85 protein-coding genes, 1 tRNA gene and 3 rRNA genes (1 of these 89 running past the window's edge) are annotated in these 115,343 nt (G+C 71.0%); 30 read left to right on the top strand and 59 right to left on the bottom strand.

The features are described 5' to 3' along the window. The 4 genes from OHS58_RS00445 to OHS58_RS00430 form a co-directional block, all read right to left on the bottom strand. On the bottom strand, nt 1-1,381 hold the 5' portion of the coding sequence (locus OHS58_RS00445) for an NAD-glutamate dehydrogenase (protein WP_326959238.1). It extends 3,611 nt beyond the left edge of the window; the window shows 1,381 of its 4,992 coding nt (coding positions 1-1,381); the start codon lies at nt 1,379-1,381; its stop codon lies off the left edge, out of view. Between the two features lie 461 nt (nt 1,382-1,842). Beyond that, complete coding sequence (locus OHS58_RS00440; RefSeq protein WP_328646777.1) at nt 1,843-4,521, bottom strand: tetratricopeptide repeat protein; 2,679 nt, start codon at nt 4,519-4,521, stop codon at nt 1,843-1,845. 16 nt (nt 4,522-4,537) lie between these two features. After that, nucleotides 4,538-6,214 carry an energy-dependent translational throttle protein EttA gene (gene ettA, locus OHS58_RS00435; RefSeq protein WP_247055465.1) on the bottom strand — a complete coding sequence of 559 codons (1,677 nt, stop codon included), beginning with the start codon at nt 6,212-6,214 and terminating at the stop codon, nt 4,538-4,540. Between the two features lie 124 nt (nt 6,215-6,338). After that, entirely contained in the window at nt 6,339-8,357 is a 2,019-nt protein-coding gene (locus OHS58_RS00430; RefSeq protein WP_328646776.1) for a cytochrome c oxidase assembly protein, read from the bottom strand. A gap of 57 nt (nt 8,358-8,414) precedes the next feature. On the opposite strand from OHS58_RS00430, the gene OHS58_RS00425 reads away from it, so the two are divergent. Further along, entirely contained in the window at nt 8,415-9,053 is a 639-nt protein-coding gene (locus OHS58_RS00425) for a phosphoglycerate mutase family protein (RefSeq protein WP_328646775.1), read from the top strand. On the opposite strand, the gene OHS58_RS00420 is transcribed toward OHS58_RS00425, so the two are convergent. Continuing rightward, a complete protein-coding gene (locus tag OHS58_RS00420) occupies nt 9,027-10,217 on the bottom strand; it encodes a sensor histidine kinase (RefSeq protein ID WP_328646774.1) in 1,191 nt (396 codons plus the stop codon). The genes OHS58_RS00425 and OHS58_RS00420 overlap by 27 nt on opposite strands. A gap of 176 nt (nt 10,218-10,393) precedes the next feature. Further along, nucleotides 10,394-11,569 (bottom strand): MFS transporter, encoded by a 1,176-nt coding sequence (locus tag OHS58_RS00415; RefSeq protein ID WP_328646773.1) that lies wholly within the window; start codon nt 11,567-11,569, stop codon nt 10,394-10,396. Between the two features lie 379 nt (nt 11,570-11,948). Here OHS58_RS00415 and OHS58_RS00410 point away from each other — a divergent pair, with 379 nt between their 5' ends. Both OHS58_RS00410 and OHS58_RS00405 read left to right on the top strand, forming a co-directional pair. Continuing rightward, a complete protein-coding gene (locus OHS58_RS00410) occupies nt 11,949-12,332 on the top strand; it encodes a peptidase inhibitor family I36 protein (RefSeq protein WP_326959229.1) in 384 nt (127 codons plus the stop codon). A gap of 1,074 nt (nt 12,333-13,406) precedes the next feature. After that, nucleotides 13,407-13,483: transfer RNA gene (locus OHS58_RS00405), tRNA-Arg, on the top strand. A 918-nt stretch (nt 13,484-14,401) separates the two neighbouring features. Here OHS58_RS00405 and OHS58_RS00400 read toward each other — a convergent pair. From OHS58_RS00400 to OHS58_RS00360, 9 genes are all read right to left on the bottom strand, one after another. Further along, nucleotides 14,402-15,421 carry an NAD-dependent epimerase/dehydratase family protein gene (locus OHS58_RS00400; RefSeq protein WP_328646772.1) on the bottom strand — a complete coding sequence of 340 codons (1,020 nt, stop codon included), beginning with the start codon at nt 15,419-15,421 and terminating at the stop codon, nt 14,402-14,404. Between the two features lie 68 nt (nt 15,422-15,489). Continuing rightward, nucleotides 15,490-16,668, bottom strand: coding sequence for an acyl-CoA dehydrogenase family protein (locus tag OHS58_RS00395; RefSeq protein ID WP_442788296.1), 1,179 nt, complete (start codon nt 16,666-16,668; stop codon nt 15,490-15,492). Between the two features lie 384 nt (nt 16,669-17,052). Beyond that, entirely contained in the window at nt 17,053-18,201 is a 1,149-nt protein-coding gene (locus tag OHS58_RS00390) for a nucleotide disphospho-sugar-binding domain-containing protein (protein WP_328646771.1), read from the bottom strand. A 184-nt stretch (nt 18,202-18,385) separates the two neighbouring features. Further along, nucleotides 18,386-19,414, bottom strand: coding sequence for a 3-deoxy-7-phosphoheptulonate synthase (gene aroF / locus OHS58_RS00385; RefSeq protein WP_247055480.1), 1,029 nt, complete (start codon nt 19,412-19,414; stop codon nt 18,386-18,388). 144 nt (nt 19,415-19,558) lie between these two features. Then, nucleotides 19,559-20,110, bottom strand: coding sequence for a carboxymuconolactone decarboxylase family protein (locus OHS58_RS00380; protein WP_326959223.1), 552 nt, complete (start codon nt 20,108-20,110; stop codon nt 19,559-19,561). Then, nucleotides 20,082-20,534, bottom strand: a complete 453-nt coding sequence (locus tag OHS58_RS00375; RefSeq protein WP_326943460.1) for a DUF6187 family protein — start codon at nt 20,532-20,534, stop codon at nt 20,082-20,084. The genes OHS58_RS00380 and OHS58_RS00375 overlap by 29 nt, the downstream gene beginning before the upstream one ends. Next, nucleotides 20,524-21,834, bottom strand: coding sequence for an NAD(P)-binding protein (locus OHS58_RS00370; protein ID WP_328646770.1), 1,311 nt, complete (start codon nt 21,832-21,834; stop codon nt 20,524-20,526). The genes OHS58_RS00375 and OHS58_RS00370 overlap by 11 nt, the downstream gene beginning before the upstream one ends. A gap of 28 nt (nt 21,835-21,862) precedes the next feature. Then, nucleotides 21,863-22,348 carry a DUF6423 family protein gene (locus tag OHS58_RS00365; RefSeq protein ID WP_326960128.1) on the bottom strand — a complete coding sequence of 162 codons (486 nt, stop codon included), beginning with the start codon at nt 22,346-22,348 and terminating at the stop codon, nt 21,863-21,865. A gap of 221 nt (nt 22,349-22,569) precedes the next feature. Next, entirely contained in the window at nt 22,570-22,902 is a 333-nt protein-coding gene (locus OHS58_RS00360; protein ID WP_326943462.1) for a DUF6235 family protein, read from the bottom strand. Between the two features lie 297 nt (nt 22,903-23,199). Between OHS58_RS00360 and OHS58_RS00355 the strand changes: the two genes are divergently transcribed. Genes OHS58_RS00355 through OHS58_RS00340 form a run of 4 tightly spaced genes read left to right on the top strand, consistent with a single transcriptional unit; the run spans nt 23,200 to nt 27,287 of the window. Then, on the top strand, nt 23,200-23,643 hold the full coding sequence (locus OHS58_RS00355; RefSeq protein ID WP_326943463.1) for an SgcJ/EcaC family oxidoreductase: 444 nt from the start codon (nt 23,200-23,202) through the stop codon (nt 23,641-23,643). Next, a complete protein-coding gene (locus OHS58_RS00350) occupies nt 23,640-25,019 on the top strand; it encodes a cytochrome P450 (RefSeq protein WP_326943464.1) in 1,380 nt (459 codons plus the stop codon). The genes OHS58_RS00355 and OHS58_RS00350 overlap by 4 nt, the downstream gene beginning before the upstream one ends. A 28-nt stretch (nt 25,020-25,047) precedes the next feature. Continuing rightward, nucleotides 25,048-26,250: a class I SAM-dependent methyltransferase gene (locus OHS58_RS00345; RefSeq protein WP_326943465.1), complete on the top strand. Its 1,203-nt coding sequence runs from the start codon at nt 25,048-25,050 to the stop codon at nt 26,248-26,250. Further along, entirely contained in the window at nt 26,247-27,287 is a 1,041-nt protein-coding gene (locus tag OHS58_RS00340; protein ID WP_328646769.1) for a carboxymuconolactone decarboxylase family protein, read from the top strand. The genes OHS58_RS00345 and OHS58_RS00340 overlap by 4 nt, the downstream gene beginning before the upstream one ends. 531 nt (nt 27,288-27,818) lie before the next feature. Here the strand turns inward: OHS58_RS00340 and OHS58_RS00335 are convergent. The 12 genes from OHS58_RS00335 to OHS58_RS00280 all read right to left on the bottom strand — a co-directional run bounded on the left by OHS58_RS00335 (nt 27,819) and on the right by OHS58_RS00280 (nt 44,054). After that, nucleotides 27,819-28,004 (bottom strand): DUF6222 family protein, encoded by a 186-nt coding sequence (locus tag OHS58_RS00335; RefSeq protein WP_247055501.1) that lies wholly within the window; start codon nt 28,002-28,004, stop codon nt 27,819-27,821. Nucleotides 28,005-28,056: 52 nt separating this feature from the next. After that, nucleotides 28,057-28,626, bottom strand: a complete 570-nt coding sequence (locus OHS58_RS00330; protein ID WP_247055503.1) for a flavin reductase family protein — start codon at nt 28,624-28,626, stop codon at nt 28,057-28,059. Next, nucleotides 28,627-29,079: an acyl-CoA thioesterase gene (locus OHS58_RS00325; protein WP_247055506.1), complete on the bottom strand. Its 453-nt coding sequence runs from the start codon at nt 29,077-29,079 to the stop codon at nt 28,627-28,629. After that, nucleotides 29,076-34,901, bottom strand: coding sequence for a type I polyketide synthase (locus OHS58_RS00320; RefSeq protein ID WP_326943467.1), 5,826 nt, complete (start codon nt 34,899-34,901; stop codon nt 29,076-29,078). The genes OHS58_RS00325 and OHS58_RS00320 overlap by 4 nt, the downstream gene beginning before the upstream one ends. A 153-nt stretch (nt 34,902-35,054) precedes the next feature. Beyond that, complete coding sequence (locus OHS58_RS00315) at nt 35,055-35,849, bottom strand: TIGR03084 family metal-binding protein (protein WP_326943468.1); 795 nt, start codon at nt 35,847-35,849, stop codon at nt 35,055-35,057. A 25-nt stretch (nt 35,850-35,874) separates the two neighbouring features. Next, nucleotides 35,875-37,527: a GMC family oxidoreductase gene (locus OHS58_RS00310; protein ID WP_326959214.1), complete on the bottom strand. Its 1,653-nt coding sequence runs from the start codon at nt 37,525-37,527 to the stop codon at nt 35,875-35,877. Further along, entirely contained in the window at nt 37,524-38,081 is a 558-nt protein-coding gene (locus tag OHS58_RS00305; RefSeq protein WP_247055514.1) for a DUF5987 family protein, read from the bottom strand. Before OHS58_RS00305 ends, OHS58_RS00310 begins: the two co-directional genes overlap by 4 nt. Before the next feature lie 53 nt (nt 38,082-38,134). Next, nucleotides 38,135-39,133, bottom strand: coding sequence for an enediyne biosynthesis protein (locus OHS58_RS00300; protein WP_328646768.1), 999 nt, complete (start codon nt 39,131-39,133; stop codon nt 38,135-38,137). A gap of 4 nt (nt 39,134-39,137) precedes the next feature. Beyond that, nucleotides 39,138-41,111: a CRTAC1 family protein gene (locus tag OHS58_RS00295; RefSeq protein WP_326943471.1), complete on the bottom strand. Its 1,974-nt coding sequence runs from the start codon at nt 41,109-41,111 to the stop codon at nt 39,138-39,140. Further along, a complete protein-coding gene (locus OHS58_RS00290) occupies nt 41,108-42,118 on the bottom strand; it encodes a DUF1702 family protein (RefSeq protein ID WP_328646767.1) in 1,011 nt (336 codons plus the stop codon). The genes OHS58_RS00295 and OHS58_RS00290 overlap by 4 nt, the downstream gene beginning before the upstream one ends. 83 nt (nt 42,119-42,201) lie before the next feature. Next, on the bottom strand, nt 42,202-43,197 hold the full coding sequence (locus tag OHS58_RS00285; protein WP_326959206.1) for a DUF1702 family protein: 996 nt from the start codon (nt 43,195-43,197) through the stop codon (nt 42,202-42,204). A gap of 29 nt (nt 43,198-43,226) precedes the next feature. Continuing rightward, nucleotides 43,227-44,054, bottom strand: coding sequence for a helix-turn-helix transcriptional regulator (locus OHS58_RS00280; protein WP_442788295.1), 828 nt, complete (start codon nt 44,052-44,054; stop codon nt 43,227-43,229). Nucleotides 44,055-44,618: 564 nt separating this feature from the next. Between OHS58_RS00280 and OHS58_RS00275 the strand changes: the two genes are divergently transcribed. Both OHS58_RS00275 and OHS58_RS00270 read left to right on the top strand, forming a co-directional pair. Continuing rightward, a complete protein-coding gene (locus OHS58_RS00275) occupies nt 44,619-45,419 on the top strand; it encodes an AfsR/SARP family transcriptional regulator (protein WP_247055522.1) in 801 nt (266 codons plus the stop codon). Between the two features lie 64 nt (nt 45,420-45,483). Then, nucleotides 45,484-46,182 carry a helix-turn-helix domain-containing protein gene (locus OHS58_RS00270; RefSeq protein WP_326943474.1) on the top strand — a complete coding sequence of 233 codons (699 nt, stop codon included), beginning with the start codon at nt 45,484-45,486 and terminating at the stop codon, nt 46,180-46,182. A 13-nt stretch (nt 46,183-46,195) separates the two neighbouring features. Here the strand turns inward: OHS58_RS00270 and OHS58_RS00265 are convergent, their stop codons facing one another. Then, complete coding sequence (locus OHS58_RS00265; protein WP_328646766.1) at nt 46,196-47,434, bottom strand: RNA polymerase sigma factor; 1,239 nt, start codon at nt 47,432-47,434, stop codon at nt 46,196-46,198. Beyond that, nucleotides 47,431-47,814 carry a YciI family protein gene (locus OHS58_RS00260; protein ID WP_328646765.1) on the bottom strand — a complete coding sequence of 128 codons (384 nt, stop codon included), beginning with the start codon at nt 47,812-47,814 and terminating at the stop codon, nt 47,431-47,433. Before OHS58_RS00260 ends, OHS58_RS00265 begins: the two co-directional genes overlap by 4 nt. A 165-nt stretch (nt 47,815-47,979) precedes the next feature. Between OHS58_RS00260 and OHS58_RS00255 the strand changes: the two genes are divergently transcribed. Then, nucleotides 47,980-48,651, top strand: a complete 672-nt coding sequence (locus OHS58_RS00255; protein WP_326943477.1) for a maleylpyruvate isomerase family mycothiol-dependent enzyme — start codon at nt 47,980-47,982, stop codon at nt 48,649-48,651. Nucleotides 48,652-48,666: 15 nt separating this feature from the next. Here OHS58_RS00255 and OHS58_RS00250 read toward each other — a convergent pair whose 3' ends face one another. Further along, the gene (locus OHS58_RS00250; protein WP_247055530.1) at nt 48,667-49,287 is read right to left on the bottom strand and encodes an L-threonylcarbamoyladenylate synthase; all 621 of its coding nucleotides are present in this window, start codon (nt 49,285-49,287) and stop codon (nt 48,667-48,669) included. A gap of 373 nt (nt 49,288-49,660) precedes the next feature. Here OHS58_RS00250 and OHS58_RS00245 point away from each other — a divergent pair, with 373 nt between their 5' ends. Together OHS58_RS00245 and OHS58_RS00240 are read left to right on the top strand one after the other, a co-directional pair. After that, the gene (locus OHS58_RS00245) at nt 49,661-50,170 is read left to right on the top strand and encodes a DUF899 family protein (protein WP_328646764.1); all 510 of its coding nucleotides are present in this window, start codon (nt 49,661-49,663) and stop codon (nt 50,168-50,170) included. 197 nt (nt 50,171-50,367) lie between these two features. Then, complete coding sequence (locus OHS58_RS00240; protein WP_442875508.1) at nt 50,368-52,767, top strand: sensor histidine kinase; 2,400 nt, start codon at nt 50,368-50,370, stop codon at nt 52,765-52,767. Nucleotides 52,768-52,821: 54 nt separating this feature from the next. On the opposite strand, the gene OHS58_RS00235 is transcribed toward OHS58_RS00240, so the two are convergent. Further along, on the bottom strand, nt 52,822-53,427 hold the full coding sequence (locus OHS58_RS00235) for a response regulator transcription factor (protein WP_247055533.1): 606 nt from the start codon (nt 53,425-53,427) through the stop codon (nt 52,822-52,824). Nucleotides 53,428-53,708: 281 nt separating this feature from the next. After that, complete coding sequence (locus OHS58_RS00230; RefSeq protein ID WP_326943480.1) at nt 53,709-53,969, bottom strand: hypothetical protein; 261 nt, start codon at nt 53,967-53,969, stop codon at nt 53,709-53,711. Between the two features lie 369 nt (nt 53,970-54,338). Between OHS58_RS00230 and OHS58_RS00225 the strand changes: the two genes are divergently transcribed. Together OHS58_RS00225 and OHS58_RS00220 are read left to right on the top strand one after the other, a co-directional pair. Continuing rightward, on the top strand, nt 54,339-55,088 hold the full coding sequence (locus tag OHS58_RS00225) for a helix-turn-helix domain-containing protein (RefSeq protein ID WP_247055535.1): 750 nt from the start codon (nt 54,339-54,341) through the stop codon (nt 55,086-55,088). A 205-nt stretch (nt 55,089-55,293) separates the two neighbouring features. Then, nucleotides 55,294-55,899 (top strand): response regulator transcription factor, encoded by a 606-nt coding sequence (locus tag OHS58_RS00220; RefSeq protein WP_256475271.1) that lies wholly within the window; start codon nt 55,294-55,296, stop codon nt 55,897-55,899. Between the two features lie 402 nt (nt 55,900-56,301). Here OHS58_RS00220 and OHS58_RS00215 read toward each other — a convergent pair whose 3' ends face one another. The 3 genes from OHS58_RS00215 to OHS58_RS00205 all read right to left on the bottom strand — a co-directional run bounded on the left by OHS58_RS00215 (nt 56,302) and on the right by OHS58_RS00205 (nt 61,381). Next, entirely contained in the window at nt 56,302-57,495 is a 1,194-nt protein-coding gene (locus OHS58_RS00215; RefSeq protein ID WP_328646762.1) for a sensor histidine kinase, read from the bottom strand. A gap of 69 nt (nt 57,496-57,564) precedes the next feature. After that, on the bottom strand, nt 57,565-59,010 hold the full coding sequence (locus tag OHS58_RS00210) for a SagB/ThcOx family dehydrogenase (RefSeq protein ID WP_326943483.1): 1,446 nt from the start codon (nt 59,008-59,010) through the stop codon (nt 57,565-57,567). A 49-nt stretch (nt 59,011-59,059) separates the two neighbouring features. Beyond that, nucleotides 59,060-61,381, bottom strand: coding sequence for a TOMM precursor leader peptide-binding protein (locus tag OHS58_RS00205; RefSeq protein ID WP_328646761.1), 2,322 nt, complete (start codon nt 61,379-61,381; stop codon nt 59,060-59,062). A 295-nt stretch (nt 61,382-61,676) separates the two neighbouring features. Between OHS58_RS00205 and OHS58_RS00200 the strand changes: the two genes are divergently transcribed. The 3 genes from OHS58_RS00200 (at nt 61,677) to OHS58_RS00190 (ending at nt 64,394) form a co-directional block, all read left to right on the top strand. Beyond that, nucleotides 61,677-62,372, top strand: coding sequence for a helix-turn-helix domain-containing protein (locus OHS58_RS00200; protein ID WP_326943485.1), 696 nt, complete (start codon nt 61,677-61,679; stop codon nt 62,370-62,372). Between the two features lie 130 nt (nt 62,373-62,502). Next, nucleotides 62,503-63,078, top strand: a complete 576-nt coding sequence (locus OHS58_RS00195; RefSeq protein WP_247055546.1) for a hypothetical protein — start codon at nt 62,503-62,505, stop codon at nt 63,076-63,078. After that, nucleotides 63,075-64,394 carry a copper resistance CopC/CopD family protein gene (locus OHS58_RS00190; protein ID WP_328646760.1) on the top strand — a complete coding sequence of 440 codons (1,320 nt, stop codon included), beginning with the start codon at nt 63,075-63,077 and terminating at the stop codon, nt 64,392-64,394. The genes OHS58_RS00195 and OHS58_RS00190 overlap by 4 nt, the downstream gene beginning before the upstream one ends. A gap of 222 nt (nt 64,395-64,616) precedes the next feature. On the opposite strand, the gene OHS58_RS00185 is transcribed toward OHS58_RS00190, so the two are convergent. The 3 genes from OHS58_RS00185 to OHS58_RS00175 all read right to left on the bottom strand — a co-directional run bounded on the left by OHS58_RS00185 (nt 64,617) and on the right by OHS58_RS00175 (nt 68,975). Continuing rightward, nucleotides 64,617-66,164 carry a 4-hydroxyphenylacetate 3-hydroxylase family protein gene (locus OHS58_RS00185; protein WP_326943488.1) on the bottom strand — a complete coding sequence of 516 codons (1,548 nt, stop codon included), beginning with the start codon at nt 66,162-66,164 and terminating at the stop codon, nt 64,617-64,619. 31 nt (nt 66,165-66,195) lie between these two features. Next, nucleotides 66,196-67,440 carry an acyl-CoA dehydrogenase family protein gene (locus OHS58_RS00180; RefSeq protein ID WP_326943489.1) on the bottom strand — a complete coding sequence of 415 codons (1,245 nt, stop codon included), beginning with the start codon at nt 67,438-67,440 and terminating at the stop codon, nt 66,196-66,198. A 104-nt stretch (nt 67,441-67,544) separates the two neighbouring features. After that, nucleotides 67,545-68,975 carry an FAD-dependent oxidoreductase gene (locus tag OHS58_RS00175; protein ID WP_326943490.1) on the bottom strand — a complete coding sequence of 477 codons (1,431 nt, stop codon included), beginning with the start codon at nt 68,973-68,975 and terminating at the stop codon, nt 67,545-67,547. Nucleotides 68,976-69,376: 401 nt separating this feature from the next. Between OHS58_RS00175 and OHS58_RS00170 the strand changes: the two genes are divergently transcribed. Beyond that, nucleotides 69,377-70,729, top strand: coding sequence for a nucleotide disphospho-sugar-binding domain-containing protein (locus OHS58_RS00170; RefSeq protein ID WP_326943491.1), 1,353 nt, complete (start codon nt 69,377-69,379; stop codon nt 70,727-70,729). A gap of 145 nt (nt 70,730-70,874) precedes the next feature. On the opposite strand, the gene OHS58_RS00165 is transcribed toward OHS58_RS00170, so the two are convergent. Beyond that, nucleotides 70,875-71,144, bottom strand: a complete 270-nt coding sequence (locus tag OHS58_RS00165; protein ID WP_247055559.1) for a MoaD/ThiS family protein — start codon at nt 71,142-71,144, stop codon at nt 70,875-70,877. 18 nt (nt 71,145-71,162) lie between these two features. After that, nucleotides 71,163-72,032, bottom strand: a complete 870-nt coding sequence (locus OHS58_RS00160; protein WP_247055561.1) for a formylglycine-generating enzyme family protein — start codon at nt 72,030-72,032, stop codon at nt 71,163-71,165. Nucleotides 72,033-72,200: 168 nt separating this feature from the next. On the opposite strand from OHS58_RS00160, the gene OHS58_RS00155 reads away from it, so the two are divergent. Together OHS58_RS00155 and OHS58_RS00150 are read left to right on the top strand one after the other, a co-directional pair. Continuing rightward, the gene (locus OHS58_RS00155; RefSeq protein ID WP_328646759.1) at nt 72,201-74,375 is read left to right on the top strand and encodes a molybdopterin-dependent oxidoreductase; all 2,175 of its coding nucleotides are present in this window, start codon (nt 72,201-72,203) and stop codon (nt 74,373-74,375) included. A gap of 151 nt (nt 74,376-74,526) precedes the next feature. After that, complete coding sequence (locus OHS58_RS00150) at nt 74,527-75,303, top strand: maleylpyruvate isomerase family mycothiol-dependent enzyme (RefSeq protein ID WP_326959181.1); 777 nt, start codon at nt 74,527-74,529, stop codon at nt 75,301-75,303. A 79-nt stretch (nt 75,304-75,382) separates the two neighbouring features. On the opposite strand, the gene OHS58_RS00145 is transcribed toward OHS58_RS00150, so the two are convergent. The 10 genes from OHS58_RS00145 to OHS58_RS00100 all read right to left on the bottom strand — a co-directional run bounded on the left by OHS58_RS00145 (nt 75,383) and on the right by OHS58_RS00100 (nt 90,078). After that, complete coding sequence (locus tag OHS58_RS00145) at nt 75,383-76,816, bottom strand: extracellular solute-binding protein (RefSeq protein ID WP_326943494.1); 1,434 nt, start codon at nt 76,814-76,816, stop codon at nt 75,383-75,385. 143 nt (nt 76,817-76,959) lie between these two features. Continuing rightward, nucleotides 76,960-77,427 (bottom strand): SRPBCC family protein, encoded by a 468-nt coding sequence (locus OHS58_RS00140; RefSeq protein WP_247055569.1) that lies wholly within the window; start codon nt 77,425-77,427, stop codon nt 76,960-76,962. A gap of 193 nt (nt 77,428-77,620) precedes the next feature. Further along, nucleotides 77,621-79,207, bottom strand: a complete 1,587-nt coding sequence (locus OHS58_RS00135) for an MFS transporter (RefSeq protein WP_326943495.1) — start codon at nt 79,205-79,207, stop codon at nt 77,621-77,623. 154 nt (nt 79,208-79,361) lie between these two features. After that, nucleotides 79,362-80,732: an FAD-dependent oxidoreductase gene (locus OHS58_RS00130; RefSeq protein ID WP_328646758.1), complete on the bottom strand. Its 1,371-nt coding sequence runs from the start codon at nt 80,730-80,732 to the stop codon at nt 79,362-79,364. Nucleotides 80,733-80,752: 20 nt separating this feature from the next. Continuing rightward, entirely contained in the window at nt 80,753-82,408 is a 1,656-nt protein-coding gene (locus OHS58_RS00125) for a thiamine pyrophosphate-binding protein (protein WP_328646757.1), read from the bottom strand. A gap of 16 nt (nt 82,409-82,424) precedes the next feature. Next, nucleotides 82,425-83,432: a class I SAM-dependent methyltransferase gene (locus OHS58_RS00120; protein ID WP_247055578.1), complete on the bottom strand. Its 1,008-nt coding sequence runs from the start codon at nt 83,430-83,432 to the stop codon at nt 82,425-82,427. A gap of 82 nt (nt 83,433-83,514) precedes the next feature. After that, nucleotides 83,515-85,284: a non-ribosomal peptide synthetase gene (locus OHS58_RS00115; RefSeq protein ID WP_328646756.1), complete on the bottom strand. Its 1,770-nt coding sequence runs from the start codon at nt 85,282-85,284 to the stop codon at nt 83,515-83,517. Nucleotides 85,285-85,384: 100 nt separating this feature from the next. Beyond that, entirely contained in the window at nt 85,385-86,149 is a 765-nt protein-coding gene (locus tag OHS58_RS00110) for a DUF2306 domain-containing protein (protein ID WP_326943500.1), read from the bottom strand. Next, on the bottom strand, nt 86,146-88,914 hold the full coding sequence (locus tag OHS58_RS00105) for a condensation domain-containing protein (RefSeq protein ID WP_328646755.1): 2,769 nt from the start codon (nt 88,912-88,914) through the stop codon (nt 86,146-86,148). Before OHS58_RS00105 ends, OHS58_RS00110 begins: the two co-directional genes overlap by 4 nt. A gap of 189 nt (nt 88,915-89,103) precedes the next feature. Beyond that, on the bottom strand, nt 89,104-90,078 hold the full coding sequence (locus tag OHS58_RS00100) for an NAD-dependent epimerase/dehydratase family protein (RefSeq protein ID WP_326943502.1): 975 nt from the start codon (nt 90,076-90,078) through the stop codon (nt 89,104-89,106). A 195-nt stretch (nt 90,079-90,273) separates the two neighbouring features. Between OHS58_RS00100 and OHS58_RS00095 the strand changes: the two genes are divergently transcribed. The 4 genes from OHS58_RS00095 to OHS58_RS00080 are packed head-to-tail and all read left to right on the top strand — an operon-like array spanning nt 90,274 to nt 96,379. Continuing rightward, the gene (locus tag OHS58_RS00095; protein WP_328646754.1) at nt 90,274-92,670 is read left to right on the top strand and encodes an NDP-hexose 2,3-dehydratase family protein; all 2,397 of its coding nucleotides are present in this window, start codon (nt 90,274-90,276) and stop codon (nt 92,668-92,670) included. Nucleotides 92,671-92,704: 34 nt separating this feature from the next. Then, entirely contained in the window at nt 92,705-93,985 is a 1,281-nt protein-coding gene (locus tag OHS58_RS00090; RefSeq protein ID WP_328646753.1) for an acyl-CoA dehydrogenase family protein, read from the top strand. Beyond that, nucleotides 93,982-95,094: a DegT/DnrJ/EryC1/StrS family aminotransferase gene (locus OHS58_RS00085; RefSeq protein ID WP_247055593.1), complete on the top strand. Its 1,113-nt coding sequence runs from the start codon at nt 93,982-93,984 to the stop codon at nt 95,092-95,094. The genes OHS58_RS00090 and OHS58_RS00085 overlap by 4 nt, the downstream gene beginning before the upstream one ends. Nucleotides 95,095-95,131: 37 nt before the next feature. Then, the gene (locus OHS58_RS00080) at nt 95,132-96,379 is read left to right on the top strand and encodes a class I SAM-dependent methyltransferase (protein WP_247055595.1); all 1,248 of its coding nucleotides are present in this window, start codon (nt 95,132-95,134) and stop codon (nt 96,377-96,379) included. 81 nt (nt 96,380-96,460) lie between these two features. Here the strand turns inward: OHS58_RS00080 and OHS58_RS00075 are convergent, their stop codons facing one another. Both OHS58_RS00075 and OHS58_RS00070 read right to left on the bottom strand, forming a co-directional pair. Then, nucleotides 96,461-97,987 (bottom strand): FAD-binding oxidoreductase, encoded by a 1,527-nt coding sequence (locus tag OHS58_RS00075; RefSeq protein ID WP_328646752.1) that lies wholly within the window; start codon nt 97,985-97,987, stop codon nt 96,461-96,463. A gap of 106 nt (nt 97,988-98,093) precedes the next feature. Continuing rightward, nucleotides 98,094-98,882 (bottom strand): SDR family NAD(P)-dependent oxidoreductase, encoded by a 789-nt coding sequence (locus tag OHS58_RS00070; RefSeq protein WP_326943506.1) that lies wholly within the window; start codon nt 98,880-98,882, stop codon nt 98,094-98,096. Nucleotides 98,883-99,128: 246 nt separating this feature from the next. Here OHS58_RS00070 and OHS58_RS00065 point away from each other — a divergent pair, with 246 nt between their 5' ends. Continuing rightward, nucleotides 99,129-100,376, top strand: a complete 1,248-nt coding sequence (locus OHS58_RS00065) for a cytochrome P450 family protein (RefSeq protein WP_328646751.1) — start codon at nt 99,129-99,131, stop codon at nt 100,374-100,376. Between the two features lie 160 nt (nt 100,377-100,536). Here OHS58_RS00065 and OHS58_RS00060 read toward each other — a convergent pair whose 3' ends face one another. Then, on the bottom strand, nt 100,537-101,199 hold the full coding sequence (locus tag OHS58_RS00060; protein ID WP_328646750.1) for a maleylpyruvate isomerase family mycothiol-dependent enzyme: 663 nt from the start codon (nt 101,197-101,199) through the stop codon (nt 100,537-100,539). Nucleotides 101,200-101,310: 111 nt separating this feature from the next. Between OHS58_RS00060 and OHS58_RS00055 the strand changes: the two genes are divergently transcribed. The 4 genes from OHS58_RS00055 (at nt 101,311) to OHS58_RS00040 (ending at nt 105,096) form a co-directional block, all read left to right on the top strand. Continuing rightward, nucleotides 101,311-102,030: an MgtC/SapB family protein gene (locus tag OHS58_RS00055; RefSeq protein WP_326943509.1), complete on the top strand. Its 720-nt coding sequence runs from the start codon at nt 101,311-101,313 to the stop codon at nt 102,028-102,030. Nucleotides 102,031-102,150: 120 nt separating this feature from the next. Beyond that, nucleotides 102,151-103,080, top strand: coding sequence for a M protein (locus OHS58_RS00050; protein WP_328646749.1), 930 nt, complete (start codon nt 102,151-102,153; stop codon nt 103,078-103,080). Between the two features lie 67 nt (nt 103,081-103,147). Then, a complete protein-coding gene (locus tag OHS58_RS00045; RefSeq protein WP_328646748.1) occupies nt 103,148-104,416 on the top strand; it encodes an ABC transporter substrate-binding protein in 1,269 nt (422 codons plus the stop codon). Next, nucleotides 104,413-105,096, top strand: coding sequence for a CPBP family intramembrane glutamic endopeptidase (locus tag OHS58_RS00040; RefSeq protein WP_328646747.1), 684 nt, complete (start codon nt 104,413-104,415; stop codon nt 105,094-105,096). The genes OHS58_RS00045 and OHS58_RS00040 overlap by 4 nt, the downstream gene beginning before the upstream one ends. A gap of 69 nt (nt 105,097-105,165) precedes the next feature. Here OHS58_RS00040 and OHS58_RS00035 read toward each other — a convergent pair whose 3' ends face one another. The 3 genes from OHS58_RS00035 to OHS58_RS00025 form a co-directional block, all read right to left on the bottom strand. Then, entirely contained in the window at nt 105,166-105,447 is a 282-nt protein-coding gene (locus OHS58_RS00035) for a metal-sensitive transcriptional regulator (RefSeq protein WP_247055614.1), read from the bottom strand. 75 nt (nt 105,448-105,522) lie between these two features. Then, complete coding sequence (locus OHS58_RS00030) at nt 105,523-107,646, bottom strand: heavy metal translocating P-type ATPase (protein ID WP_328646746.1); 2,124 nt, start codon at nt 107,644-107,646, stop codon at nt 105,523-105,525. A gap of 5 nt (nt 107,647-107,651) precedes the next feature. Continuing rightward, entirely contained in the window at nt 107,652-107,858 is a 207-nt protein-coding gene (locus OHS58_RS00025) for a heavy-metal-associated domain-containing protein (RefSeq protein WP_247055618.1), read from the bottom strand. A 77-nt stretch (nt 107,859-107,935) separates the two neighbouring features. Between OHS58_RS00025 and cobF the strand changes: the two genes are divergently transcribed. After that, nucleotides 107,936-108,697, top strand: a complete 762-nt coding sequence (gene cobF / locus OHS58_RS00020) for a precorrin-6A synthase (deacetylating) (protein ID WP_328646745.1) — start codon at nt 107,936-107,938, stop codon at nt 108,695-108,697. Nucleotides 108,698-109,901: 1,204 nt separating this feature from the next. Here cobF and rrf read toward each other — a convergent pair. The 3 genes from rrf to OHS58_RS00005 all read right to left on the bottom strand — a co-directional run bounded on the left by rrf (nt 109,902) and on the right by OHS58_RS00005 (nt 115,062). Then, nucleotides 109,902-110,018: ribosomal RNA gene (gene rrf, locus OHS58_RS00015) — 5S ribosomal RNA — on the bottom strand. 80 nt (nt 110,019-110,098) lie between these two features. Then, nucleotides 110,099-113,220 (bottom strand): 23S ribosomal RNA (locus OHS58_RS00010). A 326-nt stretch (nt 113,221-113,546) separates the two neighbouring features. Beyond that, nucleotides 113,547-115,062: ribosomal RNA gene (locus OHS58_RS00005) — 16S ribosomal RNA — on the bottom strand. Together the 16S, 23S and 5S rRNA genes form the textbook arrangement of a ribosomal RNA operon. Nucleotides 115,063-115,343: the final 281 nt, after the last annotated feature.

Here is a 115,343-nt window from a genome sequence, read left to right as displayed (position 1 = left end):
CTTCCTGCATCGCCAGCCGCGAGCGCGTCGTGTAGCGGTCCTGCGGGAGGTAGACGAGGCACGAGTAGAAGCGGCCGTACGGGTCGCGGCGCAGGAACAGCCGCAGCCGGCGGCGGTCGGACAGCGTGATCGCGCCGGTCGTCGTGGAGTACAGCGAGTCGGTGTCGGCGGAGAACAGGTCCGCGCGCGGCCAGTTCTGCAGCACCTCGAGCATCCGCTGGCCGGAGAACGACTCCATCGGGAACCCGGCGCGGTGGATGACCTCGCGGACGCGGTCGCAGACCACCGGGATGTCGAGGACGTTCTCGTGCAGCGCGGTGGTGGTGAACATGCCGAGGAAGCGGTGTTCGCCGGTGACGGTGCCCTCGGCGTCGAAGGTCTTCACGCCGACGTAGTACGGGTAGACCGGCCGGTGCACGGTCGACGGCGCACTCGCCTGCGTCAGCACCAGCAGCGACGGCGCGAGCGCGGTCGTCGAGCTGTCCGGGCCGGCGGTGAGGCCGCGCGCGGCCAGGCTGTCCTGGCGCAGCACGCCGAGGCCGGAGGCCAGCACCGCGCGCAGGGCCGGCTCGTCCGAGTCCGGGTGCGGGTTCTCGACCAGCTCGTAGCGGCGGTAGCCGAGGAACGTGAAGTGGCCGTCGGCCAGCCAGCGCAGCAGGCGGGCGCCTTCGGCGACCTCGGCCTGGGGCAGCTGCGGCGGGTCGGTCTCCAGCTCGCCGGCGAGCTGGCAGGCCGTCTGGGCCATCTTCTCGGCGTCCTCGACGACCTCGCGGACGTCGCCCAGCACGCTGGAGAGCCGGTTGTCGAGCTCGCGGGCCCGGTGCGGGTCGGTGACGAAGTCGATCTCGATGTACATCCACGACTCGGCGGCCGAGTTCGCGGGCGGCTGCGCCGGGTCCGCGTCCGGGTGCACTTCCAGCAGCTCACCGGTCAGGTCGCGGGTGACGACGACGATCGGGTGGACGATCCGCTGCACCTGCACGCCGTCGCGGGCGAACTCCGCGGCGATCGAGTCGACCAGGTAGGGCATGTCGTCGGTGACGACCTGCACGACGGTGGCCTCACGGGCCCAGCCGTCCTCGGCGACGGTCGGGTTCAGCAGCCGCACGGCGGGGCGGCCCGGCATCCGCTGCTGGGCCAGCTGCCGGTGCGAGCGGACCGCGCCGACCAGGTTGACCGGCTCGTCGCCGACGATCTCCTCGGCCGGGATGTGCCGGTAGTAGAGCCGGATGAGCTCGCCGATCTCCGGGGCCAGCCCGGCGGCGGCGTCGATCAGGTCGTCCCTGATCTGCTCCGGGCTGAGGGTGGAGCGCGGGGGACCGAACTCGGGTTCGGTGACGGCTCCGGTTCCGGGTGGGGACGAGACTCCGGTCGAGCTCATTCGAGGCAACTCTCCAAGATGCGTGGGTGACTCCGCGCCGGGTTCGGCGTTGAACGCCGGCCACCCCACACTAATCCGCCGGGCTGGAGGAACACACGAAGACCCGGAGCTTGCCGGGCGCCGGAAACCCTTATGGGCCTGCGGATTCGCGTGATCGGTCAAGCTACTGACGGGTTGTGTTGCGGGCCTTCCCGCGGCGCTGACCAGCCGCGCGCACCGGCCGGTGCGCAGCGCGGTGGCTACATGATCGGTTCAGCAGACCCGCGCGACGGAGGGTCCCGAGCCGCTCGGCGAGCGGTGACGGCCGGTCACCGACAGCGAAGTGCGACGCATCCCACTCTCCCGGGCCGCCGGCGAGTCGGCGACGAAAGACGGTGTCTCACCGAATGAACTGCGTTCGCTGCTGCGGCCGACACGAACCCGGCGATGGGTGGCGGTGTTCGACGTCGGCGCGGAGCGGGTCAGTCGGACGAGCCGTGCCGGCGGGTGTCCGGGACCTCGGCGCCGTGGCCGTTGCGGCCGTGCCCGTTGCGACGGCCGCCGTTGTCCTCCGACCCCAGCTGCTTGACGAGCGCGGCGGCGCTGGCCGTGCCCGCCTGGTGCTCGGCGAGCGCGCGGGCCAGCAGGTCGGCGAGACCGGCGTCCGGCGGCGGCTCGTCCTCGGCGATGGCGCGCGCGTAGCTCTCCGGGAACGGCGCCGTCGCGGGCGTCCAGTGCCCGAAGTCCTCCATCGGCTCCAGCGACGGCGGCATCCGCAGCCGCGGCAGCCACGGCTCGGCGTCGTCGCTGTAGTCCTCGGGACGCGGTGCCGGCGCGAGGGCTTCCGGCCGCTTCGGTTCGGGAGCCGGCTCCGCACGGGGGCTTTCGGCGTCCTCGGCCCGGCGGCGGCCGCGGCCCCCGCCACCACCCGCAGCGGAGATCCCGAGCCGGTCCAGCACCGACTGCGAACCGTGCTCGGAGTCGTGCCGGGTCGAGGGCTGCGGCTCGCGCCGCACCGGTTCCCGCTCGGCCGCGGGTTCGGGCGCGAGCGGCAGGGCCGGCGTCACGCGCGTGGGTGCCGACTCCCGTTCGGCGGCGGTCTCCCGCAGCCGGGCCTCGGCGACGGCGGCCCAGGAGAACTTGGCCTTCCCGTTTCCGGCGGGCGCCTCGGCGGCGGGCTGCGACGTCGCGTGACCGTTGGACTCGGGCGCCTCGGCGGCGGGCTGCGGTGCCGAGTGGCCGTTGGACTCGGGCGCGGCCGACCGGCCGGATTCCGGTGCGGCACGGCGGCCGGACCGGAAGTCGGCCGACTCCGAGCCGAACTCCGGCTTCGACCGGACTTCGTCGTGCTCAGGCTGGAAATCGGGCTGCGCCGGGCGGACCTCGACCGGCTCGGACCGGAACTCCGGCTTCGCCGAGCGCACCTCGATGGGATCCAGGCGCGGCTCGGACGCGGACCGCCGCTCGGCCCGGGACTGCGGCCGCGCTTCCACGGCCCGGTTCTCGCCCGTCCCCGCGCGCTGCCACGGCGGGCGGGCTTCGCTCGGCTCCGGCCGCCGGCCGGGCTCGGCCGCGCGGGCTTCGCTCGGTTCCAGGCGCCGTTCCCGCGCCGGACGAACCTCGGCCGGCTCCGGACGCTCCCGTGTCTCGGGCTGGGGGGCACGCTCGGCCGAGCGGACCTCGATCGGCTCCGGCCGGGTCGCGGGCCGCTCCGGGCGGCGCTCGACGACCACCGGCTCCGGCCGCGCGGGTTCGTCCCGCACCGCCGGCAGCAACGTCGTCTCGGCCGCGTCGGCGGTCGCCCGGGGCCGTTCGAACGACCACGCGGGCGCCGGCGTCCCGGATTCCGGCTCGCGGCTGCCGAAGGACCAAGCCGGAGCTTGCGGGGCGGCGGGGGCAGCCGGTTCGCGCACGGCGGGTGCCGGCGCCGGGGCGGGCTCGGCCGCGACGACCGGGACCGGCCGTGACGGCACCGCCTTGAGCACCTCGTCGAGGTCGATCGACGCCGGTTCGCCGGTGCCGAACTCGCCGGCCAGGACGTTGCACGCCTGCCGCCGGGCTCGCGCGTACAGCTGTTCGGCCGCGCGCGAGCGGTAGAGGCACGCGATGGCTTCCTCGGCCTGGCCGAAGCGTTCGTGCAGCTGCGCCAGCTCCAGCCACAGCCGCGCGGTGACCGCGGACAGCCCGTGCCGGTCGGTGCTCGCGACGGCTTCGCGGACCAGCTCGATCGCGGCCTCGCCGGAGCCCGATGGCAGGTGGATCCGGGTCGCGACGGCCAGCCGCAGCCAGCTCGCGGGCGCGACGCCGGCGGCGCGCATGGGCTCGGCCAGCATCGGCTCGGCGATCTCGTACGCCATCTCGCTGTCACCGCGGTCGAGCAGCGTGCCGACCAGCAGCAGGACGAGGCGGATCCGGACGAGCCCGCCGTCGTCGGACGGGTTGTCGAGCTTCTCCAGGAAGCCCAGCCCGGTGCGGGCGGCGTCGGCCGCCGCGGTCAGGTCGCCGTGGCGGCGCCGGTGCGCGGCCGTGCCGACCCGCAGCAGCGCCCGCACCAGCAGCTGGGTGTCGGCGCCCAGCGAGTCGTCGCCCAGCACGAGCTTGTCGGCTTCGACGAGGACGCGGTCCAGCTCGGACTTCCGGCCGATCTGCGCGAGGCAGCCGACCAGGTGCGTGAGCGCGGCGGCGCGGTGCACCGGCGAGACGACGGGGTCGGTGAGCACCGGGCGCAGCGCGGACAGGCCGGTCAGCGGCACGCCCAGGCTGCGGGCGCAGACGGCGAGGTCGATGCGCAGCCGGGCGGCGATGTCGCCGTACCCGGCGTGCTCGGCCGCGCGCAACGCCGCGACCGCCCGCCCGACCGTGGCCGGCCGGTCGCCGAGCCGGACGCGCGCGGACACGACCAGGCTCTCGGCCCGGATCCACTGCTCGTCGGCCCCGGCGGCCTCGGCCAGCGCGGCCGCGCGCTCGCCGAGGACCAGGGCGAGCTCGGGCGCGCGCAGGTGCAGCGCGTCCGCCCGCTCGATGAGCCGGCCGACGGCGGAGAGGGTTCCCCCGGCATTGGCGGATCGCCCGCTCTCGGTGCCCGTCGACGCGCGTCCTCCGGCGGAGGTGGCGGTCGACGGCGCGAGCGGGCCCGTCAAGTGCTGCTTGCTGGCTTCCACGGGGAAACCCGCCCCCTCAGTCGCGGGTCAGCTTGCGGTGGGTGACACGGTGCGGGCGGGCCGCCTCGGCGCCCATCCGCTCCACCTTGTTCTTCTCGTACCCTTCGAAGTTGCCCTCGAACCAGAACCACTGCGCGGGGTTCTCGTCGGTGCCTTCCCAGGCCAGGATGTGCGTCGCGACCCGGTCGAGGAACCACCGGTCGTGCGAGATCACCACGGCGCAGCCGGGGAACTGTTCCAGCGCGTTCTCCAGCGAGCCCAGGGTCTCGACGTCCAGGTCGTTCGTCGGCTCGTCGAGCAGGATCAGGTTCCCGCCCTGCTTGAGGGTCAGCGCCAGGTTGAGCCGGTTGCGCTCACCACCGGAGAGCACCCCCGCCGGCTTCTGCTGGTCCGGGCCCTTGAAGCCGAACGCCGAGACGTACGCCCGCGACGGCATTTCGGTCTGGCCGACGTGGATGTAGTCCAGCTCGTCGGAGACGACCTGCCAGACGGTCTTCTTCGGGTCGATCCCGCCGCGGTTCTGGTCCACATAGGACAGTTTGACCGTCTCGCCGATCTTGACGATGCCGTCGTCCGGCTCCTCGAGCCCGACGATCGTCTTGAACAGCGTGGTCTTGCCGACGCCGTTCGGGCCGATCACGCCGACGATGCCGTTGCGCGGCAGGTCGAACGAGAGGCCGTCGATGAGGACGCGCTCGTCGAAGCCCTTCTTGAGCTTGTCGACCTCGACCACGACGCTGCCGAGCCGGGGGCCCGGCGGGATCTGGATCTCTTCGAAGTCGAGCTTGCGGTGCTTGTCCGCCTCCGCCGCCATCTCCTCGTAGCGGTCGAGCCGCGACCGGGACTTGGTCTGGCGCGCCTTGGCGTTCGACCGGACCCACTCCAGCTCGGTCTTCAGGCGCTTCGCGAGCTTCATGTCCTTCTTGCCCTGGACCGCGAGGCGTTCCTGCTTCTTCTCCAGGTACGTGGAGTAGTTGCCCTCGTACCCGACGACGCGGCCGCGGTCGATCTCCATGATCCACTCGGCCACGTTGTCCAGGAAGTACCGGTCGTGGGTGACGGCGAGGACGGCGCCGGCGTAGCGGGAGAGGAACTGCTCCAGCCACAGGACACTCTCGGCGTCCAGGTGGTTGGTGGGCTCGTCGAGCAGCAGCAGGTCCGGCGCCGACAGCAGCAGCTTGCACAGCGCGACGCGGCGGCGCTCACCACCGGACAGGTGGGTGACGGCCTCCTCGGGCGGGGGGCAGCGCAGCGCGTCCATCGCCTGCTCGACGGTCGAGTCGAGCTCCCAGGCGTCGGCGTGGTCCAGCTCCTCCTGGAGCTGGCCCATCTCCTCCATCAGCTCTTCGGTGTACTCGGTCTCCATCAGCGTGAGGACCTCGTTGTACCGGTCGAGCTTGACCTTGATCTCGCCGAGGCCCTCTTCGACGTTCCCGCGGACCGTCTTCTCCTCGTTGAGCTCCGGCTCCTGCATCAGGATGCCGACGCTCGACCCGGGATGGATGAACGCCTCGCCGTTGCTGGCCTGCTCGATCCCCGCCATGATCTTGAGAACGGTGGACTTACCGGCACCGTTCGGCCCGACCACGCCGATCTTGGCGCCGGGGTAGAACGCGGTGCTGACGTCGTCGAGGATGACCTTGTCCCCGACGGTCTTGCGCACCTTCTTCATGGTGTAGATGAACTCGGCCATACGCACGATCGTAGAGCGCACCTGATCGCGACCTGACGCCGGTCACCGTCGGGCTACCGAAAGTCAGCCGCGGATCACCGGAACGGCCGATCGCCGGAGTCTCAAGCTCAACCGGAAGTCGAGACTATTCGGCGCGCTTCCCGTCGGCCATGTTCTTCAGCATCGCGTTGTAGGCGTTCAGTTCCTCGTCGCCGGTCACCGCTTCGCGCCGGTCGCGCCGCTTCGCCTCGCGCTCGTCCTGACGCGCCCACTGCACCAGCAGCGCGATCAGCACCAGCAGCACCGGGATCTCGCCGGCCGCCCACGCGATGCCGCCGCCGAGCCGCTGGTCGGTGAGCAGGTCGGAGACCCACGGCAGGTGCAGCTGGCTGTAGAACGCCTGCCCGATCACGGTCTGCTTGCTCATCAGGATCACGCCGAAGAACGCGTGGAACGGCATCGCGGCGAACATCATCCCGAGCCTTGCGAGGTACGGGAGCCGCCGCGGCGCCGGGTCGACGCCGATCACCGGCCAGTAGAAGACGTACCCGGCGAGCAGGAAGTGCGCGTTCATCACCAGGTGCGCCCAGTGGTAGCTCAGCGCGTTGTCGAACAGCCCCGAGAAGTACAGCGCGTAGAACGAGCCGACGAACAGCGCCAGCGCGACCACCGGGTGGGTCAGGAACCGCGACACCGGGGAGTGCACGAAGGCGACGAGCCACTCGCGCGGCCCCGGCGGGTCGTCCTTGCTCGCGGCGGGCAGCGCGCGCAGCGCGAGCGTCACCGGGCCACCCAGCACGAACAGCACCGGCGTCACCATCGAGAGCAGCATGTGGCTGCCCATGTGGACGCTGAACATCGCGGGCGAGTAGCGGCCGATGCCCGACGACGTCGCGATCAGCAGCACCACGCAGCCGGCGATCCAGGCGACCGTGCGGCCGACCGGCCAGGTGTCGCCGCGGCGCAGCAGCCGCCGGACGCCTGCCAGGTACAGCACGCCTAAGACGAGGGCCGCAGTGCCGTAGACGAGGTCGAAGCGGGTGTCGAAGAGCAGCCGCCACAGCGTCGGCTCGCCGTCGAGGTTGTAGCCGATCAGCAGCTCGGTCGTCGACGGCTGGGTGACCGCGTCGGCCGGGGGCGGCGTCCTGGCGAGCCCACTGGCGATGCCGAGCGTGACGAACATGATGAGGATCTCGACCGCGGCCAGGCGCAGCAGCTGCCCGCCGCCCCTGCCGTCGACGAGGTCCGCGACGCCCTTGCGGCGCTGCTGGTGGCCGAAGACGCCGAGCAGCAGCAGGGCCACCGTCTTGGCGACGACCAGGAGGCCGTAGTCGGTGGTGAACAGGTCGTTCAGGCCGATCCGGACCAGCGCGTTGATCACACCGGAGATCGCCATCACGATCCAGCAGACCAGCGCCAGCCGCGAGAACCGCTGCGCGGCCAGGCTCAGGTGCGCCCCGCGCCGGTAGCCCAGCGCCAGCAGCGCGATCAGCCCGCCGACCCACAGCGACGCGGCGACCAGGTGGAACAGCAGGCTGTTGGTGGCGACGTCGTGCGAGCCGCCGCTGGCCGAGTGGCCGGTGACGGCGACCGGGACCAGCCCGCCGACGGCCAGGAAGAACAGCACCGCCGTCCAGCCCCAGGACAGCGCGAGCCGGCAGCCGAGCGCGACCAGCACGGCGATCAGCGCCGTCCACAGCCACGCCTTGGGCTGCTCGATGGCGCCGACGAGGTCGAGCAGCGTCTGCGGGTCCAGGACGTCGCCGAACGGCTTCCCGGCGGTGTCGGCGGCGGTGAAGGCGACCGAAAGCAGGGCCGCGGCGAACCACACCCAGGCGGCGATCCCGGCGGCGCGCAGCGCGCCGTAGCCCTCGGGACCGAGCGTGCCGGACTTCTGCGGCGGCACCAGGAACGCCGCCAGCAGCAGCGAACCGACGCAGATCACGGACGCGGCCTCGGACAGCACGCGCACGACGGTGATGCCGTACTTGGTGACCAGCCCGGGGTCCGGCAGGCCCGCGATGACGTAACCGGCACCGCCGGTCAGCGCGATCAGCCCGACGGCGACGACGGCCGCCAGCAGCACGCCGACCGAGAGCAGGGGCAGCACACTGGCCCGGCGACGCGGGGGCACGCCGGATTTCGTCACGGGCTCGCTGGACACGTCCCAGAGGGTATGCCCAGCCGCGGTGACGTCCGTGTGACGGGCAGGATGGAGTGCGTGAAGATGATCCTGCTGCGGCACGCCGAGTCGCTCGGCAACGTCGACGAGCGCGCCTACACGCGGATCCCCGACCACGCCCTGCCGCTGACCGACGCGGGCCGCGCGCAGGCCGCCGCGGTGGCGCCGGAGATCGCCCGGCTGCTCGGCGGCGCGCGGCCCGCCGTGTACGTCAGCCCCTACCTGCGCACGCGGGAGACGTTGCGGCTGCTGGACATCGAGGCCTCGTGCGACCGGCTGCTGCAGGAGCCGCGGCTGCGCGAGCAGGACTGGGGCAACCTCCAGGACCCGGCCGACCAGGAGGTCCAGAAGGCGCGACGCAACGAGTTCGGGCACTTCTACTACCGGCTGCCCTTCGGCGAGTCCGGCGCCGACGTCGACGACCGCGTCGCGGGGTTCCTCTCGGACCTGCAGCGGCGCGACGAACGTCACCCGGAGACGGTGCTGATCGTCTCGCACGGCCTCACGCTGCGGCTGCTGTGCCGCCGGTTGTTCGGCTGGAGCGTCGAACTCTTCGAATCGCTGTCCAACCCCGGGACCTGCGAATACCGCGTGCTCGAGGAGCACGACGGGAAGTGGACGCTCGACCGGCCGTTCGGCCAGTGGCGGGACTCACCCGACGGGGAAACGCAGCTCTAGCGGGGCGCTCAGCACGACGCGGGTGCCCTGGCCCGGCGCCGAGTCGATCCGGGCCGCGCCGCCGATCTCAGCGAGCCGCGCGTGGATCGAGTTCTCGATGCCGAACCCGGCACGGCGGGCGCCGAGGTCGAAGCCCGTGCCGTGGTCGCGCACGGACACCGTCACGACGCCTCCGGTCTCTTCGAGGCACAACACGGCTCGAGGCGTCCTTGCGTGCTTCAAGGTGTTTCGCAGGGCTTCGCGGGCGGCGTCGTGAAGCGCGTTGACGAGGCTTTCGGGGACGTCAGTGACCTTCGCGAGCACCACGAGGTCGACCCGCAGCCCCTCGGCCGTCATCTCGACCGCCAGCGCGCCGAGCCGGTGCTCCAGGCCACCCGGCTCGGCCGGCGCGTCGCCTTCGAGGCTCAGCCGCAGGCGCAGAGCGTGCGCGCGGGCGGTGCGGCGGACCTGGTCGAGGCTGGCGCCCGGGTCGCGCAGGTCGCCGGGCGAGGGCAGCGCGAGCGCCTCCATCACCTGCAGCACGGTGTCGTGGACGTCGCGGCGGTGCCGTTCGCGTTCGGCGGCCCGGCCGCGCTGCTCGCCCAGCCCGAGCGCGAACCGCATCGACCCGGCGACCAGCACCACGATGGCCAGCGACGTCGCCGCCGCGGCGACCAGCGCGAGCAGGATCCACGTCGCGGGCGCCGCCGTGCCGGACAGCGCGGCCAGCACGTACCGCAGGAGCACCGCCGCGGCGATCGCGGCGCCACCGGCGAGCGCGCCGCGCAGGAGCGTCCAGATCATGACCGTGCCCATGATGTTCGGCCAGGTCAGGGTCAGGAGGTCGGCGAAGGACGGGTGCGCCGCGAACAAGGCCGCGGCCACGCTCGTGACCACCGTGTACGTGGTGTCGGCGGCCAGGACCGGCCGGATGCCGGTGGTGCGGCGGAAGACCCACGCGATCTCGAGGAGGTTCGGCACCAGGTAGCCGGCCACGCCGAACCAGAGCACGGGCGTGGTGACGGTGTCCGCGGCCCACACCACCTGCACGAACAGCGCCAGCCGGAACACGACCGGGATCAGCACGAGCCGCGGCACGGCGCCCTGGACCAGCGAAAGCCCGGGCCCGAAGCGCCCGCTCACGCCGGCGAGCGCCCCCGCGCCGCCGAGCAGTACAACCCTCACGACGTCCCTCCCGCGACCGAGGCCCCTACCCCGATCAGCCGACCTGAAATGGAAACGTCGCCGTATTCATTTCAGTTTACCGACGGGGCTCAGCTTGCCTCTCCCACCGCGAGCCTGTCAACGCCCGGGGCGTGGCTGAAACCCGGTTGGCGGCACGGATTTCGCGTCGGGAACGGCTAGCGGCCGACGATCGCGGCCGCGTCCTCGCGCCGTCGCGACCGGCGGGCCGCCAGCGCGGCGGGCAGGATCAGGGCCGCCACGAGCGCGACGAACACGAAGGCCACGCTGTAGTCGCTCACCTGCGCGATGCCGCCGATGACCGGCGGACCGCCCAGGAAACCGGTGTAGGCGATGGCCGTGACGAAGCCGATCTCACGCTCGCCGCCGGTGCCGTCCCCGCGCTTCCCGGCGTCACCCGCGAGGCTCAGCGCGAGCGGGAACGACGCGGCGAGCCCGGCCCCGGCGAGCGCGAACCCGACGTAACCGGCCGCGGCGACGGGCACGGTGGCTGTCGCGAGCAGCCCGAGAGCGGCGAGCGCGGACCCCGCGACGAGGCAGCGCGTCGGGCCGAAGCGGCGTTGCGCCCACGTCCCCGCGAGCCGGGACAGGGCCATGACCAGCTGGAACCCGGCGAACGCCAGCGCCGCGGCCCCCTGGCCGACCCCGCGTTCGGCCGTCATCAGCAACGCGGACCAGTCCGACGACGCGCCCTCGGCGATGGCCGAGCACAGCGCGACCGCGGCGAGCAGCCACAGCACCGGACGCCGGATGGGCGCCCGGCCCGGTGCGGCGTCTTTCGCCTGCTCGGGCCGGCTGCCGGGAACCGCGCGGACCACGACCAGCAGCACCAGGACGGCCACGATCGCAGCGACGGTCAGGTGACGCGCCGGCGACCAGCCGTGCCCGGCGGCGAGGCCCGCGGCCAGCGACCCGGCGAGCGCGCCGAAGCTGAACCCGGCGTGGAACACCGGCATGATCGCCAGACCGACGCGCCGTTCGACGGCGACCGCGGCGACGTTCATCGCGACGTCGAGCAGCCCGACGCTGACCCCGATCACGAGCAGCGCACCGGCCAGCAGGGGCACGTCCGGCGCGAACCCGATCAACACCAGCGAGCCGGCGGCGAGCACGGTGCTCCCGGCGACGACCGCCCGGGCCCCGACCCGTTCGACAAGCCGCCCGGCAACGGACGCGGCGGCGAGCATGCCGACGCTGGCACCGAGCAGCGCGAGCCCGAAAACCCCTGGTGAGGCGTGCACGTGCGCGGACAAAGCGGGCGTGCGCGAGGCCCAGGAGCCCAGGGCAAGCCCGTTGAGCGCGAACACGGTGAACACCGCGACCCGATCCCGCATCGGACCCCCTTTCTCGCCTCAGCGTGACTGAAGCGCCTCGGTGACGCTGAGGCAAGGAGGACTGCGCCGAGGACCGGCCGCTGCTGTCCGACGCTCCCCGCGCCGTCCGGGGGTCTCGCGCGCCACGGTGTCGAACGCGTGCAACCTGGGCGGCCCCGCCGAAATGCCGGTGGAGCTGGTGATCCGCACCGGCACAGCGCGCGCCTAGCACTGCCACGCCTGTTGATCAAGACCATTCGCAGATCTGTGGACAACCATTCTCGTTTCCATCCGTTGTCCACAGTTTCGAAAGTGCGTGCTGACAACTCCCCACGCACCCGCCAATCTGGAATCACACATTCACCGCGGCCCACCGGCCGCACTCCCGAGGGGATCCACGATGTCTTCACGCCGCCTCCGCGCCCGCCTGCCGCACCTGCTGCTCCTGGCCACGATCGGCCTCCTGACCAGCGCAGGAGTCGCCCAGGCCGCCCCGTCCCAGCCGGACCCGGTCTGCAAGAAGGGCGAATTCTGCATCTGGTCGGCCGACCACTATTCGGGTGACGCCCAGCGTTTCGACCTGCGCACCGCGAATCCGGAGGACTGCATTCCCCTGCCCGAGGGATTCGACGGATCGTCGTTCGTCAACCTGATGAGCCGCGACGTCACGGTCTACCAGAGCGAGGAATGCACAACAGAGGGCGACTTCATCACCTACCCGGGTGCGGGAACGTACGTCCCGAACGCCCCGTTCGTGGTCCGCGCGATCAAGATCTGGGAGTAGCCCGCACCACCCCTTGCGGGCCGCGGTCCACGCAGCCGACCACCGAGCCCGGCAACCAGCCCGCGCTCAGCACCAGCGACGGCGACCTCCGACCGCGGCCCACGCGATCAGCCGGCCCCAGGCCCGGACTGCACGCGATCGGGGAAAGCCCCGGCGCGTGGCCTGAGGCCCAGCGCGTGACCTGTGACCCGGCCGCAGCACCAGCCCCATCCCAGGACCGCACCCCGCGCGATCTCCCTGGCGCCCTGGTCTGCGCCCACGGCCAAGCCGACCGCGGGCCAGGGCCCGGGCGCATCGAACCGTCCAGCCGTGGCCGCCCGGCCACGAACCAGCGCTTCCAAGCGAAGCCACCGAACGTGGTCCTCTGCGACCACCTGCTGCTCCCGAGCCGTCTCGCGCGACCTCAGGAGCGGCAATCCCCGACCAGGGCCCGGCAGACCGCCAGCTCCATGGAGCGAGCCGGCTCGCCAGGCGACAGCCGAGCCCCGGGGGGCCGCTTGCCCCGAAGCGGCCCCACCCGTGGGCGCGCCCAGCGGCAGGGCGCGCCCACGGGCCCAACACCCCAGGTGCCGCAGACACCCAGCGCCAAGGCCCCAGCGCACCACCAGTCGTCCACAAGCCCCGGCCACCAGAGGCGAGCAAGCCCGAAACCATCCCCTACCGGTGACCACACCCGACTCACGGCGCCGGGCCGATCACCCGCGCCGCCAGCCTGACAGTCCGAAGCACCTCCACCAGCCAACTCCCGCGCGTCACCGGCAGTCCGCGCGCCGCTCCTCGAAAGGGTCGAACACCATGCCCCGCCACACCCTCCCGGCCCCACGGCCGGGACCTCACCCGACCGGGTGGAACCCGCGGATCCTCGACCACCGCGCGGAAAGGTCCGCACCACTTTCGCGCACCGGTCCGCGACCTCGGGGCGCCGCACCGCTTTGACCTCGACGCCGCCGAACTCCGAAATTCCGTCGAACGAGACCTGAAACGATTCGCCGGTGTCGAACGATCGAGAGGATGGCGACGACTAAGCTGCCGATGCCGGGCGACCGGCACGGTCGGCGCGGTCCGTCGGCGCGGGCCCTCGTAGCTCAGCTGGATAGAGCAAGAGCCTTCTAATCTCTAGGTCGCAGGTTCGAGTCCTGCCGGGGGCGCCACCAGGGAAGACGTCGTGCGCGAGCGCGCACGACGTCCACCGCGCGAAGTGATCGGCCCCACACCGCCCCTTCTCGGCCGTGCTCCCACTGTGGACGGTCACCGTTTTCGTTCCCGGTTGCCTGAGCCCGGAAGTCGCACCGCGTGTGCGTCCAGGTGGCCCAACGCTCCCCGGCCGAACCCATCCGAGACAACCTTGTTACCTGACCGGCTCGGCGGTCGCTCGCGCCCTTCCGCAGCCGAACCGTCACGCCGAGCGATCAGGCCAACGCCCGCTGAGCAAGCCGATCGAGCGAAACGCAGAAAGGAAGACGCCCACGGTGAACCAGGAATCCCCAGGCGGCCGCCACCGCCGGCGAAGGGAGAACGCCATCACCCGCACAGCCTTCGACGAAGCCCGCCGAGCAGGCTTGGTCCGACGCCACCTGACGAAGCTCCGCTACCTGGCCGAGCGCACCCCGCCCACCGCCGAACCCGACCCCCGAACGCCCAAGCAGGCAACGGAGGGCCCGCACTCCACATCGGACGCCGCCTAACAGTGCCCGGCGCCCACCGGCCATCCGGGCCCGCCCTGCCACTGGGCCACGCCCCAGGCTTCAGCTCCGGCACGCGGGCCAACAGATCGGGAAAGGACTCGACCACCGGAACCGGTCGCGTCTCCCGCTCGCGCCGGCCAGGGCCTGCCAACGACGGCGCAGTCAAGTCAGGCAGGCTTCCCGTTCGCGGCAGGTGAGCGCGAAGCGGTCAAGTCCGGCAGCGGTCCCCTGGCGCGGCAGGTGAGCACGACGCGGTCAACCAGCAGGCTTCCCCGGTGCGGCAGACGAGCGCAGTGCGTTCGAGTCCGGCAGACCTCCCCAGCGCGGCCGATGTGCGCGAGGCCAGCGTGCGCAGCACGCGGAGGACCAAGCGGTCCACGTCCCTCAAGCCGCGCGCAATCCCTCGGCTGCCGCAGCTCCCGCAGCTCGGACTGGGAGCAGGCCCTCGCCGTGCAGCCAGCGGATCGTGTCGACCAGCGTCTCTCCCAGCGGGCGGCCCGGTTGACCGGGCACCTGAGCTGCGCAAGCGCACGTGTAGATCGCGCCGTACTCGGCCGGGATGTGCCACGGCCATGCCCGTTGCGCCCAGTCCACCAGCACTCCCAGCGGCAGCATCGCCCGGGCCGGTAGGTGGATCGCGGGTAGGGCCCGGCCCGTCACCTCTCGCAGCGTGGCCATGAACTCGCGGGTGCTCACGTATCGCCCGGGGCCGAAGTGGCGGCCGCCTGCTGGGCCGGTGCCCGTGATCAACGTCGCGTGGAGGGCTGCTGTGTCGCGGACGTCGCCCATCGGGAGGCCGCCCGTCGGCCAGATCGGCATCAAGTGGCGCAAGGTGTTGCGGAGCCGCGTCACCTGGTCGCCCAGCTTGGGGTCGTGGGGGCCCAGCAGCGCCGGTGGGTAGGTGATCGTCAGCGGGACTCCCGCCTTCTGGTGAGCGCGGGCCACTGACTCCGCCGCGGCCTTCGCCGCCAGGTACCTCTCGCGGGGACGGCCGACCGGGGAATCCGCGTCCAGGACCTTGCCGGGGGACGGCAGCAGCGCTCCGAAGCTGGAGACGTACACGATCCGACCGATTCCGGCTCGGCGGGCCGTTTCCAGGACCTGCTCCGTGCCGGCGACGTTCGTCCGGGCCAGTTCGTGGCGCGTTCGGCTGTCGAACGAATACACCGATGCCGCGTGCAGAACGGCGTCCGTTCCACGGACCAGGCGGTCCACGCTGAAGCGGTCCAGGACGTTGCCGGTGACGACGTCCACGTTTCCCGCGTCCACGCCGAGGGGCGCCAGCGCACGCTCCACTGCGGACTCGTCGCGGACGAGGAGGCGGACGCGGTGGCCCGCCCGCAGGACGGCCGCCGCCGAGTGGGCGCCCACGTATCCCGTGCCGCCCGTGATGCCTACCAACATCGGACCTCCAGGAAGCGGAACGGGGCCGCTGCCCGCGGATGCGGGTAGCGGCCCCGTCTCGACCGGGACTAGACGTACAGCGTGTTGGGCTCCAGGCCGCACAGGACGCGGCCGTACAGCTCGAAGTTCGTGTTCGGGTGCATCAGCGCGTGCTGGTTGACCGCGAGGATGTCGCGGTTGATGCGCTGGATCGGGATTCCCTTGTAGATGGACGTCCCGCCGCTGGCGTTGGCGAGGATCCCGATGGCCTCCTTGGACAGCTGGATCACGCTGCCGACGTCGGCGCGGGTACGGGCCCGCTCCTCCAGCTTCCACTCGGTGCCCTCGTCGGACTTGCGGTCCACGAGCTCACCCGCGCGCCAGGCGTGGAACGCGGCCTGGTCGAGCTTGAGCGTCGCCTCGGCCACCTGGAAGTGGGTGATCGGGGCCTCGCGCTGGCTCTCGTAGTTCGTGTACGTGATCTTGCGGTCGGGCAGGCGGTCCAGGAAGACGTCCATGGCCCCCTTGGCCATGCCGACGATCGCGCCCGTCGAGGACGCCGCCGCGACCGGCATCAGCGGGGGGCGGTAGATCGGGGAGTCCGCGTTGCGCTGGGACGCGCCCTGGCCGGACAGCACCACCGGCAGCGGGAGCACCCGCTCCTGCGGGACGAACAAGTCCTTCGCGAAGGTGCTGACGCTGCCGGTGCCGCGCAGGCCCGCGGTGTCCCAGTCGTCCACGATCAGCAGGTCCGACATCGGCACGAGCGCCGTCACCGGGTACGGCTCGCCGTCCGACGGGATCAGGATCGCGATGATCTCCTGCCACTGCGCGTGGTGGGCACCGCTGATGAAGCCCCACTTGCCGTTCACGACGATGCCGCCGTCGACCGGCGTGGCCATCGCGGTCGGGCTCAGCGTGCCGCAGATGCGCGTGTCCGGGGTCGAGAACACCTCTTCCTGGACGTCGTCCGGGAACTGGCACGCCATCCAGGTCGGGATCCAGTACACCGACGCGACCCAGGCGGTCGAGCCGCAGCCGCGGCCGAGCTCGGTGGCGACCTCGGTGATCGTCCGGGTGTCCGCTTCGTACCCGCCGAAGTGCTTGGGGCGACGCAGCTTGAAGACCCCGGCGTCGGCCAGCGCCTCGATCGTTTCCTCGGGCAGCCGCCGGTTCTCCTCGGCCGACGCCGCGCGGCTGCGCAGCGACGGGAGCAGATCCGACACCTTGCGCACGATTTCCTCGCGCGTCGGGATCGTGGTGGCCAAGATATCCTCCAAAAGGGAGCGGACGAGAAGGAACACCAGTCGCGCGAAACCGGGCCGGCGTCCGGAAAACTTCCCCTTCCAGGCTGCCCCCGGGGACCCGGTTCGCGCATCTCCTCGTTTGCGCCGGGGCCGCCCGGACCTCCAAGATTCTTGCGGCCGAAGGGAATTCACCCTTCGGCTCCCCGATGTCCCGGCGTGAACGGGATTGTCATCCTGGTCGGCAGGCGGTCGCGGCTCGGCACCGACGCCGGAACAGCCGGGAATCCGTGGGGTGACGGCGAGTTCACGGCGTGCGGCGCGGAAGGCGAACCGCCCCATCCGGGAGGGCAGGGGGCGGTGACTCCGCTGGCAACTCTGGATTGCTCTTCTTCGCCGGAAGCCGCGTCATGCGGCGTTCAGCCGGCGCGTGGGACCCGCCAGGGCCGTCAGGTCGACCGCCACTGCAGCCAGGGACGGCTGAGTCGCGATCTCCGTGGCGATCGCCGCCGCGGCCTGCTGGAACGCCTGCCTTTCCAGCAGTTCGGCGCAGCGGTCGGCCACCACGGCCGGGTCCGCCTCGCCCGGCGGCAGGCTCAGGCCGGCGCCCGACAACACTACGGCCGCCGCGTTGTCCAGCTGGTCGTCGAACACCGGTAGTACCAGCTGGGGCGTGCCCACTCCGAGGGCCGTCAGGGATGTGCCCTGGCCGCCGTGGTGGACGGTGACGTCGCACGCCCTGAGCACGTTGGACAGCGGCAGCCGGCCGGCGTGGGTCACCACTGCGGGCAGCGGGGGCCAGGCGGCGACGACCTCGTCCTCGACCGCCACCACCACCTCGACGTCGAGGCGGGCCAGCGCGTGCAGCATCGGCATGACGACCTCCGCTCCCCCGCCCGGGCCGAACCGGGGCAGCACGGTGCCCAGGGTGAGGCAGATCCGTGGCCGCTTCCGCGGCTGCCACACCCAGTCGGGCACCCGGGCCTGGCCGTCGTACGGCACGTTGCGCATCCGGCGCTGGCGCACGGCGTGCGAGCGGCGCAGGCTCGGCGGCCACGGGTTCAGCACCGTCATCGGCGGCGGTGCGGCGGCCACGCCCAGGCGGGCCAGGTGCGGCTCGAGCTCGTCCTCCGCCGCGATGCGGTACTCGCGCAACAGCGGGATGCCCCACTGCAGCTCGACCGCGGGTACGCCGGCCGCCGCGGCGGCCACCGGGCCCGCCGCCTCCGCCCGCTCGCCGAGCACCAGGTCCGGCCGCCACGAGTCTACAATGGACAGAAGGCCCGGCAGGTTGCGCGCGGCGTTGCGGCCGAACACCCGGCCGTTGCCGTAGCGCCGCGCGGACAGCCGGTCGGTCGCGCCGCCGACCGCGAGCCCGGCGAAGTCCGCCGCGGGGCCGCACGAGGCGGCGGGGAGCCCGGCCCGCAGCACCTCGGGGACGAAGTCGTCGGCGACGGCCACCAGTACCTCGTGGCCGAGACCGCGAAACGTCCACGCCAGGGGGACGAGCGGGTAGAAGTGCCCGCACAGGGCCGCGGACGTGAGCAGTACTCGCATGCGTGTCTCCCCGTCGAGCCGCCGAGATGTGCCTGCCCGACACTAGGAACGGGTGGCACGCCGGCACATCTCCGCCGCTGCTGCGTGCTCGCAACGCCGGAGATGCCCTCCTCCGTGGCGAAGCGATGGGTCGCCGGTGCGCAATCCCTTGGGGGACCTGACATCCGGACGCGCCCGGGTCCGCTCAGCCGGCGCTGCGGGTCCGCCACGCCGGCGACTGCCGGCCCAGCACGGCGGCGAGGTCTTCCAGGGAGCTCTGCAGGATCCGCAGGTCTTCGGCGACGAGGGCCTGCGGGCCGTCGCAGAGCGCCTGCTCCGGGTGGGGGTGGCAGTCGACGAGCACGCCGTCCGCGCCGACCGCGACCGCCGCGCGCGACAGGGGCAGTACGAGGTCGCGCCGCCCGCCGGAGTGCGACGGGTCGACCATCACCGGCAGGTGCGAAAGCCGCTGGACCACCGGCACGGCGGAGATGTCGAGGGTGTTGCGGGTCGCGGTCTCGAACGTGCGGATCCCCCGCTCGCACAGCACGATGTCGAGGTTGCCGCGCTGGGCGATGTACTCGGCGGCCATCAGCCATTCCTCGATGCTCGCGCTCATGCCGCGCTTGAGCAGCACCGGCTTGCCGGCCTCGCCGACCGCCTGCAGCAGCCCGAAGTTCTGCATGTTCCGGGTGCCGATCTGCAGCATGTCCGCGTACCGGGCCACCATCGGGACGTCGTGCGCGGAGACCACCTCGGTGACCACCGGGAGACCGGTCTCGGCCCGCACGTCGGCCAGGATCTTCAGCCCCAGCTCGCCGAGGCCCTGGAAGGCGTAGGGCGACGTGCGCGGCTTGAACGCGCCGCCGCGCAGCAAGGTAGCGCCCGCGGCCTGCGCCATCCGCGCCGCCTCGAGCGTCTGCTCCGGGGTTTCCACCGCGCACGGCCCGGCGATCAGGGTCACCGTGTCCGGGCCGATCGGCACGCCGCGGACGTACACCGTGGACCGTTGCGGGTGGTGCTCCAGGCTCACCAGCTTGAACTTGGCGGAGATGCGGGTGACGCTGTGGACGCCCGGCATCGCGCCGATGTTGAGCGTTTCGAAGCGGTGGACGTCGCCGACGAGCCCGACGACCACCCGGCTCACGCCGCGGCTGACGAAGGCTTCGCCGCCCGCGGCCGCCACCCGGTCGACGATTTCCTCGACGTCATTTTCCGTGGCATCGGCAGCCATCACGACGACCATGATTCCGCACCTTCCGCCGGCCGCGACCACCGTGGCGGTGGCCCGAGGAACCGAGCATCCGGCAGGGCGGCCGCTAGCTGCGTCTCCACGGTTGCGCACCCGCCGTCGTGCTCGATTCCGGCGGCCCGCGGCTCAGCTCTCCGCGGCGAGCACCTTCCCCAAGCCCGCGTAGCCGACTTCGTGCAGCCGCCGGCCCGACACCTCGGCGTAGGCCGCGTCGGCGCGCAGCCCCACGCCCTCGACCATCCGGTTCATGAAGTTGAACAGCGCGCACACGAGGACCGCGTCGTGCAGCGCGCGCTCGTCCCAGCCGGCGGCGAACACGGCTTCGGCGTCGGCCTCGGTCACCCGGGACGGCGTGCGGGTCAGCTTGCCGGCGTAGGCGAGCACCGGCCGCATCTTCTCGTCGACGGGCGCGGACTCGAGGTCCTGCACCGCGGCGGCGAGCAGCCCTTCGGGGACGCCGAACGCCTCCGCGGTGACCGTGTGGATGCCGTGGCAGTAGTCGCAGCCGTTGAGGCCCGAGACGTACGCCGCGATCAGCTCCCGCTCCCCCGGGGTGAAGGGCGACTCGGCCCGCATCACCTGCTCGTGCAGGTCCAGCAGCGGCCCGGCGGGGCCGGGGTAGGCCCGGAACACGTCCAGCAGGGCGGTCTCAGCCGGCAGGGCCTTCAAGTGGGACATCGGGTTCTCCTCGTTCGTCGGCGAGCCGGTCGACCTCCCGGCGACGCAGCGTGCAGGCGGTCAGGTAGCTGATGGACGCCGGTCCGGCGCCGGGGACGGCGGCGGCGACGTGCGCGGCGGTCTCGGCCCAGGCGCGCCGCGGGGAAGCCGGGTTCGCCGCGACGGGCAGGCTCGCGAGGGACGCCCGGACCGCGCGCCAGCGGGCCCGTCCGGCCGCGATCAGGTCGGCGTAACGGGGACCGGCCACCTCGTGCCGGGCCTGGTCGACGGCCTGGGTGACCAGCGCCGTGTCGTCGTCGGCCAGCCGGGCGGACCCGACGCCGGCCAGCAGCCGCTCCGCGTCGAGGCCGAGCAGGATGACGCCCACCTCGGTGCCGTCCGGGTCGTCGATCGAGGCCAGCGCGAACCGGAGGTCATCGGGCACCGGCCACCGCCGGGACGAGACCGTGGCGCAGGCCGTGCGCGATCGACGCGGCCACCCGCGCGGTCGCCACCCGGTGGCCGTCGATGTTGCGCGCGGCCGGGCCGAACACCAGTCCGGCCGCCGCGCCCACCACCGACACGCGCGGGGCGCGGGTGTAGCGGAGCGTCCGCTCGTCCAGGTCCGGCCAGCCGTCGCGCTCGCCCACGACCGCCGACGGCAGCAGGCCGCTGCCGATCGACGGGGTCGTGCCCAGCGCCAGCACGGCGGTGTCCGCCTTGATCGTCCGGCCGCTCTCCAGCCGGCAGACCACGCCCGCGTCGACTTCCTTGACCGCTTCGCCGCGGTGCACGACCAGCCGTCCGTCGGCTTCGGCCTGCTGCAGCAGGGGCCGGAACTCGAACATGATGGACGCCCGCCGGAAGCGGCGCATCAGGTCCAGCCGCCCGGCCCGGTCGACGCCGTCGAAGCGCGCCCGGCCCTCCGGGCGGAAGAACGAGGAGTTGACGTCGGCGCACTGGTAGTGCTCACCGGCCTCGCGGACCACCCAGTGCACCTGCCGGCCCGCCTCGAGCGCGCCGGCGATCAGGTGCGCCGCAGTGAGCCCGGCGCCGACCACGACCTGGCTCTGCCCGCCCGGCGCCACCGGTTCGTCCCAATAGGACACTCCGGCGGGCGGGCGGCCGCCACCCCACCAGGCTTCGGGCGCCGGACGCCGTTCTTCGCCGAGGCAGAGCACGGCGTGCCGGGCGGTCACGGTGAACCGGTTCGCGCGCACGGTCACCGCGTCGTCGGTCGGCAGCACCTCGCGCACCGACCCCGGCCAGGTGTTCTCCACGACGTGGTGGCTGGTGGCCAGGTGGTCGCAGTAGGCCTCGAAGACGTCGACCGGCACGACCGAGCGGTGCCCCGCCTGGGCCATCCGGACCTCGCGCCGCTCGGTGGCGCTCAGGCGCGCCCAGTGCAGCCGCGCGAAGTCCAGCAGCTCGCAGTCGCGGTACCCCTCGACGCCGGGGTGGTGCTCGTACGGCGAGCGGAGGACCCGCTGGCCCAGCCGGTCGATCCGGTCGAAGAACCGGCCGCACGGGCGGCCGTCCCGGTCGATGATCACGACGTCGCGCACGCCGTGGTGCCACAACGCGGACGCGACCGCGAGCCCGGCCGGGCCCGCGCCGACGATGACGACTTCGGCGGAGTTCGCCGGCCCCTCGCGCCGGTCGCGGACGGCCGGGCGCGGCAGCCGCGGCCAGTCACGCCCGCGTGGCGACTCGAGCAGGTGCGGCTCCGGCACGAATTTGATCATGACGCACTCACAGCCGCGCCCGCCGGGCTCAACCGACGACGGTGATCGGCACGATCAGCTCGATCACCGGACGCTGCTGCATCCCGTCGCTGACCAGCTGGCTCAGCGTCGCTTCCGACTGCTCGGCGCTGTCGGAGGCGATCGGGCTGTACCGGGAGTAGAAGTACCCCGGCTTGCGGCCGTTCGTCTCCATCGAATACATCTTGAGCACCGCTTCGCCCGGGCGGACCTCGCCGTCGTAGAAGGTGAGGCGGCGCTGGTCCGGCGTCATGAAGCTCTTCGCGAACTGCGGGGACATCACCGCGGTCCCGGGGTCGTCGACGAACGTCGAGTCCTCGTCGAGCACGGCCTGCATGGCCACCCAGGTGCGGTCGGTCAGGTTCGTCTCGGCCTTGATCACCTGCCAGCGGCCCGGCTCCGGCAGGGTGACGCTGATCGAGACGTCGTGGTCGGTCGTGTCGATGGCGCCGGTGATCATCAGGACGCGGCGGCCGAGATCGGCCGTTCCGGTCATCTGGATGTCACGAGCCCGCACGCGTCCGTGGACATCCAGTCCGGGCAACTCGGGTGACGACATGGTCCGTCCTCCTTTTAACCAAGGATCCCCCAGAATGCGGACCGACCCGCAAACAAGAAAAGGCTTTCACACGCCGAGAGACGCTGTCAAGGTGAGGAATACATCCACAGCGCGTGACGCCCGGCCGCCGGGCGGCGGGCGGCGCTAGGCCGTTCGGCCTAGCCGCCGTCCGGGCTGCTGGGCTCCTCCACAGGCGGCCCGACCTCACCGCCGAGACCGGCGGCTTCGCTGTCCGGCAGGCCGACGTAGCGAATCGCGAACGAGGAGTCCGCGCGCCGCAGCAGGACCTTGAGGACCAGATCGGGTCGCACCGCGACCACGAAAATACCGCGGTCCCCGGGATCGCCGAAAATGTCGTAAATGAGGAATGCGGAACCGTCGCCGACGGCGAACAATGCTTCGTACATGACATTTCGCTGAGCCTGTGACGCCGATTCGGCCCACTTGTCGAGCAGTTCGGTTCCCTCGATGAGCTGGAGGCGCATCGCCATCCGCCGGCCTCCCAACCAAACGTCCGCGGGGTTACCCGAGACGGGTAGCGGGCCCCGGCCCGTGCCGGGCCGTGCTGACACCCCGGCCCAAACAGCTTCCAGTTTGCCCCGGGACACCCGCCGGGCTCATCTCCGAACTTGCGCTGCGGCGCCCGGGCGGGCCCGGCACCGCCGCACTGCGGGAGACGTGGGCGGGCGGTGCGCGGTGCGAACGTGGACGAGTGACCGGGAAGCCGCGCCGTCCGGCCGGTTTCCCGTGCCCGCCGCCGTCCCGCCGTTCGCCCGAAAGGAAGCGCCATGACGACCACCGAGGTGCCGGCCGCCGACCAGGCGGCCATCGGAGTCATCCCCCAGCGGCTCCTCGCGGCCTGGGCGCACCAGGACGCCGCGTCGATCGCCGACCTGTTCACCGAGGACGGCACGCTGATCCTGCCCGGCGTCTTCCGCCAGGGCCGTCAGGACATCAAGGAGTACTTCGCCGAGGCCTTCGAGGGCCCGTACGCCGGCACCCAGGTCGTCGGCAAGCCGATCGGCCTGCGCTTCCTCGGCCCCGACGTCGCGCTGCTGCTGTCGTCCGGCGGCGTGCTGGCGGCCGGTGAGACCGAGGTGTCCGCCGCGCAGGCGATCCGCTCGTCCTGGCTGGCCGTGCGGACCGAGGGCCAGTGGCGGCTCGCGGCCTACCAGAACAGCACCTCGAAGCAGGGCCTGCCCACGCCCGGCTCGACCGCCCCGACGGCATGACCGGCAGCCCTCGCCGCGTTCCCCCGGGACCGCCGCGCCGGGCCGCACCCGGGATCCTGCGCAAGCTCCGCTCGGACCGGATCGGCCTGATGAGCGAGGCCGTCCGCGAATACGGCGACGCGGTGCGGGTGTCGATCGGCCCGAAGACGCTCTACATCTTCAACCACCCCGACCACGCCAAGCACGTGCTCGCGGACAACGCGGCCAACTACCACAAGGGCATCGGCTACACCGAGGCCAAGCGGGCGCTGGGCGACGGGCTGCTGACGTCGGAAGGCGCGCTGTGGAAGGAACAGCGGCGCACCATCCAGCCGGTGTTCCAGCACAAGCGGATCGCCGCGCAGGCCGACGTGATCATCGACGAGGCCCTCAGCCTGGTCGAGCGCCTCACCGCCCACCGGGACTCCGGCGCGCCGGTGGACGTGCTGTCCGAGATCACCGCGCTGACCCTCGGCGTGCTCGGCAGCACCCTGCTGGACACCGACCTCAGCGCGTTCGACGCGGTCGAGCACTCCTTCGAGGCCGTGCAGGACCAGGCCATGTTCGAGATGGAGACCCTGGGCATGGTGCCGCGGTGGCTCCCGCTCAAGGGGCAGCGGGCGTTCCGCGCCGGCCGCGACCACCTCCAGCACGTCGTCGGGCTCCTCGTGGAGCAGCGGAAGGCCCGGCCGTCCGCGACCGGCGACGACGTGCTGACCCGGCTCATCGCCTCCACCGCCAAGGAATCCGACAAACGGGTCGCCGACCGCCGCATGCGCGACGAATTGGTGACGCTGCTGCTGGCCGGGCACGAGACGACGGCCAGCACCGTCGGCTGGACGCTGGACCTGGTGAGCAGGCACCCGGAGGTCCGGGAGCGGCTGCACGAGGAGGCGGTGGCGGTCTACGGCGACCGTCGCCCGGCCTACGAGGACCTGACCCGGCTGCGCTACACGCACATGGTGCTGCAGGAGGCCATGCGGCTGTTCCCGCCGGTGTGGATCCTGCCGCGCCGCGCGCTGGCCGACGACGAGGTCGGCGGGTACCACGTGCCCGCGGGCTCGGAAGTGCTGATCTGCCCGTACATCCTGCACCGGCACCCGCGGTACTGGCCGGAGCCGGACCGGTTCCTCCCGGAGCGGTTCGACCCGGACGTGACGTCGGATCGCCCGCGCTACGCGCACATCCCGTTCGGCGCCGGTCCCCGGTTCTGCGTCGGCAACCACCTGGGGATGATGGAGGCCACCTTCATCATCTCCACGCTGATGCGCGACCTGCGGTTCGACACCGTGCCCGGGTTCGCGGTCAAGCCGGAGCCGATGATGTCGCTGCGCCTCGGCGGCGGGCTGCCCCTGACCGTCCACTCGTTCCCGGACCTCGGCCGTGCCGCGGCCTGACCGCCGGACATCGCGAAAGTGAGTGAACATGACTGAGCAGGCGGAGAACGGCTACGGCCGGCCCGAAGACCACCCGAAGGCGGCGGAGTTCGCGAAGCTGCGAGCCGCCATCGCCGACGAGGGCGTCCGGGAGCACTTCCCGTTCCGCTTCCTGGCGGCCAACGAGACGTTCGCCCGCCTCGTCGACGCCACCGCCCACCGGATCCTCTCCGCGATCGGCGCCCTGCCGACCGCCTCCGGAACCTCGGTCCCGCAGGCCAAGCAGGAGCTCTCGATCCCGTGGCGCCGGACGATCCCGTTGCACTTCCTGTACGAAAAGCTGTCGGACTCGGGGATCTTCGCCCGGGAAGGCGGCCGGTACGTGCCCGGCACGGTGGCCGTCCCGTCGTTCGACGACGTCGCCGCCGAGCTCGCCGCGCGCGAGCCGGGTGCCGCCGTCGCCGTCGAGATCCTGCGGACGCTCGTCGACGAGGCGAAGACGTTCTTCGCCGGCGAAGCGACCGGTGACGAGATCCTCTTCGCGCCCGCGCAGCTTCCGTTGTGGCTGAAGTACTTCTCCAACGACAACCTGCTGTACTCGATCAACAACAAGGTCGGCGCGGAGGCGCTGAGCCGCCTCGTGCCGGCGGCGGGCGGCCCGTTCGAGATCCTCGAGATCGGCGGCGGCTGCGGCAGCGGCGCCGAGCAGGTGCTCCGCACGCTCGGTACCGACGTCACGCGCTACCGGTTCACCGAGGTCGCCGAGACGTTCGCCCGGCACGGCGAGAAGGCGGCCGCGGCCGCCGCGTCGCCGTCGACGACGGTCGAGTCGGCCCGCATCGACATGACGCTGCCCTGGGAGGCGCAGGGGGTCGAGCCCGGCACGTTCGACGCCGTGTACGCGGTCAACTGCTTCCACGTGGCGCCCGACCTCGACTTCGTCGTCGCCGAGGCGGCGAAGGCGCTGAAGCCGGGCGGCGCGGTCGTGGTGTCCGAATGCGTGCGGCCGACGAAGCTCGCCCGGCCCATCCACGCCGAGATCATCTTCGACTTCCTCGACAGCTTCACCGACGTCATCACCGACCCGGTGAAGCGGCCGACGCACGGCTTCCTCACCCCGGCCGCCTGGCGGGCCACGTTCGAGGCGGCCGGACTCGGCGACGTGACGGTCCTGCCCGACGTGGACGCCATCGCCGAGCAGTACCCGGACTTCGTGGTGGGCGCCGTGATCGCGCGCGCGAGCACCCGATGATCGCCGGTCTCGTCCGCTTCGCCGTGCGCAAGTCCCTGCGCGACACCCGGCACGTCGGCGTGGTGCCCCGGCGCCGGGCCCGCGGCCTGGTGGCCGCGGTCTACCGGCAGGTGGAGCAGGACTTCGGGATGCTCGCGCCGCCGACGGCGCTGCACTCCGCGGCGCCGGAGTCGATGGCCGCGGCCTGGCTGATCCTGCGGGAGACGCTGCTGGTACCCGGCCCGGCCGGGCGCGCGGCCAAGGAGGCGGTGGCCACCGGGGTGTCGGCGGCCAACAGCTGCCCGTACTGCGTGGACGTGCACGGCATGACGCTCGCCGCGATCCCGGACGGCCCCGGCGAGTCCGGCGGCTCCGAACGGGCGGCGCTCGAAGCGTGGGCCCGCGCGTCGGCGACCACGACGGCGCCCGCGCCGCCGTTCCCGCCCGCGCACGCGCCCGAGCTGATCGGCGTCGCCGTGGCGTTCCAGTACTACAACCGCATGGTGAACGTGTACCTCCGGGATTCGCCGTTCCCCGCGCACGTCCCCGAGTCCGCCAAGCCGCAGGCGCGGCGGGTGCTCGGCGGCGTGCTGCGGCCCACGGCGACGTCGGGACCGCGGCCGGGAGCGTCACTGGAGCTGCTCCCGGCCGCTCCGGCACCGGAGGACCTGGGCTGGGCGCGCGGGAACCCGGTGATCGCCGACGCGTTCGCCCGCGCCTACGCCGTGGCCGAAGCGGCGGGTGCCCGTTCGGTGCCCGCCGGCGTCCGCGCGCTGGTGCGGGAGCGGCTGGCCGCCTGGGACGGGCAGGCGCCGGGGCTCAGCCGGTCCTGGCTCGACGAGGCGGTCGCCGGGCTCGCCGAGGCCGACCGGCCGGCCGGTCGGCTGGCGCTGGCCACGGCGCTGGCGTCCTACCAGGTCGACGAGGGGCTCGTCGAGGCGTTCCGCGGCACCGCGCCCGGCGACGACACCCTGATCGAGCTGACCGCGTGGGCCGGGATGGCCGCGGCCCGCCGGGTCAGCAGCCTGCTCGCCGGGGCCGTCGCCGACCACGCGTGACCCTGCGGTAGACAGAAGGCCTCCCCACCCGAAAGGGCGGGGAGGCCTTCTTTGTTGCGTGGAAACCCTTGCGCCCGCGGCGTTTCCGCTTGGTCGCGATGGGAGCAGCGCGGACGAGAACGGCCGACACAGCGACCGGATCGGTCAACACACCAGCAGGCGGGTTCGCCGTCTGCGCCGCGTGCCGTGGTGGCCACGCCGGGCGGTGTGCCGGCCGTTCTCGTTGCCGTGCCGGCCGTTGCGGGCGGTGTGCCGGGATGTCGTACCACCGACTCGGCGAGGCCGGCACGATTCGTGCCGGCCTCGCCGGATGTCCTGTGGGCTGTCCGCGGGACCACACGCCGGAAACCCGAACGGCTACGGCGGAAGGATCCGCCGTAGCCGTTCGAGCTATCACCGGTGCGCCGTCGGTCACCGCGAGACCCGGCGCCCGTCAAGGGGACGAAGCCGGGGCCGGCGCGGACACCGTCGCTGAGGGGTCGGTGTCCCGCCGGGCCCGGCTTCGTGGCGCGAGGCCGTCCGGGGAACCGCTTACGCGGCCTCGCCCAGCCGCTCCTCGAGGTCACGTTCCATCTCGGCGACGACGTCCGACCAGACGATCCCCCGGCCGAGCCGCGGCATCGGCCGCACGGTCAGGTCGACCGGCGCTTCCACCGGCTCGACGTACCGCGAGGTGGCCGCGGCGGCGTCCGTGCGACCCGTGTTGTTGGCAGTCATGACTTTCCCTCTCCTTCGTGCGGCCCCGGTAGTGCTCGGGGCCGGCGTCGGTTCACGCGACCCGGCCGTCCACGTCGTGGTAGCCGCCGCTGTAGAAGATGAGGGCGTCCTCGCCGGCCCCCCGGCCGGTGGCGACCACCCGGCCGAGGAAGACCGAATGGTCACCGCCCTCGATGACCTGCGCCAGCTCGCACTCCAGCCAGGCCAGGGCGCCCGTGAACAGCGGTGCCCCGGTCTTGCCGCCCGGCGTCCAGCTGACCGCGTCGAACTGGGCCAGCCCGTCGGGCCGCTTCCAGTCGGCGAAGTACTTCGACACGGCCTGCTGGTCCGAGGCCAGGATGTTCACCGCGAACGAGCCCGCGGCGACGATCGAGCTGTGCATGCGGGCCGCCTTGGCGACGCAGCACAGCACGAGCGGCGGATCCAGCGACACCGACGAGAAAGCGTTCGCGGTCATCCCGTGCGGGTCCGCGCCGCCGGCCGTGAGCACCGTGACGCCCGTCGCGAACTGCGCCATCACCTGGCGCAGTGCCGGTTGCGGGCTGAGCCCGCGGCGCGCCGCCGACGTCGGCACCCGCTGCAGCGGTGTCCGCTCGGCGGGGCCTGCTCCTGGGTGGCCCATTTAGACTCCCTTGCCGTTGCGCGCCGTAGCCGTCGTGTAGGGCGCCAACGCCTCCAGCAGCGCCTCGGGCACCCGGACCGGCACGGTCGCCGAGTTCGGTCCCCGCATGCAGGCGATCCGCTGACGTCCGCGCGCCACCAACCGCTCGCCGTCCGGGTGCAGGTGGACGTAGTCGAAGGTGAACTGCAGCTGCGTCTGGGTCAGCTCCTCGAGGCGCATCCGGATGGACAGCTCGTCGAAGCCGGTGATCTCCGCGAAGAACTCGCACTCCACCTTGAGGGTGTAGAGCTTCAGGTCGCCGCGGATGTCCGCCAGTACCGCCGGAGCCCGCTCGACGAGGAACATCTCGCGGCACCGGCCCTGCCACCGGACGTAGTTGACGTAGTAGACGTTGCCCACCATGTTGGTCTCTTCGAAGCCGACCGTGTGGCGGAGCTCGTAGTAGCCGGTCATTCTCGGTTCCCCTCTGCGTGGAGGACGGCGAAGACCACGGGGGCCGGCCGGTCGTCGACCGTGGTCGACCAGGTCGCGATCAGGGCGTCGCCGCAGGCGAGCAGCGCCCACCCGTCGGCCTCGACCCGGCGGACCGTGAGGGCCTGGGTCATCCCGCCGGTCTTGCGCACGCACTCCAGCGCGCTCCAGACCCGGGTGTTGGCCACCGCGACCGGTTCGCCGGTGTCCGCGGCCAGCAGCCGGCCGACGGCGACGAGCTCTTCGCCCAGCAGTCCGGTCCAGTCCTCGTCGGTCCGCTCGATCGCACTCTCGATGTCACACGTGAGCTGCCCGGAGCCGGTGACCGCCAGCGTCAGCTGCGCGGTGTGCGACGCGGTCACCTCGGCCCCGTCGATCTCCGGCTTGCCGTCGGGTCGGTAGCGCACCTCGACCGGCCGGTCGAGGCTGCGGCTCGCCGCCAGCGCCGTCTGGACGCGCCGCTCCGCGATGCCTTCGCACACGCGGTCCGCCGGGTCCGGCTCCAGCACCACCGATCGCCGGCCGCCGAGCAGCCGCTCGCACGCACGCTCGAGGTAGGCCCCGAGCATCGACGGCACCCACGGCCCCGCCCCGTCGCGCTTGCGCACCGCCCGGAGCATCAGCCCTTCCCAGCGTTCGACGAGCGTGCCGTCCGGGTTGCGGACGTCCAGGTCGTAGACGTAGCTGTCGCCGTCCTGGGACCGTTCGCGCGCGTCGAGCAGGACGTACTCGTCGTGCTGCTCGCCCGGTGCGGCCAGGTAGAGCTTCTCGATGCTCTGCGGCAGCAGCGTCGCGTCCGGGATGCAGCACTGGATCGCGTGCATCATCGCGTCCCGGGTGCCCGGGTCGGCCAGCAGCTTGTCCTGCGGCAGGAACGGCGCGAACCACGCCACGTTCGCCGACGTCGAGATCTCGGCGACCGCGTGCCGCGCGCTGGCCCGCCGGTACCCGAGCACGCGCTGGAAGCGCTTGCCCTGGAACAGGACCGAGCCGTACAGCTCGCGGATCGGGTCGACCGGGACCGACGGCAGCGCGACGTCCCGCAGGGTGGTCTCGCCGAGCGACTCCGGCCGGGCGAAGTTGAGCCGGGCCCGGAAGTGATCGGCGCTGAAGCCCGTCTCGTCGCTGCGGATCACGACGTCCACGGTGTCGGCGTCCCGGGCGAGCGCGGCCAGCCGGATGGTGGTCGACTTGCCCGGCGAGACGATGATCGGGCGCAGGAACTCGACGCCCTCCAGCACCGGGGTGCCGCCGCGACCGACGGTGGCCGACGCGACCTGGGTCATCGCCTCCATGCCGAGCACGGCCGGGAAGAGCAGCTGACCGTCGAGCAGGTGGTCGGTCAGGTACGGGTCGCTGCCCGCGGACAGCTCGGCCTCGGTGATCAGCTCGACCCCGGGGTAGTGCACGACCGTCCGGTCGATGAACCGGGTCAGCGGCAGCTCGCGCCGCTGGATCGGCAGGGTCGGCAGCCCGTTCATGCGGCCGCAGATGACGAGCACCGGCGGCGTGGCCGGGTCCGAAAGCAGCTGGCGCAGGATGGTGATGCCCTCGTCGAGCGGGATCGGCGTGATGCCGTCGCGCATCAGGGCGCTGACCACGCCGAGCTTCTCGCCCATGCCGGTGCCGGACCAGACCGACCACTCCAGCGCGATCGCCCGCGCCCGGGGGTGTTCCCGGCCGAAGCGCAGGGTCGCCTCGGTCATCCAGTCGTTGGCCGTGGAGTAGTGCGCCTCACCGCGGAGGCCGGCGCGGCCGATGATGCTGCCGAAGGTCACCAGCAGCTTGATGCGGTCCTGGTCGACCGCGTCGAGCACGGCGTTGAGACCGTCGATCTTCGGCGCGATGGTCTTGCGGAAGGCGTCCTCGGTCAGGCTGAACAACGCGGCCGGCTCGTTGCGGCCCGCGCCGTGCATGACCGCGGTGACCGGGCCCAGCTCGGCCTCCACGCGGGCCACGACGCCGGCGATCTGCGCGGCGTCGGTGACGTCGGCCCGCTCGTAGACGTAGCGGATGCCCGCCGCCTCCATGCGGTCGAGGTTCTCCAGCAGCTCGGGGTCCGTTTCCGGGTCACTGCGCCCGAGGAGCGCGAGCTTCGCGCCGGAGTCCTTCGCCAGTGCCAGCGCGCTCTCCGCCGTGATGCCCTTGCCGCCGCCGGTGACCAACATGACGTCGGTGCTGTCGAGGGTCTCCGGGATGGGACCGGAGGCCGCCGCCGGCAAGCCGACCAGCCGCGGGACCGTGCGGCCGCCGTCGGAGCCGTAGCGGGCTTCGACGAAGTCCGTCGTCGCCGCCACTTCGGCGACCACCGTCGTCACCGCGCGGTCGATCGCCGCCGGCTCCGCCGGGGTCGGGTCGGCCAGGTCGACGATCGTGGTCTTCGCCGAGGGGTCCTCAAGCCGCAGCGTCTTCGCCAGGCCGGAGGCGCCGTAGCCGTGGTGCACCACGACGAACCGCGTGCCGTTGGGCGCGGCCATCAGGGCCCGGCCGGCTTCGAGGAACAGCCCGACGTGCCCGGCGTCGCAGTCGGTGGGCAGGCAGAGCAGCACGCCCTCACCCGCACCGCTGCGGGCGAGCGCCGTCCGCAGCGGCTCGGCGAGCGGGTTGCCCGGGGTGGCGAAGACCTGCCACTGCGCGGACACCGTGCCCGAGGGCAGGTCCGCGGCCGGGAGGGCCGCGGGCAGGTACTCGACCGCGAACGGCCGGACCCACGGCCCGATGCCCGGTGCTTCGCCCTTGCCCGCCGCGTCCGCCGGCTTCGCCGTCTGCGCCAGCTCGTCGATCATCTCGGCGAGATCGCCGAGACAGACGGTGGCGAAGTTCGGCATGCCCTCGAGCGCGGGCCGGCCGAGGGCCCGGGTGACGTCGTTGACCAGCTGTCCCACGGTGATCGACGAAAGGTGCAGGTCGTCGAGCGGGTGGGTGTCGGCCGTGACCGTCTCCAGCGGCAGCTCGACGCGCTCGGCGGCGAGCCTGCGCAGCAGGTCGAGCGTGGTGCTCTCGGTGTCGGCGGCTTCCGCCTCGGCGGGCCGGGCACCGGCGGCAGCCTGCTCCGCGGCGAGCTCGGCGTCGATCGCCGGAGCCGCCTCGCAGGGGCTGGCCAGGAACCGGTAGACCCCGTCGGCGGGCAGTTCCCGGACCACGCGGCCGGCGAACAGCCGCTCCGGGGTGACCGGGGCGCCCAGCGCGAACGCCGCGCCCAGCACCCGCAGGACGGCGCCGAGAGAGGTGCTGTCGGTGTCGAACGCCAGTACCGGCGTCCGCGGTGCGATGTCCTCGAAGAGCCCGGTGAGCACCCGGCCGGGACCGACCTCGATCACCAGGTCGCTGCGTTCGGCGACCTTCGCGGCGGCCTCCCGGAACCGGACCGGCTGCACGATCTGCTCGCACAGCAGCTCCGGCAGGTTCTCGGCGGCGTGCAGGACGTCGCCGGTCACCGTGGAGATCACCGGCCGCTGGAGCCGCTCGAAGCTGAACTCGCCGAGCCGCTCGATCATCGCGGTGGCGGCGGGTTCGACGGCCGGGGAGTGGAACGCGTGCGACACCTTGATCCGGGTCGCGCCGACGCCCTGGGCCTTGGCCAGTGCGACCACCCGGTCGACGGCCGCGATCGGTCCCGAGATCACCGTCTGCTGCGGCGCGTTGTAGCCCGCGATGACGACGTCGGTGCCGAGCCCGAGCTCCTCGGTCCGGGACGGCGACGCCGCGATACCGGCCATCGCCCCCGTGCCGGGGCCGACCTCGGTCGCCATCACCCGGCCGCGGATCCTGGCCAGCTCGGCCACCTCGCGCTCGCCGACCGCGCCGGCCCAGTGCAGGGCGGTCAGTTCGCCGAGGCTGTGCCCGGTCGCGGAGCTCGCTTCGACGCCGAAGGCGCGAAGCACCCGCAGCCCGGCGAGGGAGCCGGTGACGATCCGCGGCTGGGCCACCTCGGTGGAGGCCTGGTCGCCGTCGGTCGGCAACGCGGCCGCGTCGTAGAGCTCGCGGGCGACGTCGAACCGGCGGCGGACCGCGCTGTCCCCGCCGCGGCCGGAACCCTGGCCGGGGAAGAGGAACCCGATCCGCGGCGCGGTGGGCCGCGAGCTCGCGAAGATGCCGTCGGTGCTCTCGAACACCGAGTCGCCCTCTTCGAGCAGTTCGAGCAGCCGGGTGAGCTTTCGCTCGGCCTGCTCGGGGTTCGCGGCGACGACCGCGGCCCGGACCGGCTTGCCCGACAGCTCGGCGGCGAGGCTGCCGGCGAGGTCGGTCAGCTCGGCGAACGACAGCTTCGGCACCGATTCGAGGAGCGCCGCGAGGCGTCCGCGCAGGGTGGCGACGTCGTCGGCGTCGAGCAGCAGCAGCTCGGCGTCCTGCCGGCCAGCGACCAGGGCGCGGGAGCGCTCGTCGAGCTCGTCGCGGCGGGGAGCGTGCGGCCCCTCGGCCACGGTGACGTGCGAGTTGATCCCGCCGAAGCCCATCGCGGACACGCCGGCGCGCACCGGGTGCTCCGCGGGCCACAGCTCGGCCTCGCTCGGCACGTACATCCGGGCCGCGTCGCCGGTCAGCGACTCGTGCGGGTCGAAGTGCCCGGTGCCGGGCGGGATGACCTGGTGGTAGACGGCCAGGGTGGCCTTGATCAGCCCGGCCACACCGGCCGCGGCCTTGGTGTGCCCGATGTTGCCCTTGATCGTGGACAGCGCCGCCGGCTTGGCCAGCGGGTCGGCGTCCCGGCGGGCGGTCGACAACGCCTCGATCTCGGTGGCGTCGCCGAGCGCGGTGCCGGTGCCGTGGCCTTCGAAGTAGGACACGGTCTCGACGCCGTAGCCGGCGCGGGTGTACGCGCGCTTCAGCGCCAGCCGGTGCCCGGCGGCCTCGGGCCGCGTGATGCCGCCCTTGCCGTCGGAGGACACGCCCCACCCGGTGACCGAGGCGTAGATCCGCTTGCCCTGCTCGATCGCGTCGCTTTCACGCATCAGCACGAGCATGCCCGAGCCCTCGCCGGGCCAGAAGCCGTTGGAGTCGGCGTCGTAGACCTTCATGTCGCGCTTGGCCAGCGCGCCGGTCTTCGCGAACCCGATCACCTCGAACGGGTCGATGGACAGGTCGACACCGCCGGCGACGGCGACGTCCAGGTCGCCCTGCGTCAGGGCGTTGGCCGCGCTCACCACCGAAAGCAGCGACGAGGAACAGGCGCCGTCGACGGTGTACCCGCCGCCGCCGAAGTCGAAGTGGTTGCAGACCCGCCCGGCGATGGTGTTCGCCAGGCCGCCGGCCAGGGTGTCCTCGTTGATCTCCGGGAACGGCGCCTTGTACTGGATTTCCAGCTCGCGCAGGAAGTCGCCGGTCTCGTCGTCGCCCCAGCCGCGCCCGGCCAGCGCCGCGGCGACGGTGCGCCGGACGTAGGGCCAGCGCAAGCGCATCACGTTGGCGCGGGAGAACTCACCCGTGAGGCTGTTGCCGATGACCACGCCGGTGGCGGGCTTCGACGTGCCTTCGCCTTCGGGGAACCCGGCGTCGGCCAGCGCTTGCGCGGCGACGTCGAGGGCGAGCCAGTGGGTCGTGTCGGTGGCCCGGAACGTGCTCCCGGCGACCTTGTGGGCGACCCGGTCGAACTCGTAGTCCCGCAGCACCGCGGCCTTCTGTGCGTAAAACCGGTCCGGTGCCTTGGGGTCTGGCGAATAGTAGTCTGCCCGATTCATCCGTTCGTCGGGCAGCCTGCGGAACGCCCGGCGACCGGCCAGTACGTTCTCCCAGAGCTCCTCCGGTGAACCCGCGTCCGGGTACCGGAGACCGATACCCACGATCGAAATCCGCTCACCGCTCATGCCACCGCACTCCCACTGGCTACTCGTGCCCCGATTACCGGCCCCGGTTCAGCATGACCCGGTGTTCCGGTCGTGTCTTCTTTCTGCATGCCCGCGGTCACCGGGACAGCACCCGGCGACACGCATCCTCGAATTCGCCTGATCCGGTACCGCTCAGCGGCCGAACTGGCCTGGCGTCCGGCCTTCGCCGGCCGGCCCGCGGTACGCCTGCGCGATGTCGAGCCAGCCGTCGGCCAGCGCTCCCTCGGCGCGCACGTCGAGGTCGTCGCGGTGCCGCCGGCGGGTGACCAGCAGGCAGAAGTCCTCGGCCGAGCCGGTGATCCGCTCCGGCGAGTCCGCCGGCCCGAACGTCCACAGCGCGCCCGAGGGCCCGGTGATCTCGAACCGGAACTCGGTCTCCGGCGGTGTCAGGTTCCGGGCCTGGTAACCGAAGTCCCAGACGCGGACGGCGAACCCGACCAGGTGCCGCAGCCGGTCGGTGCGCACCGGCGTCACGCCGAGCGCGTCGGCGATGTCCTGCCCGTGCCCGAACAGCTCCATCATCCCGGCGCACGCGAGGACGTACGGCGGCAGCGGGTTCACCAGCCACGGCACGAGCTGGTCGCCCGGCACCGCGGCGAGCGCCTTGATCGCGGTGTCCCGCTCGCCGCGCCACTTGGCCAGCAGCACTTCGCCCGGGTCGGTTTCGAACTCCTTCAGCGCGGCCTCGACCGCCGCGTCGAGGCCGCCGGTGAGCGACTTCGTCATCGCGACGAACGCTTCCGGCTGCGCCGAGGCGAAGCCGGCGATGCGCAGGATGAAGGTGAGGTGGGCGATCTGCTCCCGGACCCGCCAGCCTGGCGCGGGCGACGGAGTCTCCCACCCGGACTCGGTGAGGCCGGCCACGAGCGCGTCGACCTCGGCGGCCTCGGCGGTCAGGTCGGCGAGCACAGCCGTCGTGTCAGTCACGTTGTTCCGTCCTCTCGTTCGGGGTTCAGCTGCCGGCCACGAGGTCCAGTTTGGACACCGCGCGCCGGCCGGTGATGGAGCCGTCGGGAGCGGGCGCGCCGTACTTGACGTCGACACCGCGCTCGTTCAGGGCGCGGACGATGCCGGGCACGGACCGCTCGGCGAGCGCGGCGATCGTCATGGCGGGGTTCACCGTCAGCGCGCCGGGAACCGAAGCGCTGTCGGTGACGAAGATGCCCGCGTGATCGCGCAGCTCGTGGTTCGGGTGCAGCGCGGACGTCGCCGCGTCGTCACCGATGCGGCACGACGACAGCGGGTGCACGGTGTAGGCGCCCACGACGTCGTTGGTCCACGGTGCGACCTTCGCCAGGCCGTCCTTCTCGATGATGGCCTTGCAGTCGGCGTCGGCCAGGGCCCAGCCGCGCAGGGTGTTCGGCGTCGGGTCGTAGCGCAACGGCCCGCGGCCGAGCATCTGCTGCGAGATCCGGTACGCGTTCCCGGTCGGCGGCGGGGTGCCGAAGACGCCTTCGTTGTCGTCCTCGGTCATCAGGAAGATGGTCAGCCAGCTCGACCACTGCTTGAGGATTTCCTTCTTCTCCGCGCCGAACCAGCGCGGCTCCTCGCCGCCGGGCGCCTGCGCGAGGATCGTGCCGAGCCCGGGCGGGAAGTACAGCTGCTCCAGCGAGTACCGCTCGTACTCGGGCAGCGAGCCGTCGAGCTTGTCCCAGTTCGCCACGGTCGGGCCCTTGCCGATGTGGTTCGCGGCGTAGGCGGCACCGTCCTCACGGGACAGTCCGAGCACCTCGCGCACGCGGTCCTCGTTGATGATGGCCGTGTTGAGCCGTTCCCCGTTGCCGGAGAAGTACCGGCCGACCCCGTGCGGCATCCGGCCGAGCGAGGCCTCGGACCGCTGCAGGATCACCGGCGTCGCCCCGGCGCCGGCCGCGATGATGACGACCTTCGCCTCGATCACGCCGGATCCGTTGTGGATGCGGTAGTCCTCTTCGTCGATCAGGTCGTAGTGGACGCGGTAGCCGCCGTCCTCGGTCCGCTCCAGCCGTTCCACCTCGTGCAGCGGCCGGATCTGCGCGCCGTGCGCCAGCGCGGCGGGCAGGTAGTTCGTCAGCATCGAGCGCTTCGCGTCGAACCGGCAGCCCGCCATCTGGAAGTTGCAGTTGGTGCAGCGGGCGTTGTCCACCGCCACCGGGGCCGGGTTCGCCGTGCGGCCCGAGTGGTTGCAGGCCGCGGCCCACAGCCCGCCCGCGTAGCTGACGTCGTTCCAGTCCTGGCGCGACACCGGGATCGACTCGTCGACCCGGTCGTACCACGGCTCGAGCGAGTCGCGGCTGATCTCCGCCGGCCACATGCGGCGGCCGATGCTGCCCTGGCGGTCGAAGACGAACTTCGGCGCCCGCGGCATCGCGGCGAAGTACACCACGCTGCCGCCGCCGACGCAGTTGCCGCCGAGCACGCTCATCCCGTCGCCGGCGACGAAGTCGAACACCCGGGTGTAGCTCGAGCCGAGCATGTAGTCGTGCTCGAAGTCGTCCGCGGCCAGCCACGGCCCGCGCTCGAGCACCACGACCTTGGCTCCGCCCGCGGCGAGGTGGTAGGCCGGGATCGACCCCCCGAAGCCGCTGCCGACGATGACGACGTCGGTCTTCTCGATCGCGCTCATGCGGGACTCCCCGAAGGTGTGGTGTCGGGATGCGGCTCGGCCAGCTTGCGGCCGTAGGAGAACTTCGGGAACCGCCACAGGCCGTCGGCGTCCGGCAGCCGGTAGCCCAGCGCGAGCAGGCCGGGGTGCCCGGCCGCCAGCGCTTCGGCGGTGTGCCGGTGCGGGGCGGTGTCGTAGGCCATGTTGCAGAACAGGGCCAGGCTGACCCAGCCCTCCTTCTCCGGGTGACCCGGCTTCGTCAGCCGGGTCACCAGGGCGCGCCGGTGCTCGTACGGCAGCGCGACGAACGGCGGCAGGTCGGAGTCGAGCTCCAGCTCGACCTCACCCGCGTAGGTCTTCGCGTGGTCGTTGAGCGACTGCGCGAGGTACGGCAGGCCGGCGGTGATGCCGGTGGCGTCGTAGTTCAGCAGCTCCAGCGCGCCCGCCTCGACCGCGCCGGCCCCCGGGGAAACCCCGGCCACCGCGTGGTCGTCCGGGGAGCGTTTCTCCCCCGGCACGATCGTGTCGGCGTACGCCTCCAGGGTCAGCACCTGGACTTCTTCTTCGCTGGCCACCGGCCTGCCTCCTCACTGTCCGAAGCGGAGTGTTGCGTTCCGCGTTTCCGGGATCACGCCGCGAGCGGCTTCTCGTCACCGGCCGGGACGGGCGGTGCCGCGGTGAGCTTCGCCTTCTGCGCGGCCTGCTCGGCCTCGAACTTGATCCGCGACTTGTTCGAGAAGTGCAGGCCCCACAGGAAGAGCCCGCGGATCAGGCACACCGACGCGGTGGCGAAGAACAACCCGTAGGCGATGTGCGCGGCGGTGAAGAAGCCGTACATCATCGCGACACCGGCACCGAAGGCGACCTGCGGAATCGGCTTCGACGGCGTCGTGCCCGGGTCGGTCACCATGTAGTTCGTGTAGAGCACGAACGCGATCCCGGTGCCCATCGCCAGCGCACCCGGGATGGCCGTGCCGAAGAGCACCCCGCGCAGGACGGCCTGGATGACGAAGAACGACAGCCAGCCCCCGATCAGCCACATCCGGCCGGTCAGCAGCGAGTTGAGCACCGTGCCCGAGATCAGGATGACGGCCACGATCAGCCAGCCGATCCAGGTGTCGACCTTCTCCGAGAAGTGGTACGGCGGCGTCATGTTGACCCACGGGAACACCAGCAGCATCACGGTGATGCCGAAGTTCGACGGGTTCATGTAGTGCCGCATCCGGCCGAACACCGGCGCCTGCAGCACCCACTTGGTGCCGACCGCGACGATGACACCGAAGATCATCGCCCAGATGTGGTCGTTGACGTAGGTCAGCATGTTCAGGGCCAGCGCGGTGATGTGCGCCGGGAACAGGAACTCCACCAGGCCCTTGAACCCGCCGCCGCGGTAGCGGACGGGCCGGTTCGTCACGCGGGCGTTGATGGTCTCCAGCACGATTTCCGTGGTGTAGGAGACCGCCAGGGCGACGAACGGGAAGATCCACGGCTGCTCGAACCCGAGCACGGTGTAACCGAGGATGTTGAAGATCGTGATCGAGATGGCGAAGCGGCGCAGGGCCGTGATGACCTTGTTGGTCCGCTTCGGCGGTGCAGTGTCCACTTTGGTCGTTATGGGCGTCACCATGACGTCACTTCTCTTCCTTCGCCTGGGTGCCGAGCTGGAACGAGTGGGAGCCCGGTGCGAGCTTCAGGTCCTGCGTGTGCGGCTTCCCGGTGCGGTCCCGCCAGAGCAGGTGCACCGCGAGCGGACCGGTGACGTCCGCACCCAGCCCGATCTGGACGTCGAAGCTGCGGCGGCCGGAGTGCCCGCTGCTGCCGTCGACGCGGCCCACGTACTTCTTGCCGTCCGCCGTGGTCACGGTGGCCTCGGCGCCGATCGCCGGCGAACCGGCCGACGGCAGGGGCCCCGGCGCCACGGGGGCATCGGTGGTCAGCTTCAGCTGCAGGAACTTGCCGGTCTTCGGGCTGTCGTTGTGGTAGTAGATCGGCTGCTCCCACTGCCGTGCGACGGCGAAGTCGGGCAGTCCGTCGCCGTCCGCGTCGCCGACGCCGATGCCGCGGGTGGGCACCGGGACGGCCAGGCCCAGCTTCGGCGCGAGGTCGACGTAGGTGCCGTCCGTGCGCTTCACGAAGAAGTGCAGCGTCTGGTCGCCGGCGAGGTCGTCACCGGGACGGGCGTTCGGCCACCAGAACGGGTTCGACGTCATGCCGTCGTTGGCCACGGCCAGCTCCTGCAGCTGCGGCCAGCGGTTGACCTGCCCCTTGATGAAGCCGGTGGCCTGCGCGATCTGGACGTCACCGCTGTTGTTGAAGTCCTCGATCTTCGGGTCCCAGCCCCAGCCGGACCACGCCGTGCGCGTCTCGCCGCTCTCGTCGTGGAACGGTGCCACGCCCTTCTGCAGCTGACCGCGCAGGTCCGTGAGGTCCTTGGCGGTGTTCACGAACTGGTAGTTCGACTCTTCGACGCCCCACGAGGTCGTGATGTTGCTGACGAAGATGTCGTACAGCCCGTCGTGGTTGAAGTCGCCGAAGTCGACGCCCATGCCCTTGAACGAGTCGTTCCCGAGCACCTTCGACTTCGGGTCGGCGATCCCGCGGACCCCGGTGACCTCGCCGAACTCGATGGCGCCCGGCTTGGACTTGTTGTAGAGCAGGTGGTCGTGCCCGAAGTCGTTGGCGATGTAGAGCTCCGGCAGGCCGTCGGCGTCGATGTCGGTGGCGCTGGCGCCCAGCGACCAGCCGGTGCGGGCGTTGGCCGGGATGCTCGTCGACGCGTCCACGAAGGACACCGACGGGTTCGTCCCCGCGGTGGCTCCGGTCCAGCGGTAGATGAACTTGCCGCCGCCGTTGGTCGCGTGCGACATCGACTGGTTCATCGTGATGCCGCCGTCGGCGTTCGGGTCCAGGACCTTGCTGTCCGGGAAGTAGTTGCCGATGAAGACGTCCACGTGGCCGTCGCCGTCGAAGTCGCCGATGGTGGCCGCGTTGGTGTTCCACAGCGGGCCGTTGTACTTGCCGTCGGCGCCGCGCAGGTTGCCCGGCACGAGCTCGGTCGGCTGGAACGCCGCGGGAGCCAGCTTGGTGGCGCCGGCCTTCTGCAGGAACACGACCGGCGTGCGCCCCCAGTAGTAGACCATGACGTCCATCCGGCCGTCTTCGTTGAAGTCGCCGGGGACGCAGCCCATCGGGGCCATGTAGTCCCACGTCGGCAGCGGCGCCGGGTCGAGCGCGAACGGCGCGTAGCGCTCCTGGCCCTGGCCCGGCACCGGCGTGACGACGACCTGGTCGCTGCGCGGGTCGACCAGGCAGATGTCGTTGGCCAGGCCGTCACCGTCGAGGTCGTTCATCGCGATGCCGGCGCCGGTCGAGGACATCCAGGCCGAGATGGCCTCGTACTGCTTGTTCAGCGTCCGGACGTTCTGCGACTTCGCCGCGGCGGGCAGCGCGATCGTCATCGGTGTGAAGTGGAAGTTGGCTGCCAGCTGGTCCTGCTCGGCGGCCGAGACGGTCGGCAGGCGCGCGACGAAGAACATCGTCAGCACCAGCGCGATCGCCACGATGCCCGCCAGCTGCCGGCGCAGCCAGCGCGAGGTCGCGGTCATTTGTTCACTCCTCCGTGAGTCAGCACTTCATCGGCGATCCGCTGCCGCCAGGTCTCGAACGCCGGGAGCTCGCCGTCGACGACAGTCGCCGGCCACACCTCCCGGGTGATCGCCGCGGCGCGCTCGGCGGGCAGGCCGCAGATCGCCCGGGTGGCGACCTCGGTCTCCGGGAGCAGCAGGCCCGCGGTCACCCGCGCGTCGGCCGCGAACGCACTCCCCTGGGCGAGCTGCCCGCGGTGCTTGCCCGCGCGGCGGGCCAGCTCGGTCAGCTCGTCGTCCTTGACGCCGCAGGCGTAGGTCGAGGCGAGGCCGACCCCGGCGTAGAGGTCACCGTGGCGAGCCGGGTCGAACCCGGCGATGGTCTTCGTCACCAGGTCGACGTCCGTGCCGCAGATGAACCACAGCGCCCGGCCGATGCCCTGGTCGATGGCCCGCAGCGCGTAACCGCTGTATTCCTTGGCCGGCCAGGGAAAGCCCGGCTCCTGGTACTGCTGCCGGACGTACTTCTCGGTCTTGAAGTACGCCTGGTGGAAGCCGTAGCCGTCGAGCACCAGCCACCGCAGCAGCGGGTCGAACCGGTCGGCCTTCGGCCAGGCGAAGCGCGGCAGCCGCGCCATCGCCCAGCCGGCGCCCACCAGGATGATGTAGTGCTGCCGCGCTCCGCCCGGACCGGCGATGAAGTCGTCGACGTGCCGCCGGCCGCCGAAAGGCAGCCCGTCGAGCATCGCGTAGCCCATTCCCGCGCCCTCGTAGGCGAATCCGCGGAACTGCACCGGAATGCGTTCCAGCCATTCCTCGCACTGCGCGGGGTTGCGGGACTCGACGGCGTGCGCGTAGCCGAGCAGGAATTTCTTCCCCACCGTTTCCAGCAGTTCCTGAGCCTGCGGGCTCTTCTTGTGGAAACCACGCTTGTCCAGCGACGTCTCCGAGTCGTCCGGTGTCAGGATCCGGCGCCTCAATGCGCGCCAACCGTCGCCCACCGCATTCCCCTTTCGGGCTACGAACATCTTCCGATACTCGAATCAACTGTCACAGATTCCACTCCGGACGGTCTACTCCACCGTTGCCGCCGGATTGCCGGGGCGCGGATTCAGCTCGCCGCTCGGTGTGCGTGCGGCCGGAATTCCGCCCGGATCGCGGCCCGCCAGAGCTCGTAGCGCGGGAGCGGGCCGCCGTCGTCGCCGACCGCCTCCGTCCGGTCGGAGATGGCCTGCAGCTGCCCGACCGCGAGGTCGGTGAGCACGCCGGCGGCGAGGTGGGTGTGCGCGGGCACGTACCCGGCGTAGGTGCGGGCCTTCACCGCGAACACGACGCCGAGCGCGAGCTGGTCGTAGTGCTCCCCCGCGGCGTGGCGCAGCCGGGCCAGGCCGGACTGGTCACTGCCGCCGGCGAACGTCGAGGCCAGCCCGACCCCGCTCCACAGGTCCGCCCGGCGGGCCTCGGCGAACCGCCCGACCGCTTCGGCCACGGCGTCGGGGTTCCCGCCGTTGATGAACCACAGCGCGCGGCCGACCCCCTGGTCGAACGCCCGGCCGAAGTACTCCGGCCGGCCCGCCCACGGGTAGGGCACCGGGTCCGCCTGCTCGCCCACCCACTTGTCCGTGTCGAAGTAGGCGCGGTCGAAGCCGTAGCCGTCGACGGCGAGCCAGCTCATCACCGGGTGGTAGGCCACCCCGGTCAGCTCGGGCAGGATGTTCTTCCACAGTGGCCGCGGCAGCCGCGCCATCGCGAAGCCGATCCCGATGTAGGTCAGGAAGATGTGCGGGCGCCCCGGCCCTTCCAGCAGCGCGCGGGTGCGGTCGCGGCCGCCGCCCGGCATGGCGTCGAGGATCGTGTAGCCCATCGTCGCGCCTTCGTAGGCGAAGCCGCGCTGTTCGGGCTCGACCAACGCCAGCCGGCGCTCGATCTCCCACAGCGGCGCACCTTCGATGGCCCATTCGAACCCGCACACGACCGCTTGCGGCACCGCCTCCAGCCGGGCCGTCGCGTCGGTGTGGGTGACCGGGAAGCCGCGCTCGGCGAACCCGACCGAAGCCAGTGAAGGAGCCAGGAACCGCTTCCGGAGGACTCCGATTACCGTGGACATGACGTGGTCGTCCTCTTCTCTCCGGCGGATCAGGCGACGGCGCGCAGGTGCGGGTGCTGAGCGGCCCGCATGCGCTGGGTGAACGGCGACTGCTTCGAGGCCAGGGTGATCGCGATCGGCGCGTCGGTCGCGGCCGGCGCGCGCAGGCCCACCCGGCCGGTGGACAGGCCCTCCGCCGTCACGGTCACGGTCGAGTAGCCGATCGAGAACCGCGGCCCGCCCAGACCCGGCTGGTGCTGCGCGACGGCGATCGCCGTCCACCGCCCCGCGGGCACGCCGTGGATGGTCAGCTCGCCCGAGCTCATGCCGGCCGAGCCGCCGAAGGCGACCGGACCGCACTGGGGCACCGGGTCGGCGAAGAGCCCGACGAGGGTGTCCGCGGGGGCGGCGTCGCCCGGCATGTCCAGCCGCATCGACAGCACACCCGTGCCCGACTGCAGCGAAGCACAGCTGCGACCGGCCGCGCGCAGCGTGCGCAGCGGCGGAAGCCGTTGCAGCGTCGGCGAAATCGCCACGAGCAGCTCGGCCACCTGCGGTTCGCGGTACTGCGTCGGGGTCAGCCCGACCGCCCGCGAGAACCGGCTGGTGAACGTGCCGACACTGCTGTAGCCGACACTGCACACGATGTCGGAGACGTTCAGCGACGTCGTCAGCAGCAGCCGCTTCGCCTCGAACAGGCGCACGGCCGTCAGGAACCGGCCCGGCGTCACGCCGGTGGCGTGGGCGAACATCCGGGAGAAGTGGAACCGGCTGACGAACACCTCGGAGGCCAGGTCCCCGAGCGTGATGGGCTCGTAGTAGCGCTCCTGGATCATGGAAATCGCCTGCAGCACCGCGGGCCGGACCGACTTCTCCACGCGCTCGATGGCCGGTGCCCGGGGCTCATCGTCGAATTCGCTCTCGTATCCGACAGCAGCTATAGACCGCAACATCATGCGTCCAACCTCGAATTCCCCTGATGGCAGTTCTCCTGGTGCCCAGGGAAGACGCCGCTGCTTGCAGTTCGATTGACGAGCGGTCGAGGCCTACCAGGCGAAACGCACTCGGCCGGACGGCGTCCGGGCGGCCACGGGGAATCCACATCGACCGGACCGTGTGGAACGCACGGCGCGCGGGTGCGGGACGCCCGCACGCGTGGAGTGGGCGGGCCCGGCGCGCCCGTGCCTGGTCCGTTCCGGCGAACACCCGCGAAAACGGACGACCAGGGTAGGCCGAATGGCGGACCGTGCGAAACGCACACCGCGAACCTGCGTGACGCACGTGAGCACCCGACAAACGCACCTCGACTCTGGTGGGTGCCTCACTGGCCGCCGGTCCGGCTCTCTGTCACATTCAGGGAGAAGCTCGGTGTCGGCCGTCCCGCGACACGAGCGGCACCACTGGGGAGTGCGGGGGCGCACTGAATACGCTGGAGGCCAGTCATGTACTCCGAATCGCCGCCACCGCCGGACGACACCGGGGTGACGTTCACCGTCCTGGGGCCGCTGGAAGTGCTGCGTGGCGGGGTCGACTACGCGCCGACCACGCCCAAGGTGCTGCAGCTGCTCGCCGTGCTCGTGCTGCGCCCGGGCAAGATGGTACACATCGACACGCTCATCCGGGAGCTCTGGTCGGACAACCCGCCGCGGACGGTGCGCACGACGCTGCACACCTACGTCTACCACCTCCGCCGGTGCATCGACCAGAACGGGCTGGCCGCCGACGGCGAGAAGATGCTGGCCACCAAGCAGTCCGGCTACACCTTCTACATCGACCCGACGCGAGTGGACACCCACCGGTTCATCCGGCTGCAGCAGCTCGGCCACGAGCACCAGGACGCCGGGCGCCACGCCGCGGCGGCCGACGCCTACCGGGCGGCGCTCGACCTCTGGTCCGGGCCGCCGCTGGCGAACGTCCACTGTGGACCGGTGTTGTCGGCCTACCGCACGGAACTGCTGGAGCAGCGGCGCAGCGTGCTGCACCTGCGGATCGAAGCGGAGATCATCAGCGGCAAGCACCGCGAGCTGATCGGCGAGCTGCGGTCGCTGGCCACCGGCAGCCCGCTGGACGAAGCACTGCACGGCCAGCTGATGCGCGTGCTCGGCCGCAGCGGCCGCCGGTCCGACGCGATGGCCGTCTACCGCCGGCTGCGGTCGCGACTGGCCGGCGAACTGGGTGTCGAGCCGTGTGACGACCTCCAGGTGCTGCACCGCGAGCTGATCTCCGAAGGGGATCACCGCTGACCCACCGCTTTGCCCGGCTCCGGCCGTTTCCGTCGCACGCCCGAGAACGAAGTGAGGAAGTCCGATGTCTGCTCCGCACACGCGTACCTATGGACAGTTCTGCGGCATCGCCCGCGCACTCGAGCTCGTCGGCGAGCGCTGGTCGCTGCTGATCATCCGTGACCTGGTGCTCGGCGCGAAGCGCTACGACGAGCTGCAGGCCGGTCTGCCGAAGATCCCGCCGTCGATCCTGTCGGCCCGGCTCAACGACCTGGAGGCCGCCGGCGTGCTCCGCCGCCGCGTCCGCGCCGAGCTCGACGCCGGTCTGGTCTACGAGCTGACCCAGTACGGCAGCGAGCTCGACCACATCGTGCTCGACCTCGGGCTCTGGGGCGCCCGCTCGCTGAACGCCCCGAAGGCCGACGAGGTGTTCACCCTGGACGCGGCGATCCTGTCGCTCTACACCACGTTCCGCTCCGACGCCGCGGAGAACGTGCAGATCAACTTCGAGATCCGCTACGACGACCGGATGATCGTGCACGCGCTGGTCGAGAACGGCGCGGTCAAGGTCGGCGAGGGCCGCTTCCCCGGGGCCGAGCTGGTGATCGAGGCGGCGGCCGGCACCGCGCTGCTGGACCTGATGAGCGGCCGGCTGACCGCCGCCGACGCGACCCGCACCGGCAAGCTCGGCATCGAAGGGGCCGTCGCGGACCTCGAGATGTTCGCGCAGCTGTTCCACATCCCCGCGGCACCGGAGCCGGCGACCGGCATCGTCGTCCGCTGACCCGGCGACCGGGTCAGGGCCGGGGTTCCGCCCGGCCGGCCCGGTCCGCACGGGCCCGCAGGTACCGGCGTTCCGGCCCGCTGTCGGTCCGGTCCGCGGCCCGGAGGTAGTGCTCGCGCGCGGCGGCCGGGTCACCGGCGCGTTCAAGCAGGTGGGCCCGCACGGCGTCGGCCCGGGCACCGACGCCGGGCGCGCCGTCGAGCTCGTCGAGCACGGCCAGGCCGGCGTCGGGCCCCAGCACCTGGGCGAGGGCGACCGCGAGGTTCACGGTCACCACCGGGCTCGGCATCAGCTCGCCCAGCACGCCGTAGAGCTCGACGATCTGCGGCCAGTCGGTCTCCTCGGTGCTGGGCGCCTCGTCGTGCAGCGCCGCGATCGCCGCCTGCACCTGGTACGGCCCGACCGGTCCGCGGCCGAGCGCGGACCGGATCAGCCCGGCGCCCTCGGCGATCATCGCCGCGTCCCACCGGCCGCGGTCCTGTTCGGGCAGCGGCACCAGCTCGCCGTCCGGGCCGGTGCGCACCGCCCGCCGCGCGTGGGTCAACAGCATCAGCGCCAGCAGGCCCGTCACCTCGCCCTCGTCCGGGCGTAGGGCGTGCACCGCGCGGGTCAGCCGGATCGCCTCCGTGGTCAGCTCGACGCGCAGCAGGTCCTCCCCCGACGTCGCCGTGTAACCCTCGTTGAAGATCAGGTAGAGCACCTGGAGGACGACGCGCAGCCGCTCCGGGAAGTCGTCCGGCGACGGCGCGCCGAACGTCGAGCCCGCGGCGGCGATGGCCTCCTTCGCGCGGGTGATGCGCCGTGTCATGGTCGCCTCCGGCACCAGGAACGCCTTCGCGATCTGCGCCGTGGTGAGCCCGCCGACCGCCCGCAGCGTGAGCGCGACCTGCGACGGCTGCGACACCGCGGCGTGGCAGCACAGGAACAGCAGGGTCAGCGTGTCGTCGGCGTTCGCGGGCTGCTCCTCGCCGGGCCCGGGTACCGCGGCGACCGGTTCGCGCGCGGCGGCCGACTCCTCACGCCGGCGTCGTGCGCTCTCGCTGCGCCACTGGTCGGTGAGCCGCCGGGACGCGACGGTGACCAGCCAGCCGCGCGGGTTGTCCGGGACGCCTTCACCCGGCCACTGCTCGCTCGCCGCGAGCAGGGCCTCCTGGACGGCGTCCTCGCACGCGTCGAACCGGCCGTACCGGCGCACCAGCGCGCCCAGCACCGAGGGCACCAGCGGGCGCAGGACCTCGGCGACGGCGGTCACGCCATGGGGACTTCGGCTTCGGCGTCGGCGAAGAACACGACCTCGCGCACCTCGACGCCGAGGCCGTCGAAGGCGGTGTCCGGGATCATCGCCGCGAGCTCGACCGCGCGTTCCCTGCTCACGCACTCCACGAGGTAGTACCCGGCGAGGAATTCCTTGGTCTCCAGGAACGGGCCGTCGGTGACCGCGGGCGGGCCCGAGCGCCCGCGCACGACGGTGGTCTCGCCGGCCGGGCCGAGCGCCTGCGTGCTGATCATCTCGCCGGACTCCCGGATCGTGCGGATGAACTCCCCGTGCCCGGTCGTGATCGCCTCCATGTCCCGCTCGGACAGCTTCGCCATCACGTCGGGGTTCAGGTACATCGCCAGCAGGTACTTCACGTCCCGGCTCCCTTCGGCCACCGCGCCTGGTCCGCGGCCCGACCCTAGCCGAGGCGCGCGGTGCCCGTGATGCCACGCCGCAAGCGGGAAGTGGAGTCATCGCGGTCGCGCCTGCCAGCCTGAACCGGGGCAGTCGCGGTTTCCCGGCACCAGGAGGTGGCACCGATGGCCGACGTGTTCACGGAACTGCAGGCCGAGACCGAGGCGCTGGCCGAGCTGGCCGAACGCCACGGGCGCGGCCCCGGTCCGGGACCCGACATCACCGGGTACTTCGCCCGGCTGACGTCGACCGCGCGGCTGGTCCGGCTCAGCGTCGAGAACCCGGGCGTGTTCGGCGTGACCCCGCAGATCTCCTACGACTCGCTCGACGAGGCGATCCTGACGTGGCTGCTCGAGCAGCGGAAGGCCACCGCCCTGCTCGCCGCCGCCCCGAAGGAGCAGCAGCTGCCGTGGAGCGACGGCCCGCTGCGCCCGTCCGTGCTCGCCGCGGCCGTGCTGACCGAGGTGTTCGCCGCCGGCCAGGACATCGCCGACGCGTTCGGCGTCCGGCCCCGCCGGGACGACTCCATCGGCCACGTCGCCTACTACGGCGTCCGCACCAGGGACCGCGCCTACCTGCGCCGGCAGGCGACGCCGCCCGCCGAGCAGTTCCGGTTCGAGCTGCGGGCCCCGTCCGGCGCGCGGTGGGACTTCGGGCCGGAGGACGCCACCGATCGCGTCGCCGGCCCGGCCGAGGACTTCTGCCTCCTGGTGACCGGCCGCCGCTACGCCGAAGACCTCGCGCTGACCTTCACCGGCGGGCGCACGGCCGAGTGGCTGGAACTGCTGGAAGGCTGAGCGTCACTCGAAGCGTCACTCGAACAGCGCCGGGTCGCCCGCGCCGACGCGCAGGATTTCCGGCTCCCCGGAGGAGAAGTCGACCACGGTGGTCGGCTCGACCCCGCAGTCGCCGGAGTCGAGCACCGCTTCCAGCTGGTGGTCCAGCTCTTCCTTGATCTCCCAGCCCTGCGTCATCGGCTCGCCCGAGCCGGGCAGCAGCAGCGTGCTCGAGAGCAGCGGTTCGCCGAGCTCGGCCAGCAGCGCCTGGGTGACGCGGTGGTCCGGGATGCGCACGCCGACCGTCTTCTTCTTCTCGTGCATCAGCCGCCGCGGCACCTCCTTGGTGGCGGGCAGGATGAACGTGTAGCTGCCCGGGGTGGCCGCCTTGATCGCGCGGAACACCGCGTTGTCCACGTGGACGTACTGGCCCAGCTGCGCGAAGTCCTGGCACACCAGGGTGAAGTGGTGCCGGTGGTCCAGCTTGCGGATGGTGCGGATGCGGTCGAGCCCGGCGCGGTTGCCCGGCCGGCACCCGAGCGCGAAGCAGGAGTCGGTCGGGTAGGCGATCAGCCCGTCGTGCCGGAGGATCTCGACGACCTGGCCGAGCGCCCGGCGCTGCGGGTTCTCCGGGTGCAGGTCGAAATAGCGTGCCATGAACGCAGAGCCTAGGGGCCACCCGGAACCCCGGCACGACGGCCGTCGAGCAGCCCCGGCGACGACGTCGACGACCGGCACGGCGCCCGGAACGGCGGAGCGCGTCTCCCAGCTTGCGGTTCCGCCGTCGACGCCGCGTGCCGCGCCGGCCACTGCGGGCGGCGTGTTGACCGCTCCCGCCACCGCGTCGGCCGCTCCGGGCGGCGTGCCGGCCCTTCCGGACAGCGCGTGACGAGCACTGGAACGACTTTGCCGGAAACTGGCACGAAGGCCGAGCGCGTCTCCCAGCTTGCGGTTCCGGTGGCTAACGCTGGGCCCGCCCGTGCAGCGCGGTCACACTCCGAAGAGGGACCGCAGCCAGGGAGGACGAGTCATGACGAAGCCGACCGTGCTGGAGCTGGACCGCCCCCGGGTCGTGGCCGGGGCGCACCACCTGTTCGAGGGCCCGCGGGGGCTCGTCTCCCTGGCCGGGCTGTTCGGCAGGCACGACCGCCTGGCCGTGCACCACCCGATGGCCGACCACAGCGGCCCGGCGGACGTCGTGCCGCTCGCCGACATCGCCACCGCCCTGCACGGACCCGGCCTGCAGCTGGCGCTCGTCTCCCACGCGCCCTACGCGAAGGTCGAGCAGTACCGGCGCTACCTCGGCTGGGGCGTGCCCGCGTACTCGGCCGCCGGCACGGCGTTCACCGACGACTTCCCGGCGACCCGGTACGTGCCCGGCGTGGGCGGCGACTCGTGGGACGACGAGTCCGGGCTGAGCTTCTTCCGGCTGGCCGGCGGGCGGGTGCTGCACATGGGGTCGGTCACCGTGCCGCGGCTGGGGTTCCTGGGCCTGCTCGCGGAGCAGGGCGGCTATCCGCCGGCGCCGGCCGGCCGCTGACCGGTCTTCGCCGCTCCGTGGCGGCCATTCGGCCGAATCCGTCGTCGGAACGGTGTTCCGCGCTTCTCTTCGCTTGCGGTGTGCTCTGGTACGTTAAGATCAGCCGTAAAAGAGCCACCCGTAAGAGAGCGACACCGCGCCCGGACCGGGCGTCCCGGCAGGCACGTCGCCGCGCCGATCCCGGAGGGGGCACCTGATTGTCTCCGGTCACCGCACTCGAGTCTGCCGCCGAACGTTCGGTGACCGCCGAACCCCGCGGCACGACCGCGGCGGACCGGCGGCCCCGGCTGGCCGCCTACCTGGCCTCGGCCATCGTCGTCGCCGTCGTCGCCGGTTTCAGCGTGATCGGGCTGGTCAACCTGCTGCTGCTGCCGGGGCCGGTCGGCTTCGTGCGCGGCGCCTACGCGCTGCTGGGCATCGGCGGGCTGCTGGCCATCCAGCTGCTCTGGTTCAGCCGCCCGGCCGTCCGGCACGACTCCGCCACCAGCCTGATCCTGGTCGCCGTGATGGTCGTGCTGGCCTACGTCCCCCTCCTGACCTTCGGGCTGCTGTGGGCCGACATGCCCGTCTTCGTCGGCGGGGCGGTGCTGCTCGCCCTGCCGGCGCGGTACGCCGGGCCGGCACTGACCGCGGTGTTCTTCAGCGTCGCCTGGATCTACTGGTTCTTCGACGCCTCGCCGCTGAGCATCGTGTACAACGCGGCCGGCTCGGTGTTCTACAGCCTGGTCTTCTACTTGCTGACCCGGCTCGCGCGCATGGTGCACAACCTCCACGAGGCCCGCACCGAACTGGCTCAGCGCGCGGTCGCGGAGCAGCGGCTGGCCTTCGCCCGCGACCTGCACGACCTGCTCGGCATGAGCCTGTCGGCGATCGCGCTCAAGGGCGAGCTCGCGCACCGGCTGATGCGGAAGTCCGTGGACCGCGCCAAGGCCGAGCTCGCCGAGATCACCGCCACCGCCCAGCGCACCCTGTCCGACGTCCGCGCGATCTCCCACGGTTATCGCGAGCTGTCGCTGGAAAAGGAGTCCCGGACGGCCGAATCGCTGCTGTCGGGCTCCGAGATCGCCGTGCAGATCCACCTCGACCAGGGTGACCTGCCGGTGCAGACGCGCACGCTGCTGGCCAAGGTGCTCCGCGAAGGGGTCACGAACGTCCTGCGCTACAGCGACGTCGAGCACTGCGAGATCGACGTCCGGCACCAGGACGGCAAGGTCACCCTGGAGATCGTCAACGACGGCATGACCGCGGACGCCCCGGCGCTCTCACCGGACAGCAGGCTGACCAGCCTGCCCGGGGAGTTCGCCGCGCTCGGCGGCACCGCGAGCGCGAAGATCGACGCGGACGGCCGGTTCCGGCTGCGCGTCGAGCTGCCCGTGCCCGGCCGCCAGGGCACCCCCGCCCCGCACGAGGGCGAGCAGCGGACGCAGATCGAGTCGAAGCGGATCCGCAGGCTGCTGCCGCTCACCATGGCGATGATGGCCTTCGGCGCGACCGTGCACGAGCTCCAGCTGACCGACCAGCCGTGGGACCTGGCCCTGGTCGTCGGCTCGATCGCGGCGCTGCTCGCCCTGCAGTTCTCCTACTTCAACCGCCCGACGACCCAGCTGCGCTCGGCGCAGAGCTACGGGATGCTGTTCGTCCAGGCCTGCCTGATCTACCTCCCGCTGCTGCCGCTGGGGCAGAACTGGGTCAGCCTGCCCGGGCTGCTGATCGGCAGCGCGCTGCTGGTCCTGCCGCCGGTGCTGGGCTGGGCGTTCTTCGCGCTGAACATCGCCGCCTACGCGGAGATCCAGCGGATCTCGGGCGCCGACATCACCTCCACCGTGTTCTACACCGCCGCGACCGTGATGACCGGGCTGGCCGTGTTCGGGCTGCTGTGGCTGGTCCGGCTGGTCACCGAGCTGGACAGCACCCGGCGGCGCCTGGCCGAGATGGCCCTCGCCGAGGAACGCCTGCGCTTCGCCCGCGACCTGCACGACCTGCTCGGCATGAGCCTGTCCGCGATCGCGCTGAAGAGCGAGCTGACCGCCCGGGTGCTGCCGCTGGACCGCGGCCGGGCCGAAGAGGAGCTGACGGAGGTCCTCGGCCTGACCCGCCAGGCGCTCTCCGACGTCCGGTCGGTGGCCAGCGGCTACCGGGAACTGTCCCTCGACAGTGAATCCCGCACCGCGAAGTCCGTGCTGGTGGCCGCGGACGTCAAGGTGCGCATGGAGATGCTCGAAGACGAGCTGCCCACGACGGTGCGCACGGTACTGGCCGTCGTCCTGCGCGAAGGCATCACGAACGTGCTGCGCCACAGCAAGGTGGAGAGCTGCGAGATCGCGATGCGCCGCACCGGCAACGGGATCTGCCTCGACATCGTCAACGACGGTGTCCAGCGGGACGCCGCCCGCGTTCCCGCCACCCGCTCGGAAGAGCAGGAGGCCGCCGGGGTGCCCGCACCGCGGCTCGCGGGCACGGTCGCCGTGCCCGCCGACGCGTCCCCGGGCAGCGGGATCGGCAACCTCTCCCACCGGGTCACCGACCTCGGCGGCAAGCTCACCGCCGGGATCGAGCCGGACGGCCGGTTCCGGCTGCGGGCCGTCGTCCCGGTCTGAACCACCCGGTCTGGACCACGCGGTCTGAACCATTCGGTCCAGACCTTTCCGCGGTCACAGCCAGCCGGACTCTTCGGCGATGCGGATCGCGTCGACCCGGTTGCGGGCGTTGAGCTTCGCGACGACCGTCGTGAGGTAGTTGCGGACGGTCCCGGCGGACAAGTAGAGCCGGGCGGCCACCTCGACCGTCCCGAAGCCCTGCGCGGTCATCCGCAGGACGTCCAGCTCCCGGGCGGTGAGCGGGCAGTCCACCGAGTCCCAGGCCGCCAGCGCCAGGTCGCCGTCGACCATGCGCCGGCCGGCGAGGACCCCTCGCACGGCGTTGGCCAGCTTGTCCGGGGGCGCATCCTTGAGCAGGAAGCCCCCCACCTTGGCGTCCAGCGCCCGGCGCAGCGTCCCGGGTCTGCCGAGGCTGGTGAGGATGACCGTCCGGCAGTCCGGGACCTGTTCGTGCAGCTCACCGGCGGCGGTGAGCCCGTCCATGCCCGGCAGGTCGATGTCGATGACCGCCACCTGCGCCTCTTTCGCGCGGGCCATCGGCACGATGTCGAGGCCCGACGCGACCTCCGCGACCACGTCGATGTCGGGCTCCAGCCGGAGCAGGGCGACCAGCGCCCCACGCACGATGTGCATGTCCTCTGCGACGAGCACTCTGATCACGGATGCCTCCGCACTCACGATTCCCCAGAACCCCAGTTAAACATTCTGCCCGAGGAATCGGTTGCACCATTCGGGCACCACTGGCGCCGGCATCGCGAAATGTCCGGGCACCCACCGGGACGGCTCGAGGAAAAGATCTATCCGCAACCGGACAGCTACCTGTGGTGACCGGTGACGGAGGCTCGAACGAGCGTGGTGGGAAATTTTCCGGCTTGCCCCGCTTGTGGACTGTGCGACGGTCCACAAGCGACGGGCCGGGTGCGGAACTGCGGAAACGACGCTCAGGCGGCTTCCAGGACGTCCGCCCGGCAGAAACAGGTTCGGGCCGGGCTGCCCGAGGTGGCCTCTTGCCACTGTCCGAACTGTTCGATCACCAGGTCGGTGGCCGTCTTGTCGAACTCGATGCCCATATCCGAGAAAAGCGCGCGAACGTCGGCGGAAACATGTGCAGTCATTGTTGTTCTCCCCAGTGACGAAGATGAATTCTCCACGTGCCACAAATCGTCGCTCAGGGATGCGTTGACAACCAGTGCCGGTGTCACCGGGCCGTTGTGGCTTACACATGCTCCGCGCGGCTCGGGAGGGACTCCGAATGGGCTAACAAACCATCGACGCGGGAGCGATCCGGGGGCTTTCGTCACCATCCGCGTCCGGTCGGTCACGGCCCGCCGCTACGCAGCGTGCAGAACGCACATCTCGTCATGGTTGGACTACCCGGTCCGGCGGCCGCCGAACCCGGATGTGCGAAACGCATGTCGACCATCGGCGAAACCCATGCGCACCGGTGCACAGAGCACTTAAGAAGTAGACGTCCGCAGATCTACAGTTTTGGTCGAAATCAAGTGCCCGCAGCGGATGCCTTCGTCGGGAAGGCCCGGAGGGCGGCTCCCACGTCGGAAGGACGGCCCGCGATGGATGAGATCGTCCGGCAAGCTGTGGCTCGCGCCATCGTGACCATGCGCAACCACTTGGACGAACGGCTCACGATCGACGACCTCGCCCGTGCGGCCGTGTTCAGCAAGTTCCACTTCACCCGGGTGTTCCTCCGGGTCACCGGGCTCTCGCCCGGCCGCTTCCTGTCCGCCTTGCGGCTGGCCGAGGCGAAACGCCTGCTCGCGACCACCGAGACCTCGGTGGCCGACATCAGTCACCAGGTCGGCTACAACAGCGTCGGCACCTTCAGCGCGCGGTTCAGCGGCAGCGTGGGCGTTTCGCCGTCCGGCTACCGCCAGCTGGGCGGCACCGCGCCGCGGCTGTCCGACCGGCAGGCCTGCCCCGGCTCGGAGGCGACCATCCGGGGCCAGCTGCGGGTGCCCCTGCCGGCCGAGGTGGGGCCGGTGTTCATCGGGCTCTTCGCCGCCCGGATCACCGAGGGCGCGCCGGCCCGGCACGTGATCCTGCCCCGGCCCGGGCCCTACGCGCTGACGAACGTCCCGCTCGGTTCGTGGTTCGTGTTGTCGCACGCCTACGGCACCACGGCGCCCGACGACACGGCGCTGCGGCCCTTCACCGGCCTGACCGGACCGCTGACCATCCACCGCGGCGTCACCGCGAGCCTGGCGGACGTCCGGATGCGACCGCGGGACGGTTTCGACCCGCCCGTGCTGCTGGCGCTGCCGGACCTGCGCCAGCCCGCGATATCCCGGCCGATGGCGAGCTGAACGCCCGCTTTTCCGGCCGTGGACCCGCCGTCCGCACCGCGCGGACGGCGGGTCTCGCGCGTCACGGGCCCGCTCCGGCGGGAACCGCGGAATTCCGGACGTTCTCACCCGGACGATCGAGCGGCGTCCGCGAAACACCGGCACCGGGGACGAATGACGTACAATCACCACACGGAGTCGCTGAACTGGGGGGCGAGGTACCGGCGTGATCAAGGTGTTGCTGGCCGAGGACATGCACATGGTTCGCGGCGCCCTGGTCGCCCTCCTGAACCTGGAGTCCGACATCGAAGTGGTGGCCGAGGTGTCCTCGGGCGACCAGATCCTGCCCGCCGCGAAAGCGGCGATGCCTGACGTCGCGGTGATCGACATCGACCTGCCGGGCAAGGACGGGCTGTCCGCGGCGATCGAAATCCACGAGAGCCTGCCCGACTGCCACACGCTGATCCTCACCAGCCTCGGCCGGCCGGGCACGGTGCGCCGGGCGCTGGACGCCAAGGTGAACGGCTTCCTGCTGAAGGACGCCCCGTCGGACAAGCTGGCCAACGCCGTGCGTTCGGTCGCGATAGGACGCCGGTTCATCGACAGCGAGCTCGCGCTGGCGGCCTGGGAGACCGACGACTGCCCGCTCACCCCGCGCGAGCTCGAGATCCTGTCCCTGGCCGCGAAGGGCCGCACGGTCGCCGACATCGCCGCGGAGCTGTACCTCTCGGCGGGAACGGTGCGCAACTACCTGGCGGCCGTGGTGACCAAGCTGAACGCCCGCAACCGGGTACACGCCATCCGCATCGCCACCGAAGCCGAGTGGCTCTGACCGGTCCGATGTGACCAGGGGCCGCGACAAGCGCTCGGGCGCTTAGTGCGGATGTTCAGTTCGCCCGCGCGACCTGCCAGCGCAGCCCGGGCGTTCGGGCGCTCAGCTTGAGCGCTCAGCTCGGGTGCTCGGCTCGCCCACTCAACCCGGGCACTTAGCTCAGGCGCTCAACTCGGCCACTCAGCACGGGTACTCAACTCGCCCGCTCAGCGCGGGCGCTCAGCCCGACCGCACAACGCGTCCACTTAGCTCAGGCACTCGACTCGCCCACTCAACCCCGCACCCAGCTCGCCCGCTTAGCCGGGGACTCAGCTCGGGTGCTCAACTCGGCTGCCCAGCCCGCCCGCGCAGCCGGCAATCGGCTCGCCCACTCACCTCAGCCCGCCCACCCACCTCAGCCGCTCAGCTTGCCCGGCGGCGGCGGGCGAGCTGCGGGCCTGAGCGCACGGGGATCGCGGCCAGCAGGCGGTGGGTGCCGTCCGGGCCCGTTTCCGTCGTCAGGGCGCCGTCCAGGGCCTGTACGCGGTCGCGGAGGTTGCGCAGCCCGGCGCCGGAGTCCGCGCCGTCGCAGGCTGCGCCCGCGGCGCCGTCGTTGACGATCTCCAGCCAGGCCGTGCCGTCTTCGGTGCTGACGGAGAACGCGCACCAGCTCGCGCTGCTGTGGCGCAGCACGTTCGTCACCCCTTCGCGCAGCACCATGGCCAGCACGGTGGCGACCTGCGGCGGCAGGCCGCCGAGCCCGGAGCGGGCCACGGTCACCCGGGTGCCGGCCGCGCTCAGCACCGCCGCCGCCGCCCGGCACTCGTCCTCGATCGACAGGTCGCGGTAGCCCGCGGCGATCGTGCGGACGTCGGCCAGCGCGCGCCGCGACATCACCAGCAGCTCGCCGAGCTCCTCCTTGGCCTGGCCCGGCCTGCCGAGCACGAGGCGGTCGACCAGCTCACCCTTCAGGGTGATCGCCGAAAGGCTCATCCCCAGCAGGTCGTGCAGGTCGCTGGAGAACCGCTTGCGTTCCTCGGTGATGGCCTGGCGCTTCAGCTCGCGCACCTGCTCGCCGCGCTCGGCCACCAGCCGCGCGGCAGTGCCCAGCCCGAACAGGGCGAGCGTGGCGACCCCGGCGGACACCGCGCCCGCCAGGCCGGCGGCGACCGAGCCACCCGGCAACGCCGGGACCACCGCCGCCCCGGCGCACGCCAGGAGCGCGCCGGGCACCGCGAGGACCGGCCGGAACGTCAGCAGCACGCTCCCGGCGAAGAACCCGCCGGCCACGCTCCACGACGCACCGAACGGCATCAAGCCGATCACCGCCTGCAGGAGCAGCACCACGACCGGCCGCCGGACCCGGCCGCGGCCGAAACCGGCCAGGTACGCCACCGCCAGCACCGCGGCGCAGACCGGCGCGGCCAGCCGGACGAGCCCGGGCTGGGAGCCGGTCAGCACGGGCAGGGACGCCAGCGACGCCACGCCTATCGCAGCCGCCACCTGTGCGGCGAACACGAGCGTGCGAGTCTCGGACCGCTCGTCCTCGAACGCGGGAGGCGGCTCGGCGGCCGGCCCCTGGAGCCGCGTCCCGCGAATCGGTATCGGCTGAACCACGAGCCCTCCCAGATACCCCCTGGATCCCGGAGACTCCAAGGTAACAGGGAAGTCCGGGAAAACGGGAGGTCACCGCGACGGCGGGAAATCCAGGACGCACTCGCCGACGCTCACCTCGGCCGGCCACTCCAGCTTCAGCGAGCGGTCGACCCGGTCCCCGGCGTCGACCGGCACGGCGTGCGCGGCCAGCCCCATCGCCTTCGCGGTCAGGTAGAGGACCTGCTGCAGGGCACCGACGTGCAGCAACGTCGTCGCGTACGCGGCGTTCCCCAGCACCCAGGCGATCCGCGACATCCGCGCGGTCATCGTCAGCAGCACCGGCGGCCGGCGGTGGCTGCCGGCCCCGACCATGGCCAGGTCGAGCAGGCCGTCGAGGCCACCGGCGTCGTCGTTGGTCAGCGTCAGGGTGTGCCACAGCGGGTCGTAGTGGTAGATCCCCCGCGCCAGGCCGACGCAGCGGTTGATCGCGACGTAGATCTCGAGCTCGTACAGGCAGGCGACGCTGAAGTAGGGCCGCTGGGAGGCCTCGTGGGCCGGGCCGCCGGGCAGGTACGCCGGGCCGACCGAGCGCACCCGCGCGGCGCGGAAGAGCAGCTCCCCGATCTGCTCGGCGGACAACGCGCGCTCGGTCATCTCGGGGCAGGTGTGGTCGTCTTCCAGCAGCTCGCTCAGGGTCGGGTCGTTGGCCTGGAGCATCGCCGGGCTGGGCCGGTGCAGCGGGAAGGTCGAGCCGGCCGCGGTCTGCTTGACCACCGGCGGCTCGGCGCCCTCGCGGTGCGCCCCCGGGTCCGTCGGGCCGCCCTTCTGCCAGGTCCGGCTCCTGGCGTGGAACAGCAGGTCGCCGGGCGACCAGACGGCCAGGTCACCGTCGGTGTCCTCGGTGAACCGCGCCCAGTCGTCGGCCAGCAGCGCCACCCCCGCGGCCACCAGGAACGCGATGATGTCGGCCACGACCGGCTCGGCCAGCCCGGTGGTCTCCGCGACCTGCGCGACGGTGACCGGACCGGCCAGCGACGAGACCACGAGCATCGCCGGCGGCCGCAGCAACGCGACGCGGTACCGGGCGCGGGGGGACTCGAGCAGCAGCCCGCCGCCGTCCGGGCGCATCGCCGAGAACCGGGAGAGCTTGACCTGCCGGCCGGGCGGCACCGGTTCGGCCTGGAAGACCGGGGACTGGGTGACCGGGATCGCCGAGAGCAGCGGACCGCGGCCGTCGTTGAGCGCGAGCGAGTGCACGACCGAGCCGGCCAGCCGGTTGAGCACCCGGCGCAGCGTGCCGGCCCAGGCTTCGGCACCACCGCGCGCCGACGAGGCCAGGTTGGCCATCGACACCGGGCCGAGCAGCAGCCGGCTCAGCGACTCGCGGACCGCCTCGGGAATGCTCGCCAGCTCGTACTCGCCCCACCACGTGATCGCGACGAGCGTGTCGTCCTCCCCCGCTTCCAGCAGGGTGTCTTCGCTCAGGGACCACAGCCGGACGGTCTCCGGACTGCCCTCCAGGCCGTCTGCAAGCAAGGTATTCTCCTAGGGCGGAACAACGAGCACTGAGCCTCCCGCGGGACTCTTAAAGAAACATCGGGAACGGGTTGAGGCCCTCGTACGGCGTCGGCGCGTCGAGCCGGCCGAGCCGGACCGGGACGTCGAACAGCCGGCCGGGCGCGAACCGGGCCCAGAACGGCCGCAGGCCCGGGACGAGCACCTTGACCACCGGGATCCCGACGTCCGGCCGGGTCTGGTCGAGCACGAGCAGCTCGAGACCCGCCTGGCCGAGCAGCCGGGCCAGCGCCTCGACGTCGTCGCGAACATCGGACCGGTTGACGTACGGGAAGTCGGCCGCGGCCCGCATCCGCTGCCCGGCCGCGGGCCGCAGGTAGGGCTGGTTCGCGACGGTGGCGTACGCGAGCCAGCGCCGCGCGTCCGGGTCGTCGACGTCGTGGCCCGCGGCCTGCACGACGGGCAGCATCTGGTTGAGCTCGGTCACCGCCCGGCGCACCGCGATCCGCGGGTCGAGGTGGGCGCCGAAGCCCATCATGATGTCCTCGTGCGGGCCGTCGGTCCGCCGCGAAAGCGCGACGGCCACCGGGATGCCGAGATCCGACGTCACGTCGAGGACCCACAGCTCGCGGCCGAGCGTCGCGTAGCCGGCCGACATCTCCTCCAGCCACGGGTCGCCGAAGGACGCGAGGTCGACGCCCGGCACCGGCGTGCGGTTGTACCACCACAGCGCCACCGCGTCGCGTTCGACGAGCTCCAGCGCGCCCTGCAGGATCGCGTCCTCCAGGCTGCTGCCCGCCGCGGCGCCGTTCGAGTCCGCGCGCACCCCGGGCGTCGCGTGCTCCCGCGGGATGCCGTAGTACAGGTAGGACGTCGGCAGCAGGCGGCGCTGCCCGGTGAGCGACCACACCGGCGTCCAGTCGACCTCGGCCGCCGGGTCGAACGGCGCGGGGACCCCCTGGAACTCCGCGTGGGCGCGGTTCCAGGCCGCGCGGTCGCGGTACTGCCGGTCGTCGAAGAGCATGCATTCGTTGGGGTGGACGGCTTCCTCGCCCAGCTGCGCGTAGGAGCCGCGGATGCGGAGCTCGTCGCCCTGGAAGTTGCCGGAGAACCGCTCCGCCGCCTCGCAGAGGGCGCTGACCTCGGCGTCGAGCGGGCTGACGCCCTTGCCGCCGTTCTCGCAGCGCAACCCGGCGCGCAACGCGGCCATCCCGGTGACCCCGCGGGCGACGTTGGGCCCGGAGCGGTAGGCGTTGGCGAACGACGGCGCGGCCGGGTCGGGCCGGATCTCCTTGATGATCCCGGTGACCGGGCTGACCAGGTGGCGGTGCCGGCTCAGCATCTCCGCCGGCGTGGTCGTCCGGTGCCCGCCACCGCCGGTGGTCGCCTTCTTCGCCGGCTGCAGCACCACCGGGCGGTCCGTGCGCCCGGCCACCAGCGACGGGTCGCCGCAGTCCGGGCACTGCGGGCGGCGGCGCAGCTCGTGCAGCCGGCCCTGCAGGTCGAGCGTGTCCAGCGTCCACACGCACTGCTGGCCGGGATGGCGGTAGCCGGCCAGCCACTTGGACGCCTCCAGCGCGACCAGGTGCGCCGCGGCCGCGGTCAGCGACGGCAGCGCCGACACCGGGCGGTGCGCCGGGCCGGCGTGGCCAAGTTCTTCCTGCACGCACGCCTCGGCGTGCCGGTGGCCCCACAGCCGGTGCGTCAGGCAGTGCCAGCACGCCTCCCCCGGCTGGAGCACCGGGCCGATCCACACCTGGGCCCCGGACGGGCGCGCGAGCAGCCAGGGCCGCCCGGTCCGGCGGTGCTCGGCGTCGATCACGGCCAGGCGCGGGTCGAGGTAGTCGGCGCACAGCACGATCGAGAGGTCGGCGACGCCGGCGTCCGCGGGCAGGACCTCGATACCGGCGTCGGCCAGTGCCCGCTCGACGGCTCCGGGGTCGGTGCCGGCGGCGCTGTCGCCCACCGCGATCAGCGCCGCGGTGCCCGGCCGCGCGGCGACGACGTCGGCGTCGATGCCGCAGGCGTCCCAGTAGGCCAGCGCGCGCTCGTCACCCGGCCGGGTGACCCCGGCCGGCTTGCGCAACGTCACCAGGCCGGCGTCGACCAGCTGGGTCAGCAGCGCGGCGACCTCCTCCGGGGCCATTCCCCCCGGCCGGCCGCGCAGCAGCCGGTCGAGGTCGTGCGTGCCGTCCAGCAGGGCCGCCAGCGATTCGATCTTGGCCCCGTGCATCGCGATGACGCCCTGCTCGGAGAACAGGTAGGCGCCCTTGCCCGCGTGGACCTCCGCCCGCAGGTGCCGCCGGAACGCCGGAGTCGGGGCAGGAGCGGGCGTGGCCGCGGCGGGCCCGCCGTCGTCCGGTACCCGCACGTCCACCGCTGTTGTGCGCATGGGGCTCTCCTGCCGGCAGTCGGGAGGATTGAACGAGGACCCGAATCCTGCTCCTGCAGGCCGGGGCCCGGCCAGTGTGCAAAAGCACGGAGAAGTCGTGCGAAACGCATGTTTCGACCTGTGAAACACAGGGGTGGCCGGTGCGCGGCTCACTGGCAGCGCGCGGCCCGGGCCGTCACCGTGGACAGCGACGCCCGTGGCGGCACGGCACGTCGCCGGAACCGTAACCGAGCCCGCGGCACCGCGCGACTCGGACGGCAGCCGGCCAGGCACCCGAAAAAGTGAGGAACCGAGTATGCCCACCTCTGCTCGCACCTACGGACAGTTCTGCGGCCTGGCCCGGGCGCTCGAGATCATCGGCGAACGATGGTCGCTGCTCGTCGTGCGGGACCTCGTGCTCGGTCCGAAGCGCTTCAACGACCTTCGGCAGACCCTCCCGCGCATCCCGGTCAGCATCCTCACCTCCCGGCTCAACGAGCTCGAGGAGGCGGGTGTGATCCGCCGCCGCGTCCTGTCGCAGCTGGACGCCGGGGTCGTCTACGAGCTCACCGAGTACGGCTGCGAGCTCGACCACATCGTGCTCGACCTCGGCCTGTGGGGTGCCCGCTCGCTCGGCTACCCGAAGCCGGACGACGCGTTCAGCATCGACACCGCGATCCTGTCGCTCTACACGACCTTCCGCGAGGAGGAGGCCGCGGGCGTGCACGTCAACTACGAGCTGCGCCACCTCGGCGGCGAGATGATCGTGCACGCGCTGGTCGACGACGGCACCCTGAAGGTCTCCGCCGGCTCGCTGCCCAGCCCCGACCTGGTGATCGAGCCGCAGGGCCCGGCGATCCTCGACCTGCTCAACGGCAGCCTGACCGCGCAGGACGCGCTGTCCGGCGGTCAGGTCCACGTCGAGGGCGACCCGGCGCACCTGGAGCTGTTCACCCGGCTGTTCCACATCCCGCCGGCTCCCGAGCGCCCGACCGGGCTGGCCGTGCACTGACACCGGTCGGCGCAATCCGCCACACCGCCGCACTTTTCGCCACGAGATGGGCAATCCGGAGGAACGGATTGCCCTCCGGCGAAGGCTAAGATCCGTGCGAAACGTCATTTTTCGGGATACTGGGGTCTGCATGTCGACGTCCGAAATCACCCGCCCCGCCGGGTTCCTCGCCGCGCTCAACAGCCGGTACCACCACCGCGCGCTCGCCGTGTTCATGGTGATCGTCATCGGGCACTGGGCCGAGCACATCGTGCAGGCCGTGCAGATCTACGGCTTCGGCTGGCCGACCTCGCGCGCCCGCGGCGTGCTGGGCATGCCGTTCCCGTGGCTGATCTCGCAGGAGTGGCTGCACTACGGCTACGCGCTGGTGATGCTGGTGTTCCTGTGGGTCCTGCGCCACGGCTTCGCCGGCCGCTCGCGGCAGTGGTGGAACCTGGCCCTCGGCATCCAGTTCTGGCACCACATCGAGCACCTGCTGCTGTTCATCCAGGCGCAGTCGGGCTGGCGGCTGGCCGGGCAGAAGGTGCCCACCAGCATCATCCAGCTGCTGATCCCCCGGGTGGAGCTGCACCTGTTCTACAACACGATCGTCACCATCCCGATGATCGTCGCGATCGTGCTGCACCGGCGGGCCTCGGCCGCGGAGCACGAGCTGACCGGCTGCACCTGCGGGCTGCCCCGGCACTCCGCGCTCGCCGCGTCGTGAAACGCGCGCTGGCCCTGCTGGCCCTGGTCCTCGGCCTGCTGGTGGTCGGCGCCGTTCCCGCTTCGGCTCACGTCGAGATCATCTCGTCCACCCCCGGGGACGGTGCCCGCCTGACGGCGGCGCCGTCCCTGGTTTCGGTGACGCTGTCGGAGAACATCGGCATCCAGCCCGGCTCGATCAAGGTCGTGGACCTGTCCGGGAAGCAGGCGGAGACCGGCCCGGTGTTCCAGCCCGGCGACGTCGCCGAGCAGGTGGCGGTGCGGCTCGAGCCGGGCCTGCCCGACGGCAGCTACCTCGTGGAGTACGCGTTCGTCTCGGCCGACTCGCACCCGGTGCGCGGCACGTTCGCGTTCGTCGTCGGCACCGGACCGCTGGTGACGTCGGCGGGCGCGGTCTCGGCCGCCACCGGCACGGACCCGGCGGTCGACGCGGTGTCGACGGCGGTCCGCTGGCTGGCCTACCTCGGTGTCGTCCTGCTCGGCGGGCTGGCGTTCGTGCTGCTCTGCCGCCCGGCGGCGCGCACCGACGGCCGGGCGCGGCGGCTGCTGCGCTGGGGCGCGGGACTGGTCGGCGTGATGGCGGCCGCGGCGTTCGTGCTGCAGGGCCCGTACGCGGCCGGGCGCGACCTGGCGGCGGTGGCCGACCCGGCCCTGCTGGCCGACACGCTCCGCGTCGCGTACGGGAAGCTGTTGCTGCTGCGCCTGGTCGCGGTGGGCGCGCTGGCGGTGTGCACGGCCCGGCTGCTCGGGCCGTCGGACCGCCTGCGGCCGCGGTTCGAGAACCTGGCGATGGTGGCCGGTTTCCTCGTCCTGCTGACGTTCTCGGCGACCGGGCACCCGGTGACCGACCCGATCATGTACTTCTCGGTGAGCGCGGACCTGGTGCACTTCGGCGCGATCGCGATCTGGGCCGGCGGCCTGATCCAGCTGGCGCTGTGCCTGTACCGCCCGGCCGACGGCGAGGACGTCGCCGGCGTGGCGGCCCGGTTCTCCAGGCTGGCGGCGGGCGCGGTGACGGCGATCGCGCTCAGCGGCGCGGTGCTGGCGCTGCGGATCATGCCGTCGCTGACGTCGCTGTGGACCACCCGGTTCGGGCTGCTGGTCCTGCTGAAGATCGCGGGCTTCGCGGCGCTGCTGGCCGTGGCGAGCCGGTCCCGCCGCGCGGTCCGCCGGATGGCGACCCCCGCACCGGGCGGCACCGCGACGCTCACCACGGACCTGCGCCGCCTCCGTCTGGCGGTGTCGACGGAGGTTCTGCTCAGCGTGGTCGTCCTGGCCTTGGCGGCGTTCCTGACGGTCACCCCGCCCGGCGGCTGACCCGGCTTTCTCCGGCCCACCCATCGGCGACCCATACCCAAACTCGTCGCGGCCCGCTCCGCAGCGTGCGTGATGGTGTCGCCGGGATCCTCGAACGTCCTTACCGGACTGTCCTGCGTTCACCGCGAGCTGTCCGACGTGGTCCACCAGATCCGGCCCTGGGCACGCACATGACCCGGGGCGGGCCGCGAACGGCCCGCCCCGGGTCTGTCCAGCATCGGCTCAGCCGAAGAGGTCGCGGCCCGCCTTGCCCAGCTCGTCGAACGAGGCGAGATCGGGCACCTGCCACCCGTCCAGGTCGTACTCGGACAGGCACTGGTCGACGAGGGCCTTGTAGCCGTCCAGCTGGCCGTCGGCCATCTGCCCGTACAGCAGCTCCAGCCGGGTGTTCTCGTGGCTGCCGGCGTAGTTGCGCTCGTAGAGCTCGTGCCGGCCGCCGAACTCGGTGCCGACCGCGTCCCACAGCAGCTTCATGACCTTCACCCGCTCGACCGCGTCGATGCCGTGCGAGCCACGCAGGTACTTGTCCAGGTACGGCCGGATGTCCTCGTTCCGGAAGTCCTGCGCGCTGGAGTTGAGGTAGATCATGCCGCTCGCGACGTCCTGCAGCACGATCTCGCGCAGCCGCGCGTAACCGAGCTGGGAGAACCACCGGTAGGCCATGCCGTACCGCGGGTTGGGCAGCACCGCGCCGTTGCGCCACGGCACCGGGTTGCGCGCCGCGGCGTCGGACAGGCCCCAGAACAGGTTGCGCCAGGCGAGCACCTCGCCGAGACGTGTCTGCACGCCCCGGAAGTCGCTGACCCCGGTGATCTCCAGCGCCTTGGCGAGCAGGCCGGCCAGGAACTCGAACTTCACCGCGAGCCGGGTGCAGCCCTGGAAGGTGAACCGCTCGATGAACCCGGACTGCCCGGTGAACATGCTCACCTTGGCGACGTCGCCGTAGATGAACACGTTCTCCCACGGAACGAGGACCTTGTCCAGCACGAGGACGGTGTCGTTCTCGTCCAGCCGTGAGGAAAGCGGGTAGTCGAAGGGACTCCCGGTCACCGCGGACGCCGCGCTGTAGGACTGGCGGCAGATCAGCTTCATGCCCGGCGCGTCCATCGGCACGGTCGCCACGAGCGCGAACTTCTTGTCCTTGATGGGCAACCCGTAGTGGGCGATGAAGTTGTAGTGCGTGAGCGCGGACCCGGTCGCCACGACCTTCGCCCCGCTGACGATCAGCCCGGAGTCGGTCTCGCGCTCCACGTGGACGAAGACGTCGGCGACCTCTTCCGGCGGCCGGTGCCGGTCCACCGGCGGGTGCACGATCGCGTGGTTCCAGTAGAGGACCTTCTCCTGCGACTCCCGGTACCAGCGGCGCGCGTTGTCGGCGAACGGGTTGTAGAAGTCGGCGTTCGCGCCGAGCGTGCCGAGGAACGACGCCTTGTAGTCGGGACTGCGCCCCATCCAGCCGTAGCTCATCCGCGCCCACGACGCGATCGCCTGCTGGTCGGCGACGAGGTCTTCGGCGCTGTGCGGCGTCGTGAAGAACCGGTGGGTGTAACCCCCGGGACCGCCGGCGTCGGTCGCGGTGGTGAGCACGTCGCGGTGCTCGGGATCGTGCAGCGCGTCGTAGAGCCGGGCGACCATCCGCACCGGGTTGCGGAACGCGGGGTGTTCGGTCACATCCTTGACCCGCTCGCCGTACAGGTAGACCTCGCGGTCGTCGCGCAGGCTCTCGATGTACTCGTCGCCGGTGAGCGGCCGGGTCGTCTGCTCGGTCATCTGATCATCACCCTCGTGTGCCGGCATGGGGTCAGTTCGTCACGTCGAAGACCAGGCGGGCGAGCTCGCGGTTCGCCGCGCTGGCCAGGAAGATGCTGACTCCGGCGTGGCTGTGCAGGGTGGACATGTCCCGCCAGACCCGTTCGAGCCGGGCACCCGCGCGGACCGAGCTCGAGCCCGCGGTCGGGAACAGCTGCTCGGACACCGCGCTCCAGCACAGCCGGACCGCTTCGCGGCTGATCAGGGACAGCCGCAGGTCCACCTCGCGGGTGAACGCGCCCGGCCCGCGCTCGGCGGTGGCCGTCCACTGCCGCACCGCGCCCGAGAGCGCCGCTTCGGCGGCCGCGATCTTGCCGGCGGCCTCGCCGTAGCGGAACTGGTAGTCCGGGTCCTCCGTGCGGGAGGTGATCGGCGGGAAGAGCGTCGTGCGCTCCCGCATGAGCCCGCCGTAGGCGTCCAGCGCGCCGGTGGCCATGCCGATCGCGATCGCGGCGAGCGGGAACTGCACCGAGCTCAGCACCCCGCCGCCGTACATGGCGTTGCCGTGCAGCTCCTGCCCGGGCGTGCCGTCGACGACCGACGTCATCCCCATGTGCGTGCCGACCAGGCCGAAGTGCGCCGGGATGTGCGCCTTCTCGATCGCGACGCTGTGCGAGCCGCTGCCCTTCAGGCCCAGCTGCGCGCCCCAGTCGTCCAGCCGCCGCCACTGCGCGCGGGGCACCACGAACAGCATCGGGATCGGCGGTGCGCCCTCCGGGCCGGCCACCAGGGTGTGGCCGATGAAGTGCGTGGCGTACGGCGAACCCGAGCTGTAGGGGTGGACGCCCTCGATGATCCAGCCGCCGTCGTCGGCCGGCTGCGCGAACCCGGAGATCCCGACCGTGGCCGGGCAGATGAAGTCGCCGTTCGCGAACAGCTCGTCCTGCGCGGTCTCGGAGAACAGCGTCGCCGCCAGGAGCGCGTGCGACGCGCCGAAGGTGTACATCCACGCCGTCGACGGGCAGCCCCGGGCGAGCGCGGACACCACCTGCGCGTGGGTCTCGAGGTCGAACTCGTAACCGCCGTACCGCCGCGGCACCAGCAACCGGTACAGGCCCGCGCGGAGGAACTCGTCGTGGGTGTCGAGCGCGTAGTACCCGCGCTCCTCGGTCTCCGCCTGGCGGTCGACGAGGGTCGCCGCGATCCGCTCGGCCCGGGCGATCGCCTCCCCCGGCGTCAACCCCGGCTCCGGCGCCGACGGGTAGTCCTCTTCGGACACACTCCTGACCGCAGTCATAACCCAGCCTTCTCTCGAGAAACGTCGCTAGTGCCCGGAATCGGGCCGATCGTGACGGGGACGCCGCCGGACGGGACGTCCGGCGGCGGCTCACCCTCGGCCGGTCAGGCCGCCTTGCGCACGTCGGCGGCGGCCGTGAACACCGGCTCCACGTCCGCGGGGGCCTGCCAGACGTGCGGCCGCAGGCTCTCCTTCGACGGGCCGAACATCGACTTCCACAGCACGCGCAGCAGGATGCCGGGGCGCATCAGCGAATCCGGCGTCGCCATCAACGCGGCGACCTTGAAGTACGCGGCGGCCACCTTGCCGTCCCGGGTCGCGGCGATCTGCGTCTTCTTCAGGAACTTCTGCGCCATGCGGACCTGCCGGGTCCGCTCGCCCTTCACCCCGGGGAAGGTCAGGTCGATCGTGTTGGTCATCTCCCACGCCTGGTCGATCGCGTCCTTCGCCAGGTCCTGGAAGTAGTCGAGCGGGATCGGGCCGGCGCCGCTGTGCAGGTGCTGGCGCATGGTGAGCGCGCACAGCGCGGCGACGGTCATGCCCTGCGCGTAGACCGGGTTGAAGCAGGTGACCGCGTCGCCGGTGACGAGCAGGCCCTCCGGGAAGCGCTCCAGCTTCTGGTAGTGCCGGCGCAGCGTCGTCGGGAACCGGAACGCGATCGGCGCGTCGACCGGGTCGGCGTAGCGCAGCACGTCGTAGACGTCCTTGGCCCCCAGCGACCGGATCCACTCGTAGAGCTCGTTCTGGTCGGTCGTCGGGTGGTCGCCGAGCAGGCCGTAGGTCGTCAGCTCGAGCAGGCCGCCGTCGACCTTGAAGAAGACGTTGCCCCGCGGCAGGCCCGGGTGCGCGATCTGGTTGATGGCCGTGTCCTTGCCGAACGGGTCGCAGCCGGGACGCAGCTTGTAGTGCTGCGTCACGTAGACCAGGTCGATCTTCTTGCGCTCCTCTTCGGCCTTCGCGTAACCGAGCTGCTCCAGCCAGACCGGGGTCCGCGAGCCGCGGCCGGTCGCGTCGACCACCAGGTCGGCTTCGAGGACCTCTTCGGTCTTCTTCCCGTGCGCCTGCACGCGGGCGCCGGTGATCCGGCTCTTGTCCGCCGTCGTCTCGAGCCCGAGGATGTCGTGCTGCTCGACGAAGGAGACGTTGGGGATGGCCTGGACGCGCTCGCGGATGTGCCACTCCAGCACCGGCCGGAGCACACCGAGGGCCGGCAGACCGGCGTGGTGCTGCTTGAGCCGGTAGCCCTGGGTGTACCAGCGGCAGGTGCCGGCCAGGTCGCCCTTGGGCGCGCCGTTGTCGACCAGTTCCTGCGTGATGCCGGGGAACAGCTCCTCCATGGCGTGCACGCCCCTGGCCTGCAGGCCGTTGGCCTGCTGGCTCTGCGGGCAGAACCGGCGCACGCCCTTCGTCCCGACCAGTACGTCACGGTCCACGATGAGCACCTCGTCGTAGGCATCCGCGAGCACTCGTGCCGCGAACAACCCGGCGATGCTTCCACCGAGCACCACCGCGCGCGATCCAGCGTTGTGGCTCATCACGGATTCCTCCTTGATACCTAAGAATTTGGTGATCTCGTCAGTCCTGATCCGGTACATCCAGTGGAAGGGAAACTCGCCAAACCCGCCGTCCACGCGAAGGTCAGCGTCACATTCGCGGCCGCGCGGGGTCATCTCCCGCATTGCGGACGCCCGGCCGGTTCCGGTAGTCCATTGTGGACGCCCGAACCGGGCCGCAAACCCGCGACGACCAGGTGCGCACTCGAAGAGATGTTGCGGCGGACGGCCCCTGGCAGGCTGCTGATTGTCCAGCGGACGCGTGTTTCTCGCCCGGGCTCGCTCGCGCCGCGCTGAAGCACGCCCGTCCTGGCTCGACACCGCGGGGCCGGACGGCGCCCCGCCGTCCGACCGCCCACCGAGATCGACCGAAGGACGAAGCCATGCGCGTGATGATCGCGACGGTGCCCCATCCGAGCCACTTCTACACGCTCGTTCCCTACGCCCAGGCGTTGCAGAACGCCGGCCACGAGGTCGTCGTCGCGGCGCCGCCGGGAGCCGAACCCGCGCTGGTCGCGGCCGGTCTGACCGCCGTCAGCAACGGCGTGCCGACGCCGCTGACCCCGGCGAACCTGCGGAAGGTCGGCGTGCCCGACCTCGAGAAGATGGACCGGTTCGCCGACGCGTTCGGGCTCGACGACGCCACCCGCGACCGCTGGGACGCCTTCTACCAGTTCTTCGCGTTCAACAACCGGATGTCCATCCCGACCGAGCCGCAGGCGACGCTCGACGGGCTCGTCGACTTCGCCAAGGCGTGGAAGCCCGACCTGGTGCTGTGGGAGAACTGGTTCCAGTTCGGCGCGATCATCGCCCGCGCGTCCGGCGCCGCGCACGCGCGGATCCTGATCAGCCCGGACTACGGCGCCTGGTCGCTGGAGCTGTACGCGCAGAAGGGCAACGACGCGGTCGCCGCGATCGGCGGCAACCCGATCGTCGAGGACCTCGAGCCGGTGGCGAAGCGCTACGGCGTCGAGATCGACGACGACCTGCTGCTCGGCCAGCTGACGATCGACCCGCTGCCCCGTGAGCTGCGGATGTCCGAGAACATCACCGCGGCTCCGGTGCGGGCGATCCCGTACAACGGCGGGGCGCAGAAGCCGGAGTGGCTCTACGGGCGGCCGGCGAAGCGGCGGATCGCGCTGACCCTCGGGCTGTCCAACCGGTTGTGGCAGGTCGACGGCGACCCCCGGCTGCCGAAGCTGCTCGCGGCGGTGGGCGAGCTGGACGTCGAGGTGATCGCCACGGTCACCGAGCAGCAGCTCAAGCAGGTCGAGACGATCCCGGACAACGTGCAGGTCGTCGACTACGTCCCGCTGATCCAGCTGCTGCCGACCTGCGACGCGATCATCTCGCACGGCGCCACCGGCACCTTCTGGGCGGCGCACTCGGCCGGCATCCCGCAGATCATCCTGGACACCGACGAGAAGCACCGGATGATCTGGAGCGGCGACGGCGACAACATCAGCGTCAGCAACGCCGACCGGCACGGCGACTCGTGGGTCTGCGCCAAGTACATGACCGACCACAACGCCGGGCTGCGGGTCAACCACCAGACCGAGTCGGTCGAGGAGATCCGCGCGAAGGTCGATGCGCTGCTGACCGACCCGGCGTACCGGGAAGGCGCCAAGGCGCTGCACAAAGCGTGGGCCGACCGGCCGAGCCCGGCCGAGCTGATCCCCGAGCTGGTCCGGCTCGTCGAGCGGCACCAGGCGCAGGTGCCGGCCGACCTCCGGTGACCTGACGCCGCTGCACCCGAAACCCCCGGTCGGTTCGCCGACCGGGGGTTTCGTGCGTGCCGAACCTGCTCTCCCCGGCACGCACAGAACGGCCCGGTCACCTCGGATCGAGGTGACCGGGCCGTTTTCGTGGTGGACGGCCGGCTCAGCCGCCGGCCATCGGGGAGATGATGGTGACCGTGCTGCCGGCCGCGACCTCGGTGCTGTCGCGGTGGTTGCGCATGATGAGCTCGTCGTCGACGAACATGTTCACGTACTTCACCGGCGAGCCGTCGGTGCCGATCAGGCGGCGGCGGAACACCGGGTTCTCGTCGACGAAACGTCGCATGACGTCGTACAGCAAACCGGATCCGTCCACTTTGTAGCCGGTCCGCCGTTCCGGGGACCACACCGCCGGCACAATGATCGTGATCATGGTGACTCCTCCGTGTGTTTATGCGTCCTTCGCGCAGCGGAACCCATGCGCGAAGCTGGACCAGCCCAACGGATCGCCGTGCATCCGTTCCGTGCAGCGGACCTGGTAGCGGAAATTCATCCAGGACCCACCGCGGATCACCCGGTAGCGCCCCACCGTGGCGTGCATCGTGGGATCGCACCGGGTCGACTCGTCGTACAGGTGGGAAAGCGTGGAGGTCCACTCGTAGACGTTGCCCGCCATGTCGGCGCACCCGTGGGCGCTGTCGCCGCCACGGCCGGAGAACGCGCCGACGGGCGTGCTCAACGGCACCGGGCCCCGCTTGGCGTAGAGCGTCAGCCACCACTCCCGCCACGAGTCCAAAGTGGTCAGTTTGCCGGCGTGGTACTCGGCGGTGTTGGCGTTGTCGCCCTGCCAATCGTCGCCCCACGGCCAGATCCGGACCTCGACGCCGCGCGCCGCGAACTCCCACTCCGCCTCGGTCGGCAACCGCAGGCCCGCCCAGTCCGCGTACGCGTTGGCGTCGTCCCAGGACACGTTGACGACGGGGTGGTCGTCGTAGTCGTCCGGCACGATCCCGGGTCCGCCCGGCTCGCGCCACCACACCCCCTCGTGCTCGGTCCAGCCGAAGTCGTCGTAGATCAGGCCGAACCCACGCCGTTCGGCGTCGGTCACGAAACCGGTCTGCCGCACGAACTCGGCGAACTCGGCCACGGTGACCGGGTGCCGCGCCATCCAGAACGGCGCGACGGCCCGCTTGATCTGCGGCGTCTCGTCACCGAACCAGTCCCGCGGCAGCGGCTGGTCCGCCTCCAACATCCAGTCCACCAGCCACGGCGGCGACCCCTGCAGGAACTCACCACCCGGCACGAGAACCATCTGCTCCATAGGAGAATGGTCGCCGTTCCGGCAATCCGTGGCTTCTCTAGTGTTGCCGAGCCGTCCGGCCGCGCACTCGGCGGCCAGAGGGCATGTGCGGATAAGACAACCCGCCGCGACGCGGTCATCCTGGGAGGGAACCAAGCAAGCCGACCGCGATCCCAAGGTGGCCCGAGGATGACGACCGCGCACCGCACCTGCCCCATCTGCGACTCCGTCTGCGGTCTCAAGATCGACCTCGACGTCACCGGCCGCGTCACGTCGGTGCGCGGTGACGACCTCGACCCGTTCACCGGCGGCTACCTCTGCCCCAAGGGCGCGAGCATCGGCCGCCTCGACGAGGACCCCGATCGCCTGCGCCACCCCATGATCCGGGAGGGCGACGAGTGGCGCGAGGCCTCGTGGGACGAGGCGTTCGCGGCGGTCGAGCGCGGCATCAACGGCGTCATCGAGAAGTACGGCCGGGACGCGGTCGCGGTCTTCTTCGGCAACCCGACCTACCACACGATGGCCGGGTTCCTGTACCGCATGCCGCTGATCCAGTCGCTGGCGTCCAAGAACGTCTACTCGTCCGGCACCATCGACCACATGCCCAAGCACGTCGTGTGCGGGCACCTGTACGGCGACCCCTTCGCGATCGCGGTCCCCGACGTCGACCGGACCGACTACCTCCTGGTCATCGGCGCGAACCCGATGGAGTCACACGGTTCGCTGTTCTGCGCGCCCGACATGCCCAAGCGCCTGCGGGCGCTGCGCAAGCGGGGCGGCAAGCTGGTCGTGGTCGACCCGCGGCGCACCCGCACCGCGGCGATGGCCGACGAGCACTTCTTCGTCCGGCCGGGCACGGATCCCTTCCTGCTGCTGGGCGTCGTCCACACGCTGCTCGAGGAGAACCTCGCGACGGTCACGCTCGACGTCAACGGCCTCGACGAACTCCGTGAGCTGGTCAAGGAGTTCCCGCCGCACGCCGTCGCGGACGCCTGCGGCGTGCCGGCCGACGGCATCACCCGCATCGCCCGCGGCCTGGCGGCGGCGCCGACGGCCGCGGTGTACTCGCGCATGGGCGGGTCGGTGGTGGAGTTCGGCACCCTGACCCAGTGGCTGGTCGACGTGATCAACATCCTGACCGGCAACCTGGACAACCCCGGCGGCACGATGTTCGCCAAGACCGCCGCGCTCGAGGTGTTCCGCACCGGGCAGCCGTTCGAGTGGGCCCGCTGGCACAGCCGCGTCAAGGGGTACCCCGAGGTGCTCGGCGAGCTGCCGACGGCCACGCTGGCCGACGAGATCGAGACCCCCGGCGAAGGCCAGGTCCGGGCGCTCATCAACATCGGGGCCAACCAGGTCGTCGCCGCGCCCAACGGGCCGCGGATCGGGAAGGCGTTCGACCAGCTGGACTTCATGGTCGCCGTCGACCCGTACCTCAACGACACCACCAAGCACGCCACCGTGATCCTGCCGCCGCCGCGGATGCTGCAGGCGCCGCACTACGACTTCCTGATGCAGATGGTCATGGTGCGCAACTACACCCGTTACTCGCCCGCGGCCCTGCCGCTGGACGAGGACCAGCGGTCCGAGGCGGAGATCCTGGCGCGGCTGACGCTGATCGCCGCGGGCGCGCCCCTGGCGGCACCGACGTCCGCCATCGACGAGGGGTTCATCGGCCAGCTGCTGACGGGCGCGACGCAGATGCCCGGCTCCCCGGTCGAAGGCATGGACGTCGCGGACCTGCGGGCCACCATCGAGGGCGACGACGGCGTCGAGCAGATCCTCGACACCCTGCTGAAGTTCGGCTCGTACGGGCTGTCCCTCGCGAAGCTCAAGGAACAGCCGCACGGCATCGACCTCGGCCCGCTCGAGCCGCGGCTCAAGGAGCTGCTGACCACCCCGTCCGGCCGGGTCGAGCTCACGCCGGAGGCGATCGTGTCCGACCTGGCCCGGCTGCGGGCCAAGGCCGCGGAACCGGTGCCGGAGATGCTGCTGATCGGGCGGCGCCAGCTGCGGTCCAACAACAGCTGGCTGCACAACGTGAAGTCCCTGGTCGGCGGCAGCAACACGTGCACCCTGCACGTCAACCCGGCCGACATGGCCAAGTACGGGCTGGGCGAGCGAGCCGTCGTGCGATCGGCGGTGTCCGAGCTGATCGTCGACGTCGAGCCGACCGACGTGGTCATGCCCGGCGTCGTCAGCCTCCCCCACGGCTGGGGCCACAAGGGCGGCCGCCAGCGGGTCGCCGAGGAGAACGCCGGCGTCAACGCGAACGCGCTGACCAGCGACCTCGTCGTGGACGTCCCGTCGGGCAACGCGGTGTTCAACGGCATCCCGGTCACCGTCAGCCCCTACGAGGCCTGAGCGCCAACCGCACTTCGGATACCGCCCCAGCGTGCTGGTACACGCTCGGGCGGTATTCGCGCGTTCGCCGCCGTTCCGGGTTGACAGCCACGCACCGTGCTGGTCCGATACGGAGTGCTACTGGCGTCTAGCGAACATCGAGGCGAAGACCGTGGACACCTCCGCGCACCTGGAATCCGTCGTCGCGCAGACGAAGACGTTCGCCGAGTGGGTGCAGGGCCAGGACCCGGCGACCCGGGTGCCCACCTGCCCGAAGTGGAGTCTCGCCGAGCTCGTCGGGCACGTCGGCGGTACGCAGCGGATGGTGGCGACGCTGGTGGGGCAGCGGCTGACCGACCCCAGTGCCGCGCTGGCCGCCATGGACACCGGGCCCGCCGATCCGGCCGGCTGGCGCGCGTGGCTGACCGGCACCGCGGCCGCGGCGGCCGACGCGTTCGGCTCGGTCGACGACAGCACGCCGGTGTGGGATCCCTCCGGCGGGGACTCGGGTGTGCCGTTCTGGGCGCGGCGGCTGTTCGGTGAGATCACCGTGCACCGCGCCGACGCCGCCGGCGCGCTCGGCGAGCACTACGACGTGTCGCCGGACCACGCCGCCGCGACCATCGACGACTGGCTGGAGACGATGACGTCGCCGGGTTACGCGCAGGCGCGGCCGGAGTTCGTCGACGCGATCCGCGACACCGGCCGGGTCCTGCACTTCCACGCCACCGACACCGCGCACGAATGGCTCGTGCGCCGGACGCCGGACCTGGTCGTCCTGGAGCGCGCGCACGCCGAAGCCGACGCCACCGTCCGCGGGCCGGCCGCCGAGCTGCTGCTCGTGCTCACCCGGCGCCGTCCCCTGGACGCCGCGCGGAACCTGGACCTCTACGGCGACCGCGCGTCACTCGACCACTGGATCGAGCACATGGACTGGGTCGCCGGCTAGACATGAGAAAACGGGCCTGACCAGCCGGTCAGGCCCGTTCTCGTGTGGGATGTCGCGCCCCGGTCCGTTCCGTACCGCGTCAGTCCTTGTTGACGATGCGTTCCAGGTCGCGGCCGCCGTAGTCCTTCCCGGCCACCACGCCGGCGTAGTGCTCCACCTTCAGGCTGCTGTGCGGGGCCGCGTCCGGGTCGCGCGGCGCCGGACCCGTCGCCCAGGCGTTGTAGTCGTCCAGCAGGCCCTGCGCTTCGCGCGTCGCCGCGGCGAGCCGCTCGGCCGGGTCGATCTCGGTCTCCAGCACGTCCTGCACGGCCCGGTTCATCACGTCCTGGGTGCCCGCGAAGTTGCCGAACACGGCACCCCGCACCTTCGGCACCCCGCTCGCGACCGGGGTCGCCTTCGCCGGGGCGGCGTGCAGGTGGTCACTCGCCACCCGGTGGTACGGGTGCTCGGCGAACCAGCCTTCGCTCTCGAGCAGGTCGAACGCGCCGTAGGTCATCGGGACGAAGCTGTTGTCCTTGTGCCGGTCCGCGGCGTTGCGCGGGTTGTGCAGGAACTGCGTGAACGCGAGCGCGCCGTCCTCGGTGGCCTTGTCGAGACCGTTCGTGAGCCACAGCGACGTGCCGGCGACGTGGTTGCCGGCGTAGGGAACGTGGTCGTTGAAGGGGAAGATGCCGACGGCGAGGTCGAAGCCGGCGCCTTCCGCCGCGCGCAGCGTGTAGTTGATGTCGTTCGACGACGAGAGCCGGATGGCGGCCTGCTGCTCGGCGAACGGGGCGAAGCTCTCCATCCAGCCGGGAATCGCGCCGGTGTGCAGGTAGTGACCGTCGCGGTGCAGCTCGCGCCACCACTCGACCCAGGTCAGCATCTCCTTCGACGCCAGCTCGATCTTCGTGGCCCGGCCGGAGCGCCCGTTGTCGTTGTTCACCAGCTGCCCGCCCTGCGTGGCCACCGCCTGCTGGAACAGCATGGCGTGGTTCGCCCAGGTGATCGGGTGCTTCGGGGGGTTCTTCGCGCCGGCAAGCGTTTCGCACGCGGCGGTGACCTCGTCCCACGTCTCCGGCAGCCGGGTGATACCGGCGGCCTCGAGCAGGCGGGTGTTCGCGAACAGCAGGCTCGTCGTGCCGACCGACGGCATCGAGAACAGGTCGCCCTGGTGGCTGAAGTAGTCGCGGAACGGTGCGATGACGTCGCCCGCCACGACGGGTTCGCCGCCGATCTCGGTGCGGCCGTCGATCGCCTTCTCCAGCGAGGTGAACAGCGGACGGCCGTCCTGGCGGGTCATGTCGCGGGCCGACTGGCCCAGGTAGGAATACAGCTCGGACACGGCCGGCGGGTTACCCTGCGCGGCGGCCTGCGCGACTTCGAGCGGCGCGTTCCAGAAACTCGTGGCCGTTACCTTGATGGCGTATTCGGGGTGCAGCTTCTCGAATTCGGCGCCGATCTGGTACCAGCGCTCCATCCAGCCCGGAAACGTATTGTCCGGCACCCATACGTCGATCACGACCTTGCCCATTCGAGCTCCTCACCGCGTAACCCGGAAAGCGACACCCACATGGTCACACGGCCGGACCGGACCGGACATCTCCACGATTGCCGGACGAGCCCGGCACTTTGATCGGGTGCGATGAGCGCACACCGACCAAAGCACCGGTCGGCTCAGGCCTGCGCGAGGTAGTCGGCCAGGGACTCCATGAAGCTCAGCCAGCCCTGACGGCTCGGCTCGATCTGCTCGTCCGGCAGGTGCCCGATCTGCTTGAAGACGATTTCGGTCTTCTCACCCTGGTCGTTGAACGCGACCACGATCAGCTCGGCGTTGTCCGCGTCGACGTGGTTGTCGTCGATCAGCGTGAACGACAGCACCGACGGGGACTCCAGGTCCTTGTACACGCCGTGGAACGGAACCTCGGTGCCGTCCTCGCCGTCGGACTTCATCGTGGCGGCCCACTCGCCACCGGGCCGGGCGTCGATCGACACGGTGGACCGCGCGGTGCTGAACCCGGTCGGGCCCCACCACGCGGCGAGCTGGTCCGGGTCGGTCCACGCCTCGAAGACCCGCTCGCGCGGGGCGTCGATGATCCGGGTGAACCCGAATTCCTTGGTGGTCGCTGATGACGCGTCAGCCATCGCATGTCCTTTCTCGCCTGTGGTGATCTTCGGTTCTTCGGTTGCACTGGCTCAAGGACCGCGACCGAGGTCGCGGTCCTTGAGCCGGCGGCTGCCGCCCTTCGCGAGCGACGGCCTCAGGGTGGTGCACAGGTGCCGGCGGGTCGAACCCGGCGACGACGTCGCCACCGGATTCCCCGCCTGCACGCGCTTTCTAGCTTCGCGCCGCCGGCTCGGCGGCCGTGTCCGCGGTGTCCGCGGCCTCGGCGTCCGGCTCGGCGGCCGCTTCCGGTGCGGGCGCCTGCTGCTGCCCGGTGGCCGGCAGGTGCCGCAGCCCGACCGCGGCGATGACCGCGGCCGCCGCGATGATGATCGCACTGCCGATCGCGGTGCCGTGCACGCTGCTCGTGATGGCCTCGTAGGCACTGTTCAGCAGGTTCCCGGACTCCGCCGGGGGCAGGCTGCCCGCGACGGACTGGGCACCGGCGATGCTCTCCCCGGCCGCGTGCGCCTGTGCGGCGGGGATGGCCGGATCGACCACGACGGTGTTCCGGTACAGCGTGGTACCCACCGTGCCGAGCACCGCGACGCCCATCGCCACACCGAACTCGCCCGAGGTCGACGTCATCCCGGCCGCCGCACCGAACTTCTCCCACGGAGCCGACTGCATCGCCAGCGCGGCGCCGAGCCCGGCCAGCGGGCCCATGCCGATGTTCGCGATGATCAGACCGGTGAGCAGCAACGGGATGTTGTTGCCGGTGCTGTCCAGCTGGGTCAGCAGCAGGTACCCGATGGCCGAGACCACCAGGCCCACCGCCATCAGCCGGCCCGGCGGGATCCGGCGGGCCATCAGCGGCGCCAGCTGGATCATGACCAGCGTGCAGAGCGCGGGCGGCACCAGCCACAGCGCGGTCGCCACGGGCGACAGCCCGGAGACCGACTGCAGGTACATGTAGACGAAGAGCTGGTTGCCGGCGATGAACCCGGAGGCGACCGTCATGCTCAGTGCCGAACTGAACGTCCGGTTCTTGAACAGCGTCAGGTCGAGCAGCGGGCTGTCGATCCGCTTCTGCCGGCGCAGGAACGTGATCGTGCACGCCACGCCGACGACGACGGCGACGATCGACACCGCCGAGAGCCCGTCGTGCGAGATCTGCTTGAGGCCGTAGATGACCGGCAGGATCGCCAGCAGCGACAACACGACGCTGGCCGGGTCGATCTTGCCCGCGGCCGGGTTCTTGAACTCCGGCAGCACCTTCGGTCCGACCACGAGGAGGATGACCATGACCGGCACGCCGATCAGGAACACCGAACCCCACCAGAAGAACTCGAGCAGCCCGCCGCCGATGATCGGCCCGAGCGCGGTGCCACCCATGAAGCAACCCATCCAGACGCCCATGGCCATGGACATCTGCTTGGGGTTCGGGAACATGGCGGCGATGAGCGCCATGGTGGAAGGCATGATCGTGGATCCGGCGACCCCGAGCAGGGCCCGCATGACGATCAGCATCTCCGGGCTCGTGGAGTACGCCGCCAATATCGAAACGACGGCGAACGCGGCCGCGCCGATCATCAGCAGCTTCTTGCGGCCGATCCGGTCGCCGATGTTCCCCATCGTGATGAGCAGGCCGGCGACCAGGAAGCCGTAGATGTCCGTGATCCACAGTTGCTGCACACTGCTGGCCCCGAGATCACCACTCAAATGCGGCAGCGCCAGATACAGCACACTCATATCGAGCGCCACCAGAATGGTGGGCAGGGCCAGCACCGCCAGCCCGATGAACTCTTTCCGACCGGCCAACCCGGTCGGTCCAGCGCTTGTGTCCATGATGATGCACTCTTTCGCGTCGTCGGGTCCCGCGAGCGGCCCCGTGGGATCACACCCTTCTGTGCGCCCTTCCTGTTGTACCGTCTGTGGCCAACTGATTCTTCTCCGAAATTGCGGTGTACTCCACTTAGCCGAGTGCTGTGGCATTCGGGGCTATGTCGCCGCGGAACCGGCCGGCGGGATCGACCCGCTCGCGCACCGCGTCCACCTCGGCGATCTGCTCCGGGCTGAGGTGCCCTTGCGGCTGCTCCACGTGCTCGACGAACGACGGTACCGTCCGCCCGGTGTCCCACTTGCTCAGCGCCGCGCGCACCACGGCGGCGTGCTTCCGCAGCGCCTCGACGGTCACCGGCCCCATCGGCACCCCGGACCCGGCGTAGGAGAACCGGGCGTCCAGGTGGTTCAGCACGCCACCGGCCGGGTCCGGCCGCGAGTACGCGCCGCCGAGCTGACGCAGCCCGGCCGCCACGAGCGGTGAGCCCGAGCCCTCGCCGAGCACCCGCAGGAACGCGGCCTCACCACCGTCGTCGAGCTCGCCGAGCAGCATGTGCTCGCCGACGACGGGGACCGGATCCGTCGGATCCATGTGCGCCGCCAGCACGGCGGCCGGTTCGGCCCGGTGCCAGGTGTCCATGACCGGCTCGGCGATCGCGCGCAACGGGTCGAGCAGCTCGGCGGTGTGCCGCCGGGCCGTGGCCTCGTGGTCGTCGTCCGTGCTGAGCACCGCGCCGTCGAGGCAGAGGACCGGCCCGCCGGCCAGGACCGGTGGCACGTCGGGGAGCGGGGGCAGGTTCAACACCCGCAGCGACGTCGTCACCTCGTCCGGGGCGGTCAGCGTCCACGCGCGCCACGCGGCGAGCAGCTCGGCGGCGTGCTTCGCGGGCCAGAACGCGGCGCCGGTGTGCACCGACGACGCGGGGAACAGGGCGATCTCGATCGCGGTGACGACGCCGAAGCCGCCACCACCACCCCGCAACGCCCGGAACAGCTCGGCGTCGGTGCCGGCGTCCACCCGGCGCAGCTCGCCGTCCGCCGTGACCAGCTCGATCGCCCGGACGCTGTTGGCGGCCAGGCCGAACCGCCTGCCGTAGGCGCTCATCCCGCCGCCGAGCGAGTAGCCGACGACGCCGACGGTCGGCGAGGAGCCGTGCGGGGCGGTCAGCCCGTGCGGGGCGGCGGCCTCGACGACCGCTCCCCAGCGGGTGCCGGCCGGCACCCGGGCGACCCGGGCGGCGGCGTCGATCTCGACCTCGCCGCGCAGGGCGGTCTTGACGAGCACCGCGCCGGCCATCGGACGCTGCGCGCCCGCCGTGTGCCCGGTGGCGAGGATCCGCACCGGCGCTCCGGTGGACTCGGCGTACCGCAGCGCCGCGCGGATGTCGTCGATCGTGTGCGCCGTCAGCGCCGCCGCCGGTTCCGGCACGGCGGCGAGGTTGAAGACCTGGGTGGCTTCTGCGAAACCCGGCTCGTGCGGGAGCGAAACGGTCTTCGGTGCCATCGCGGACTCCTTCCGTGTGGTCAGTGCCCGGCGATCAGGTCGGACAGGAATGGGGCGATGACGTCCGGCACGACCTTGCAGTCGAGCACCAGCACGCCGCGGGAGCCGCGGGCCTGCCAGTCGCGCACGGCGTCGAGGTCGGTCACCGTGCGCACCACGGCCGCTTCGGCGCCCAGCGCCCGGGCCACGCCGGCGAAGTCGGTGTCGGCGAACGACGCGGTGCGCGGATCGGCGCCCCGCGGGGTGTACAGGTGCGCTTCGAAACCGTAAGAAGCGTCGTCGTAGACGACCACGAGCGCGGGTGACCCGGCGCGGACCAGGGTGTCCAGCTCGGGCAGCCCCATCAGCGAGCCGCCGTCGCCGAGCGCCACCACGGTCAGCCGGTCGGCCCGCCCGGCGGCGGCCCCGACCGCGCCGCCGAAGCCGAGCCCGATGGCCTGGAACGCGCCGCCCATGAACACCATCGCCGCCGGGTCGGGCACGGACCAGTACATCGACGGCCAGCTGATGAAGTGCCCGCCGTCGTAGACGACCGTCCGTTCGGCGGGCAGCAGCTCGCCGAGGGCCTTGGTCAGCGTGCGCGGGTCGATCCGGCCGGGCGTGCTCGCGTCCGGGTGGGCCTGATCGGCCCAGGTCCCGCACGGCAGCAGGTCCTCGGTCGCCTCCCGCCAGCCCGACGCGGGCAGGTTCGCCGCGTTCACCGCGTCGGTCAGCGCCGACGCCGTGACGGACGCGTCGGCGGTGATCTCGAGCGACACCGGGGCGGTGCGGGTGCGCGCCGCGGTGTCGACCCGGACCACCGTCGCCCCGGGATCGAGCAGCCGCCCGCCGTGCAGGGTGAAGGGGTCGAGGTCGGCGCCGAACACCAGCACCAGATCGGCCTGGCCGATCAGCTCGGCGGCCGGCGGCGCGGCGAAGCCGCCGCAGATCCCCAGCGCGTACCGGTTCCCGGCGAACAGGCCGTTCGCCATCACCGTCGTCGTCAGCAGCGCGCCGGTCCGGGCGGCCAGGTCCGCCAGGGGTTTCGCGGCGCCGGCCCGCCACGCCCCCAGCCCGGCGAGGATCAACGGGCGGCGAGCGGTGGCCAGCAGATCCAGCACCGCGCCGACGTCGCCCGCCGCCGGCGCGGCCGGCACCCGCTCGGCCCCGGCGTCCGAGACGGCTGTCACGGACACCGGGCCGCCCGGCACCTCGGCGTTCAGCAGATCGTTCGGCAGGCACAGCAGCACGGGCCGGTTCAGCGTGCGGGCCAGGCGCAGCGCCTCGGCCGCGTCGGCCCGCGCGGTGCCTGCGTTTTGCACCCGCACGACCTCGGCACCGAGCGCCCGCGCGAACACCGTCTGGTCGACGTCGCAGCGGCGCAGGCCGCCCACCGGGCTGTCACCGCACAGCACCACGACGCCGCTCCCGTGCCGCGCGGCCTCGGCCAGCGCCGTCGCCGTGTTGGCGATGCCCGCGCCGTGGGAGGTCGTGCAGACCGCGACCGCGCCGCTCACCCGGTGGTAGGCGTCGGCCATGGCCATGGCCCCGCCCTCGTGCCGGGCGGCGACGTAGTGCACACCACGTTCGACGAGGCCGGCGGCGGCGAGGATGTTCCCGCCGCCGACGACGCCGAACGCGTGCCGGACGCCGCCGGCCGCGAGTTCGTGGGCTACTGCCGCCGCGAGTGTCGTCACTGGGGCTCCCCGTCAGTCAGGCGAGTTCCGCGATCACTTCGCCGGCCGCGACCTCGATCCTGTTGACGCGCAACAGGTCCCAGCCCGACTCGGCGAAGACCGAGCACCAGTCGCGCAGGGTGGGCAGGAACGTGCCCATCAGGTCGTGCCCGAGTTCGAAGCCGAGGGTGAACACGCCGAGATCGGTGTCCTGGACGTCGACCGACCGCGTCGCGTCACCGAACAGGAACCGCTTGACGTTCGGGAAGAGCTCGCGCAGCCGGCGCAGGGTCGCGACGCACTGCTCCCGCGGCCAGAAGTCGTGCGCCATCATGAAACAGGTCAGCACCTCGACCTCGCGGAACTCCGGCCGCTCCTGCAGGTTCAGCACGTCGTCCTGGAAGAACCGGGCGCGGTCGCCGAAGCCCTCCTCCGTCGCCTCGGCCCGGGCCACCTGGAGCGACGGCTCGGCGATGTCGATGCCGAACCCCGTGGTGCCGGGATGCCGGCGGAGCATGTCCATCAGCCGGCCGCCGCTGCCGCAGCCGAGGTCGGCGACGACGGTGAACGGGAAGTCGATGCGGCTCAGCGCCGCGTAGAACGTCTGGTCGTAGGTGATGGCGCTGATGTCCCGGCAGGCGTACGCGATCGCCGCGGCGTCCCGCTCGTAGTAGTCACCGACGCGGTTCTTCTCGACCAGCGCCGAGGGCATCTGCCGGAACAACGCGGCGCTGCCGCGGTTCAGCCAGTGGAAGAACGACTTGGTCCGGTAGATCTCGTCGAACTTCTCGGTCGCGATGACGACGGTCTCGATCCGGCGCACGATCTCGACCGAGGCCAGCGCGCGGAACATGCTGAGCGTGGAGAGCGGGTCGAGGCCGTGCGCCTCGGCGAACTCCGCGGAGTCGAGCTTGCGGTTCTCGTTCAGCTCGTCCAGCGCGCCGACCTCCCAGGCCGCGCAGATCGCCCAAGCGGCCACGGCCGAGTTGTAGATGTGGGCGGCGTCGCGCGCACTCCGGAAATCCTCGGCGATCCCCCGCCTCATTTCGACGCCGTTCACGTACCAAACGTCGTTCACAGACTCCGCGCTCACATTTCCTCCCGTTTCGGCCGGGTCGGCCCGTCGCTCACTCATCGTTGGTCACTCCCCGGTCGTCGAGGAGCTTGCAAAGGTCGGACACGGTCGGCGCGTTGAACAAGTCGGCGATGGTGAGCTCGACGTCGAACCGCGTGACGATCCGGCTGATCAGCCGCATGGCGAGCAGCGAGTTGCCCTCGAGATCGAAGAAGCTGTCGTCCATGCCGACCCGGCCGACGTCGAGGACCTCCTCGAACACCGCGCACAGCACCGCCTCGCGCTCGGTCACCGGCGGCCAGTAGTTCGCCGACGTCCCGGAGTCCGGTTCGGGCAGCGCGGCGCGGTCCAGCTTTCCGTTCGGCGTCAACGGCAGCCGGTCGAGCGGGACGACGACCGACGGCAGCATGTAGTCGGGCAGCCGGCGCGCCGCGTCGGCCAGCAGCTCCACGGTCGCCGGCACCGGGTCCGTCCCGGCGGGGAACACCACGTAGGCGATCAGGCGGTGCCCGCCGAGCTCGGTCTCGCGCGTGACGACCGTGGCGTGCACGACCGACGGGTGCGTGGCGAGCGTCGACTCGATCTCGCCGAGCTCGACGCGGTAGCCGCGGATCTTGACCTGGCTGTCCGCCCTGCTGACGAATTCGAGCACGCCGTCGGTCCGCGTCCGCACCAGGTCCCCGGTGCGGTAGACGCGGTTTCCCGGCCCCTCGAACGGGTCCTCGCGGAACTTCTCGGCCGTCAGGTCGTCCCGGCCGGTGTAGCCGAGCGCCAGCCGGGGGCCGCCGATGTAGAGCTCGCCGACCTTGCCCGGGCCGACCGGCCGCAGCTCGTCGTCGAGCACGTGCGGGCGGACGTCGTCCATCGGGTAGCCGATCGGGATGGTCCGGGGCTCCGCGAACGGCGCGGTCATCGGGAAGTGCGCGGCGAACGAGGACAGTTCGGTGGCGCCGTACATCGCGCGGACCACGAGCTCGGGGCAGGCTTCGAGGGCGCGCCGCACAGCCGCGGGCGCGATGACGTCGCCACCGGTCAGCACCTCGCGGACCCCGGCGAACACCTCCGGCGCCTCGTCCGCGACGACCCGGAACAACCCGGCCGTCAGGTGCATCGCGGTGATCGACTCCTCGGCGACCAGCGTCCGCAACCCGTCGACGTCGAGCGCGACACGCGGCAGCACGATGGTCCCGCCGCGCAGCAGCGGCACCCAGATCTCGTAGGTGGACACGCCGAAGGCGTGCGGCGCCAGCATCGGCACCCGCTCGTGGCGGCCGGTGTCCCAGCACGAATCCAGCGCCAGGCCGAGCACGCCGCGGTGCGTGACGGCGACGCCCTTCGGCTCACCGGTCGACCCGGACGTGTGCATGACGTAGGCGACCTGGCCACCGTCCGCGTCCGCGAGCACGGGGTCCACTGTGGACTGTCCGGCGAACTCCGCCGGGTCGTCGGCGAAGACGACCCGCTCCGCCCGCGGCAGGCCACGCATCCGGGCCGGCGCGTCGGCCAGCAGCAGCGGGCCGTTCGCGCGGTCGAGGATGTCCTGCGCGCGTTCGACCGGATAGGCCTCGTGCACCGGAAGGTAACTCGCGCCGGCCTTGAGCACGCCCAGTATCGCGACCACCAGCTCGACCGACCGCGTCATCGCCAGCGCGACCGGCTCCCCGGCGGTCACGCCCGCGTCCAGCAGCCGGTGGGCGACCTGGTTCGCGCGCTCGTTCAGTGCGCGGTAGGTCAGCCGGGTGTCCCCTTCGGACAGTGCGACCGCGTCCGGCGTCCGGTGCACCTGCTCGACGAAGCAGTGCGGGATCGAGGTGTGCCGCATCATCCGCTCCTCGCCTCGTGGACCAACTGGTGTTCAGTCTGCTTGCTCTCGAGATCGCGCGGCGTCTCCAGCCTTGCGCCGGCCCGCCGCGCGGGTGCCGTCACGCCGCGGCTGCCTCGTGCTCGCCCGGCCGCCGCCGCCGGCCGGCGGCTCGCTGCGCGAGGTCGATGACGACCGGGTCACCGGCGACCGGCACGCTCTTCGCCCGGGACGCGCTCTTGCCACGCACCACGAACCAGTGGGCGACGGCGAGGTGCAGCACCCACGGCAGCCAGTCGATCGAGTCGACGACGAGGGCCGGGCTGACCAGCGGGGCGAGCAGCGGCGCGGCGACGACGAGCCCGGCGCTCGTGGTGACCACCAGGGTCAGCGCGACGCTGTAGGACATCCACTGCCGGTGCTTGTCGATCTGGCCCCGCCGGGCGGCCCGCCAGGCGATCGCGGTCGTGACCGCCCACACCGTGCCCCAGAAGAAGCTGGCCGTGTTCGCCGGGTTGCCGATGGCGAACAGCAACCCGACGAGCATGACCGAACACGGCAGCACGCCCGCGAAGACGTAGGCGCGACCGCTCCACCGGTGCAGGCGCGGCCACCGCCGCCGCAGTCCCGGCCAGATCTGCACGAACGCGGTGAGCACGGCCAGGATGCCGAACGAGCCGTGCAGCACCCGGACCGCGGGAACGGCCGGGTCGACGAACTCCGGCAGGAAGTGCGGCAACATGAAACTCAGGTGGAGCACCACGCCCGCGGCGAGCAGCAGCAGCCCCGCCACCGGCCACGACCACACCCGATGCTCGATCGGGCGGGCAAGTGTGGCCGGCGGCCGGGGTTTGCGCTGCTGCCCCCGCGGGACCGTGGATCTCACGGACGCACGGCGTTGATGATCAGGAACGTGCCGGGCGTCGTCTCGTCCTCGATCTCCAGCCCCGCGTCGGTCAGCCAGCCGACCAGCTCGTCCCGGTCGAACAGCGTCAGGCCGTCGTTGTGCGCCGGGAACCGGTGCCGGCGCGCGAAGTACCGGTAGACCGGGTCGTCGGAGTTGCGGAACGTCAGCACCGTGAACGTCCCGCCCGGGCGCAGGCAGCGGGCCACCTCGGCGATGGCCGCGGGGGCCTGGGCCGGGAAGGCCTGCAACGCGTTCCAGCACAGCACGGCGCCGAGCGACGCGTCACCGAAGGGCAACGTGGCGGCGCTCGCCAGCACGGCGGGCACCTCGGGGAGCCGGCCGCGCAACGTGACGAGCATCGGCAGCAGCAGGTCGAGCGCGATGACCCGCTCCGGGCCGACGGTCTTCGCCAGCACCTCGGTCCACCGGCCCGCACCGGCCGCCAGGTCGAGCACCGGGCCGTCGACGGGACGCACGTGCGTGGCGATGTAGTCGTCCTCGTCGGACGGCAGGACCTGACCGGCCCAGTTGGATCCGCACAGCCGCACGAAGTTCGGCCGGGCGTGCGCCTCGTAGTAGTGCCCCATGCTCGGCACCTGCGCCAGCTTGAGCAGGAAGTCGTCACCGGTCTCGCCGGCGCGGGCGGTGAGGTCGAGGATGCCCTTCTCGACGGGGTAGGCGTTCGAGCACGCCTCGCACGTGGCGAGGTTGCCCTCGAGCCGCAGCGAACCACCGCAGCCCGGGCAGCGGAACGCCGCCGCGTGCTGCGCCAGCAGCTCCGCTCCGGCGGCGGCCGGCTGGAGGTCGCGGTCCGGCACGGAGTCCGACGACGCGGGCAGCACCGGTCCGTTGCGGACCGCCCAGCGCGCCTTCACGCCGAGGTGGCCGAGCACGGTTTCGGTGTCCTCCTGCCAGAGTTCGGCGATCTTCTCGGCACCGAGGGCGCTGATCCGCGCCCGGTCGAACCGACGCGCGGCCTCGTCGAGCTCCCACGCGGCCGGGTGCGGGAAGACCCGGCCGATGTCCGGGTCGTCCGGGTCCAGCTCGGCCAGCGCGCGACCCAGCCGGGACAGGTCCTCCGGGTCGAGCGGCAACGTCGTCGCCGTGTCGAGCACCCGGGTCCGGTCCTGGGGGAAGTGCGCCACCAGGTACAGCAGCGCCAGCGACAGCGCCTCGTCCGTGGTCTCCCGCCAGATCGACAGGTAACCGTCGAGGTGGGCGCGCACGGCGGCGGTCACGGGACCCGCTGTCTGTCCTTCTTCGGCTTCGACGGCGAGACCGAGCAGGATCGCCAGCTCACCCTTGCGGGCGTCCTCGGCTTCGATCAGCGCGGCGGCGAGGGCCGCGGCGGCCGGGTTGGCGGCGAGCGTTTCCGTTGTCTCCGCAACGGCCGGCGACCACTCGGGCAACGCGGCGTCCGGATCGGTCACCGCCGCGCGCAGGATCCGCTCGAACGTGTGCCCCCAGCTCCGGATGGTGTCCGCGTCGAAGAGGTTGGTGTCGAACTTCAGGCTGGCGACGGTTTCCCCGGTGGGCAGCACGTCCAGGGCCCACACGATCCCGTCCGGGATGCCGCTGCTGACGTCCTGGGACAGCAGCCGCCGGCGCAGCTCGGTGACGGCGAGCCCGCCGACCGTTTCGCTGCTCTTGTCCGCCGGGAACTGGAGGAGCTCGAACGCGGGCAGGTCGCGCTCCGGCGCCATCGCCGGCCCCATCAGGTCGGGGGCCGCCCCGGCGATCAGCGGGAACGGCAGCTCGTGGCTGTAGGCACCGAGGCACGACGTCCGGGTGCGGTCGAGGACGTCGGCGAACGTGCGGCTGCCGGCGAGCTTCGTGCGCAGCGGCACGAAGTTGAGGAACGGGCCCACCGCGTGGTGGAAGTCACCGAGCCCGCGGCCCGCGCTGAACGACGCCGCCACGATGTCGTCGGAGCCGGTGAGCTCGCGCAGCAGGAGGTTGTACGCGCTGAGGAACACCATGAACGGCGAGGCGCGCAGCGACTTCGCCAGCTTGGACGTCGCGGTGGTGAGCTCGGCGTCGAGCAGGAAGCGTTGGGCCGCGTAGACCGCGGTCTTCCCGGCGAACGGCCGGTCGGCGGGGATCACCGAGATCTCGGCGCCCGCCAGCTGCTCGCCCCAGTACGCCACGGCCTTCGCGACCGACTTGTCCCCGAGGCCGGCCCGTTGCGCGGCGGCGAACTCGTGGTACTGCCGGGCCGGCGGCAGCGCGGGCACGTCGTGACCACTGCGTGCCGCGTAGAAGTGGGCGACGTCGTGCATGAGCACGCCCATCGACCAGCCGTCGGCGACGAGGTGGTGGACCAGCAGCACGAGCACGGCGTCGTCGGGGGCGAACACGGCCAGCGCGGCCCGCAGGTGCGGCAGCTCGGTCGCCGGGTAGCGCCCCGCCTCGACGGCGTTGAGCAGCTCTTCACCGCGCAGGTCGCGCTCGTCGAGCGGCGTCCCGCTCAGGTCGTGCACGGCGAGCTGCACCGGCGCCGGCGCCGGGTCCGCCGGCAGCGCGACGGACGTCCCGCGCGACACCGGAGTACGCAGGATCTCGTGCCGGGCCACGACGTCGTCCAGCGCGCCGGCCAGCACGGCCGGGTCGACCGGCCCGCGCAGCCGCCACGCCGAAGCCAGCACGTAGGCCGGGCCGAACGAGCCCATCTCGTCGCCCTTGTCGAGCGCGTTGATGAATTCCTGTTGCAGGGACAGCGTTTGCGAGGTGTCCGATTCGGTCACGATCCGCTCCGGTGCTTGGTGGCGAGTTCGGCGAGGGCGGGAAGCGCCCCGGGGTGCGGGAAGAGCTGTGGCGAGCGGCTCGGGTGGCGGACGGGCGCGAAGAGAACTCGCATGCGTGGCTCCTCCTGCAGGGCTTTCGTGCGGTCAGTCCAGCACCGGGACGTCCACCCGGACGTCTCCTGGTGTGCGTCAGGCGGCTTCGACGGTGGCCCGCAACGCCTCGTTCAGGTCGGCCGCCGGGCGCCAGCCCGTGCGCGCCCGGAACGCGCCGGCGTCGATGACCACGCTGCGCAGGTCGGTCTCCGACACCACGCCGGGCGGCTCGACCGACACGACCGGCACCGGCTCGGTCCCGGTCCGCTCGGCGGCGAGCGCGGCGATCGTGCGGAAGACGTCGCCGAGCGGCGCGCCGACGCCGGTGCCGATCAGCCAGTGCCGCCCGGCCAGCGCGTCGGCGTGGTCCAGCGCGGCGACGATCGCGCTCGCGGCGTCGCGCACGTACAGCAGGTCGCGTTGCACCGTCCCGTCGTGCCACATCGTGATCGGTTCGCCGGCGAGCGCGCGGCGCGCCATGAAGGTGAGCACCCCGGAGTCCAGCGCGCCGGTGACGGGGCTGTGCCCGAACGCCGTCGGCAGGCGCAGCGACACACCCCGGACGACGCCCGCCGCGCCGGCCGCCAGCAGCAGCTGCTCGGCGGCGAGCTTCTGCCGGTCGAACGGGATCTCCGGCAGGTCGGCCTCGGTGCCGTCGAGGCGGGTCCGCGGCGGCACTCCGACCTGGGACGTCGATCCGGTGTAGACGACGACCGGCGCGGGTTTGCCGGGGTCCCGCCGTTCGCGCAGCACGTCGAGCAGATCGCGCAGCACGCCGACGTTCACGCGCTCACCGGCCGCCTCGGCGCCGGGCTCGCGCCAGCCGGTGGTGCGGGCGACCAGGTGGACGATCGCGTCCGCGCCGGCCACCGCGTCGGCGAGTTCCTCGCGGACGGTCAGGTCGGCGGTGCGGATCTCGACGTCGGCGGCGCCGCCGGCCGGCACGACGCTGCGGGTGCGACCCACCGCGCGCAGCCGGATGGGCCGCTCGGCGAGCGCCGCGGTCACCACCGAGCCGATGAAGCCGGACGCGCCGAGCACGGCGACGAGTGGACGTTCTGGCTCGGTCATGGGGATCGCTCCTCTTCTCGGGCAGATGCCACCACCCTTCTTCCCGGCGCTGTCCCGGGCATCTCCGGAGTTGCGCTGTCGCGAGAAGTCGTTGCCGTGGACGAAAGGCAAGTCGGGAGATGCCTGCCGAACACCGGCGAGTTCACTGTGTGTACAGGAAGTTCTCCTCCGTAACGGCGACTAAGGGACGGGCTAATGAAGGCTCTGGTGCTGCCGGGCGGCTGGGACGACTGGCGACACCCGCTCGATCGGTCCACGCCCGCCCAGCTCGTCCGGATCGCCAACAAGCCCCTGCTCGACTACGTCCTGGAGACCGTCCGCGACATCGGGGTGAGCGACATCGGGATCGTCATCGACGACCGCGAGTCGCAGAACTTCGGCGCGGTCGGCAACGGCGTGCGCGTGCTCCCCCACGACGGTCCACCCGGGATCCTGCCGGCCCTCGCCGCGGCCCGGGACTTCCTCGACGGTGACGACTTCCTGCTGTACTCCGGCGCGAACCTGCTCGCCGACGGGCTCGGCGCGGCGGCCGCGGAGTTCCGCTCCACCCGGCCGGTGGCGCAGCTGCTCGTGCACAAGGTGCCGGACCCGAGCGCGTTCGCCGTGGCCGAAGTGGGCGACAACGGCCTCGTGCGCTGCCTGCCGGAGCACCTCGCGGACGCCGGCGGCGACGGCCTGGCCGTCATCGGCGCGTACTTCTTCACCGCCGGGATCCACGCCGCCGCGGCGGCCGTCTCCGCCGCCGCCGGCGACGCGGCCGAGCCCGGCATCATCGACGTGATCCGCTGGTTGCACGAGCGGGGCGTCGAAGTCGGGGCGCAGGAGTACTTCGGCTTCTGGCGGGCCGTCGAGTCCCCGGACGCGGTGCTCGAGTGCAACCGGCACCTGCTCGGCGAACTGCACCGTGACGTCGCCGGGTCCGTCGACGCCGAGACGAAGCTGGTCGGCCCGGTCGTGGTCGAGCGCGGGGCGCGGGTGGTCCGGTCCCGGATCGTCGGGCCGGCGATCGTCGGCGCCCACACCGTCGTGGCCGAAAGCGAGATCGGCCCGAACACCGCGGTCGGCGAGGACTGCGTGATCCACGCGGCCACGCTCACGGACTCGATCGTGCTCGACGGCGCGTCGGTCCGGGGCACCGCGCTGAGCGACTCCGTGGTCGGCCGGTTCGCCCGGATCGTGCCGCCCGGCGAGCGCGCCGCGGCGCCGGTCCGGCTCGAGCCCCGCGAGGACCTGTCGCTGCCCGATCGGCTCGCCCGCTCCGCCGCGGCGAAGCACGGCGACCACCTGCACGACACCGCCGACGTCACCGGCTGGCTCGCCGGCCGCGCGCGGGCCCACCGCTACCAGGTGGACCGGATCCCGTTCACCGAACTGGACGGCTGGTCCACGCACCCCGAGACCGGCAACCTCGCGCACCGCAGCGGGAAGTTCTTCACCATCGAGGGGCTCGACGTCACGGTGGACGGCGGCTCGCCGAGTTCCTACCGGCACTGGCAGCAGCCGATCATCGTGCAGCCCGAGGTGGGCATCCTCGGCATCCTCGTCAAGGAGTTCGACGGCGTCCTGCACTGCCTGCTGCAGGCCAAGATGGAGCCGGGCAACCCGAACCCGCTGCAGCTCTCGCCGACCGTGCAGGCCACCCACAGCAACTACACCGGCGTGCACAAGGGCGCCTCGGTGCCCTACCTCGAGTACTTCCTCGATCCCGGGCGCGGCAAGGTGATCGCGGACGTGCTGCAGTCCGAGCACGGCTCCTGGTTCTCCCGCAAGGTGAACCGGAACATGATCATCGAGGTCGACGAGGACGTCCCCGCGCGCGAGGACTTCTGCTGGCTGACCCTCGGCCAGGTCGGCGACCTGCTGTGGCAGGACAACGTGATCAACATGGACACCCGCACCGTCCTGGCCTGCGCCCCGGCGAACGTGGCCGAGGACGGCGCGCTGCACTCCGACGCCGACGTGCTCTCCTGGTTCACCGCGGAGCGGTCCCGCTACGACGTGCACGCCCGGCACATCCCGCTCAACGACGTCGGCGACTGGACGAGCGACGAGTGGACGGTCAAGCACGAGCGGGACTGGTACTTCCGGGTCGTCGCCGTGTCCGTGCGGGCCGACAGCCGGGAGGTCACCCAGTGGAGCCAGCCGTTGCTCGAGCCCGTCCACTTCGGACTCACCGCCTTCGTGCTGCGCCACTTCGCCGGCGTGCCGCACCTGCTGGTGCACGCGCGGGCCGAGGGCGGGTTCCGCAACGGCGTCGAGATGGGGCCGACGGTGCAGTGCACCCCGCAGTACCACCCGCTCGACGGGTCGTCCCGGTCGCGGTTCCTCAACCTGGTCCTCGACGCCGCACCGGAACGCGTCCGCTACACCTCGGTGCAGTCCGAGGAAGGCGGTCGCCTGCTCAACGCGGAGAACCGCTACCTCATCGTCGAGGCCGACGAAGCACAGGCGCCGCTGGAGCCGCCGGAGGGCTACCAGTGGGTGACGCCGAACCAGCTCAGCTCGCTGATGCGGCACGGCCACTACGTGAACATCCAGGCGCGCACGCTGCTGGCGGCCATCAACACCGGGGCCGTGCGCCTCTTCGACTGAGCGCGGACCGCGCACAAGGAGCTGTGGGGACGACATGCTGACCGAAACCGTGATCCACCGGGCATCCGGCGCGCTCTACCAGCCGGTCACCGAGGAGGGGCGCGCGCTGCTCGACCTGATCGACGAGCACCTCCCGGCCGTGCGAGCCGGTGCGGCGGACCACGACCGCGCGGGCACGCTGCCGGTCGACGTCATCGAGGCGTACGGCCGCAACGGCGTGCTGGGCGGCACGGTGCCGGCCGAGCTGGGCGGCCTCGGGGTGCGCAGCCTCTACGACGTCGCCGTCGCGCTGAGCCGGGTCGCCGAGGCGGACGCGTCGACGGCCCTCGTGCTGCACGCCCAGTTCAGCCGCGGCCTGACCTTCCAGTACGAGTGGAAGCACGGTTCCCCGGCGGCCCAGCAGCTGGCCGCGCAGGTGCTGAAGCTGATGGCCGCGGGCGACCCGGTGTGCGGCGGGGTGAAGGACCACCACTCGGGGGTCACCACGCTGACCCGGGCCGGGTCGGGCGAGGGCTGGGTGCTCAACGGCCGCAAGACGCTCGTGACCATGGCCGGGATCGCCAAGCACGTGATCGTCTCCGCCGAGACGCGGGTCGAGGGCGAGCCGCACCGGCTGGCCGCGCCGGTGCTGGCCGCGGACACCCCGGGGATGACGATCATCGACAACTGGGACGGCCTCGGCATGCGGGCGTCCGGCACCGTCGACATCGTCTTCGAGAACTGCCTGCTGCCGGACGAGAACGTGCTGCTGCGCGGGGTCGTCGGGACGCGCAGCGACGTGGGGCTCGCCGGGCAGACGGTCAGTTCCTGCGCGAACCTCGGCGTCTACGTCGGGGTCGCCCAGGCCGCGCGCGACATCGCGGTGGCGGCCGTGGCGCGCCGGAAGGGCACCCCGGCCGGGGCGGTCCGCACGCTCGTCGCCGAGATCGACACGCGGCTCTACAGCGTCCGCGCCACCGTCGGGTCCGCACTGGCCAACGCGGACATCGCCAACGTGGACCTCAGCGGGGACCTCGACGAGCGGGGCCGGCTCATGATGCTCCCGTTCCAGTACGCCAAGCAGCACGTCAACAAGGTGGTGCCGGACATCGTCGGCGACTGCCTCACGCTGACCGGCGGCGCCTCGTTCACCGCGGGGCACCCGCTCGCCCGGCTCTACCGCGACGCCCGCGCCGGCTGCTTCATGCAGCCCTACACCTACCCGGACGCCGTCGACTACCTCAGCGCGCAGGCCCTCGGGCTCGATCACGACAGCAACTACATGAACGTCCGGGCCGCACGGTCCGCGGAGGCGACGAAGAAGGAGCTCACGTGACGACTCGGGTCTGGGACTACCTGCTGGAATACGAGATGGAGAAGGCCGAGCTGATCGACGCGGTCACGACGGTCTTCGAGTCGGGTCAGCTCGTGCTCGGGCCGAGCGTGAGCGGGTTCGAGGCGGAGTTCGCCGACTACCACGGCGGCGGGCTCTGCGCGGGCGTCGACAACGGGACCAACGCGGTGAAGCTCGGGCTGCAGGCCCTCGGCGTCGGCCCGGGTGACGAGGTGATCACCGTGTCCAACACGGCGGCCCCGACCGTCCTCGCCATCGACGGCGCCGGCGCGACACCGGTGTTCGTGGACATCAGGGAAGAGGACTTCCTGATGGACGTCGGGCAGGTCGCGGCCGCGATCACGCCGCGCACCAAGGCTTTGCTGCCGGTGCACCTCTACGGCCAGTGCGCCGACATGGCCCCGCTGCGCCGGCTGGCCGACGAGCACGGCCTGGTGTTGCTCGAGGACTGCGCACAGGCGCACGGCGCGCGCCACCACGGCCGCCCGGCCGGGACCATGGGCGACGCGGCCGCGTTCTCCTTCTACCCCACCAAGGTCCTCGGCGGGTACGGCGACGGCGGCGCGGTGCTCACCAGTGACTCCACAGTGGACGAAAATCTGCGCCGGCTGCGCTACTACGGCATGGAGAAGCAGTACTACGTGGTCGGCACGCCGGGCCACAACTGCCGCCTCGACGAGCTGCAGGCCGAGATCCTGCGCCGCAAGCTGCGCCGCCTCGACGACTACGTGGCGGCCCGGCGGGCGATCGCCGATCGCTACGCCGAGGGACTCGGCGACCTCCCCGGGCTGCGGCTGCCGGTCACCGCGCCCGGAAACGAGCACGTCTACTACGTCTACGTCGTGCGCCACCCGCAGCGCGACACGATCATCGAACGGCTGGCCGCCTACGACATCGCGCTCAACATCAGCTACCCGTGGCCGGTGCACACGATGACCGGGTTCGCCCACCTCGGCTACGCCACCGGCTCGCTGCCGGTCACCGAACGGCTCGCCGGCGAGATCTTCTCGCTGCCCATGTACCCGTCGCTGCCCGAATACACCCAGGACAAGGTGATCGGCGCGCTGCGCGACGTGATCGCGGACCTCTGAGCCGCGCCATCGAACGAACGACGAGGAGGATTACCCCGTGACCGATCGGGACAGCGTTACCCCATCCGACGTCAGCTGCCGGGTGTGCGGCGGCCAGGTCGAGGAGTTCCTCGACCTGGGCAGCCAGCCCGTATCCCAGCGCTTCCGCACCCCGGAGGACACCTCCGGCGAGTTCTTCTTCCGGCTCGCCGTCGGCCACTGCACGACGTGCACGATGGTGCAGCTGGTCGAGGAGGTGCCGCGGGAGGAGATGTTCCACGAGGACTACCCGTTCACCTCGTCCGGCTCGCGGTACATGACCGAGTACTTCAGCGGCGTGGCCCGGGACTTCCTGGAGACCGAGCTGGCCGGCGACGACCCGTTCATCGTCGAGATCGGCAGCAACGACGGCGTCATGCTCGGGACCATCCGGGACGCCGGCGTCCGCCACCTCGGCTTCGAGCCGTCCGGTCACCCGGCCGAGATGGCCAGGGCGGCCGGCATCCGGGTGCGCGGCGACTTCTTCGAGGAGTCGACGGCCCGGGAGACCGCCGCCGCCGACGGGCCGGCCGACGTCATCTACTCGGCCAACACCATCTGCCACATCCCCTACCTGGACTCGATCTTCCGCGGCGTGGACGCGTTGCTCGCGCCGAACGGCGTGTTCGTCTTCGAGGACCCCTACCTCGGCGACATCGTCGCGAAGCGGTCGTTCGACCAGATCTACGACGAGCACTTCTACCTCTTCTCCGCGCGCTCGGTGCGGGCCGCGGCGAACCGGTTCGGCTTCGACCTGGTGGACGTGCGGCGACTGCCGGTGCACGGCGGCGAGGTGCGCTACACGATCGCCCGGCTCGGCGCGCGCACGCCGTCGGCGGCGGTCGAGGCGCTGCTGGCGGAGGAGGCCGAGCGTGAGCTCACGTCCCCCGCGACGTTGCAGACGTTCGCCGAGGGCGTGCTGGAGATCCGGACCGCCCTCGTCGCGAAGCTGACCGAGCTGCGCGCCGCGGGCGCGCGCGTGGTCGGCTACGGCGCGACCGCGAAGAGCGCCACGGTGCTCAACTTCTGCGGCATCGGACCGGACCTGGTCGAGTACATCAGCGACTCGACGGACGCGAAGCAGGGGCTCGTCACGCCGGGGCAGCGCATCCCGGTGCGGCCGCCGTCGGACTTCGCCGAGAACCGGCCCGACTACGCGCTGCTGTTCGCGTGGAACCACGCCGAGGAGATCATGGCCAAGGAGCAGGAGTTCGTCGCGGACGGCGGCAAGTGGCTGCTGTACGTGCCGGACGTGCACGTGGTCTGATCCGGAAACACCGCGGTACGAAGAAAAGACCGGCCGGCCCACTCGGGCCGGCCGGTCTTTTCGTTGCCGCGGTGCGGGACCTCAGCCGATGGCGCGGTCGAAGTGGAAGAAGCGGTGCGGGTCGTAGCGCCGCTTGACCGCGACCAGCTTCGGGTAGTTCTCCGCGTAGTAGGCGGCCTGCCAGTTCGGGAGGGCCGGGTCGATGAAGTTCTGGTAGCTCTCGCCGAGGGAGTGCCGGTCCAGCGCGGCGAAGCCGCCGGTGAGCCACTGCTCGCCGGCCGCGGCGTCCTCGGCGACGTAGTTCGGGTTGTTCAGCGAAACCGAGTAGCCGCACAGCATCCGGCTGTTGCGGTGGACGTAGGCGGTGGCGCGCCGGTCCGGGACGCCGGCCTGGCCGCCGAGGGTCTCGAAGTACAGCATCTTGAACTGGCCGGGGCGCGGGTCGGCTTCGTAGGCGGCGAGCAGCGCGTCCACCGAGGGCGCCGGACCGCCGAACATCCGGTTGCGGGTGCGGTAGAAGTTCGTCCGCGGCATCTGCCCCGCGGACGAGTAGCCGACCCGGTGGCACTGGTCGGTGGTCAGCTGGCTGCAGCCGTACCACTCCAGCATCGCGTCACGGGGGGCCTTCTGGCCCACCACGCGGGCGGTCGGCGCGACCCCGACCTGCGCGACGAGGGTGTCGAGCAGGCTCTCGAGCGCGGCTTGGGTGCCGAACCACGCGCCGTAGGCGACCACCGCCGAGGGCACGGTCGCGGCGTCGGGGGTGTACACCGACAGCGAGGCGGCGAGGTCCCACGGCGCGCCGATCGCCCACGGCTGCCAGGTCTCGATGACCTGCTTCGCCACGTCGATCGGCCAGGCGACGGTGTAGTTGACCATCGAGGTGACCGGCACGGGCGCGAGCTCGTAGCTCGTGATCACGCCGTAGTTGCCGCCGCCGTTGCCGCGCAGGGCCCAGAACAGGTCGGGGTTCTCCTGCCGGGACGCGCGCACCTTCCGGCCGTCGGCCAGCACGACGTCGGCGCCGACCATCCGGTCGGCGCCGAGGCCCGCCTTGCGGGTCAGCATCCCGATCCCGCCGCCCTGCAGGAAACCGCCGACCCCGACCGTCGCGCACTGGCCGCCGGCGAGCATCAGCCCGCGCGGGGACAGCGCCGCGAGCGCGTCGATCTGCTGCGTCCCCGAGCCGACGGTGACGGTGGCGCCGTTGACCTGGATTCTGTTCATCCGGGAGACGTCCAGGATGACCCCGGTCGTGTTCGAGTAGCCGCCGAAGCTGTGCCCGCCGCTGCGCGGAACCAGGTGCAGCGCGTTGTCCCCGGCGAAGCGCAGGACCGTCGCCACGTCGGCGCTCGACTCGCAGTACGCGACCGCCTGCGGCCGGATCGCGTCGAACTGCGAGCTCGCCCCCACGCGAGCCCGGTCGTAGTCCGCTTCACCCGGCAGGACCACGTCGCCCGCGACGTGGCGACGCAACGCCTTCCAGTCGATCGCTCGGCCGCGACCGGACGACACCGCGCCGCTCGCGGCCGCGGCCGCGGTCGTGCCGAGCACCGCGGCCGCGCCGGCACCTACGCCCAGTCGCAGGAAGTCCCGACGGTTTGGCATGTTGTTCCTCGTCTCGTACTCGTTGTGACCGTGTGGATTCGTTCCCCGTGCGCCCCGCGCTGGGACGTCGCTGGAACGGCTCCGGCCCGAGTACGCCGAGGGGTGGTCAGGCCGCGGCGCCACTCATCGGCAGGGAGCCACCGAGGCCACCGTCGACCCCGAGCGCCTGCCCGGTGATGTACGCCGCGCGCGGCGACAGCAGGAAGGTCACCGCGTCGGCGACCTCGTCGGCCTGGCCGAGCCGGCCGATCGGGACCTGGCGGCGGCAGATCTCCCGCACCTCGTCGATCGGGGCGAGCTCGTCGAACATCTCCGTGTCGATGAACCCGGGGGTGACCGCGTTGACCCGGATCCCCCGGCTGCCGAGGTCGGCGGCGAGGGCGCGGGCCAGGTTGGTCACGGCGGCCTTCGTCGTGGAGTAGGCCGTCGCCAGCCCCATGGCCAGCCCCATGCCGTGCTGCACGAGGACGGTGCCGTTGACCACGACGGCGCCGCCGGCCTCGTCGAACAGCGCCGAGGCCTTCTGGATCGTGTAGAAGGCGCCCTTGAAGTTCGTACCGACGATCTGATCGAACTCGATCTCGGTGAACTCCCGCGGGATGGAGAAGGCCATGGCCACTCCCGCGTTGGCGAAGATGCCGTCCAGCCGGCCGAAACGACGCTTGATCTGCTCGACCAGCTCGTCCAGGTCGTCCAGCCGGGACACGTCGGTGCCCACGGCGAGGACCCGCTCGCCGCTGGGGTCCAGATCCTTTGCCGCAGCATCGATCTTCTCGACGCGCCGACCGGCGAGCACCACGTTCGCGCCCGCGTCGACCAGTTTTTTCGCGGTGGCAAAACCGATGCCGCTCCCACCGCCGGTGATGAGAACTGTCCTGCCCTTGAACTCAGTCATGCGGCCAGCGTCACACCCCGGCGCCGCACGCCGCATCTCCCGCCTTGCGCTGGCCGTTCACGCCGGAACAGTGCGCATTCTCCTTGTGGCACAACGGAATTCGCAACAATGAAGACGAGCTACCGGACCGGCCTCGGCAGGATCGGAACAAGACATCGGCGGGCAGTGGCTCGCCGCCGGCATCTTCGTGTTCGTGACGGCCGAGCGAACGGTCTGACAGGTCCGCACAGATTCAGGAGTCACCCCATGGAAAACCGTTGTCCCGCCTTGGATCCGAGCGGCCGTGACATCCACGGCCAGGCCGACGAGTTGCGCACGCAGGGCTCCGCCGTCCAGGTGAAGCTGCCCGGCGACGTGCTCGTCTGGTCGGTCAACAGCCACGACGTCATCAAGAAGCTGCTGACCGACCCGAACGTCACCAAGAGCGCCCGCAACCACTGGCCGGCGTTCACCAACGGGGAGCTCCGCCCGGACTGGGAACTGATCAGCTGGGTGGCGATGGACAACGTCTCCACCACCTACGGCCGCGACCACCACCGGCTGCGCCGGCTGATCGGCAAGGCGTTCACCTCGCGGCGGACCGAAGAGATCCGCCCGCACGTGGAGAACCTGGCGACGGTGCTGCTGGACGCGCTGGCCGCGGTGCCGCCCGGCGAGGTGGTGGACCTCAAGGAGCGGTTCGCCTACCCGCTGCCCGGCATGCTGGTCGCCGACCTGATCGGGATGTCCGAGGAGGCCCGGGTCGCGGCCGCGAAGGTCCTCGACGTCATGCTGGACACCACGATCACCCCGGAACAGGCGCAGGGCGTCCTGGTGGGCTGGCGCACCGCGATCGCCGACCTGGTCGCGCTCAAGCGCGTCGAGCCAGGCGCGGACATCACCAGCGACCTGATCGCCGCCCGCGACGAGGACGGCTCCCGGCTGTCCGAGCAGGAGCTCGCCGACACGATCTTCGCGATCCTCGGCGCCGGCTCGGAGACCACGATCAACTTCTTCGACAAGGCGATCACGCTGCTGCTCAGCCACCCCGAGCAGCTCGAGCTGGTCAAGTCCGGCGAGGCCGACTGGGACGCCGTCATCGACGAGGTGCTGCGGCTGGAGTCGCCCATCGCGAACCTCCCGCTGCGCTACGCCGTCGAGGACATCGACCTGGGCGACGTCGTCATCCCGAAGGGCGACCCGATCCTGGTCAACTACGCCGCGATCGGCCGCGACCCGGAGCTGCACGGCGAGTCGCGCTGCACGTTCGACATCGCCCGCGAGGACAAGGAGCACCTGTCCTTCGGCTACGGCCCGCACTACTGCCTGGGCGCGGGCATCGCCCGGATGGTGGCCAAGGTCGGCCTGTCCGCGCTGTTCGACCGCTTCCCGGCACTGACCCTCGCCGTCGCCGCCGAGGAGCTGCCCCCGCTCCCGACGTTCATCATGAACGGCCACCGCACCCTCCCGGTCCGCCTGACCGCGGTCACGAGCACCGCCGCCGAAGCCGCCTGAACCAAGCCGAAGACCGCGCACCCGGGCCTGCCCCGGGTGCGCGGTCTTTCGGTTCCGCTCCCGCGACGACGCGTGCGACCGGCAAGCCGCTGACCAGCAGGTTCTAGTTCACACAGCGCATCGACGCCCGTCGGCAACCGCGCTCGACCAGCGGGTTCGGCTATACCCCGGGATACGCGGGCGGCACGAACGGGCCCCAGGTGAAGGCCGGGAGCCACCGCGCCGGGTTCCCGGTCCACTCGAACGCCGCCAGCTGCGCGGGCGACCGCCGTCCGGCCAGGGCGCGGTAGAGGTCGTGCGCCGGTGCCGTCAGCGTCCCGGCCACCCGGCCGCGCCCGGCCGTCCACTCCGAACCGCCGGTCGTGCGCAGCCGCAGCGCCGGGAGGCCACGGGCCGACACGGCGCCGGAAAAGCCCCTGACCAGCACCTCGAAGCTCGGCGCCCACGCCAGGTGCTCCGCCGGCGGCGGCACGTCCAGCGCCGCGCGCAGGTCCAGCTCGTGGGTGTAGGCGTCCATCACCATGATCTCGCCGCTGCGCCCGTCCGCCGCCGCGAGCCGGCGGTCGAGCTGCTCGCCGAGGTCGTCCCAGCGGTCGAGCAGGGCCGGGACGGCCGGCGCGGGCAGCGGGCTGCCGCCCTGGCCGAGGACCCGTTCGGCGATCTCCACGACGTGGGCGACCAGGTCCGTGACGGTCCACTCCCGGCAGGCGGGCACCGGGCGCAGGTGAGTGCCGGGCCGCGCCTCCAGCAGCGCGCGGACGCCGCGCCGCACCTCCGGGTAGCCCACGAAGTCCGGGGCCGGAACCGGCCGACTCGCTGTCACGCGCTCCACCCCGCCCTGGCACGATCGGTGCTCTCGACCCAGTATCCCCTGGTGACGGCCCCGGCGGTTCTCCCCGCGTGCCGGCACCGAAGACCTCGGGAGGTAGTGATCTTGACCACTCTGTGGTCCACGTCGGCGCAGTGGCAGCTGCTGCCGCCGGTGGTGCTCGCGCTGCTGCTCAGCGTCGCCATCGGCCTCGAACGCGAAGCCGGCATGAAGGCCGCCGGCCTGCGGACGCACAGCCTGGTCGGCGTCGGCTCGGCCGTGTTCATGCTGGTGTCGAAGTACGGCTTCGCCGACCTGCTCACGACGAGCGGCATCGCGCTCGACCCGTCGCGGATCGCCGCGCAGATCGTGTCCGGCATCGGCTTCCTCGGCGCCGGGCTGATCTTCGTGCGCCGCGACGCCGTCCGCGGGCTGACCACGGCCGCGACGATCTGGCTCACCGCCGCGGTCGGCACGGCGTGCGGTGCCGGGCTGCCGGTGCTCGCGGTCGGCACGACGATCGGGCACTTCGTGGTGACGCGCGGGTTGCCGCCGCTGCAGCGGTTCGTCGCCCGCCACCGCAAGGAGCCGCCGGTGGTGCGCTTGAGCTACGTCGACGGCCAAGGCGTGCTCCGCGCGGCGCTCGCCACGTGCACCGGACGCGGCTGGTCGGTGCACCACGTGGAGGTCGACCACGAGTCTACTTCCGAGGAGGGGCAACGGATCGCGGTCGTCACCCTGCGCCTCGACGGCCGGGGTGATCTTTACGACCTCGCCGCCGAACTGGCCGAACTGCCCGGCGTCCGGAGCACGTCCACCGGCGCCGGGGAACCGCTCGACGAATGATCGCCCGCCCGGGCAGCGCGCGGGGGCCGGTTTGCGGCACACTGGGGTGCACACGGAAATCCCCGGCACCACAAGGAAAACGTGCGGCCGAGGAGAAACCATCCAATTCGGAGGTGAGGCATGGCCCCCGGCGGTGGCGAGGACGTGGCGCGCACGCAGCCCGGATTCGACCAGGCGTGGCGCGGTTTCCACCGCGCGCAGGTCGTCGAATACGTCGAGTGGGCCGAGGCCGAGATCCGCAGACTCACCGACGAACGCGACGCCGCGGCCCGGCGCGCGGCCGCGTTCGCCGACGAGAACCGTGAGCTCCGGGTCAAGATCGACCGGATCAGCCGGACCCCGATCGCGCCGGACGCGCTGCAGGAGCGCTCGCGCCGGATGATCGAGCTCACTCGCGAGGAAGCGACCGAAATCACCGGGCGGGCAAGGGAAAACGCCGAACGGATCCGCCGTGACGCCGAGCTCGAGGCCGTCCGGCTCACCGAGAAGGAACACGAAGTCCTCGCTCTGGCCGAAGCCGAGCAGGTGCAGCAGCGCGTCGAGCACGAGGAACTCCTGCGGGCGACCGAGCAGCGCCGCCGTGAGCTCGACGAAGCCGCGGCGCACCGCCGGGCCCGCCAGGAAGAGGATCACACGCGAGCGATCACGGCCCGCCGCACCGAAGCCACGCGCGAGCTGGCCGAGCAGGACGCCGCCGCCCGCGCGAAGGCCGCCGAGCTGGTCGCCGAAGCCACCCGGCGCAAGGAAACCCTGGTCACCACGGGCGAATCCGCGCTCACCACGGCCCGGGCCACGGCCGGGCAGCTGATCACCGACGCCACCCGAAAGGGTGAAACCCTGGTCACGGCCGCGGAACGCGAGGTCGCGGCCCTCAACGACGTCCGCGACAAGCTCCACGCGAGCCTCCTCGGCTGCCGGGGCCTGCTGGCCGAAGCGGCCGTCGCCCTCGACGAGGGGCCGTCCGACCCCGAAGCCACCTTGCCGATGGCCAAGCGGGTGCCCGTCCAGCGACGCTCACCGGCCGACGATCTTTCGGACGCGGTCGGGTGACCCCTTGTCCCCCGGCCGGGCAGCACCCATGATCGGGTGATCGCCCGGCCGAGGTGAGGGGACGCCCATGCGCTCGACGACGATCACGCTGGCCGCTGTGCTGGTCGCGGGCACCCTCACCGCGTGCGGCAGCGGCTCCGGCCTGACGATCAACCTGTACGTCTCGCCGGAGAACAACCTCCAGCACGTCGTCGACACCTGCAACGCGGCCGCCGCCGGCCGGTACCGGATCGAGTACCACAAGCTCCCGCGCAGCGCGGACGGCCAGCGTGAGCAGATGGTGCGCCGGCTCGCCGCGGAAGACCCGTCGTTGGACGTCCTCGGCCTCGACGTCACCTGGGTGCCGGAGTTCGCCGAGGCGGGCTGGGTGGTGCCGTGGACCGGCGCGGCCGAGGCCGAGGCGACGCGGGACGTGCTGCCCGGACCGCTCTCGACCGCGCGCTGGAACGGCAAGCTGTACGCGGCGACGAAGCACACGAACGTCCAGCTGCTCTGGTACGACGACCGGCTAACGCCGTCACCGCCGAAGACGTTCGACGAGATGATCACGCAGGCCCAGGCCCTGAAAGCGGCCGGGAAGCCGGCGAACATCCTGTTCACCGGCGCCCAGTACGAGGGGCTGGTGGTGTTCTACAACACGCTGGTCGCGTCGGCGGGCGGGCACATCCTGTCCGACGACGGCAAGTCCGTGCTCATGGACGACGGCGCCGTCCGCGCGCTGGAGCTGCTGAAGACGCTCACCACGGCCGGGATCACCGACCCGTCGCTGGGCAACTCGAAAGAGGACGAAGTCCGGCAGGCGTTCCAGCGCGGGCAGGGTGCGCTGGAGCTGAACTGGCCGTACGTCTACGCGTCCTACGCGAAGGAGAAGCCGCAGGACCTGGCGCACGTGAAGTGGGCCAGGTACCCGTCGGTGGTGCCGGGGCGCGCGAGCCGCGTCACGATCGGCGGCTTCAACCTGGCGATCAGCACGTACTCGCCACACCGGGCGGAGGCGTTCGACGCGGCGTTGTGCCTGCGCAGCCCGGCGAGCCAGAAGTACCAGGCGATCGAGGACGGCCTGGCCCCGACGACCCGCTCGGTCTACGACGACCCGGCGCCGCTCGACCCGGCCGACGCCGGCTCGACGATGGCCGCCCAGTTCCCGATGAAGCCGGACATCCTGGCCGCGCTGTCCGACGCCGCCGTCCGGCCGCTGACCCCGGCGTACCAGAACCTGTCGACGGTGATCTCGAAGGTGCTCTCGCCGCCGTCGGAGATCGACCCGCGGGCCACCGCGGCCGAGCTGCGCGAACGGCTGACCGACGCGCTCGACTCGCGGGACATCATCCCTTGATCCGAGCGTTCGCCCTGGTCGCGGCGGTCGTGACGCTGGCCGCGTCGACGACGTTGGCCAACCGCGTGCTGCCCGGCTGGGCGTACCCGGTGTGCGGGCTGGTGGCGGCCGCGATCCTGGTGGCCCTGGCCCGAGCGGCCGGGTTGCCGTGGTCCGACCTGGGCTTGCGTTCGTTCCGGCGGTCCGCCCTGGTCGGACTGGCCGGAGCCGGGCTGGTCGCGGTGGTGTTCGGGATCGCGCTGGCCGTGCCGGCGCTGCGGACGGTCTACCAGGACGGCCGCGTCGGCACCCCCGACTTCGGCCAGCTGATCTGGCTGACGTGCGGCCGGATCCTGTTCGGCACGGTGCTGATCGAGGAGATCGCGTTCCGCGGTGTGCTGCCGGCCCTGCTCGGCGCGCGGGACGACCGCTGGCGCTGGCCGCCGATCCTGGGCGCGGCGGCGTTGTTCGGCCTCTGGCACTACCTGCCGGCCCTGGCGATCGGCCGCAACGCGGCGGTCCACGCGGTGTTCGGCACGACGCCGGTGGTGGTGCTCCAGATCCTGGCGATGGCCACGGCGGGCGCCGCCGGCATCCTCCTGCACTGGTGGCGCCACAAGGGCCACGGAGTACTGGCGTCGGTGATCGTCCACTTCACGACGAACGCGGGCGGCCTGACCCTCGCTGTGCTGGTCCGCTGACCTGCCGCGGCTCGTCGTGAGTGGTTAGGGCGGTTAGAACCGCCCTAACCACTCACGACTTGGCCCTGGTCAGGAGCGCACGAGCCGCGCGATCGCGTCCGAGGCTTCCCGCACCTTCAGGTCGGCTTCCTCGCCGCCGGCCGCGGCCGCCTGGACCACGCACGTCGCGAGGTGCTCGTCGAGCAGCTCCAGCGAGAACGACTGCAGGGCCTTCGTGGCCGCGGAGACCTGAGTCAGGATGTCGATGCAGTACTTGTCCTGCTCGACCATGCGCTGCAGCCCGCGGATCTGCCCTTCGATGCGGCGCAGGCGCTTGAGGTAGGCCTCTCGCTCGTTGCCGTAACCCGTCATGGCCCACCCGTCCCCGCGTATGTCGGCATTCCTCCGCGACCGAGTATACCCACCCCACGTATCGGGCGGGGTGACTCAGCGGAACCGGCGCAGGCGGAGGCTGTTGCTGACCACGAAGGCCGAGGAGCACGCCATCGCCGCGCCCGCGATCATCGGGTTGAGCAGGCCGAGCGCGGCCAGCGGCAGCGCCGCGACGTTGTAGGCGAACGCCCAGAACAGGTTGCCCTTGATGGTGGCCAGCGTCCGGCGGGCCAGCCGGATCGCGTCACCGGCGGCACGCAGGTCGCCGCGCACGAGCGTCAGGTCGCCGGCCTCGATGGCCGCGTCGGTGCCGGTGCCCATGGCCAGCCCCAGGTCGGCCTGGGCGAGCGCCGCCGCGTCGTTGACGCCGTCGCCGACCATCGCGACCACGCGCCCTTCGGCCTGCAGCCGCTTCACGACGTCGACCTTGCCCTCGGGCAGCACCTCGGCGACGACCTCGTCGATCCCCGCCTCGGCCGCGATCGCCCGGGCCACGCCGGCGTCGTCCCCGGTCAGCAGCACCGGCCTCAGCCCGAGCGCGCGCAGCTCGGCGACGGCCTGGGCGGACGTCGGCTTGATCGTGTCGGCGACGGCCAGCGTCCCGCGGACCTCGCCGTCCCACGCGACGTGCACGCCGGACGTCCCGGCCGCCCCGACGAACGACCCCCGGCCCACGCTGACCTGCTTGCCTTCGACGACGCCGGTGACGCCGAGCCCGGCGGTGCTGCGGAAGCCCGTGACGGCGGGGAGCGGGCCGAACCGCTCCCGGGCGGCCGTCACGATCGCGCGGGCGACCGGGTGCTCGGACGCCGCCTCGACCGCGCCGGCCAGCCGCAGGACCTCGCCGTCCCCCTCGACCAGCGTCATCCGGCCGGTGGTGACGGTGCCGGTCTTGTCGAGCACGACGGTGTCGACGCGGCGGGTGGACTCGAGCACCTCGGGGCCCTTGATGACGATGCCCAGCTGCGCGCCGCGGCCGGTGCCGACGAGCAGCGCCGTCGGCGTCGCGAGGCCGAGCGCGCACGGGCAGGCGATGATCAGCACCGCGACGGCCGCGGTGAACGCCTGATCGGCGCGGCCGCCCGTCGCCAGCCAGACGACCAGCGTGGCGAGCGCCGCGAAGACGACCGCCGGCACGAACACCGCCGACACCCGGTCGGCGAGGCGCTGGGCCTGGGCCTTGCCGGTCTGCGCGGCCTCGACCAGCCGGGCCAGCTGCGCGAGCCGGGTGTCCGCGCCGACCCGCGTCGCACGCACGAGCAGCCGCCCGCCGACGTTCACGGTGGCGCCGGTGACCGCGTCGCCCGGACCGGCCTCCACCGGCGTCGACTCCCCGGTGAGCATGCTGGTGTCGACGGCGGAGCGGCCTTCGGTGACGACGCCGTCGGTGGCGATCTTCTCGCCGGGCCGGGCGACGAAGACGTCCCCGACGCGCAGGTCCACGGCCGGGAGCAGGCGCTCTTCGCCGTCGCGGAGCACGGTGACGTCCTTCGCGCCGAGGTCCAGCAGCGCGCGCAGGGCGGCGCCCGCGCGGCGCTTGGACCGGGCTTCGAAGTAGCGGCCGGCCAGGATGAACGTGGTGACCGTGGCGGCCACCTCGAAGTACAGGCTGTCGCCGGTCATGCCCGAGCTGACCAGCGTGAACTCGTGGCGCATGCCGATCTCGCCGGCCATGCCGAACAGGAGCGCGTACAGCGACCAGGCCGTCGACGCGAGCACGCCGAGCGAGATCAGCGTGTCCATGGTGGCGGTGACGTGCCGCAGGTTGACCACGGCGGCGCGGTGGAACGGCCACGCGCCCCACGTCACGACCGGGGCGGCGAGGACCAGCGAGACCCACTGCCAGTAGTCGAACTGCCAGGCGGGCACCATCGCGAGCACCAGCACCGGGACGGTGAGCAGGGCGGAGAGCAGCAAACGTTTGCGCAGCGGCGTCGAGTCGTCGGCCGCGTCGGCCTCCGGTACCCGGGCCGAGTACCCGGCGGCCTCGACGACGTCGACGAGCTCGCCGACCGAGAGGCCGCTGGGGTAGCTGACCTGGGCTTTCTCGGTGGCGTAGTTGACCGTCGCCGTCACGCCGCCGACCTTGTTGAGCTTGCGCTCGACGCGGGACGCGCAGGAGGCGCAGGTCATCCCGCCGATGGCGAGCTCGACGCGTTCGGACTGCGCGGTGGTCATGGCGCTCAGGCCACCAGGCGGTAGCCGGCCTCGGTGACCGCGGCCGCGACGGCGTCGGTCGTCAGCGGGGTGTCGCTGGTCACGGTGACGCGCCCGCTCTCGACGTCGACGTCGACGCCGTTGACGCCGGCGAGCTCGGAGACCTCTTCGCGCACGGAGGTGGCGCAGTGTCCGCAGGTCATGCCCTCGACGGTGTACGTCGCTTCGGTCATCGACGGCTCCTTTCGTTCTCCCTCCTTTATACCCATCGGGGGTAGGGGTGTTCCACCGGCCCCGGCAGACTCGCGGGATGCGGAAGATCTACGCGATCGGGATCGGCGCCGGCGACCCGGAGCACCTGACGGTGCAGGCGGTGGATCGCCTCAACCGCGTCGACGTGTTCTTCGTGCTGGACAAGGGCGAGGAGAAGGCCGACCTGGTGCGGCTGCGCGAGGAGATCCTCGACAGGTACGTGACGCGCCCGTACCGCGTGGTGCTGGTCGCGGACCCACCCCGCGACCGCAAGCCGGCGGACTACCGAGCAGCGGTAGCCGACTGGCACGCGGCCCGCGCCGAGGTCTACGAGAGCGTGATCCTCTCCTCGCTGGCCGAGTCTCAGACGGGCGCCTTCCTGGTGTGGGGCGACCCGTCGCTGTACGACAGCACGATCGCACTGATCGAGACGGTGCTGGCCCGCGGCCGGGTGACGTTCGAGTACGAGGTGATCCCGGGCATCAGCAGCATCTCGGCGCTGGTGGCCCGCCACCGCACAACGATGAACCAGATCGGCCGAGCAGTCCAGCTCACGACAGGCCGTCTCTTGGCAACAGGCTGGCCCCCCGACGTCGACGACGTCTTCGTCCTCCTGGACGCCCACACGACATTCGACCGCTACACATCACACGACCTGACGATCTACTGGGGAGCGTACGTAGGCACCCCAGACGAAATCCTCATCTCAGGCCCCCTGACTCCCGCGCTGGCAACCAAAATCCGCGAAACGCGCACGGCGGCCCGAGAACACCACGGCTGGATCATGGACACCTACCTCCTACGCCGCCCCACCCCCTAACCCCCAGTCCTCCGCTCGCCCCACCATCACCCGCACCAACTTCCCACCGACCCGCGCCGACTTCCCACCACGCGTGTCGTCTTCCCGTCCACACGTGTCGACTTCCCGATCACGCGAGTCGACTCGCAGTCACCCGTGTCGGCTTCCCAATCACAGGTGATACCCCTCCAAATCACGCGAGATGCCCTTCCAATCACGCGCGTCCCCGCCCGGGATCACGCGAGATCCGGCCAGAATCACGCGAGTTCCGTCTCGGATCACGCTAGTTACGCCGCCAATCACGTCAATACCGTGTCCGATCACGCGGATCACGCTTACTGGCAAACTTCGGGTGCCGGAGGCCCCCGCTTCGAGCAGCGGAAGGCCAGTTTCAAGTGATCCCATGGGCTTCACACGTGATCCGCGGGGCATCTCTCGTGACCGGGCAGGCATCACCGGTGATCCGGCGGACATCACTCGGATCGTGAGGGCGTGAGACCGGGCGCCGGGCGCCGGGCGCCGGGCGCCGGGCGCCGGGCGCCGGGCGCCGGGATGATCGGAGCCGCAACTCGCGTGATCCCGTACGGATCCCGCGTGATTCTGGCCGGATCTCGCGTGATCCCGGGCGGAACTCGCGTGATACGGCCGGATCCACGTGTTTCCAGGCGGATCTCGCGTGAGTGAAGCCGGGACTCGCGTGATTGAGGCCGGAACTCGCGCACCGCGCGAGGGCAGCTCGCGCGCCCGAAGAGTTGGCTCGTGTCCCCAGCCGGTCAGCTCACGTACCCAGCCAGTCGACTCACGTACCCAGCCAGTCGACTCACGTACTCGGACAGTCGGCTCACGTCCCGAACGGTCGGCTCGCGTACTTCGACGGTCGGCTTGCGTACCTAGACAGTCGGTTCGCGCACCCGGACGGTCGGCTCGCGTGATTGAGGCGCCGGCACCCGTGAGCAGAAGGTCGACACCCGTGATTCACGGGTCACCACGCGGCCAGACGGCCGGCTCGCGTGCGTGAAGGGTCAACTCGCGTGACTGGAAAGCCGACTCGCGTGATCAGAGGGTCAACACGTGATACGGGAGTCGGCACGTGCGATGGGAGGGTCGACACGGTTGAGGGCCGACCAAGTCCCGTAGTGCCAGCGGCGTGGTTTTGGGCATGAAAAAAGGGCCTGGCCCGGGAGAACTAGTGTTCTCGACCGGGCCAGGCCCTTCTCAACGAAATGTTCGGCGGTGTCCTACTCTCCCACAACCCTTCGGTTGCAGTACCATCGGCGCTGTCAAGCTTAGCTTCCGGGTTCGGAATGGGACCGGGCGTTTCCCTGACGCTAAAACCACCGAAACACTATCAAACACCCACACCCCCAAAAACAGAGGGCCGTGTGGTGTTTCAGAACCGTAGAGTGGATGCGTAACACCTTCGTAGACAAGTCCTCGGCCTATTAGTACCAGTCAACTCGACAACACATTACTGTGCTTCCATATCTGGCCTATCAACCCAATGGTCTATTGGGGGCCTTAACCCACAAAGGGTGGGATACCTCATCTTGGAACAGGCTTCCCGCTTAGATGCCTTCAGCGGTTATCCCTTCCGAACGTGGCCAACCAGCCATGCCCCTGGCGGGACAACTGGCACACCAGAGGTTCGTCCGTCCCGGTCCTCTCGTACTAGGGACAGCCTTCCTCAAGTATCCTACGCGCGCGGCGGATAGGGACCGAACTGTCTCACGACGTTCTAAACCCAGCTCGCGTGCCGCTTTAATGGGCGAACAGCCCAACCCTTGGGACCTACTCCGGCCCCAGGATGCGACGAGCCGACATCGAGGTGCCAAACCATGCCGTCGATATGGACTCTTGGGCAAGATCAGCCTGTTATCCCCGGGGTACCTTTTATCCGTTGAGCGACACCCCTTCCACCAGGTGGTGCCGGATCACTAGTCCCGACTTTCGTCCCTGCTCGACATGTCTGTCTCACAGTCAAGCTCCCTTGTGCACTTGCACTCAACACCTGATTGCCAACCAGGCTGAGGGAACCTTTGGGCGCCTCCGTTACTCTTTAGGAGGCAACCGCCCCAGTTAAACTACCCATCAGGCACTGTCCCTGAACCAGATCATGGCCCGAGGTTCAGATTCCCAATTCGACCAGAGTGGTATTTCAACAATGACTCCACAGTAACTAGCGTCACCGCTTCACAGTCTCCCACCTATCCTACACAAGCCGAACCGAAAACCAATACCAAACTATAGTAAAGGTCCCGGGGTCTTTCCGTCCTGCCGCGCGTAACGAGCATCTTTACTCGTAGTGCAATTTCGCCGGGCCTGTGGTTGAGACAGCCGGAAAGTCGTTACGCCATTCGTGCAGGTCGGAACTTACCCGACAAGGAATTTCGCTACCTTAGGATGGTTATAGTTACCACCGCCGTTTACTGGCGCTTAAATTCTCAGCTTCACCCCCGAAGGGATTAACCGGTCCTCTTAACGTTCCAGCACCGGGCAGGCGTCAGTCCATATACATCGTCTTGCGACTTCGCATGGACCTGTGTTTTTAGTAAACAGTCGCTTTCCGCTGGTCTCTGCGGCCACCCACCCCTAGTCCGTAAAGGACTTCAGGATGTTTGGCCCCCCTTCTCCCGAAGTTACGGGGGCATTTTGCCGAGTTCCTTAACCACAGTTCACCCGATCGCCTTAGTATTCTCTACCTGACCACCTGTGTTGGTTTGGGGTACGGGCCGTGCATGCACTCACTAGAGGCTTTTCTCGGCAGCATAGGATCACTCTACTTCACCTCAAACGGCTACGCATCACGTCTCAGAGTATATAAAGCACGGATTTGCCTATGCTTTCTCCTACACGCTTACACCAGGACAACCATCGCCTGGCGGAGCTACCTTCCTGCGTCACCCCATCGCTTGACTACTACGAAATCAGGTCCCACGCTCCACACACACCCCTCCATCCGAAGACTTTGGGACATGGCTTTGGGTGGTTAGTATCAAACGCCTCGTCATGGGCGCACATGCTCGGGTACGGGAATATCAACCCGTTGTCCATCGACTACGCCTGTCGGCCTCGCCTTAGGTCCCGACTTACCCTGGGCGGATTAGCCTGGCCCAGGAACCCTTGGTCATCCGGCGGCAGAGTTTCTCACTCTGCATTCGCTACTCATGCCTGCATTCTCACTCCCACACCCTCCACCGCTAGCTTCCGCCACGGCTTCCCTGGGTGCAGGACGCTCCCCTACCCATCAACACGACTACACAAGGACTTCAAGAGCCCAAGTGGATCTATTGTGTCAATGACACAGCTTCGGCGGTGTGCTTAAGCCCCGCTACATTGTCGGCGCAGGACCACTTGACCAGTGAGCTATTACGCACTCTTTCAAGGGTGGCTGCTTCTAAGCCAACCTCCTGGTTGTCTGGGCAATCCCACATCCTTTCCCACTGAGCACACACTTAGGGGCCTTAGCTGGTGTTCTGGGCTGTTTCCCTCTCGACGACGAAGCTTATCCCCCGCCGTCTCACTGCCGCACTCTCACACCACGGTATTCGGAGTTTGGTTGATTTCGGTAACCCGGTAAGGCCCCTAGACCATCCAGTAGCTCTACCCCCGTGGTGAAACATGCGACGCTGCACCTAAATGCATTTCGGGGAGAACCAGCTATCACGGAGTTTGATTGGCCTTTCACCCCTACCCACAGCTCATCCCCTCAGTTTTCAACCTAAGTGGGTTCGGGCCTCCACGACGTCTTACCGTCGCTTCACCCTGGCCATGGGTAGATCACTCCGCTTCGGGTCTAGACCACGCGACTCATTCGCCCTATTCAGACTCGCTTTCGCTACGGCTACCCCACACGGGTTAACCTCGCCACGCAGCACTAACTCGCAGGCTCATTCTTCAAAAGGCACGCCATCACCATTACAGCTCTGACGGCTTGTAGGCACACGGTTTCAGGTACTCTTTCACTCCCCTCCCGGGGTACTTTTCATCTTTCCCTCACGGTACTAGTCCGCTATCGGTCTTCAGGAAGTATTTAGGCTTACCGGGTGGTCCCGGCAGATTCACAGCAAATTCCACGAGCTCGCTGCTACTCGGGAACACCACCAAGAACAACAACACAAGTTTTCGCGTACGGGGCTCTCACCCACTCCGGCCGCCCATCCCAAGGCGTTCCACTAACCCATGCGTCAATTCCGAAGAAATGTCAGTTCCTTCAAGGCGGGTCCCACAACACCGACTACACAACCCCTGACAGGTATCACATGCAATCGGTTTAGCCTCTTCCGCTTTCGCTCGCCACTACTCACGGAATCACGGTTGTTTTCTCTTCCTACGGGTACTGAGATGTTTCACTTCCCCGCGTTCCCTCCACACACCCTATATATTCAGGTGCGGGTAACACCACATCACTGGTGCTGGGTTTCCCCATTCGGAAATCCTCGGATCACAGCTCGGTTGACAGCTCCCCGAGGCTTATCGCAGCCTCCTACGTCCTTCATCGGCTCCTGAAGCCAAGACATCCACCATGTGCCCTTAACAACTTGACCACAAAGATGCTCGCATCCACTCTACAGTTCTCAAACACCACACCAGAAACAAACCACATTCCCAGGCTGTGTAAGCCCTAAGGCGTGTTGCCTCAGGACCCAACAGTGTGCATAGCAAACAATCACCCTCCGAGGCGCCGGCTACCCGTTCCACGATCCTTGCGGACCAGTACTAGAGGAGGCATTGCCAACCAAGAGTGACCATAACCAGTAGTTCCACAATTCCTTGAGCAAGCCCGGCAACACTGCATTCGAGTGTTAAACCGTGCCCACCCCACGCTCTTGGTCCGGGTATCCCGGGAACGTGGATGTGTTGTGCTCCTTAGAAAGGAGGTGATCCAGCCGCACCTTCCGGTACGGCTACCTTGTTACGACTTCGTCCCAATCGCCAGTCCCACCTTCGACCACTCCCTCCCCGAGGGGTTGGGCCATGGGCTTCGGGTGTTACCGACTTTCATGACGTGACGGGCGGTGTGTACAAGGCCCGGGAACGTATTCACCGCAGCGTTGCTGATCTGCGATTACTAGCGACTCCGACTTCACGCAGTCGAGTTGCAGACTGCGATCCGAACTGAGACCGGCTTTAAGGGATTCGCTCCACCTCGCGGTATCGCAGCCCTCTGTACCAGCCATTGTAGCATGTGTGAAGCCCTGGACATAAGGGGCATGATGACTTGACGTCATCCCCACCTTCCTCCGAGTTGACCCCGGCAGTCTCCCACGAGTCCCCGCCATAACGCGCTGGCAACGTAGGATAAGGGTTGCGCTCGTTGCGGGACTTAACCCAACATCTCACGACACGAGCTGACGACAGCCATGCACCACCTGTACACCAACCACAAGGGAAGCCCCATCTCTGGGGATGTCTGGCGCATGTCAAGCCCAGGTAAGGTTCTTCGCGTTGCATCGAATTAATCCACATGCTCCGCCGCTTGTGCGGGCCCCCGTCAATTCCTTTGAGTTTTAGCCTTGCGGCCGTACTCCCCAGGCGGGGTGCTTAATGCGTTAGCTACGGCACGGACAACGTGGAATGTCGCCCACACCTAGCACCCACCGTTTACAGCGTGGACTACCAGGGTATCTAATCCTGTTCGCTCCCCACGCTTTCGCTCCTCAGCGTCAGTATCGGCCCAGAGACCCGCCTTCGCCACCGGTGTTCCTCCTGATATCTGCGCATTTCACCGCTACACCAGGAATTCCAGTCTCCCCTACCGAACTCAAGTCTGCCCGTATCGACTGCACGCTGAAGGTTAAGCCTCCAGATTTCACAGCCGACGCGACAAACCGCCTACGAGCTCTTTACGCCCAATAAATCCGGACAACGCTTGCACCCTACGTATTACCGCGGCTGCTGGCACGTAGTTAGCCGGTGCTTCTTATCCAGGTACCGTCACTTGCGCTTCGTCCCTGGCGAAAGAGGTTTACAACCCGAAGGCCGTCATCCCTCACGCGGCGTCGCTGCATCAGGCTTTCGCCCATTGTGCAATATTCCCCACTGCTGCCTCCCGTAGGAGTCTGGGCCGTGTCTCAGTCCCAGTGTGGCCGGTCACCCTCTCAGGCCGGCTACCCGTCGTCGCCTTGGTAGGCCACTACCCCACCAACAAGCTGATAGGCCGCGGGTTCATCCTGCACCGCCAGAACTTTCAACAACACTCCATGCGAAGCGTTGTGATATCCGGTATTAGACCTCGTTTCCAAGGCTTATCCCAGAGTGCAGGGCAGATTACCCACGTGTTACTCACCCGTTCGCCACTAATCCACCCGAAGGCTTCATCGTTCGACTTGCATGTGTTAAGCACGCCGCCAGCGTTCGTCCTGAGCCAGGATCAAACTCTCCAACAATGAATAGTTTGATCGAGACTATGTACTCAATCATTCTCAAAGGAACCTCATACGAGGTTATATATAAGCTCTACTGGCTTAGTTCACTAGCACACTGTTGAGTTCTCAAGCAACACACTCCGGAATCACCCACGTTATCGGCGGGCTCAACCTCGGCGATTGTTTCAAGCCTTTGTTGTTCCGAGGCTATCACCTCGGTTCAGGACCACCCACTCTACCACCTTCGTGGGAGCTTGGTTCGCGGTCCTGGCGGCCACCCGGTTTCCCTGGCGACTTGGAGA

The organism is Amycolatopsis sp. NBC_00348 (assembly GCF_036114655.1).
Taxonomy (GTDB): Bacteria; Actinomycetota; Actinomycetes; order Mycobacteriales; family Pseudonocardiaceae; genus Amycolatopsis.
This window is presented reverse-complemented; position numbering and strand designations above follow the sequence as displayed.

Excerpts from the sequence above, each read along its gene's own strand:
- ettA (WP_247055465.1), bottom strand. The coding sequence starts at position 6,214 with ATGGCCGAGTTCATCTACACCATGAAGAAGGTGCGCAAGACCGTCGGG.
- OHS58_RS00415 (WP_328646773.1), bottom strand. The coding sequence starts at position 11,569 with ATGCGGGATCGGGTCGCGGTGTTCACCGTGTTCGCGCTCAACGGGCTT.
- OHS58_RS00410 (WP_326959229.1), top strand. The coding sequence starts at position 11,949 with ATGTCTTCACGCCGCCTCCGCGCCCGCCTGCCGCACCTGCTGCTCCTG.
- OHS58_RS00400 (WP_328646772.1), bottom strand. The coding sequence starts at position 15,421 with ATGTTGGTAGGCATCACGGGCGGCACGGGATACGTGGGCGCCCACTCG.
- OHS58_RS00390 (WP_328646771.1), bottom strand. The coding sequence starts at position 18,201 with ATGCGAGTACTGCTCACGTCCGCGGCCCTGTGCGGGCACTTCTACCCG.
- aroF (WP_247055480.1), bottom strand. The coding sequence starts at position 19,414 with ATGGCTGCCGATGCCACGGAAAATGACGTCGAGGAAATCGTCGACCGG.
- OHS58_RS00380 (WP_326959223.1), bottom strand. The coding sequence starts at position 20,110 with ATGTCCCACTTGAAGGCCCTGCCGGCTGAGACCGCCCTGCTGGACGTG.
- OHS58_RS00370 (WP_328646770.1), bottom strand. The coding sequence starts at position 21,834 with ATGATCAAATTCGTGCCGGAGCCGCACCTGCTCGAGTCGCCACGCGGG.
- OHS58_RS00365 (WP_326960128.1), bottom strand. The coding sequence starts at position 22,348 with ATGACCGGAACGGCCGATCTCGGCCGCCGCGTCCTGATGATCACCGGC.
- OHS58_RS00360 (WP_326943462.1), bottom strand. The coding sequence starts at position 22,902 with ATGGCGATGCGCCTCCAGCTCATCGAGGGAACCGAACTGCTCGACAAG.
- OHS58_RS00355 (WP_326943463.1), top strand. The coding sequence starts at position 23,200 with ATGACGACCACCGAGGTGCCGGCCGCCGACCAGGCGGCCATCGGAGTC.
- OHS58_RS00350 (WP_326943464.1), top strand. The coding sequence starts at position 23,640 with ATGACCGGCAGCCCTCGCCGCGTTCCCCCGGGACCGCCGCGCCGGGCC.
- OHS58_RS00345 (WP_326943465.1), top strand. The coding sequence starts at position 25,048 with ATGACTGAGCAGGCGGAGAACGGCTACGGCCGGCCCGAAGACCACCCG.
- OHS58_RS00340 (WP_328646769.1), top strand. The coding sequence starts at position 26,247 with ATGATCGCCGGTCTCGTCCGCTTCGCCGTGCGCAAGTCCCTGCGCGAC.
- OHS58_RS00335 (WP_247055501.1), bottom strand. The coding sequence starts at position 28,004 with ATGACTGCCAACAACACGGGTCGCACGGACGCCGCCGCGGCCACCTCG.
- OHS58_RS00330 (WP_247055503.1), bottom strand. The coding sequence starts at position 28,626 with ATGGGCCACCCAGGAGCAGGCCCCGCCGAGCGGACACCGCTGCAGCGG.
- OHS58_RS00325 (WP_247055506.1), bottom strand. The coding sequence starts at position 29,079 with ATGACCGGCTACTACGAGCTCCGCCACACGGTCGGCTTCGAAGAGACC.
- OHS58_RS00320 (WP_326943467.1), bottom strand. The coding sequence starts at position 34,901 with ATGAGCGGTGAGCGGATTTCGATCGTGGGTATCGGTCTCCGGTACCCG.
- OHS58_RS00310 (WP_326959214.1), bottom strand. The coding sequence starts at position 37,527 with ATGAGCGCGATCGAGAAGACCGACGTCGTCATCGTCGGCAGCGGCTTC.
- OHS58_RS00300 (WP_328646768.1), bottom strand. The coding sequence starts at position 39,133 with ATGGTGACGCCCATAACGACCAAAGTGGACACTGCACCGCCGAAGCGG.
- OHS58_RS00295 (WP_326943471.1), bottom strand. The coding sequence starts at position 41,111 with ATGACCGCGACCTCGCGCTGGCTGCGCCGGCAGCTGGCGGGCATCGTG.
- OHS58_RS00290 (WP_328646767.1), bottom strand. The coding sequence starts at position 42,118 with ATGTTCGTAGCCCGAAAGGGGAATGCGGTGGGCGACGGTTGGCGCGCA.
- OHS58_RS00285 (WP_326959206.1), bottom strand. The coding sequence starts at position 43,197 with ATGTCCACGGTAATCGGAGTCCTCCGGAAGCGGTTCCTGGCTCCTTCA.
- OHS58_RS00275 (WP_247055522.1), top strand. The coding sequence starts at position 44,619 with ATGTACTCCGAATCGCCGCCACCGCCGGACGACACCGGGGTGACGTTC.
- OHS58_RS00270 (WP_326943474.1), top strand. The coding sequence starts at position 45,484 with ATGTCTGCTCCGCACACGCGTACCTATGGACAGTTCTGCGGCATCGCC.
- OHS58_RS00255 (WP_326943477.1), top strand. The coding sequence starts at position 47,980 with ATGGCCGACGTGTTCACGGAACTGCAGGCCGAGACCGAGGCGCTGGCC.
- OHS58_RS00250 (WP_247055530.1), bottom strand. The coding sequence starts at position 49,287 with ATGGCACGCTATTTCGACCTGCACCCGGAGAACCCGCAGCGCCGGGCG.
- OHS58_RS00245 (WP_328646764.1), top strand. The coding sequence starts at position 49,661 with ATGACGAAGCCGACCGTGCTGGAGCTGGACCGCCCCCGGGTCGTGGCC.
- OHS58_RS00225 (WP_247055535.1), top strand. The coding sequence starts at position 54,339 with ATGGATGAGATCGTCCGGCAAGCTGTGGCTCGCGCCATCGTGACCATG.
- OHS58_RS00205 (WP_328646761.1), bottom strand. The coding sequence starts at position 61,381 with ATGCGCACAACAGCGGTGGACGTGCGGGTACCGGACGACGGCGGGCCC.
- OHS58_RS00200 (WP_326943485.1), top strand. The coding sequence starts at position 61,677 with ATGCCCACCTCTGCTCGCACCTACGGACAGTTCTGCGGCCTGGCCCGG.
- OHS58_RS00195 (WP_247055546.1), top strand. The coding sequence starts at position 62,503 with ATGTCGACGTCCGAAATCACCCGCCCCGCCGGGTTCCTCGCCGCGCTC.
- OHS58_RS00185 (WP_326943488.1), bottom strand. The coding sequence starts at position 66,164 with ATGACCGAGCAGACGACCCGGCCGCTCACCGGCGACGAGTACATCGAG.
- OHS58_RS00180 (WP_326943489.1), bottom strand. The coding sequence starts at position 67,440 with ATGACTGCGGTCAGGAGTGTGTCCGAAGAGGACTACCCGTCGGCGCCG.
- OHS58_RS00175 (WP_326943490.1), bottom strand. The coding sequence starts at position 68,975 with ATGAGCCACAACGCTGGATCGCGCGCGGTGGTGCTCGGTGGAAGCATC.
- OHS58_RS00170 (WP_326943491.1), top strand. The coding sequence starts at position 69,377 with ATGCGCGTGATGATCGCGACGGTGCCCCATCCGAGCCACTTCTACACG.
- OHS58_RS00165 (WP_247055559.1), bottom strand. The coding sequence starts at position 71,144 with ATGATCACGATCATTGTGCCGGCGGTGTGGTCCCCGGAACGGCGGACC.
- OHS58_RS00160 (WP_247055561.1), bottom strand. The coding sequence starts at position 72,032 with ATGGAGCAGATGGTTCTCGTGCCGGGTGGTGAGTTCCTGCAGGGGTCG.
- OHS58_RS00155 (WP_328646759.1), top strand. The coding sequence starts at position 72,201 with ATGACGACCGCGCACCGCACCTGCCCCATCTGCGACTCCGTCTGCGGT.
- OHS58_RS00145 (WP_326943494.1), bottom strand. The coding sequence starts at position 76,816 with ATGGGCAAGGTCGTGATCGACGTATGGGTGCCGGACAATACGTTTCCG.
- OHS58_RS00140 (WP_247055569.1), bottom strand. The coding sequence starts at position 77,427 with ATGGCTGACGCGTCATCAGCGACCACCAAGGAATTCGGGTTCACCCGG.
- OHS58_RS00130 (WP_328646758.1), bottom strand. The coding sequence starts at position 80,732 with ATGGCACCGAAGACCGTTTCGCTCCCGCACGAGCCGGGTTTCGCAGAA.
- OHS58_RS00120 (WP_247055578.1), bottom strand. The coding sequence starts at position 83,432 with ATGAGGCGGGGGATCGCCGAGGATTTCCGGAGTGCGCGCGACGCCGCC.
- OHS58_RS00115 (WP_328646756.1), bottom strand. The coding sequence starts at position 85,284 with ATGCGGCACACCTCGATCCCGCACTGCTTCGTCGAGCAGGTGCACCGG.
- OHS58_RS00100 (WP_326943502.1), bottom strand. The coding sequence starts at position 90,078 with ATGACCGAGCCAGAACGTCCACTCGTCGCCGTGCTCGGCGCGTCCGGC.
- OHS58_RS00095 (WP_328646754.1), top strand. The coding sequence starts at position 90,274 with ATGAAGGCTCTGGTGCTGCCGGGCGGCTGGGACGACTGGCGACACCCG.
- OHS58_RS00090 (WP_328646753.1), top strand. The coding sequence starts at position 92,705 with ATGCTGACCGAAACCGTGATCCACCGGGCATCCGGCGCGCTCTACCAG.
- OHS58_RS00075 (WP_328646752.1), bottom strand. The coding sequence starts at position 97,987 with ATGCCAAACCGTCGGGACTTCCTGCGACTGGGCGTAGGTGCCGGCGCG.
- OHS58_RS00070 (WP_326943506.1), bottom strand. The coding sequence starts at position 98,882 with ATGACTGAGTTCAAGGGCAGGACAGTTCTCATCACCGGCGGTGGGAGC.
- OHS58_RS00065 (WP_328646751.1), top strand. The coding sequence starts at position 99,129 with ATGGAAAACCGTTGTCCCGCCTTGGATCCGAGCGGCCGTGACATCCAC.
- OHS58_RS00050 (WP_328646749.1), top strand. The coding sequence starts at position 102,151 with ATGGCCCCCGGCGGTGGCGAGGACGTGGCGCGCACGCAGCCCGGATTC.
- OHS58_RS00045 (WP_328646748.1), top strand. The coding sequence starts at position 103,148 with ATGCGCTCGACGACGATCACGCTGGCCGCTGTGCTGGTCGCGGGCACC.
- OHS58_RS00035 (WP_247055614.1), bottom strand. The coding sequence starts at position 105,447 with ATGACGGGTTACGGCAACGAGCGAGAGGCCTACCTCAAGCGCCTGCGC.
- OHS58_RS00030 (WP_328646746.1), bottom strand. The coding sequence starts at position 107,646 with ATGACCACCGCGCAGTCCGAACGCGTCGAGCTCGCCATCGGCGGGATG.
- OHS58_RS00025 (WP_247055618.1), bottom strand. The coding sequence starts at position 107,858 with ATGACCGAAGCGACGTACACCGTCGAGGGCATGACCTGCGGACACTGC.
- cobF (WP_328646745.1), top strand. The coding sequence starts at position 107,936 with ATGCGGAAGATCTACGCGATCGGGATCGGCGCCGGCGACCCGGAGCAC.